Below are 115,343 nucleotides of genomic sequence, written 5' to 3' on the forward strand. Positions count from 1 at the left end.
AGATACAACACTCCAGTGTTCCCCGCAGGAATACCGGTTGTCCGTTTACTTCAAAACGTGTACCGTTTGCCTTAAATTCACGAAGACCGAAAGTTCGGCATTGCTCTTCTTTATTTCCTTCGGTTTCAACAACAACACGCAGGTTGTAAATATTAGGGCTGTGTTCTGACCATAGCAAGGCATTATCTCCCATTGACAAGATTGCTTCCTGTTTCATTCCGGCTTCTGGAGTAACGGTTATTTTGTAGGGTTTTCCTATAGCTGTTCCATCTTTCTTTTCCACTTGAAGAAGAAGAGAAGAACCTGCTGTTCCAATTATCCCATCCAACGAAACAACAGCTTTTATCGTTTTATCTGCAATATTCGGATAAATCTGTATATCGTCTATATAAAGAGAGGGCTTTACTGTCAAGCTAATTGCCCCGACTACACCGTTCCAATTTGATTGTGTATGGTCAGAAATACTATGCGCATTAACTCCTACTGCTATATTCACCCGGTTATCCACTCGAAGTGTCAGGGTATGTTTTCCAGGTTTTAGTTCCTGGAAAGTATATCTGTAAGGAGTAGAAAGTGACTCGTGCTTACCCATTTCCATACCATCCAGGAAAAGAGTTGTTTGCCAATGTGTACGCTCCAGTTCGAGTTCTACGGGATGCCCGGACCAAGTCTCAGGTATATCAACCTCTTTCTGATACCAGGCAACTCCGACATAGTGCTTATCCGGATTTAGCCAGAAAGGAACTTTCATATTTTCCGGCTGACGGAATTTCTCATATTGAGGAGCATTATACCAGGATTTATCCACAACCCATCCGGTCCAGGGCGTTTCTATTCCTATATCATTACCATAACCTTGTTCTTGTAATGAACCGGGTAAATGGATGGTGTCGCTCAATGATCGGGTATACCACTGTTCTGTCAATCCCCGGTCATTCGGATCTAGGGCAAAGCGCCATTGCCCTTGCAGGGATTTCATATACTCTGTTTTATGACAAGAAACAAAAGCAAAAAAGAGAGATAAAACTATCAGATACTTTTTCATATATATATAAACTTAAAAAGGGGAAGAGGAATATGGTCCTCTTCCCCTTCATTTTTTTATTCTGTTGCAGATCCACCAGCCTGCTTAGGCCAATATGGATTTTGATATAATGGAGATGAATCCAGATTTACATTACCGTCAGTTCCCATAGAAGATGTCAACATAATCTCATAAGCCGGCAGTGGAGTCAAATAGTTTGCTTTACTCCAGGTATATCCATTGTACACTTCATTATTGGCTTTTACAACCTGATAAGGACGTAAATATTTACTGCTAGTGCGAGAAGAAACATTGGCTTGTCCACTTCCATCAGGTTCAATTAATAAGGATTTACCTGTTTTAGTATCAGTATATCTTTCGCTCGCATACATTTCATCCCACAAATTAAAACCTTCAATAATATAATTCTGCACCTGATCCAAGGCTCTCCAACGACGTAGGTCATCCCAACGCATATTTTCAGCAATAAACTCATTACGTCTTTCTCTACGGATATTGAACAAAGTAGCATCGACAGGCTGTCCCGCTGAATATACAGCCCAGTCATTTTCCATAGATAAATTAGTGGCTTGGATTGTCTTATTAAAATCCGGATCAACGCCAGCACGTTCACGAACTGCGCGCCAATATTTTTGAGCTGTAGCATCCAACGCTTTATTCTTCATATAACAAGCTTCCAAATAATTCAGATGAGCCTCCACTCCGCGAAAGATAATACATCCAAAATAAGAAATTCCTCCACCATAATCAGATTGAATAGGATCATAATTATAACATTTGCGTACGGCATAACCTGTAACTTCTTTTTGTTCCTGTATTCCCAAAATATTAGGCATCCCATTCTGTAATCCACTTTCCAACTCGATAAGAGTAGTCGGATCTTTCAAAAATAACTGTAACCGTCCATCACGATCTTTTTTTACATCCTGAATCGTTTTATCTCCTTGATAACCTGAATTCCCGGCATACCAGGGCAGACCATTTTTCATCAGGAAACCATCTACATAGCCTTTTGTCAGCCCATAGTCATTTCCCAAGCGGACATAAGTTCCAACACTATGCAATATATTCAGTTCCTTACTATAGGCTCTCCATAAAAGTATCTCGTCATATTTCCCCATATCAACCGCACCGAACATTTCAAAATAAGGATTCCATCCATCAATACTTACTGTTGGATTCATAGCCCCCGTGTTATTGGCTAATTGTATCGACTCTGCCACATTCTTTGAGGCATCCATAGCCTGTGTCAGAAAATAATCAATCTCAGCATCAATATCAATAGAAAAATCTTTGTTGTATTCCATTTCTGCACCAGGCCATTCATAACCTCCGGGAACAAATGGGGTTCCTTTATGATATGTCAGCCAACTTGCTTCATACAATGCAACTCTTGATTTAACCAATTCAGCCACAGTACTGCTCAATCTGTTTTTATTTTTAAACACCGGTTGCATCAACATGATGGCAGAGTCTAAGTCCTGAATAATAAAACGGGCAACTTCATTCCGGGGAGCGCGCCGGCTCATTCCGACCAAAAGACCATGATCATCCGTTAAAGTAGATTTTACAATCGGGAAATCTCCATATAATCTCAACTTTTTGAAATATTCCCATGCTCGCAAAAAATACATTTCTCCAATGTAATGCTCTATATTCTGCCTATTACCTTCAATAGTTCCGGCCTCATAACGCGGCAATACCTGTTCAAAAAAATAATTACAATTTCGAATGTTTTTAAAAGAATAATCACCCAAACCGTCATTATCAACAGATTTGTTTGGAACTCGTTTGTTACCCGGAACCCACCAGTCGTAACTGGCATTTGTCGATGCCATATTATCACTATGTAAATCCTCTTTGATTGTTCCTATGCTCCATCCGGAATGAGTTTTAAACACATATTCCTTTTCAGTACCATCGTCTTTATAATACGAATAAGCCTTGATCGAATAACTGGCCAATTGATCCTCTTTTGTCAGATAGGAATCCGGCGTTACTTTATCCAGTGGTTTCCTATCCAAATAATCTTCGCAAGAAACCAACCATAAACTTCCAACCAACAAAGTGGAAAAGGCTACTATGTTTTTTATTTGTAGTTTCATAATTTTCTCATTTAAAAGTTAATATTCAAACCCACAGAAAGTGTTTTGGCCAAAGGATATACCTTACCTGTTTTATCACCTGTATCGCCCAGTGTTTCCGGATCAAAATATCCATGTAGTTTAGTAAATGTCAACAGGTTATCCCCTGAAAAGTACAAACGCAATGACTGTAATCCGATTTTACTTACCCAAGTCCGGGGGAATGTATATCCCAACTGAACATTTTTCAGACGGATATAAGCTGCATTTTGCAAATAACGTGTTTGATATTCCTGATTTTTCCCTCCCTGGTCAAACAAAGGACGAGGATAATAAGAATTCAGATTAGCCCCCAATGGGTCTCCTTCCGGTCTAAAGAAATCCCAATGTTCTTCGAATCCAACCGAATGCCATTGTCCATTCTTCGCTCCCCAGAAATAAGGACCTTCCAATATATAATCACGTTTCGCAACTCCCTGGAAGAAAAGATTCAGGTCAAAGCCCTTCCAGGAGCCATCCAAAGTAACACCATAACGATAGCGTGGAGTATTGTTTCCTATAATCTTCTTATCACCGGAATCCCCCAAAGTACTTGAACCGGCATCTATTTTACCGTCACCATTTAAATCCTTATACATGATATCTCCCGCAGACCATTTAGTACCCAGAGCATCTTGTCCACCATTTGGCAAAGAAGCTAAATGCTGATCCATCTCTTCCTGTGTCTTAGCAATGCCTATTGTTTCATATCCCCAATATTCACCACTCATTTTTCCGGTATACCACTGAGCATAATCACCCTTCTCATTCGGGTAACGAGTTACTTCACGTTTATTATCCGACAAAACCACTTTTGCCCCGTAATTAAAATCTCCAATTCGGTCTCTCCAACCCAATTCCAATTCAAAGCCAGAAGATTTCATATCTGCATTGTTGATCTTTGGAACTTTTGTTCCGAGAATTGAAGGTAATTCCGGAGCTGGCCCTATCATATCAAGCGTATTACGTACAAAATAATCAAATGAACCAGTCAGACGATTGTCTAAAACTCCCCAATCCAATCCGACATTCCAAGATTCAACAGTCTCCCAGGTCATCAAAGAGCTAACAATACCCGGTGCATAAGAGGTATTTGTTTTCTGTCCGTCAACAAGCCAACTACCATTTACATTCCCTACCGGCATTGTTAAATAGAAAGGATATAAATTTTCTGTATTTGTATTTCCCAATTGTCCCCAGGACGCTCTCAGTTTCAACATACTGATATAATCATTCAAATTTCCCATATTCTGGAAAAAGTCTTCTCTTGCGATATTCCAACCAGCAGAAAATGAAGGAAAAACACCCCATTGTTTATCTCCGAGAAAACGAGAAGTTCCATCATAACGCATATTTACTTCCAGCATGTATCGTTCCTTATAATTATAATTTAAACGCCCAAAAAAACCAACCGTAGACCAATGAGTATATCCACCGCTTGCACGGGGATTTTCTGTTGCAGTGTTTAAAGTCGGAAGATCAATTGAAATCAAATTATCCATAGAGCCTTTCAAATCTCTAGACTTCATTAACTCAGCATTAAAACCGACCATAGCTTTGAAATAATGTCCACTATCGAATTGTTTGAAATAATCTGTATACAAATTTCCCGTTAAATAGTTATCTCTAAAAGATTCTTCATCAACAGAAGTTGTTTGTCCACCAGCTGGAGACCAAGAAGCTTCACCACTTGCAAACCACCAAGGTACTAATAGCCTCTCAGAATGGTTCATCCGATTTATGGTTCTCATATTCCCTTCCGCATAAAATTTCCAATTTTTAATTGGTTCTACAATTAATTGTAACTGATTATAAGTCTGATCTTTTTGATCATTAGCTTCACCACCATACACTAATCTATTTATTATTGATCCCAAATAATTACCATTGTCATCACGTATCGGACAGACGGGCCAAGTTCTTGCAATAGAGTCATAAAATAGATCTCCAAAATAAGATGGTTTCTTATAATCTTCACGTATCCACTTTGCTCCATAAGCAAGCGTTACATATTTAGATAACTCCGCTTTTATACGGGCATTAAGCGTATATCTTTTAAAATCATCCGAATTATAAGCGATCAACCCATTTTGATTCATAAAACTACCACTTACCAAATAAGTTATTTTTTCATTTCCTCCACTTACGCTTAAATTATGCTCATGAGAAGGCACAGCTTTTCTATACGTTTCTTTAAACCAATCCACATTACCATTGGCTAATACATTTTCACTAAAATGTCCGTCGGGGCGAACCTGTGAACCAGATGTAATTTTCCCTGCCTGATAATCGATAATACGCTGCATAGTTGTCTCATCAAAAGCTGGAGAAGCACCCTGGTTCGCAGCTGCACGATTAAAAAATTGGGCAAATTGATAAGAGTCCATCATAGTAGGCAAAGATAACGGAGTTGTAAAACGTACATTACTACTATAATTTACCTGAGTCCGGCCAGCCTTACCCTCTTTTGTTGTAATCAATATCACACCAAAAGCAGCACGAGAACCATAAATCGCAGAAGAGGCAGCATCTTTTAATACCGAAATACTTTCAATATCATTCGGATTGATTGAGTTCATATCCCCTTCTATACCATCAATCAATACTAAAGGAGAAGATTTAGAACCCTCACCAATTGTTCCTACTCCACGTACATCTATATCCAATGTATTATTCAATTCTCCCCCCGTTTTATTTACAGACAGATTCAAGCCGGGAACAACTCCCTGCAAAGCCTGGCCAACATTTTGAACCGGACGGCTTTCCAGTACTTCCGAATTAACCATACTGACAGATCCTGTCAGATTCACTTTCTTTTGCGTACCGAAACCGACAACAACAACCTCGTCTAAAGCCTGCATGTCCTCAATCAATTGAACCTGAATATTGTTTTTACCGGCAACAGAAATATCCTTCGTACGATAACCAATATAAGAAACCTGTACCACAGCCGCTTCTTCAACCTCTAATGTAAAAAGTCCATCCATATCAGTCATGATCCCGTTAGTCGTCCCTTTTTCAACAACACTGGCACCAATAACCGACTCACCATTTTGATCTGTGACTTTACCGGTTATTTTCTTCTTGTTTTGATTTGCGACCTCTACTTTAGGAGAAAGAGTTATGTAATTGTTTTCAAATACATAACTGAGATTCGTATTTTCGTATATCTCATCCAAATAGTCAGAAACCTTTCCCGAACGCTTTTGAAAAGATATAACCTTATCTACATCCACATCCTGATTCCGAAATACGACAAGATAATCTGTCTGTTTTTCGATTTCCTTAATCAATTGCTTAATAGAAAGGCTATTCTGCCTGATGTTGATCACTGCATTTTGTGCTTCCATATTTGTAGCCATCAACTGGAAAACACAAACAAATAAAAGAAAGAGTGATATTTTCATAATTCTAAAAAAATCTTTAATGCTGTTATTATGCACAATAAAGAGCTGTAACAAAGCTTTTCTTTTCATACCTTTGTTTTAATGTTTAAAGTGAATACTAAAAATTTACGACTTGTGTTTACTTTACATCGGCGGTAGTTGTTGGTAGCTTCTACCGCTTTTGTTTTTATTTTACTGTTTCTTCATCATAGGCATTCCATTTTTAATTAGACATATTATTTACTTAAGGTTATTATATTCTTCTCCACATTTTTCTTTACCTTGAATTTCCTGATTTGCTGTAATACACGGAACACATCATCCAGACTGTCACGCTGCCTGAATTTTCCGGTATATGTATCATTAAACAATAAAGTGTCTTTCACTACAATCTTCACATCATAGTAAAGCTCCAATTTTTTCAGAATACTAATCAATGGCTCATTTTCAAAAGCATAAATACCGTCACGCCATAAGAAATGTTCACTCAGACGGATAGACTCCACCTTCATTTTGCCGTTTGAAACGGTAACCTGCTGATCTGGTTTTAAAATAATCCCTTCATTCTCTTTCTCAGGGAAAAAGACACAAACAGAACCTTCCAGCAAACTAGTCTGTACGAACCCGGCTTCCGGATAACTATAAACATTAAACTGAGTTCCCAATACTTTCATATCAACATTTCGCGCTGAGACAATAAATGGCTTTGAAGGGTCTTTTGCCACTTTGAAGAAGCCTTCTCCTTCTATTGTTACCCGTCTTTCGCTACCGGTAAACTGAGCCGGATAAGTCAGTTTTGATTTTGCATTCAACCAAACCTCCGTCCCGTCTTGCAGAATCAATCGGGCACGCTGTCCTGCCGGAGTATATAAAGTATTCATCACATTTACCGACAAATTCTCCGGCTGTACTACCTGAGTGTATCTGAAAGTCAACAAACTGGAAGAAACTACCAAAATAAGAATCGCAGCCGCATAACCAACCCAACGCAACCACTGTTTTTGGGCAATACGACGTTGTTTTTTCTTTATGAACTGATCACATTTTTGCTTCCCAATACACCTGTTTTCCATTTGGTGCCCCAGATTCAACAATGCATGCATATTCTGATATCCTGCAAATTGTTTTGTCAACTCTTCATTTGCATCAACATCGCGTAAGAAGGATATGCGTTCCTCCGCAGAGAGTTCTTCATAAAAGTATTTATGTATTCGTTCGTCCATATTTTCCGTTTTGTTACTAATAAACGATTAGAGATATAAAAACCCCCAAAGGACCTATTAAATTTTTTAGTTACTCAGAAGAAATAAGAGGAGAGGCAAGTAATCTTTCAGTTCAGATTTCAACTTTTTATAGGCAATATTCATTTGGTTTTCAACAGTTTTAAGAGATATATTCATTTCAGAGGCAATATCTTTCTGCTTCTTTCCTTCTATTTTACTTTTTATAAAAATCTCCCGGCATTTTTCCGGCAAAGAGTTAATTACTTCTGAAACGATCTTCTCAATGTCCTGTTCCGACAAAAGAGACTGATCAAATAATTCCAATGAAGCCAGCTTCACCTTTAATGTGACCTGATATTCTTCCTGTATCTGGTTCACAGCATCTCTTACAATTACCCTGTGACGCAAATGATCGATACATCTATTTTTTATTGATGTAAAAAGAAATGCGACCAGATTTATGTTATATGTAAGAAGTTCCTTTCTTTCCCATAATTCGGTAAAAACATCCTGTACTATATTTTCTGCATCCTCTTCAGACAAAACATATTCCAGAGCAAAATATTTCATTCTGGAGAAATATGAAACATATATTTCTTCAAAATCATATGGTATTTCACGTTTGTTTGTCAGCATATCTCCCCCCTGATAAATATAAAATCCCGAAAAACAAAAGTAAGTGTTTTCCGGGATTTAACAACAAACCTAAATATTTTTATTCTTCCATCCAGCTCAACTGCTTCCAGATTTCGGGTCCATCATTCTTCTGCGGAGCCCCCGGAGTACTGCGACCGTCTTTGACGTATTTCACCATCAGGTCTTTCAGTTCCTTTACAATCTCCGGATGTTCGGCATAAACATTGTTTGTTTCTGCAGGATCCTCCTTCATATTGTACAACTGGACAAGCGGCAGCGTTTTGATCACCTCGTCATCCGTTCCCGGTTTCGGGAAACTCCATCCGCCGGAACTCGGTGATAACAACAGTTTCCAATCCCCCTTACGGATCGTAAATTCACCGTTTATAGAATGATGAACCGTCGCTTCACGAATCACATTGCTTTCCTTTTCATTCAATAATAAAGGCAGGATATTATAACTGTCCTCCCCTTCCGTATCCTTCAACCGGTAATCGGCAACAGCGGCAAATGTAGCAAAGAAGTCCGTCAGGCAAATGGTCTGGTCGACCACATGAGGTTTGATTCTGGCCGGCCATCTCACTACGCAAGGGATACGGTGGCCGCCGTCAAACAGGTCGGCCTTATGTCCACGATAGATATAGCTGGGATAATGTCCTTTCTCCTGAAGTTCATCGAACTTGGCCTGCGGGCTGCAACCGTTATCCGTACTGAAAACGATGATCGTATTCTCTTCGACACCCGCATCTTTCAACGCTTTCATCACCTTACCGACCATATCGTCCACCATCAAAACAAAATCACCGTAAGGGTTAAGACCGGACTTGCCTTGATATTCCTTAATCGGAAGGATCGGAGTATGAGGGGCTGGCAACGGTAGATACAGATAGAAAGGTTTATCCTCCTTCGACTTGTCGTGGATATAACCTACCGCCTTATCGATCAGGTGCGGAAGTGTCTGCTCATGATCGAAATCCGCTCCGGTCGGTCCTTTACGCCAGAATCCCATGCCGGTATTGACTGTCTCCCGGTCAGGCAAAGCCGTAACCTTGTCATTTTCCACATATACGTAAGGAGCCATATCGAGAGATGCCGAGATCCCATAATAATAGTCAAAGCCACGCGTAGTCGGCCCGTTGGTGATCGGCTGACTGAAATCGACGTTTTCCGGCCCTGCCTCGATATTATTCCAGTCCCATCCCAGATGCCACTTACCGATAGCAGCAGTCTGATAACCGCATTCTCCCAGGACATTCGCAATCGTCCGGCGATCCTGCGGGATAAGTGCCTTGTCGTAACCATACAGGACACCATCTTTCAGATCCGACCGCCAGTTATACCGCCCTGTCAACAAGCTGTACCGCGACGGTGTACTGACAGACGAACTGGAATGGGCATCCGTAAATATCACCCCTTCATTGGCAATCCGGTCGATATTCGTTGTCTTCAGTTTCGAATTCTCATTCAACGCCGACACATCCCCATACCCCATATCGTCGGCAAAGATAAAGACGATATTAGGTTTCTTAGGCTCCTGCACTTGTTGGGCGCAACCGGAACATAACACCGAAAGCCCTCCAAGGGATAATAACACATTCTTTCTTTTCATGATATAGTAAGTTTATATTTCATTATTTGTATCCCGGGTTCTGCTCTCCCAACTTTGCATTATTTACAAACTCGGTAGACGGTACCGGATACAAGTAATAAGGTTTATTCGTCATCGGATGAGTGATCATCTTGCTCTGTGGAAATTTCAATCCCAGATAATCCAGCTGAGGCTGCATAACCGATTGCAAAATCCCCAACCTGTTAAGATCGAAATAACGCTTACACTCAAAAGCCAGTTCAATACGCCGTTCTTTCATAATATAGTCCCTGAAAGACTTCTGGCTGGTAACATCCGATCCCTTCAGATCTTCCAGACCGGCTTGTTTCCGTATCTGATTGACCAGGGAGAAGGCTTCACCTCCGGCAACATATCCTTTTTCATTCAAAGCTTCCGCTTTCGCCAATAGGATCTCGGCATACCGGATCAGAGGAAAATTCCAGATGCTTTTGCCTACCGGGTCAGTCGTATTATAATACTTGTTTACGTAATACAAACTTCCGTCCGGCTGCGATGCATCCACAAAGTTAGCTAAACCATACGTATCTATAATCACACTTTTACGGTTATCTTCCGGCCTGCCGTCAAATAGCTGCACAAAGCCGTCACCGGAAGAAGGACCTCCTCCTTTACCGTTCAGATTGTCATCTGTCGGCAAAATAAGGGCACTACCACTGGGATAAGAAGTCGGAGCATAAAAAGTACTCAGCGAAGAAGTCGTTGCAGAAGTAACACCTCCATACTGTACCTCTAAAAATGACTGGGAACCATTTTCAGCCGTCCCGTTGAAATTTTTCGCATAAGCGATCAGGCTACCTTTCCCTATCACCTTATCGGCAGCAGCCACCACCTTATCCCACTGTTCTATTTCAAGATAAACCAACGCTTTCAATGCATTAACCGAATAAACCGTCGGACGACCGGCTTCCGAACCCGTCTCTCCCGAATAAGCAGAAGGCAAAAGACGTTCTGCTTCGTCCAGATCTTTCTCGATCTGGTTATAAACCTCCTGTATGGAAGCTCTCGGCACCTGGGCATCTTCCAGGAAAACCACCTGATGCTCCAGGATAGGGACACCACCGAACAGACGAACCAGATTAAAATAATAATAAGCCCGCATAAACTTGGCTTGACCTTCGAAATGCTGCCGTTGCTGCTCCGATTTATAGTTCGTCACATTTTCCAGATTATCCAATACCACATTGGCACGGCCTATCCCCATATAATGCTGCTTCCAAACCGTTGCAGCAAAAGAGAAGTCCTGTTCAACAATAAAAAGATCCGTCTCCAATTCATTTCTCCAAGTCCAGCCATCGTCACAAGCCAGATCCGTCATACGTTGCATGGTACCACTGAATAAAGGCTGCAAAGGTTGATAAATACCATTCACTGCGGTCAGCATACCTTGTTCCGTACTTATAAGCTGTTGTAACTCTGTCGATCCTTTCATCTTTGGCTCCAGAAAATCCGAGCATCCCGTAACCAGCAGGATCAACCCCGAAATAAATATTTTATACATTAGTTTTCTCAACATAATAGTAAATTTTAGAATGATAATTGTAATGAGAACGAATAAAAACGAGTAGAAGGATACGGGGTATAATCGATACCGCCAGACAGCAAACTCGTCGTACTGGATGCTTCCGGATCCAATCCGGTATACTTGGTAAAAGTAACCAGGTTGGCACCGTTCACCGACACTGTTGCATCACTGATATTCAATTTCGTCAGTAATGATTTAGGTAGTGCGTACGAGAGCGATACATTTTTCAGTCTCAGATATTTTCCATCCTCCAGATAATTCGTAGACACGCGGGTCGCCAGGAATGTGGTATTTCCTCCCTGTGACGGACGAGGTATCGTATTCGAAGGATTGTTTTCCGTCCAGAAATCCGCTATCTCCGCCAATTGCTGATTGAACGGGACAGATCTGGCATTCAGGTTTCGCATGGCATGATAGATCTTGTTGCCACCTGCAAAATTAAAGAATATGTTTAAAGAGAACGGGCCATACGAGAAGGTATTCGTGAAACCTCCGAAATAGGTAGGCAAAGGCGATCCGACAAAATCCTTATCTCCCGTATCGAGCGATTTGCTGTTATTCCGGTCTACGAACTTAGGATCACCGGGCACAGCTCCAAACAAAGCTGCTTCGTCTACCTCGTTCTTCTGCCAGATACCATCAAACTGATACATGTAAAAAGCGCCGACCGGATGTCCTTTCTTGGTCAGGTTTGCAAAATCGTTCGGCAACGATATGTTTTCTCCCGGAATTTGCAGAGGTTCGCCCAGGGCATTCGTCCCGATATCGAGTACCTTATTCTTATTAAAGCTGATATTGAAACTTGTTGTCCAGGAGAATTTCTTTGTTGAAATATTATTGGAGTTAATACCGATTTCCACACCTCTGTTCTGAACAGAACCCAGGTTAACATACGGATTTTCCGAAACAGCGGCAATATAAGGAACCGGAGTCTGGATAAGCAAGTCCCTCGACCGCTTATCATAATAATCGAGAACCAGAGACAATCTGCTGTCCAGGAAAGAAGCATCTATACCTACATTGAACTGCTGGGCCGATTCCCATTGCAGCTTAGGATTACCCATATTCACCGATGAGTTCCCCACCACCATACTGTTACCCCAGATATAAGGGCTGGCACCAGCACGGGTCACATAGGCGAAATCTCCGATATTCTGGTTACCGGTCAATCCATATCCCACACGCAGTTTCAGGTTGGTAAGAAAATCGACATCACGTAAGAATGCCTCTTCCGACATTCTCCAGGCACCGGATATTGAAGGGAAAATACCATAGCGTTTATCCGGTCCGAACTTTGAAGAACCGTCACGTCTGACTGTTCCGGTAAACAAATAGCGGTCGTTAAAACTATAATTCAAACGAACAAAAGTAGAGGCCAGGGCAGAAGTCACCGAAGTTCCTGTTGCCGTAAAGTTTGTCTGGTTCGATAACTGATCCAAAGAATTATCGATAGTTCCGGTACCAGTCGTACTTGTCCTTTTCTCTACATGCTGCTGTGCGGAAGCTCCGATCAAAGCACTCAACGAATGCTGTCTCCATTTTTTACTATACTGCAAGGTTGCCTCCGTCACCCAGTTGATCATCTCCCTGGATGTATTGGTGGTACTGCCTTCCGTCCGGGTATATCGTCCGTACTGATACACCGGTAGATATTGATAACCGTTGATAAACCCTAAGTCTGTACCCGCATTAACAGTAAAAGTCAACTCCTTCAGAATATTATAGTCGATCTTAATACTTCCCATCATTCTCGATGAACTCTCTTTATTTACATTCATCAATTGATTGATCAGCGGATTACTGTTTTCTCCAAAGTAAGGGTCTGCCGCCGACGACACCGCGAAGAAATCTCCAGTCTCATCATAAGCCGGCAAATAACTATGGCTACTGATCAGACGCTGATAAGCTCCACTACCCCAGGCATCATTACTCAACTTATTCTGGCGCTGATGTGCTCCGCTGATACTTGATGCGATCTTCACTTTTTCACCGATAGAAATATCATTGTTTGCGCGCAGGAAGAATTCATTCAGGTCGCTGTTCTTCATTGTTCCCAGTCTTCGTGAAAACGAACCTGATACCGCATATTTATTATTCTCGCTTCCTCCCTGTACACTGAGGTTATAATTCTGCCTTACCCCTGTCCGGGTTCCCTCTTTCTGCCAGTCCGTATCTATCTGCCAAACCGGATCATTTACATTTTCATACACCGCCGGATTTCTGTTGGTATTCTTAAAAGCCTCAACAAACAACAAACGCTGCTGGTCGGTGGTCAATACTTCATACCGTTTAGCGATATTTTCAAATCCCAGATCCATACTGAAAGAAACGACAGGTTTCCCGCTCTGTCCGCGTTTCGTCGTGATAATAACAACACCATTAGAAGCACGCGAACCGTAAATAGCAGAAGCGGAAGCATCTTTCAATACATCGATGGAAACAACGTCTTTTGTATTTAATGTAGAAAGATCGTCATTAAAAAGCGGAACACCATCCACAATAAGCAGCGGATTATTGCTACCGGTCACAGACCCCGTACCGCGTACCGCGAACTGGAAACGTCCGGTCAGGTCACCACCAGTTTCCTGTATCATGACCCCACTCAATTTTCCCTGCAACGAACCGGCTACTGAAGGAACCGAGCGGCTCTGTATCTCACTCGCATTGATACTCGATACGGCTCCCGTCAAGTCTTTCCTTCTCTGTGTACCATAACCAACTACCACCACCTCTTCCAAATTCTGGGTATCTTCTCTCAGTTGTACATTGATCACCTTCTGGTTATTCACCCTTATTTCCCGGGAGATATATCCGATATAAGAGACCTGCAAGATGGAATTAGGCTGTACGTCCAACGAATAACGTCCGTCCATATCGGAGATACAACCGTTTGTCGTCCCTTTTTCAATGACGTTCACCCCGATCACAGGTTCTCCGTGTTCGTCCGTGATCACTCCTGTCACAGTCAACGACTTTCCTGTATCTTGGGCATTTACCGAAATAACGATGTGATTGTTTTTTACTACGAACGAGCATCCCGTACCCTTAAGCAGGATATTCATCGTTTCTTCCAGGCTTTTCCCCTGAATAGATGTACTGATCTTTTGATGAAGGTTTATCACCGACTCGTCATAATCGATCGACATGTCTGTTTGTTTCTCTATCTCTACAAAAGCACTCTTTATAGTCAGATTATTTCCGGATAGTGTGATTGTTTGTGCCCCCAGCAAAGTATATTGCGAAAAAAGGAGAAGAAAAAGTATTATAACTACCCTGAATGAACTAATACTTTTCATCTTTTGTATTTTCTGGATTATTTCCATATCTTTGTGAATTAGATTTTTAAAGTTGAATATTATATTGTTTCTTACCTGTTTGAGGTAAGTTTTTAATTGGTATTCTACGATTTCAAATCCGGGAAGTTCTGATTGGCGTCGTCTTCCCGGGTTCTTTTTTTCATAAAGTATCCTCCCGTTTCTTTAGTTGATGTATATTACGTTATTTTTTATCCTGTAATGCAATCCGTTTACCATCTCTTTCAAGATATCCAATACCTGGTTCAGTCCTTCATCAGGCCTGAACTTCATTGTAAAACTACGTCCTGCAAATTTATCTGTCTCATAATTGATCGTAACATCAAAACGACGTTCGATCGTCTTCACAATATGATCAAAAGAAGCCCCTTGGAAAGTCAGATAACCATGTTTCCATTGTAAGATCCTGGTTGCATCGATCAGTTCTTTGGATACAATTCCCAACTGACTGTTATACACAATTTGCTCATCCGGAACCAGTATAAATGGTTTGTCCGGAGCCAGGTCAGTTACTACACGCACTTTCCCCTCTTCCAAAGTTGCGATAGTCAATTTTGAATCCGAATAGGCCTCTACATTAAAAAGAGTACCCAAAGCCTCCACCTCCATATGGCCGGTTTTTACGATAAACGGTTTATCCGGGTCTTTAGCTACCTTAAAACTGGCTTCTCCATTCAAATAGATTGATCGCTTATCCCCTTCGAATCGGGTGGAATAAAGCAATAATGATCCTGAATTCAGCCAGACTTCCGATCCGTCCGACAGGAAGATCTGTTTTCTTTCCCCATTCGGCACAAAACATTCCGTCCATTCGGGTTCGATTATTTGAGGCTCAATCCGCATAACGAAATAGGTGGTAGCGGCTCCTAGCAAAGGCAACAGCAGGATCGCAGCGACACGAACGAATTGGCGATACAATGTTCTCTTCACTACCGGTTCTGAAACAGAGTGAATACGCCGGTGAAGCCTGGCCAGCTCCTGTTTGGTCTGTTCATTGGTTTCACCGGGCACCTGCTCCCAGATATCCTGCATAGCTTCCTCCTTTTCCCGCTGGCTGGTTCCGCTAACGAACCATTCGCGGAAAGACAGCTGTGTTGACTCCGGAAGATCATTCCCAAAGAATTTTGTTAGTAATGTATGTATGGTTTTATTTGCCATTTTATCCCGTGTTTATAATAAAGACGGGACAACGAAAGCGCACACACAGGCTAAAAAGATATTTTTTCAGAAAAGTAATAAAACGGCTCCGCGCAAAGCCTCCCGGAGATCAGCCAGGGCTTGTGTTATATGGTTTTCAACCGTGCGTTTATTTATTTCCAACCGCTGGGAAATTTCATCGTTGGATAGCCCTTCTTTCCTGCTCATCTTAAAAATACGGCGTCGTTGTTCGGGCATCTGTTCTATGGCAATATCGATCAGGATAGCTAATTCTTTTGCATACAGGTCTTCTTCGATCAAATCCGTATAAGCAATGGAAGACAACTGTTGTTTCTGCTCATAGGATGCTTTTACCAGACTATGTTCATAATAATCGTAAATCATATTCCGGGCCATTCGGTATAGATAGGCTTTCAGGGAGTTCACTTTCGAAATACTTTCCCGGTTCGTCCAGACCTTAAAGAAGATATCCTGCGCCATATCGCATGCCTCTTCTTCATCCTTGATAAACCCCAGCAAGAAGTTCTTCACTTTGGGATGATACAACAAAAACAAGGCATCAAATGACTTATGATCCCCTTGTCCCAGTTTTTTCATATATTCATATTCCCGATCTCCATCCATAGTACCGCAAATATAAACAATATTAGACCACAATAACCATTTTTCTTTTCACGGCAATATAATTATTCCATAACCCGATTCCTTAACATAATGTCCAATTATTGTACATTTCTGTAATTATTTCACAGATAACCCAATTATTAGCATTCTTATGCCTATCTTTAGCATGTAGTAACTATATCTATAAACCTATATACTTTTCAAAAGATGGATCAATACATAAAAACAATAATCAGTGTAGGCGGCAGTGCCATCATGCTGGTCATGATCGTCTGCGTAATATGGTACGTTATAAAAGACACGTTGAAAGATATAAACAGTAAATCAAAGGATTGATAAAATCCGGAATCAATGCCTTAAAAAAGAAATAGATCTCTTTCTTTTTTTACTGAACACGGTAGAGAAAAGCAGCCAGAGCGAAACAGCCCAGGCAATCCCCAAAACGAGAATAAACAATGCCGGATCAGCTTCAATACAGTATAAGCTATATCCTCCGGCACAAAACATAATAGTAATAAGCAATGCTGCTACAATAGTGGCTAATAGTGTTTTCATATGCGCAAATATAAAAATATTCATGAAACGCGCTAGTTAAAACGATAAGAAAGTTGACCAATTTTATTTTGTATCATCTAGCTTTCCTCCACAATACTTGCAGAACTTAGCTTCTTCTTCATGCCCTGTCCGGAAACAATGGGGACATTGCAACAGACTACGTTTGCGATGCTCTTTCATCATCGTAGCCGAAACAATCCCCGTCGGAACCGCAATGATCGTATAACCGATCAGCATCACACAAGCCGAAATAAAACGTCCGACAGGGGTAACAGGCGTTATATCTCCATAACCGACTGTTGTCATGGTAACTATCGCCCAATAAATGCAATTGGGTATATTATTGAATTGTGTATCCGGTTGAGTCCCCTCGACCATAAACATGATCGTTCCGATCGAAGTAACCAGGATAAGGACAAAAAAGAAAAACACAAAGATCTTCCGGCTACTCAGCCGCAAAGACACCAACAATAAATTCCCCTCTTCCAGAAAATTAAACAACTTGAACACACGAAATACCCGGATCAGACGAAAAGTTCTTATTATTAACAGGTAACGTGCCCCCCTAAAGAAAAAGCCAAGATACAAAGGCAATGTAGCCAATAAATCCACAATCCCGAAAAAGCTGAATATATATTTCTTCGGTTTAGGACTACAATAGATCCGCACCAGATATTCAAAAGTAAAGAAAGCAGTAAATACATATTCCAGTACCTGAAGGATCAGCTTGAAACGATCGGAAAAGGTCACAACACTCTCCAATATCACCACCAACACGCTGGCAATGATAAACCCAATAAGAAAAACATCAAACAGCTTTCCTTTAGGCGTATCCGATTCGAATATGATAATATATAACTTCTCTTTCAATTTCTTGTTATGAAGAAAAGCGTTGATATTGTTCCTAATCCTACAAAAAAAGCCTGATTCGGTTCCTTCTTGTTCCATATATCTAAATATCTTATTTGGAGATTCTTATATGAACCTTTATCTTTGTAACAATTCAATTAGACAAAAATATCATGAAAAAGTCAATTCTCTTTACCTTTTGTTTATTTTTTGTACTTACTGCTACGGCACAAAATATCATTAAAGTAAATCCTGAGACCGGGGACATGACAAAGAAACTACAGGCCGCTATCGAGCAGGCACGGAGTTATAACGGAAAAGCGGTTGTCATCGAATTGCAGAATGCGAATTATAACATTCATCGGGAAAGTTCGTCGCAGATACTTTACCACATTTCAAACACTGCCTCAGAGAAGGAAAACCCGGATCAGACCAAGCATATCGGACTATGGCTGAAAGGACTGAAAAACGTAACGATCGATGGAAAAGGAGCTCACCTCGTTACTCATGGCGAAATGACCAGCTTCGTGATCGACCAGTGCGAAAATATCACATTCCGCAACTTCACTGTAACAGCCGCTGACCCGACTGTGCCGGAATTGACCGTAACAGAGGTCGGAGAACACCATATGACCGTACGTATCCACCCTCAATCACGTTACCAAATCAAAGACGGTAAATTCTCCTTTGTCGGTGATAACTGGTCGCTATCCGACGGTATCGCACAAAGCTATGACCCGGAAAAAGATATTACCTGGCGTAGCTGGTCACCCCTAACCGGCCTTCGTAAAGCGATCGAACTCGAACCGAACCTGCTCCGCTTCGTTTACGATAACACACCGCAAGCCAAACCGGGGCTTACCTTCCAGATGCGCGATGCCATACGCGACCAGGCCTGCGGATTGATCCAGTTCAGCAAAAACATTACACTGGAAAATTTACACCTCGCTTTTCTTGGTAATTTCGGACTCGTCGGCCAAATGTCTGAAAACATTACTTACCGCAATATGGCCTTCGAACCCGAAGCCGGCAGCGGACGAACCAGTGCCGGATTTGCCGATTTCGTACAGATGTCCGGTTGTAAAGGGAAAATTACCATTGAAAACTCCCGCTTCTCCGGGGCACACGATGATCCTATCAATATACACGGAACACATCTGGCTGTAACCGAATTTCTTTCTCCCAACCAGATCGTCGTAAAGTATATGCACCACCAAACCTATGGTTTCCAGTCGTTCCTTCCGGGTAATACAATTGAATTCATCGACCCGCATTCTCTGATGTCTCTCTCATCTGCAAAAGTAAAAAAGGCAGAGATGAAGAGCGAACGTGAAATTGTTATCACCCTCGACAAACCGGTAGTTTCCAAAGTAAAAGAGACTGAAGGTCTTGTCGTCGAAAACGTAACATACACCCCGGAAGTCATTATTCGCGGAAACTATTTTTCCCGTATTCCCAGTCGTGGTATCCTGGTATCCACCCGCCGCAAGGTCATGATAGAAGATAATACCTTCTTCCGGATGCAAATGAGCGGTATCCTGATCGCCGACGATGCCCGTAGCTGGTTTGAATCGGGCATGGTACGCGACGTCACCATCCGTAATAATAATTTCATCGAATGTGGTGATCCGGTTATCCTCATTGCTCCCGAAAACGACCGTAATGAAGGCTACGTTCATCGTAACATCACCATCTCGAACAACCGTTTCCAACTGACAGGAGCCGATGCCATTTCGGCCAAATCGGTCGACGGCCTGAAAATCACAGACAATCTGTTCCTATCACCCAAAACTTCCACCTTAGATGAGTTGATAAAGACTCAGGAATGTAAAAATGTTACGATAGAAGGAAATATCATTCAATAATAGACTTCCTATAACAAGTTGCCGGGTATAAGAAAAAATCTTTTTATACCCATGCAACACTGGAATGTAAACGTTTGCGGTGACAAGATCATTGCCTCTTATTCCGGGGGAGACCATCGCACAGAAGCCTACTCCCCGACCTAATTTCTTGTATTCAACCTAAACGGAGATTATCTAAAAACATTGGAAGCAGGTTACAGAATAGTCCGCTTCTGTTATGACGAAGACAACAACCGAATCATTATGTGCATGGATGACGATATACAATTCGGTTATCTGGACTTGGACGAAGTCATCTGACAACTGATTTTACATCATCTTTAATAATCAACGTTTCTGAAAAATAAAAGATAGATATCTTATTATCAAGCAATAAAGCCTGTAAATTCACCGAAAAACCACACATAAAAAACAACCTTTTTTTATTAAATTAAACAACCAATCTACACAAAAGCCTTGTTTCTCATAAATTAAACTTCTTATGTTTATTTATTTTAAAAAAATAGAGTTATATTTGAACGTGATAATTCTCAGAAACTAGTATAAGTGTTAACCAAAAAAATTAAATGATTATGCAACGAAAGAAAGCGATTTATTCTTTCAAATGCTGCAAGGTAGGGATACTTTCAGCATTAATGTCACTTTGTATGACAGCTGTCTTTGCTCAATCGGGCACTGTTAAAGGAAAAGTTTTAGATGAACTAGGTGAACCGATCATCGGAACAAATGTAGTAGAAAAAGGTTCGACCAATGGTACTGTCACAGATATAGACGGTAACTACACGCTCACATTGAACGACCTGTCGAAAGCCGTTCTTCAGTTTTCATTCATCGGTTATAACACAACGGAAGAAGCCGTAAAAGGGCGGAAGACAATTGATATCAGGCTGGCTCCGTCTGTTGTTAATCTGGGTGAAGTCGTAGCCATCGGTTACGGGACACAGACACGTAAAGAAATTACAGGTTCCGTTGCCAATGTTTCAGAAGAGAACTTCAACAAAGGCGTAACCAGGGATGCCTCCGACCTGTTGCAAGGCAAAGTAGCCGGTCTGACAATCACATCCGGCTCCGGTGACGTAACCAAAAGTTCAACCATCCGTCTGCGCGGAACATCCACCCTGCAAAACGACCAGGGGCCGCTGATCGTTATCGATGGTATCCCCGGAGGTGATATGACAACCGTAGCACCATCCGACATCGAATCGATATCGGTGCTGAAGGATGCATCTTCAGCCGCCATCTACGGTTCGCGCGCAGCCGGCGGTGTTATCCTTATCACCACGAAAAGAGGTTCAGGCTCGAAAACACAGATTTCTTACGATGGATACGTGGCCATGGATCATCTGGCAAACAAACCCGACCTGATGAATGCCGACGAATGGAGAGCATACGCCAAAGAATCAGGACAGGACGCCAGCGTATACGACCAATACGGGGCCGATACCGACTGGTTCGATGCCATGACCCGGACAGGTATTTCACAAAACCATGCCATCTCCCTTTCCGGAGGAGGTTCTAAAAGTAATTACCGTGCTTCGTTCACCTATCTTGACCGCAACGGTATCATGCGCGACAACGACATGAACCGTTACAGCTTCCGCTTCCAGTTCCAGCAACGGGCCATCAACGACCGCCTGCGTATCGGTTTGCTCGGATCAGCCACCTTAACGGATGCACGTATCCCTTACGGAGACAATTTCGTGTTAGCCTATAGCATGCTTCCCGTTTATCCGGTTTACAATGCCGATGGTTCTTATTTCACCAAAGTAAATACGGAGTACGACCAGGGAAACCCTGTGCAAAACCAGGACCTGAACAGAAAAGATATGAATAATATCTATTTCTATGGCGCAGGAGATATACAATTCACAATTATCGACGGCCTGAACGTGAAAGCGAATTTATACAAAAGCCGTTATTCCAGCGAGTTCAGCCAATATGACAACTCTGAAACCAAGCAGGGACAAAGCAATAACGGATATGCACAAAAACGGAACCGCACCTGGAACCGCAACCTGATGGAATGGACAGCCGACTACGAAAAAACATTCGGAGCCGCCGAAGAAAACAAGATACAAGGTATGATAGGTTATTCCTGGGAAGATAACAATTATTCCTCATTCACTTCACAGAACCGTAACTTCCTGACCAACGACCTTGGAGCAAATAACCTTCAATCAGGTACCGGCCTGAAAACCGGCGACGTGTCTTCAGACAAAAACTCCTACAAACTGATCTCCATGTTCGCACGCGCCCATTACAGCTATGCCGAACGCTATATGATTACGGCAACGGTACGCCGCGACGGCTCTTCCAAATTCGGGGCCAACCATAAATGGGGTACATTCCCTTCCGCATCCGCAGCCTGGGGGATCTCGCAGGAATCGTTTATGAAGGATGTCAAGTGGGTAAACGATTTGAAATTCCGTATCGGCTACGGTGTAACCGGTAATCAGGATGGCCTACAACCTTATAAGAGCCTTGAATTATACGGTTCGGAAGGTATCTATTATAATGACGGCAGCTGGCAGACGGCCTATAAGATCAACCAGAATGCCAACCCCGACCTGAAATGGGAATCTACCGCGATGCTGAATGTGGGCCTCGATTTCACCTTGTTCAACAGCCGCCTGAACGGTACCATCGAATGGTATAACAAGAAAACATCCGATATGCTGTACAATTACGAAGTTCCGACTCCCCCGTTCGTGTACAATAAAATGCAGGCCAACGTAGGCGATATGACCAACAAAGGTATCGAAATCATGCTGAACATGGATATCCTCCGTAAGAAAGACTTCTCCTGGAACATGTCATTGAACCTGGCCCACAACAAGAATGAGATCACCAAACTGTCGAGCGACGTTTATACGACCAGCCGTCTTTACACAGGCGACCCCTGGCTGCGCGGCGGTTCAGGCGTTACCTCACACGTCATTGAAGAAGGTCGTCCGGTAGGACAATTCTATATGCTGATCTGCGAAGGAATCGACGAAAACGGCAAATACATCATCAAAGACAAGAATAAAGACGGACAGATAACAGACGACGACCGTGATTATTGCGGCGATGCACAACCGGATCTTACATTCGGATGGAACAACTCATTCAGCTGGAAAAGCTGGGACCTGAGCTTCTTCTTCCGCGGTTCCATCGGCCAGAAAGTATTCAACAACCCGCGTGCCGCCTATGGCAACAATACCTTCCTGATCGGTACCAATGCGCTGAACGATCCGCTGGTTCATCAGCTCACAGAGTCTTCCCGTATCTGTTCCTACTACATCGAGAATGCTTCCTTCATGCGCCTCGACAACATGTCACTGGGTTATACGTTCAACACAAAGAAAATCGACTGGTTGGATAAAGCCCGTGTCTACGTGGCCGGACAGAACCTGTTTGTAATCACCGGCTACAAGGGTGTCGACCCGGAAGTAGAGATCTTCCGCGGAGAAATCACAGATGCGGATGCCGGCCTGTCTCCGGGTATCGAACACCGCCAGTTCTTCCCTAAATCAAGAACTTTCACTTTAGGCGTTAACTTAACATTCTAACTTACTAATTAAGCACATTCTTATGAAAAAGAAATCATTGATAATATCACTCGCCGGAGCAACTCTTCTCCTTTGCTCTATGCCCTCGTGTATGGATCTGGGCGAAACAGTGTATGACAAAGTGCAGGCCGACCATTTCGGCAAGAACGAAGCGGAAATTGCATCCATAGTCGGGCCGGTTTACAGGAGCCTGAACCAATATGTCCCTTACAACTTCATGGCATTGTCCGAATGCAGCGGCGATATGGCCATTGTCCCGACCCGCAAAGGGGGCGACTGGTACGACGGCGGACAATACCGCGAATTACACATGCACTCATGGACAGCCAACACCAACCAGATAAAGAATTGCTGGAGTATGGCTACCAAATCCATCTCTACCTGCAACCTGGTTTACAGCATCGTTGAAAGCAACACTTTCATCAGCGACGAACTGAAACAAAGAACATTGGCCGAGATCAGGGGCGTACGCGCCATCTGGTTCTACATTATGATGGATAACTGGGGGAATATTCCTCTTATCACCGACTTTAAAGACACCAGTCTCCCCACCGTGACACCGCGCAAGGAAGTCTATAATTTCATACTGAAAGAACTTACCGAGATTAAAGATGTCTTACGGGAGGATGTCAGTACGGCTTCTTACGGAAAATTCACTAAAGGAGCCGCTTATGCACTATTGGCTAAAATGTATCTGAATGCCGAAGCATGGGGTGTTGACGTTCCACGCTGGCAGGAAGCAGCAGATGCCTGCGATGTAGTGATGAAGCTCGGCTATACCCTCGAATCGGACTGGAAAGCCAATTTCGCAAGCAACAACGAGTCGTCTATGGAAACCATTTTCCCGATTTGTTTCAGTGCAAACGACCAGGATATAAACAACACGGACTACCGTAACCGACTGTTTGCCTGGACCCTGCACTACAAGGACAATCTGGTTCTCGGACTGAAAGTGACAGGTGACAACGGCGTCTGCGGACAGCCGGATTATGTAAAACTGTTCGACGATGCCGACATACGTAAAAAAGGTTCTTTCCTGTTGGGTGAAATGATCGACCCGGCTACCGGAAAAGTAATCATTACAGCTCACGACCGTCCATTGATCCACACGGAAGACGTTACGATCATCCCGGGAACGGAACGTGACGGTACAGCCTGGGGAGATGTGAACCAGGAAGATGGCGGCCGTGCCATCAAATGGCCTTTCGACAAATCGACTGTAGACGGCATAGAAAACGACTTCGCCTTGTTCCGCCTGGCCGATATCTATCTGATGAAAGCCGAATGCCTGGTACGTATGGGTATAGACAACGGAGAAGCGACCCGCCTGGTCAATGAGATCCGCCAAAGAGGGTTCGAGAATTCGGAGCACAATTATGCATCTGTCACACTCGATGAAATTGCCCTGGAACGTAAACTCGAACTTGCCTGGGAATGTTACTCCCGTCAGGACTGCATCCGCTTCGGCACTTTCCAGAATGCCCGTTTCCTAAAACCGGATACGAAAGGTGAAGATTACAGAAACTTGTTTCCCATCCCGCAGGATGCCTGGCAAACGAATCAAAACCTGAAACAGAATCCGGGGTATCCGGCATTCTAACAAAACACAGACAACGCGGAACACGTGAAAACCCATGTGTTCCGCTATAAAGAAGTTATCTAACACACGATTTTTCGAGATGATTTTGCCGTTATCGGCAAGAAATCGGTATATTTGCATCTAAAATATACACATTTCTTGCCGATAACGGCAAATTACGTTTATGAAATATTACTCAGTCAGCGAATTTGCAAAAAAACAAAATCTTCCGGAAAGGACAGTACGTAACTATTGTGCCACAGGAAAAATAGCTGGAGCTTTTCTGACCGGGAGAACCTGGAATATTCCGGAAGAAGCAGTAATCTCTGATTCTAAAAAACAGAAAAGATTCAGCGAAAACCCACTGCTTAATACACTCAAAGAACAAAAAGATATGAAACTGAACGGAGGAATATATCACCGTGTTCAGGTAGATCTCACCTATAATTCCAATCATATCGAAGGTAGCCGGTTAACCCACGATCAGACACGATTCATCTTTGAGACCAATACGATCGGGGCGACAGACGAAATGATAAATGTCGATGATATAATCGAGACAACCAACCATTTCAAATGTATCGACATGATTATCGAAAAAGCTAAAACCAAAAAGTTGACAGAAACTTTCATAAAAGAACTCCATTATACATTAAAGTCCGGAACTTCCGATAGCAGGAAAGACTGGTTCCTGGTGGGTGACTATAAAAAGCTCCCCAACGAAGTCGGAGGGAATAAAACCTGTCCCCCCGAAGAAGTGTCCGCCCAGATTAAAACGCTTCTGGCGGATTATAATGCCATAAGCAATAAAACCGTTGAAGACGTCATCGGCTTCCATAGAGAATTTGAATGCATCCACCCCTTTCAAGATGGAAACGGCCGCGTAGGACGCCTGATCATGTTTAAAGAATGCCTGAGTAATAACATTGTACCTTTCATCATAGACGAAGATTTAAAATGGTTCTATTACCGTGGTTTGCAGGAATGGGATAAAGCACATGAATATCTTGTCGATACCTGCCTGACTGCACAGGATAAATTTAAAACAATGCTTCAATACTTCAAGATCGGTTATAATAACTGATAGTAACACTCAATTTTGTCAATCATAATTGACAAAAACATATTATGCGGCATTTTCGTCCATTATAATGGATGAAAATGTTATATTTGCAAAAAACATCCATTATGATTGACAAAAATAACTTTAAACGAGATTACATTGAACGTCCTATTTATACGGCGGTAAAACTTACGGCTGTATAATTTGATTACGCAAGAAATATCCTCTTTTGCCGGATTATTCGAAATGCAGATGGGGATTGGTCGAAAAACGTGCCATTCTTCCACTTAACTCCCCCTATTCCGTACTAAACAGACCTAAGTCGATTTGTGTTTTTTAGTGGGATATATCTTTGTCATGTTTTCGAGAACAAACAAAGTATTATCTATTCACATTCAAAATTAAAAGATTATGTCACTAAAGTATCGTTTAGTAGAGAGAAACAACCTGGGTAAGGACAAAGACGAAACCCCGAAAAAATTGTATGCACAGCCACTCTATTCAGACCTGGTAGAGTTCGAGGAGTTACTGGGAGAGATCAGTGAAGCCGGTATTCCTTCCAATCAGGTGAAAGGAGTAGCCGACCGTATGAACCACCTGTTCAGAAAACATCTGGCAGCCGGACGACGTGTACAGTTCGGTGAATTCGGAAACTTCCGTTATGGGCTAGGTTCGGCCGGAGCCGATACGGAAAAGAATTTTGATAACTCAATGATCAAAACCCCACGTATCATCTTCAGCCCGGGTTCCGCTCTGCGCCAGGCCCGCAAAGACACCAAATTCGAAAAAGCAGGAACACAGCCCTCCGTGAAAGAAGATGGTGACAACGAGGATGACAGACCGGTTATCGAATAAACAGATCAGTCCCAGACTAAAACCTGGGACTTTTTTTATGGATAGCGTTGTCGTGAGAACTTTGTTTTCCACTTTTCACAGTGCACCGGACTAATCTCACAATTACGTGACAACACGGGGGGGATCAGAGGACCAGGCAATTAGTCTATGAAAACTAATCACGTTTTGTCTTGTTTGCTGAACAAATAATACATATTTTTGTTCAATAGACAGAACAATATAGCTTATGATACAAAAAGAAATACTAAAGGAAGTCCTTTTAGATAATCGCAGCGAGGTTGCCAGACAGAAAGTCATCCCCCGTAGTTTTCATTTTGAAGATTTTGGTAATTATGTTTTCGTGGGTATTCGCCGGGCAGGAAAATCATTTTTACTCTACCAGCGAATGCTAGACATGCTCACTCAAGGATACACATGGGATGAAATGTTATATATTAATTTCGAGGATGAACGACTGATCGGAATGAATACCGATGATTTGAATTCAATTCTTGAAGTACATGCAAGTCTCTCCCCTCAAAGACCGGTTCTGTTTTTAGATGAAATACAAAATATTGAAGGATGGGAGAAATTCGCCCGCCGGTTGGCAGACAATAAATATCAAGTCTACATTACAGGGAGTAATGCCAAAATGCTCAGCAAAGATGTCGCTACAACACTGGGAGGACGCTATATCACAATAAATGTCTATCCATATAATTTCAAAGAGTTCCTGAATGCCCACCAAATCTCAATAACCCCAAACACCTTTTCAGCAACAGAAAGCCGGGCGGAAATCAAACGTCTTTTCGAAAATTATTTTCGTTACGGTGGTTTTCCTGAAGGAGCTTTATTAGCTGCCAAACGAGACTATATAACCAGCGTCTACCAAAAAATTTATTTAAGCGATATTGCAGCACGACATTCCATAGAAAATACTTTTGCTTTACGAATACTATTCCGTAAACTGGCTGAAAGCGTGAAGCAACCCGTCTCGTTTACCAGAATTACTAATATATTGGCTTCTACCGGTGTTAAAATAGCCAAGAATACAGTTATCAACTATATGGAGTATGCTAAAGATGCTTTTTTACTACTCCCCATTCAAAATATAGCAGATAAATTAACTGAACGTGAAACTAATCCTAAATACTATTTTGTAGATAATGGCATATTGGGAATATTAACAATAGATGCCAAAACTTCTTTATTGGAAAACTTAGTAGCCGTGACCTTGCTGCAGCGTTATGGCATAGATGATGCCGTATTTTTTTACAACCGGAATATTGAAGTAGACTTCTACTTACCGGACACTGCCACAGCGATACAAGTAAGCTATTCCATAAATCTCTCAGATGATACATTTCAACGTGAAGTGGAAGCGTTGATCAAACTAAATAAAGTTCTTGATTGTAAGCGTCTTTTGATTATCACTTATGACGAAGAAGACATGATCGAACAAGACGGATGCAAAATAGAAGTACTCCCTGCCTGGAAATGGTTGCTCATCGAATAAGATTATATAACTTTAAACCATCATAACATTATCCCATGAAAATCAATCATATCACATATTTACTTCTCTTATTTATTGGCCTGACCGTTTCATGCAGTCAGGAAAAGACAAGTAATGTTCCTGAACTAGCTATCGACCTGGACGATACAAAAGATGCGATCCTATATTCTCAATTTGCCAAGTCATTAGACTATATTGAGTTAAACACAAACGACTCATGTATAATATCCGGTGTCCGCAATATCTTTTTAGACGATGATACGTTGATACTTTTAGACAGAAAGAAAGCCGGTATTCTGATTTTCACGTCAGAGGGTAAACTCGTCAACCAGATCAATCACTATGGGAATGCACCGGAAGAGTTTGTCAGAATACATGCATTTACGATTGACCCGATTCTTAATCGGATACACATACTCGACACTTCCTCACAGAAAATAAACATATACAATTACAATGGAGATTTTATAGAATCGATAAAGACAACTTTATACGTTAGAGATTTTGCCATATTAAAAGACGGAATAAAATTGTGTATTTTACCTTTCTACGAAAAGAATTTACCTTATGGAATATGGACGGTCGACAGAGAAGATAACATCATCAAGAAAATAAATTTTGATATTCCGAAAGATGACAAGTTCGAATTCGTAAACTTATATACCAATTTATCGGACCAAGCCTTTTATTACTATGACAGGAACTGGGATAATCTCTCATACGTCACCAAAGACACGGCCATCGTGAAATACCAAATTAATTTAAAGCAACGACTCAAAGATGAACTCAGAAAAAAAGATCCTGAAACAATTCCATTACAGGATTTTGCAATGATGTGGAATTTCAGTAACTCTAGTAATTTCCTACTACTAACCTATTACTATTACGTAGAAGAGAATCCCTTTAGATGGGTTTTATACGATAAAGAGACGCACGAATTAACAACATCGACTACTGTTATCAATGACATCGACCATGTACAATCATCTTCCGATCAAATATTCTATCTGAGCGATAAAGTATGGTGCCGTATACTAGACGATGAAACAAACAACTGCAATGTTCAATTACAAATTATAAATCTGAAATAAGATTATAGCAAGGGTAAACGAATCTAGCTATATATATATATAATTCATATTTTGTTCTCATACAATTATTCATTTGGCAATTATCAAATGAATAAAGCATATATATGTTTCTTTCGTTTGATATATGTCAAACGAAAGAAACACGATTGTAGAATGAATTATCCAATGAAATAATTTTATTTGTTGGACGTAATGAAATATCATTATAATAAACTACGCCAGACTGGATATTATTCGTATTTTTATAATTTATTTTATTAGAGACATGGAACCTCTCTTATAAACCATTAAAGAACAGACTTCAAATGAATCGCCACAATTCAATCATTCTTAATATAATCCTGGTCATGGTAATTATTCTTTTGACCGGATGTAATGATATTGAGAAAAAACAATTGGCTTTAGCCCTTCAAACGGCTGGAGGTAATCGTCAGGAACTGGAAAAAGTACTGCAACATTATCAAGGAGACGAACAGAAAGAGGCTGCTGCCAGATTTCTGATCCGGAATATGCTGGGGAAATTTTATCCGGAAGGAAAAGCCGTTGATGAATTCCATCTGTTTATCGATTCCGTATACCAAACCGAACAGGAAGAATATGATCAGCAAACGATAAATAAATCATACCGGACCCAAAATAGCAATCTACAAGGTTTTGCAAAGCAACAAGCAGACTTGCAACAATTAAATGCGGAATTCCTGATCACCCAGATAGACGAAGCATTCCGGATATGGCAAAAACCCTGGAACAAACATCTTTCTTTCGAAGATTTTTGTGAATGGATTCTCCCCTACCGTGTTGGAAATGAACTGCCGGAAATATGGCGGACACAATATTACAACACATTTGCCCAATTACTACCGGACAGTATATCAACAACACTGGAAGCCTGTATAGCAATCAATAACGAACTGATCAAACAACCGATCCACATCTTCACTGATTTTCCTAAACCTGCCGATATAAAACCCAGTAGCCTCATTCATATAAAATTCGGTTTGTGCGGAGACTATACGAATCTGGCGATATATGCCATGCGCTCCGTCGGCATCCCTGTGTCAACCGGGTTTATACCTCATTGGGGACGTGGTAATAACAGCCATTCGTTTAACCTCCTATATGACGAAAGCGGCAACTATCACGATTTTGCCGGGGGAGAACAAAATCCCGGCGATCATCTAAGACGTTTTGAAGACATACCGAAAGTATATCAGAAAACATTTTCCATACAACAAAGTTCCCTTATGATGACAAACACGTCTAAAGAAGAAATTCCAACCTTTTTCAAAAATCCTTTTATGAAAGATATCACAGGACATTTCCCTTTTATTCAACCTCAAACCGTCTCCATTCCGTTGAACAAAGGGAATACCCATAACAAATATGCCTATCTATGCGTATTCGATCCTCAAGGGTGGTTTCCGGTAGATTGGGGAAAAATAGCCAAAAAGAAAGTGACCTTCAATCATGTCGGTCCGGATATAATCTATCAGGTTTGCAGTTATGAGAATAAGAACCTACGGCCGTTAAGCGCACCTTTTGTGGTCGATTCTACCGGAAAAGTCACCACCCATGAATGTCAAAAAGAAAAGGCAGATCTGTACCTTGAACGTAAATACCGTACCCCCATACATTTGGCCGCCATACCTCCGGCATTTGTCGGTGGAAAATTCCAGGGATCGGATTACGCAGATTTTCAAATGGCAGAAGATCTGTTCACATTCACAGAAGCTCCCGACTTTAAGTATACAACAATTGAAGTCAATCCTAAGAAAAGTTACAAATATTACAGATATCTGTCCTCTCCCAATATTCGTGGGAATATGGCTGAATTGGAGTTCTATGAACCAGGCAGCCAGAAGATACTAACAGGAGAAATTATCGGAACAGATATTACCAGTATTTACAATCCACACGCCACTAAACAAAATGTATTTGACGGCGATCCACTCACCTTCTTTCATACCCGCGACAGCATGAGTTGGGCAGGTCTGGCATTTTCAAAACCCACACGTATCGATAAGATCCGGTACATCATCCGGAACGATGACAACGGCATACGGAAAAACAATCTCTACGAACTTTTCTACATAGACGAATCCGGACAATGGGCTTCTGCCGGACAACAAACGGCCGACCAAGATGATTTGCTTATATACAAACAGATTCCCCAAGGGACTTTATACTGGCTACGTAATTATACCAGAGGGAAAGAAGAACGGATATTTACATACGAGGATGGGAAACAGGTTTGGTGGTAATCTCTCCATACAACAATTACTCATGTAACCTGTTTGTACATTCAGATGAGAGAAGTTAATACAATTTTAGTTCTATTCCTGATAATAATAACAGGGTGCGATGGTAACAAATAATCAAACAGTCAAAATAATGACTCCAGCGCAGTTGTTATGCCGGATACTTTCATCACAGTTGATGTTAGTAAAAAATGTCATTAACGACGGAGAGATTTTTATCTTTAGCAGAAATGGCAAAGGTCTGAGAAAGATTAACAAAAAGGGGCAAGGTTCTGAAGAATATATATTCAACCTAAGTGTTTTCTTAGATGAAGATAAGGGTGAAATATATGTTGACGAAGTTATTAGAAACGTATTAGTATATGATTTTCAGGGAAATTTTATAAGAAGTATCCACAGAGACGATGTCAAATGGATTAATGCAACTAGTTATAACTCTGATTATTTGATTGCCAGAGAATCACCTTCTGTCCACATTGAGAAAAAGACGGATAATCAGCAATTTGTTCTTATATCCAAACAAGACGGAAGCATTGTCAAAGATTTTCGAATCTATTTTGAAAAGAAAGTAGAGTGGGGAATAACCAACCACGCCGGAAATGCGGGAGTTGCTCCTCGTCCTTACCCTATCGTCCCTTACCACAATAGTTGGTTGCTCATGGAACCTTCTTCTGATACAATATTCAGAATCTCACCAGATTTTAGTTTGATCCCTTTCATAGCAAGAACACCGTCCATACAATCCATGAAACCGGCCGTATTTCTTTTACCTTGTATCTTTACCGACCGTTACTATTTATGGAAACAGTAAAAATGGATGCAGACTTTCTAAGAAAAGGGGGGAGTCCAAAAACATATTTGGCGTATGACAAAAAAGATAATACTTTATTCGAATACACTATACTCAATAATGATTTTCCAGAAAAAGGACCTATGAATATTACAGTACAGGAAACGACCAACAGTGAAATCGCATTTTGGCAAAAATTTGAGCCCAGCGAACTTATTGAGGCTTATAAGAAAGGACAATTGAAAGGGAAGTTGCAGCGGAACTGGAAGAAGATTCAAATCCTGTTATTATGTTAGTAAAATATAAGAAGCAATAGCCACACTATTGTTGTACGCCATTTTTTACTGCTAAATCTTCAGGGTTCGAAATAAGCATCTGATACCCTGTACTTCTGATTGATTCTATTTGAATAAAAGAAAGCGGTTTCAAATGTGTCCGCAAGTTACGAATTGTACTCGCAACAGCATCCCGGTCCGATTTGGATAGTTCATTTTTTACTGGTCGTGCCAAAATATCAATACAAATCCTTTCATAAGTTAGTTTATATTGTTCGGCTTTTATAAAACAACGGAATAAATTTAACAAATTCCCAGTCAAACGGATATTCACATCTTCTCTATAGCACAAATCACCATGTTCCTCATCAAAGAACAAATCTTTCGACAACTCCACCCATTTAATTGTCTTATCCTGAATCAATTGACTAGGTAATTGCTCTTCCTTTTCCTGCAATTTTTGTTGCAGTTGTAGTAATTTTTCTTGTCGCTGTTGCAGTTCCAGCCGCTGCTGCTCTTGTTGCTGCCGTGCTTCAAGTTGTTGTAACTCTTGTTGCTGTCTTAACTCTAGTCGTTCTTGTTTTTGTTGTTGCTCCTGCTTTTTCAACTTTTCTTGCTGCCGTTGCAGTTCTAGTCTCTGTTGCTCTTGCTGCCGTTGCAGCTCTGCACGCTGTTGCTCGTGTTGTTGATTCAATACCTGCCATTTTTGCTCCAGTTGTTGTAACTGCAATTCTTGTTCAGTAAGCCTGTGCATCTTTTTATACCAGAAACAATACCCACCAATAATCGCACCAAATAACAAAAGGCCCAAACCCGAAATCATCCACATAAGATAACTATGTCTCCAAACCGTTCCAAAAGGGTACTTGATATAGGCTTGTAACGTGATATTTCTATCAGGATTTTCATCTCTCCGATAAACAATGAGTTTTAAGGGAAATGCCTTTTTATAAAAAGTACTGTCTAAAGAAGTATCAATAACACGACCATTCCGTATGCAACGAATAGCCGTCTCGGCCTTAATTTTATATTCTAAAAGTGTCGTTCGAAAGAGACTATCCAAAAAGAATCGGCTGGAATCACGATAAAAAAGGAAATCCTGATCGCACCATTCACTTTTTTCTGCCCATGATATTTCATTTGGGGAATTCATTGGATTATAGTTACCAAATTCCCGTTCTATTTTTATTTTTTTTTCTTTTTGTATCACTTCTGCAAACACAAGAGACGACTCTGAACATAATTTATTTTGCTGCATATGGAAAGCACTCCATAACCACCAACCAAATAAAAAAGTCAGACCGACACAACTCAATATCATCCAAATCTTTTGTTTCATATCTAAATCGTTTCATTTTACTCTCGATCACTGACTCAGTTTTCTGACAATTCGCTGATATCAATACTGTAAATCAACAAATTAACGCCACCCCTCTTCTATTTTTCTAAAGACAGTTGCCTAAGTCAATTTTATATATACTTTTGCATCACACATCTTATTGCTATTAAAGTAGTTTCAAGAAACAAATATATTAAAAACAAATTTAACAAATAGAACAAATGAAAAGAAAGACTATTAAATCAGGCATCACCCTTCTATGTTTATTTGGAGGTATGTATTTTTACTCTACTCATCAGTCAGAAAAAAAGGTATTGAGTGATCTGGCATTTGAAAACATCGAAGCTTTAGCTCTATCAGAAGAAGACCCAGATGAAAACTTTAAATGTTATGGTTGGGGCGACGTTGAATGCCATGGAAAGAAAGTCGAAGTAAAATATGGTGGCCTCAGATAAAAATCAGAAATGAAGACCCTCCTATACATATTACTTATAGGAATAAGCACATTAATCTCCTGCAGTGGTTCACCCGATCCCCTCTACCCTCGGTATACGACTTTTCCCGATGAGAAAACAGTAACCACGCAGGAGATTACTATTGATTCTGTCTTTTTCCGTTACCCTTATCGGGTATCAGTAAAGGATAGTATCGCCATTATTATGGACTTACATAATGATAACCATTACTTTTACTCTTTCACTTATCCCGACTGGAAACCCATAGCCCCTTTCGGCAAACGGGGAGAAGGTCCGGAAGAAATGCTTTCCGCCGAAATGTTCCAATTTTGTTCATCCGATTCCATTTGGACACTCGATGCAAACAGGATGCAGATCACACGTTGGGCAGTTTCTCCCGCTGAAAAAACAGTATCCCGTGTAGAAGAAATAACATTAGACAAAAGTCTGGTTCGCTCACTGGACTTTTACCGGACAGATTCAGCCTTTCTGATCACCGACTATCAGGGAGATTTCCGTTACAACAAAGTCAGCCATAACGGTAAACCAATCAATAAAATTGGTAAAATACCTACCGAAACCAATTACAAACAAGATATACATCCAGCCTTAGCACAGGCTTGGCGTAGTTTTACAGACTACAATCCGCAAAACGGGATATATGCAATGGCTACTCAATTAGGGGAAACCCTCGAAATATATAACCTGAAAAACCAAACACATAATATTATATACGGTCCCGGTGGAGAACCGCAATTTAAGGAAAAAGGGGGAGAAGGTATTCCTATCGGTATAAAAGGCTTTATGGATATCCAGGTTACCGACCGGTATATTTATACCGTTTTCGATGGAATGTCATGGAAAGAACGGGATGAATTTTACCAACGCGGCGAAGCAGCCCCAAAAGGAGGACATTACTTATATGTGTTCGACACAGACGGTAACCCCGTTCGAAAATACACACTGGACAATAATATTTTCGGCATTTATATAAACGAAGCAACCAATACATGTATCGCGACATGTGTAGAAAGCGATAATCCTATATTAACATTCAAATTATGATAAAGCAAATTCTATTTATATTAACAATTCTATTACCGATCTTCTTTTCCTGCAAAAACGAGCAGAAAGAGAAAGAAAAACACATTGTGCAATTGGTGAACGAATGGCAAGGGAAAAATATTATATTCCCAGAAAACCTGATCTTCACACGCTATCTGACAGACACTACAGATTATCAGATTCCGCAATCCGATTACAAGGTATTAATATATGTAGACTCTATTGGCTGTACCAGTTGTAAACTGCAACTACCTAAGTGGAAAGAACTGATCGAATACACCGATTCGGTAACACAAGGAAAGATACCTTACCTTTTCTTCTTTCATCCAAAAGACATAAAAGAAATACGTTACCTGTTAAAACGTGATGAGTTTGATCGCCCGATATGTATCGATATGAATGATCGACTGAACAAACTGAATAAATTCCCGGCAGATATGACATTCCAGACATTCCTGTTGGATAAAGATAATAAAGTAGCTATACTGGGAAATCCGATACATAACACAGCTGTAAAAGACCTTTATCTGAAACAGATTACCGGAAAAGACAATCCGAACAAAAATCTGTTGAAAACAATTGCCGAAGCAACAGAGCTAGAAATAGACTTCGGCACATTCAAGAAATCAGAAATAAAAGAGGCTACTTTCGAAATAAAAAACACTGGGGATAATCCCCTCGTGATAGTGGACACAAGTACTACCTGCGGCTGCACGGCAGCCACATATGAAAAGCATCCCGTAAACCCCGGAGGATCCCTTCGGGTAGGGATCAAGATGACACCGAAGGATACAGGTTTCTTCGATGAAGTCATAACGATAAAGTACAACAGTATGAACAATCAACCTGTCAAAGTAAAGATAAAGGGGAATGTTCGGTGATCGAACGAAAGGGAGTTTGTTGCACGACGGCAAAATTGTACAAACAAACTCCCAGAGACCCCAAAAGGAGGTGTATCATGATAACTTAGCTACTAGTCTTTCGCACTCTCTTAGAGAACAAAGATAATAAAAACAATAGAATTTGAATTTATAAACCCCAAAAGATAAACACCATGAAAAAAATCATGAGTATCACCCTTATAACTATAGTTGCTCTAACGGCAGGTTGGAATTTCAGCCAGAATCAAAACGAGGTAGAGCTGTCAGACTTAGCATTAGCCAATGTAGAGGCATTGGCTAATGAAGAAGGTGGGGGAGGCAATGCCTGTTGGCATGGATCAAATGGATATGGTGGAACTCCTATTCACTATATAGACTGTGAAACATGTGCTATAAAAACTGCAACTTATTTGTAGGGAAAAAGCAATTGTTAACAATACTAATCATAAAACAGAGAAAAGTCATGAAAAGAATCATAAGTCTCATTCTCATAACAATAGTTGCAACAACAGCTAGTTGGAATTTTTACCGAAATAATCAAGATGTAAAACTCTCAGAGTTAGCACTAGCTAATGTGGAAGCTTTAGCACAAAATGAAGGAATTTATCCCCATGGTATATGTTATCAAACATTATCTTTTGAGTATGTCTTTCCATCATACTATGTTATTTACTGCTTAGGTTGTCAAACTGTAAAAGCGGTTTTATATAGTAATATAAGTAATTGTTAAAATTATTCATTATGAAAAAAATATCAATTCTATCATTCATTATAGCTTCTTTTTTTATTTCCACTTCAAATCAATCTAAAAAGACAACTGATTTAACATTAATGAACATTGAGGCATTAGCTCAATCCGAAGGTAGTTTATTGGGAGAATGCTACAAGTATGTAGATTCTCATGCAGGATATCCAGGTTCCTCTGTAATATATTGTGGAGGGGTCAACGGATGTACTGAATTACAAGCATATAGTTATAGCAATAAATCAATCTGCCTATAATTCAAAATCCAAAGTATAGAATTGTATTCTATACTTTGGATTTCAATAATAAAAAACATATTATGAAACAGAATATATTTCAAATTATAAATATCACAATAGGTTGTTTATTTTTATCAACATCCTGTTCACTCAATAATAAAGAATTAAAAGACACACACATAAATGATGATAGCTTCCAAAAAGATATCAATAAATTAGTCGCAAAAGAAATTTATTTAAACGAAATATTTGATATTTCAGATTTAGCTATAGTGGAAAATAACATAATATTTCAATCAATAGCATCTGACACAATTATACATGTATACCAAACACCTAATTTTCAACTATTAAACAGTTTTGGCCACAAAGGCGAAGGTCCTATGGATTTTTCGAATCCACACCTATACAAAGGAACAAACAATCAATTTCTCATTGGAGGATTTAATAGCGGAAAAAATGCTTATCGTTACGATTTAAAAAGTAACAATATTGATAAACAAGATCAATATAATATACTCAATATAGGTGAACCCATGAATAATGTATATTCATTTGATAAATATCTAATATACAATAATATTTTTCAATTAAATATTTGCAAATATAATTTTGAGAATAATTCTACAAACATATTATATTCATTTCCAAAAGATGATCACCTTGAAAGTTTTTTCTATTCAAATAAAGGTATATTAGTTGCTAACGACTCTGTAATAGTCTATGCGTATTTTTACAAAGACAAAATTGATTTTATTGATTTTAATGGTAATTTAAAAAAAAGCATCTTGGGAGAAAAACAAAAACCACATATTAATATCAATAATTTCAATTCTAATACAACTACATTTATAAATGCATTCGCCTCAAAATCATATATTTTCCTATTATACAGAGGTAAAAATCATGATGATTTCATGAAAGATCCTTATAAGGATAAATTACTGATATATGATAATAATGGAAATTACATAAATGAATATAGATTTGACATTTCTCCTATATTATTCGTATTCGATGATATAAACAATACTTTATACGGATATAACGGATTATATAAAGAATGTATTCTTTCTTATTATATCAAAATATAACTATAAATAAAAACAATTTCCAAACAATAAAAGAAGATGATGAATCGAAAAATTATCCTATCTAAAATCTCACAAAAAAATAAGAATAATCACTTTTCATTATCTTCTTTATAAAACAATAATAAGATGGAGAAATATTATTTATACTTTTTTCTAGATTCTCTTATTTAAATAGGATGTTTCAATAAAAAACATCAAATAAAGAAGTATCATACCAAAGTAATTATTCATTAAATAAAATAAATTTCATCATTTATATTATCATACTAGTTATATGTTCTTCTTGTAGTACCCCTAAAAAAATATATAAACAATGTTTGCATAAAATTGAATAAAGTAAATGAGGACTTACATAACTATTCATACATAATTATAATTCCGGAGTCAGAATATTCTGGGTGTATTACAAAAGTCGAAGACTTTTATAACAGAAACAAAGAGAACAAAAATATTTTCTTTATATTCAAAGACATTTTATCAATCAAATTAAAAGTAGGGAAAGATGTTATCGAAAAAGGAAATGTCTACTTTGACAAAAGTAACACTTTTTTATCAAATGATTATAATGGGAATGTATATCCCCTAATTTTCAATACAAAAGACAATATTAATTACCATTTTTCAATCCTCATGAGAAACTATTTTAGTCGGTTACTTTATAGACAAATACAGAAATGAAAGGTATATTCATATCAGGAATCTACATATTCTTAACCCTCCTCTTGACGGCTTGTACCTCTCCAGACGACAAACGTCTGGAGCAGGCTCTGTTTCTTGCCGAAGAGAATCGGAAAGAATTAGAGAAAGTATTGATATACTATCAAAATGATTCATTAAAACTAAAAGCCGCCCAATTCCTTATCAAAAATATGCCGGGTCATACAGGATACGATCCAGCCATCATCTCCCTCTTACAGCCGGTTTATAATAAACATATAGCCATATCTGAAAAATATGATTGGAAACGGCCGGATGACTGGAGAAGGGATGTCAAAGAGCTATGGAATGAAGAAAGCCAGAAAATCAATTTACACAAATATCCTGACAAGCAGGATATACAAACCGTCAAAGCCAATTGGTTGATAAAAGAAATAGATTTGGTATTCAAGGCATGGAAAGAGAATGCTTATACCAGAGACACTCCGTTTGAGTTGTTCTGCAAACACATACTGCCCTATCGCTTCAACGACAAGTTTTGCTTAGATAATAACCGGGAGGTTTTTTATAACCGTCATCACGGGATATTCAGCCATGCAGTAAAAGATTTCAGGAAAATTACAGATTCACTGCATTTTACATATGACGAAATCATGAACAGCGTCGGCTATGCCGCCTCCATGCCCATATGCAATATAGCCAGTTATGAACGGATAAAAAGGGCGACTTGTGACATACAGACACAATTCAACGCACACATGATGTCGGCACTTGGAATGCCCGTCACGATCGATTTTGTTCCCATGTGGGGAAACCGGACGGAAGGGCATAGTTGGAACACCTTGATTATCGACGGAAAAACATATCCTTTCGAACCGTTTTGCGATAATGAAAGATGGAAATATGATATATTGTATAACAATCATTCATTTGACCTGAAGGCGGGGAAATTCAGATTGCCGAAAGTATTTCGAAAATCGTTCGAATACCATTTGGACGGACCAATGGTAGACAAAAACGAAGAGATGAACAATATTCCGAATTTGTTTAAAAACCCTTGGATAGAGGATGTCTCTTCAGAATATTTTCAAACGACAGACGTCACAATTTATATAACGGAAAAGATTCCCGGCAATACCGGTTATTGCTATTTATGCGTCTATAACGCACAGAATATGACATGGAATCCCATCCAGTGGGGAAAAATAAACAGGAAAAAGGCGACATTCAAAGGAATAGGGCGCGACATTGCCTACTTACCGGCTTTCTTTCAGAACGGAGCAGTCATACCTGCTGCGCCAGCATTCATTCTTGACAAAGAGGGGGATTGCAAACAACTAAAGCACAATCCACGCGAAAAAGAAACAATCGTAGTCAACACGACGACTCCTATAAGCACGCATTTTACGCCAATGCTTGCCGGAGCCCATTGGATTGGATGTAACAGCTTCGGTAGTGAAGAACGGAGGGATACATTATACACATTAACCGATTCGATAGATGCTAGCTATAACTAAATAGAGCTTCAGACATCTAAAAAATATCGACAAATCCATTTGACATTGCCGCAAAAACATATCGCATTAAGTGAAATCATCTTCTATGAAAAACAAGACGGCAGGTTAAAACCTGTCACTGATGTCAAAGTAACTGCAAACATAAGTAATGATTCAATCAAAGAGCTTTATAGAATTACAGACGGTTTGTCCGGAACAGGCTTCCTGGGCTCTTTCAACAGTAAAAATTCAAAAGATTGGAACATATTGTTCGATTTAGGCAGAGAGACGAAAATTCACTCCATATCAATCATTCCGAAGTCAAAAATACAGGTAAATAACAATGAAGACTTCACTTTGTATTATTGGGATAATGAATGGATTCAGGTAAAAACAATGAAAGGCAATCGGGAAAGCATTATGTTTGATAATATTCCTTCTGATGCTTTATATTTGATAAAGACGTCCAAAATGGAAAGTTCTTATTATGCAGAAAGAATATTCACTTATAAAAACGGAAGGATATATTGGTGGTAATTGGCAAATTACATAAGAAAGAGGTTAAAATGGTTTTACAAAACTGGATGAACAAAGTGGTCAACATAGTTTTCTGGCTATGTATGACAGCCGCTTTGTGGTTTGTCATGCAGGTATTCGTATGGGGTTCTTTCAAAATCCCCACTGACTCAATGGAACCGGAGTTGATGACCGGCGACAATATACTGGTGTGGAAACCGACCATCGGACCGCGTCTGTTCAACTTGTTTGCCTCCATGCGGCTGGAGCAGACAGAAATTTACCGGATTCCCGGTTTCAAAAAGATAAAACGAAATGATATCCTTGTTTTTAATTTTCCGCATCCTAACGGTTGGGACAACATTGAAATGCATATTCTGAAATATTACATCAAACGATGTATTGGGTTACCGGGAGACACCCTATCGATCCAAAAAGGATATTTCCATGTTGAAGGGGTACAAACACATCTCGGCAACATAGATTCACAAAACAAAATAGCTACAACAGACAAATTTGGAGACGGAATTTATCATAGTTTCCCATTCGATAGCGTGATCAGCTGGAATATTAAAAATTTCGGACCTCTCTATGCACCGGGGAAAGGCGATTCTATTACTTTAGATCGCACAAATTTCCGGCTATACAAAAAAGTAATAGAATGGGAACAACAAACAAATCTACAATGCAAAGACTCTACGTTTTTTCTTAACGAAAAACCGATTAACGGTTATCGTTTTCTGAAAAACTATTACTTCATGGCAGGTGATAACGGGATGAATTCACAGGATTCACGTTATTGGGGGTTGCTGCCGGAAGAATATATTGTAGGAAAAGCTTGGATTATTTGGAAATCAGTTGATCCGTATACAAACAAGTTCAGATGGGATCGTTTTTTAAAAATAATTCATTAAACAGAAAGCCATGAAAAGTCTATTTATTATAGGATTAAACATATTTGGCGTGTACAAAAACAGTAAAAGTTGAACTCCAAACTCCCGTTTAAAATTCAACCCTTAGACTCTTTATGCGGTAAACATAGACAAATATATTTTTAAAACCTATTTTTCCGGTAAAAATCAGGATAATATGCTTTTAGATGAAAAAAAAACATATCTTTGCATCGTAACAATTTAAATATGAACAACTATGAAAAATGATTCTGCTTTGGTCCGTTTCGATTGGGCTGTAAAGCGCCTTTTACGTAATAAATCAAACTTTGTTGTGTTGGAAGGCTTTTTGTCCACTTTACTTGGGCAAGAAATACGCATTCTCAAAATGCTGGAAAACGAAAGCAATAAGGAAAATGTCGATGATAAGTTCAACCGGGTAGATATGCTGGCAGAAGACAGTAAAGGGGAACTCATCATCATTGAGGTACAGAACAACCGTGAACTGGATTATTTCCATCGTATGTTATACGGAGCATCCAAAGCCATTATCGATTATATCAATGAAGGCCAGGAATATGGTGTTATTCGTAAAGTATATTCAATCAACATCGTTTATTTTGAATTAGGCCAAGGAAAAGACTATGTCTATCATGGTCGTACCAACTTTAAAGGAATCCATTACAATGACATTCTTCAGTTGTCCGTACGCCAACGTGAACAGTTTGTACGGCACGAAGCCGGAGATATTTTCCCTGAATATTACGTATTACGAGTAGACGGTTTTAACCAACAGGCGAAAACTCCTTTGGACGAATGGATTGCTTTCCTGAAAACCGGCGAGATCGACAAAAACAGTACGGTTCATGGCTTACAGGAGGCACGCGAACGTTTGCGTATCGACCAGTTAGATGAGAAAGACAGACGGCAATATTACGCAGACATGGAGGCTATACGTTATCAACGCAGTGTGATCAAGACCGGATGGATTGAAGGCCGGGCCGAAGGAATAGCGGAAGGTAAAGCAGAAGGTAAAGCAGAAGGTAAAGCAGAAGAGCAACGACTCATAGCAATAAACCTGAAGCAAAACGGAGTCGACCCTCTCATTATTGCACGATCTACCGGCTTGTCGATAGAAGAAATTGAACAGTTCTAAAGACCTGACACGGCATAAAACATATTCCCGGGGAGGTTCTTCTCTCCGGGATTTTTATAACAATACATACAAAATCCCAAATTGCCATTTTGATAGTAAATATCGACATCCAAAACCTCTTTGATACGTTAAAAAACATTATCCGGTCAAGTAATTTCATTTTCCCGGTATAGTAATTGAATATTTCCTGATAGGTCAGCACAAAATTTTCTTTCCGAATGAAATTCTGGAAATAGGTCAAACTATCACCGGATAAGACGACTTCCTTTGTGCCCTGTTTCAAGACAATTATACCAGGGGAAAGGAAGAAAGGATATTTACTTATAAGGATGGAAAATAGGTTTGGTGGTAAATATAAGTTAGATACTTTTGCGTCAAAAAATAAAACAAATGATTCAAAAGCCATTACAAATCAAGACTGTCATTAAAATGTCATTATTCAATGGCAATGAATACAGAATTAAATAAGTTTATTTGTACGCAAATAACATATACATGAAAAATTTCATTTTAACACTCTTATCAATCATTCTTTTTTCCTGCCAGTCATCAGACGAGAAACAGATGAACGAAGCTTTAAAGTTTGCCGAAAAAAACAGGAGAGAATTGGAGAAAGTATTAAAATACTACGAAAACAGCCCACTTAAACTCAAAGCTGCAAAATTCTTAATTAGAAATATACCATTTTATTTTGCATACGAAAGCGAACAACTCAATCAGTATCGGAACAATCTATACAAAATTGCCATAGAAAACGAATGTTCAGATGATGAAGCAATCCGGATTGCTCAAAAACGTTTCGGGATCCTTTCAAACAATATGTTCAGGAAAGTATATGATGCACATATCATTACAGCAGATTATCTGATAAAGAATATCGATTTATCTTTTAATGTATGGAAAGAAAAGCCTTGGGGAAAATACATATCATTTGATGAATTCTGCGAAACCATACTTCCTTACCGAGTCGGGAATGAGCCATTGGAAGATTGGAGAGAAACATATTATAATCGCTATCAGCCATTATTAGACTCTTTGCTCACAGAGGATGATCCGGTACAAGCCTGTCAAATCATTTTTGATAAGATTAATGAACAGACATGGGTTTTCAATTATAAACACCAATTTCCGCATTTAGGAGCATTCGCTCTATTAGATAATAGATTTGGTACATGTGAAGACCGTTGTGACATGAGCATCTATATAATGCGCTCACTGGGTATATCGGGAGGTATCGATTTCATTCTCCAACATCCGGATAGAATGCACAAAGGACATACCTGGAATTATGTAAAAGACACTACCGGAAAACAAGTTGAATTTGAATTATACGATCTACGTCCCGGAACAAAACCAGATCCCGAAACAGCTATAAAACGAGGGATAATTTACCGGAAATGTTTTGCTGTTCAGAATAATAGCTTACCAGTTGTTTATAGTAAAAAACCAATACCTCCTACTCTAAGCAACGCATTTATGAAAAACGTATCTTCTTTATACTTCAAGGAAGAAACACACATTGAAATACCCTGCAATGAAACGGATGAGAAGATTCTTTATCTCAGTATATTCGATAACAAAAACTGGATTCCCGTAGCCTGGACTGAAATTAAAAAGGGGAAAGGTGTATTTACCCATCTGGAATCTGAAATTGCATATATTACAGGCTATTACCAAGATTCCCAGTTTATCCCGGCATCCAGTCCATTCATCGTCAAAGACAGCAATGTAATAAACTATCTAAAACCAGACTATGAGCATTATCAAAATATGATTTTGACACGCAAACACTCTATTCCTAAATGGTGGAGCTGGTATAATAAAAGGACATTGAATGGAAAATTCCAAGGAGCGAATCGTATTGATTTCAAGGATTCGGTCACACTATATACAATTACACATGAAGCGACAATGCATTCTTATACTGTCGACATCCATGAACAGAGGCAATTCAAATACCTCAGATATTTATCCGGAATATATGGCTGTTGTAATATGGCAGAAGTCAGATTTTATACGGATGATAATGACACCCCCCTGGAAGGAGATCTCATAGGGACAGAAGGTTCTTTTCAAAACGATCCGAACCGGACAAAGAAAGCAGTATTTGATAATGACCCGCTTACCTTTTATGATGCAATGGAGCCTAATGGAGCTTGGGCAGGTATTAAATTAAATGAACCTCAGAATGTAACAAGGATTTATTATCTATTCAGAAACGACGATAATAATATCCGTATTGGTGATACATACGAACTGATGTTCTGGGGAAATGATAATAAATGGGAGTCCGCTGGTAATATAGTTGCAGACAAAGAACAGGTAACTTATTGTAATATCCCCTCGCAAACACTTTACCTACTTCATAACCATACCAGAGGAAATGAAGAACGAATATTTACGTATGAGAACGGAGAACAAAACTGGTGGTAAAGTGAATCAAAGTATATCCAAGCGATAACCACCATTTTCAAATACGATCTTCAAATCAGGAATTGACTTCAAACTAATTCGTAACCTCCTGATGGTGGTATTTAAGGTATCTGATGTAGCTACGGTCTTGCCCCAAACCATTCTTTTTATTTCTTCGGAAGTTTGAAAATGTTGAGGACTATCTAACAAGACAATAAATAGTTTCAATTGAATATTTCTAAGTGGTATCTGAGTATCTCCATTTATATAAAAAAGTCCTCTTTCCCGATCGAATAATAGATTTTCTTTTATCTTTAATAACTCTCTAGGCTTTTCTTGAATAGATTTCAAAAATTTCTTACTATACCAAGTAGCAAACAAAACTACTAAAATCAGGCAAAACATGACGAAAAGAATTATAAAATGTTCTTTATTCCTGGCGATAACATAGGAAAAAGGAATATCAACATACGCCTGTAAAACAATCTCATCTTTTATACCGGTAGTAATAGGAAGTAGAGCTGTAGCAGTGTGATAAAAATTCGAATCCGGATTACTATATATAACAGTATCATTATTCACGGTATAAACCATTGCAGTTCGCACATTGACCATATTGCTCTCCCGTAAGGTTAAATTAAATAAACTATCCAGAGCCGCGATATTAACAGGGTTCTTTATTAAAAGATAAGACTGATCAACTCTATATTGTTTTTCTTCAGCTATTAAATCAACCTTATTTGCATTTTTACTTATCTTCTCCATATGACCATTTGAGTATAAGATAGTAGAACTATCACAGCCAGACGCCTTATATCCGGAAGAAGATAAAGTATTTGTCTCTTCCAATCTATTTTCCTTATCCTGATGTATGACCTTATCACACAAACCACGAATCTCCGACAAGGCAGATTGCCGCCCTTCACAAAAGATATATCCAAAATCGAAAAGAAGCATCAGTAGACAAAAGAGCAGACTACCTGTAAACACCTTTTTTTTCATCAGTAGGATCATTGCTATTATCAGTTTTATTGTTGAGTCAAAGGTAAGAATTCTTATCTAAACAGGGTCACAAATTACCGAAAATGGATCAAAAACGACTCAATCTTAAGCTGTCAGTGAAATGTCAGTATCAAAATTTGCTTCCTAATAAGAGCTCTCATACATTTGTGAACAAAAAAATGGAAAAGCAATGAAACGAATTCTAAGTAAAGTGACAGCAATAGGAATGCTCCTAGCTGGAAGTATCTATTTCATGGAAGAAACAACAACTTTACCTGATGTAGCTTTAGATAATATCGAAGCTTTAGCTGCAGGCGAAGGCAGTAGTATGTGGTTTTGTCGCGGAAGCGGTTCTCTCGACTGCCCTAATGGAACCAAAGTAGAATATATTGTAGATAATTACAGTCTGGATTAATATTCATGAAACATCTCTTATATATATTAATAGGCATTATAAGTATAAATGGTTTAATCTGTTGTACCGGTTCCCCCGGTGCCCACTACCCCCGCTATTCCACTTTTCCCGAGGAAAAAGCAATACGTGCCCAGATTATTCCTCTGGATACTATCCTGCTCCGTTACCCGTTTCGGGTGACGGTCAGAGATGGTATAGCGGTGGTTATGGATCTACATAATATGGATCATTATTTACATGCGTTTACCTATCCGGAATGGAAGCACATTGTCTCATTCGGCAAACGTGGGGAAGCTCCGGAAGAGATGTTATCTGCAGAAAACATCCAATTCAACTCTTTAGACTCTTTATGGGCACTTGATGCCAATAAGATGGAGATTACACGTTGGAAAATATCTCCATCCACTGGCGCTGCATTGCGCGTAGAGGAGATTAAACTTGATAAAAAATTGGTCCGTTCTCTAGACTTTTGTACGATGGAATCGGGCTTTTTGATTCCAGACTACATGGGAGAACACCGATTTTGTGAAATCGATAATAAAGGTGAACTAATCAAAAGTAATGGTAAAATACCAAGTGAAACAATTAATGAAGAAACTATCCGACCAGCATTAGCACAAGCATGGCGTAGTTTCATTGATTACAACCCCAACAACGGTGTACTTGCAATGGCAACACAACTAGGGGAAACACTGGAAATTTATAATTTAAAAGATAATACTCACAAAATACTGTATGGCCCAGAAGGAGAACCTCTATTTAAAACAGGAAAAAATGGCTCAGGTATTCCAAATGGGATTATGGGATTTTGTGACATAAAAGTAACAAGTGAACATATTTATGCTGTTTTTCAAGGAATTAAATTTAAAGATAAAATGAAGGCTTATCAACAAGGCCAAGAACTGGAAGACGGAGGTCGATTTATCTATGTATTTGACTTGCAAGGAAATCCTGTTTGTAAATACACACTTGATCATGCTATATATGGGATTGATGTAAATGAAGAAACGAATACGATCATTGCCACTGAAGTAAAAAGTGATGATCCGATCATAGAACTCAAAATTTAAAGAACAAGATGAAAACTTTAAATCTAATCATACTAATTTTATTATCAATCTTCTTCTCCTGCAAAAATGAACAGAAAGAGAAAGAAAAACACATTGCCCAATTGGTGAATGAATGGCAGGGTAAACAAATTGTATTCCCTGAAAACCTGATCTTCACTCGCTATCTGACAGACACTACAGATTTCCGGATTCCGCAATCCGAATATAAAGTATTGATATATGTTGACTCTATCGGTTGTACCAGCTGCAAACTACAACTACATAAATGGAAAGAACTAATAGAATATACCGATTCCGTAACGCAAGGCAAAGTTCCTTTTCTCTTCTTCTTCCATTCAAAAGACTATATGGAAATATGTTATCTGTTAAAACGTTATGGATTCGATCGCCCGGTATGCATTGATATAGATGATCGACTGAATAAACTGAACAAGCTCCCGATAGATATGACTTTCCAGACATTTCTACTGGATAAAAACAACAAAGTAGCTGCTTTAGGAAATCCAGTACACAACACGGCTATAAGAGACCTCTACCTGAAACAGATAACAGGAAAAGAAAGTCCGACTAAAACGATGTTGAAAACAACCGCCGAAGCTATTCAAACAGAGATAGACTTCGGCACATTCAACAAATCAGAAATAAAAGAAACAACTATAGAGGTAAAAAACACAGGGGACAATCCCCTCGTGATAGTGGACGTAAGTACCACCTGTGGCTGCACGGCAGCCACATATGACAAACGACCCGCGAAGCCCGGAGAAACTCTTCAGGTGGGAATTAAGATGACACCGAAGGACACAGGATTCTTCGATGAAGTCATAACGATCAAATACAATAGTATTAACAACCAACCCATCAAGGGAAGGATAAAGGGGAATGTTCAGTGATCGAACAAAAGGGAGTTTGCTGCACGACCGCAAAATTATACAAACAAACTCCCGAAGATCCCGAAAAGGAGGTGTATGATGGTAATATAATTGATAAAGCCGAATAAATCATTTCGACTATCTGAACTGAAAAGAGTAGGCAAAGATAGAAAATAAACTAGATTATTAATTTAATACTGAATAAGATCGTGAAGAAAAAGATCTTTGGAGCAGCTTTTATCGCTGCTATGGCTCTTGTAACCGGCTGGAATTTCAACCAGAGCAAAAATGAAGTGGAACTGTCAGACTTGGCATTAGTTAATGCCGATGCATTAACTAGATCGGAAATTGGTGATAAATGTGGTGGCTGCAGTACTTCATATTCCTATTTTTGTTGTACCCATTCACTAAATGGTACAACATTTATTTTAAAGAAAAACTAATTAATCATCTAACTATTATTCCGGCATAACTCTTTAAGTAGGATTATGCCGAAATAACATTCAAACTTATGAAAATCAATCAATATTACTACATTATATTACTAATAATTGGAGTTAGTTGTACTAATACAGCCAATAATAAAATATTATTTCCTACCGACAATTTCACAACAATAAAAGGGAAACAGATACTACCCGACCTTTTTATTGGTCAGCCTCTTAATATGTTGCTTATTAACAACAATCTATTACTCATTGATATATATGATGGATTTGAAGTCACACTAATAAATACTAAGAATAAAACTTCAGGACGAATAGCCCCGAAAGGAGAAGGGCCTCACGAGTTTCTAGACATACGCAATATAACTTATAATTCAAGGGATAACACATTGTGCATTTTTGATGGAATGACTCGTTTTTGCTCTTTTTACAAAGTAATAAACAATGAAATTTCATTAAATGAGTATGATTTTATAGATAAAATACGTTTTGACAATAATTATCCTTATGATATTATTCCATTTGATAATAAATTCATTACTAATGGATGCTTTGATCAATATCAATTTGCTTTATTGGACAAAAAAGGTAATAACATCTTAGACTTTGGAATATATCCTGGTGATAAAAATGGGATTGAAATAAATGGTTGCTTCTTCTTGAAAAATCAAACGATCATTACTGCCAGCCCTAATCAAGAGCATTTTGTAGCAGCAGGTGTTTTTCATGATCAACTAGTCTTCTACAAAAACAACGATAAATTGACAAAAACTAAAGAATATTTCAGTATAGATTCCAAAATAAATACCGACCTAAATAAGGAAGGTGAAGCGATACAATATAGTTCATCTGAAACTCCTGAAACGACAAGAACTTATAGGGTTCTTTACCCTACAAATTCTTACATGTATGCACTATACTGGGGCATTAAAAACAAAGATATAGACAAAGAAAATATCTGTTATATCTTAAAATTTGACTGGAATGGTAATTTAAAAGAAGGTTTCAAAATCGAACAAAGATTAAAAACATTTGCAATAGATGAAGATAAGAATTGTATTTATGGCATAACATATTCCGAAGAAGATGAAAGTCTTTTACTGCAATATGACATGTAGAGATTAGAAATCATGAGTTGCGAATTCCAGGGCCGGTTAGCCCTCAACACACTTACAAAATATTTGAACGACCGGATATAGTTCTTAACTCTGCAAGTATAAGACAACGAGCAACTTTACAAAAACAGATAGCCGCATTGTGTACATTAGTACCATTAAATAGAATATGAAACAGCTGCATAAAGGAATAACAACAGGAGTATTGTTTTCATTTTTAATCATCTTGCTTTTGAATCTTTCAGCTTGTAATTCGCAAAAATCGAAAATAGAGTTTGCGCTAAAAGAGGCCGGAAAGAACAGAGGTGAACTTGAAGCGGTGTTATCACACTACACAAGACTGAACGACACATTAAAACTTAAAGCAGCCCAATATCTTATCCGATATATGCCTTATCATTTTTCTTATGGAACAGGCATCAAGGATTACTACCATGCCATAGATTCAGTAGTTGCCTTATCTGATAATAAACTTGAACAGGAGAAACATATCAAACTCCTTCAACCGAGATTTGAAAATAGGTATAGAATATATCGGGATATCGAGACCATTAATGCTGATTTTCTAATTAAATCAATTGATGCAGCCTTCAAGCAATGGCAACAAGGTAAATGGGCTACACATCTGAATTTCGATGAATTTTGTGAATATCTTTTGCCATATAAGTGTTTCGAAGGACAACCGCTCGAAGATTGGCGAAGTGCCTATTACGACCTTTGCATGGGGGATATCGACAAGGCTTATTTGTGCGATGACTATGAACAGAGTTCATTCTTTGCCACAATGGAAGTAAACCGACGGATGAAAGAGTCGACTCCCCAAAGCTTTGGCCGGCTGACGACTCTGCCGATTTTCGATCCCGCCATTATCTTCAAACTACCATACGCCTATTGCAGCACTTACTGCCAGGGATGTGTATTAACCATGCGCAGTAAAGGAATCCCTGTCGCCTATGATTTCACACCACACTGGTCCAATAGGTCCAAAGGGCATTCATGGAATACCGTCTATACATCACGCTTCGGGAACCTGGAGTTTGCCCCTCACGAAACGGATCCTGGCAGCGTTCATTATCCATACTTGAAAATGCCGAAAATTTTTCGATCGGTTTATAAGCCGAACGAAGAATATCTGGAGATCGCCTCCCGAAAGTATATTCCACCAGAAATCAGGAATATGTTCATTCGGGATGTAACAGCCGAATACATGCCAACCTTAGACGTCCCAATAAGCCTGAATCAGGCTTTACCCAGCAAACAGTATCCGTTTATTGCAGTCTACGACGGTGAGGATTGGAGACCAGTTTACTGGGGTAAAATGTCTGGTAAAAATGTGACTTTCGAAAGGATGGGATTGCATACTTATTATATGGCTTTTGCTTATGATACGAACGGAAACCGTTTCCCAATTTGCAAGCCTTTTGAAGTCACACTGTCTAAACAAATCCAGTTCATGAAACTTGACACATCTTCTTTCAGGACTATCAGACTGACTCGGAAATTTCCACAAGGCGACCATATATTTACCATCCACGAACAAATCTCTGGAGGTATTTTTGAAGCTGCAGACAACCGGGATTTCCATCATGCAAAAAAAATGCAGGAATTACCTCAATGGAACTTGACTAATGGTTCTTTTTCTCTTACGACGGAAAAGGCTTATCGTTACTGGCGTTTCAGATCTTCCGATACGAACCGTTGCGATATGGCAGAAGTCTATTTTTACGATTTACGGGATTCGATCATCCGGGGAAACGTGATAGATCACGGAGGTGTACAACCAAAGAAAGAATGGAAGGCAGACAATATTGCTGATGAAGATCAATTGACGAATTTTAGTGCAAAAGGAGAACAAAGTTGGGTCGGATTCGACTTCGGAAAACCGGTAAATATTTCAAGAATTTCATATATTCGCCGTGGTGATGGCAATTCGATCCAACCAGGACTGATCTATTCTCTCTACTACTGGGATACAGATCGTTGGTTATGTATAGGAACAAAGATAGCAACAGATGTTTTTGTTGAATTTAAACATGCTCCGCGAAAGGCCTTGTTCGCTATCAAATGTTCACAAGGTGATGAACAGAGGATTTTCACTTGTGATGAAAACAACAAAATATGCTGGTATTAGAGTTCTTACATGTTATAAAAAAGAATCGATATATTTTCCTTATAGAATAGCAGACATTGAAAATTTATTAATCAAATGAAGATAAAAACACATATACACAACTTGATCAATAATATGTTCAACATAATCTTCTGGCTATGTTTGATAGTCGCTTTATGGTTTGTGGTACAGGTATTCGTGTTTGCTTTCTTCAAAATACCCAGTGATTCAATGGAACCGGGTTTAACCACAGGTGATAATATATTGGTGTGGAAGCCAACCCTCGGCCCGCGCGTATTCAATCTGTTTGCATCCATGCGAAACGAGCAAACTGAGATTTACCGAATCCCTGGCTTCAAAGATATAAAGCGTAATGATATCCTGGTCTTCAATTTTCCTCATCCAAATGATTGGGATAAAGTTGAAATGCATATCCTCAAATATTATATCAAGCGATGCGTAGGGCTACCCGGTGATACCCTATTTATACAAAACGGTTTTTTCCATGTTAACGGAGTAAATACACCACTTGGCAATCCGGATTCGCAAAAAAAGATAGCCGCCATCGAAAAGTTTGAAAACGGTATATTCCTTAGTTTTCCTTATGATAGTATTATCGATTGGAATATCAAGGAGTTCGGCCCACTACATATCCCAGCTAAAGGTGATTCAGTCAGGATGAACCGGACAAATTTTGTTTTGTGCAAGAAATTAATCGAATGGGAACAGCAAAAAAAACTTGAATACAGGGATTCAACTGTTTTCCTAAATGGGATTCCGATCAGCAGTTATCGTTTCCAGAAAAACTATTACTTCATGGCAGGCGATAACGGCATTAATTCGCAAGATTCACGTTATTGGGGACTGTTACCGGAGGAATATATTGTAGGAAAAGCCTGGATTATATGGAAATCAGTTGATCCGTATACCGGCAAATTCAGATGGGATCGGTTTATGAAAGTTATTCAATGAATATCTTATGAAAAATATATATTTTATTCTATTCATAATACTACATACAGCCTGCTCATCGGTTAATGATGAACAGCTACAATACATAATGGAACTTGCAGGTAATAACAAAACGGAACTGGAAAAAGTATTACAACATTACCAAAATGACTCATTAAAACTGGAAGCTGCCAAATTTTTGATACGCAATATGTTCCATTATAGCTATCAGCAAGGAAATGTCATGGACAGCGTTAAGGAAGCTCGTACACATACCAATTCTTTCGGACAATTAGAGAAGAAATATGTGTATAAATGGGGAGGATATTCTTATAGGAATCTTCCTAAAATATATGATGCTCAGATAATCACAGCAGATTATCTTATCGACAACATTGAACAGGCATTTGAGAACTGGGAAAAAAGGAGTTGGAATAAACATCTTTCTTTCGATGAGTTTTGTGAGTATCTGCTGCCTTATCGGCTTGGCAATGAACCTTTGGAAGAATGGCGCGATCTTTATAAAAACGAATATGCTTTTCTACTGGACTCTGTCAACCAGGGCAGTGACGTTATTGAAGCAGCCAATCTGGTTAGCCAGTATTTACTTAAACCGGTATTCATCTATTGTGAAGATTTTGATTTGCCGCACGTGGGGGCACGATACTTATTCAAATACCGATATGGAACATGCGTAGACGCAGCTGATATATTTGTTTACACTTGTAGAGCAATAGGCATTCCTTGCGCAGAGGACACAGAAGTCAGAGGTGGTCATACGTGGACTGTTGTAAAAGATACAACAGGTATGGACGTTCCGTTTTGGTATTTTAATATTATTGCCAAACGTGGGAACAAAGATATTAACGGTCATAATAAAGGTAAGGTATATCGATTCACATACGATATGCAAACAAAAAAATTATCCTATTCATCCAGTGAATGGAAAAACATAGCACCTTTTTTACGAAATCCTGCTTATAAAGATGTTAGTAAATATTATTTCCCGGACACACTCAAATTAACTACTAAAGAATTGGATATCGCCAATAATGACCTTATTTATCTTGGATTCTTTCATAGCAACAGGTGGTGGGGATGTGCAATGGCAAAAACCGTTGACAATTATGCTCTGTTTAACAATCTGGAAGAAGAACAGGTATATGTCCCTTTAATCTATAAAGAGAGAACCTTCAAACAATGCGGGTATCCGTTTCTGTTTATTGACAAAAAATCTCACTCATTCATTCCAAATAAAAAAAATTACCAAAAAGTAAAATTATATCGAAAATATCCTTTCTATGAATGGTTGCATCATCGACTTTATTACATTCTCGGAACAATATTCGAAGGCAGTAATTCTGCCGATTTCCGGAAAACCTCAACGCTTTATTGTGTAACAGATACTCCCTCAGTGGCATACAATACAATCTATTTTGATAAACCAATCAAAATGCGTTATATCAAATGTCGAGTACCTAAACAAAAAGTTGCAGAAATCTCTGAAATTAATTTTTATTATCAAGGGAAACAAGTTAAGCCTCTTTCTTTCTGGGGAAGTCAGTCACAGGCAGGTCACAGATATGCTGTCATTGAAAATATTTCCGACAATGATCCTTTGACTTACTATATATCTGAAGAAAAAGGAGGTTTCGTTATTTTTGATTTAGGGACAAATAATCCCATTGATCAAATAGTATATATGCCTCGTAATGATGATAATTTTGTTCGTAAGGGTGATTTCTACGAATTATTTTACAATATAGGAAAAGACGGATGGGAATCACTAGGGAAACAAATAGCAGATACAACTTATCTTGAATATGACATTCCTGATAATGCTCTGCTGCTATTACGTGATTATACACGAGGCCAGGAAGAACAAATATTTTTTATACAAGATGGAAAACAAATATTCCCGACATACTAATATTAACCGAATTGTTTACACGTTATTTGTATTCAATGGAATTCTCCTAATGTGCACTGCCTTTGCTACAGATGCCAGTTTAGCAAACGGAGTAGTAACAGGGAAGGTCCACTGGTTTCATCTGGCAATGGCAGTCATGGCGGTATGCAGTTTAATTACATTCATCCTTACAAGGTCGACAACACCATTCACTTTTTCGGTTGCAGATGGAGGAATTTCGGTTTTGACGGCTATCATTGCGATTACTTATGACTGGCAACTGAATCCCGAACCGGAGAAAATGTTGTTCGGAGGACAACTGGTCGTATTGTGGTTCCTGCTGCAGTTTCTGTTTGCCGGATGGCCGCAGTTGAAGCTGTTTTTCCTGGTGATGGTGATTATTACCGGACTGATAGAAGCAATATTAGGAATACGTCAATTACATGGATTTGAAGGTTCGAACCATTCGCTGTTCAGACTGACCGGGGATTTTTATAATCCGGGGCCTTATTCGGGGTATCTCGCGATGGTACTACCGGTTTGTCTATGGATGATCCTACGGTTCGATGGCTATAAGAAAGGGGGATGGCGGCAGGCAGAGGTTTACCTGCACTATCTGGGTTGGATCAGTTTGCCGGCTATTATTGTCGTGTTGCCTGCCGGGATGAGCCGGACGGCCTGGATTGCGGCGGCGGTTTCGTGCGGATGGGTTTACTGGATACAACGTATCGGATGGGAAAAGACTAAGCGATTTATAAAAGAACACCAAACCTTAACTACAGTATCATCTTTTTTGATACTGCTTCTGGTAGCCGGTGCATTGGCTGGTATTTACGTGCTAAAAAAAGATTCGGCCGATGGCCGCTTACTTTTATGGAAAGTAACGACGCAAGCAATAATGAAACAACCCTGTACAGGAACCGGGCTTGGAGGTTTTCCGGCAGCTTATGCCGAAACGCAAGCGGAATATTTTTCTTCCGGTAAAGCTTCGGAGACAGAAAAGCTGGTGGCCGGATGTCCGGAATATGGGTTTAATGAGTTCTTACAGATAGGAGTGGAACAGGGAGTGTTTGGTTTAATGGTTTTTGTATTGTTGTTAAGTTATTCCTTGTTCCGGGGGGTGAAGAACAGACAGATCGGGGCAGCTGGGGGGATATTGGCATTGATGGTGTTTAGTTTGGCTTCTTATCCGTTACAGTTGCCGGAGTTCTGGGTGGTGTTGGTGGTTTTGATGGGGGTTGCTAATGCAACTGTCTCCACTGACACACCCCCTACCCCCTCTCGAGAGGGGAAAAAGTTACTCTCAGTCGCTGTAATCGGGGGGATGGCAGTATGTTGCGGATGGCTTTTCTGGCAGCAGAAAGGCTATTACCAGGGGTATAAGAAATGGAATACATTGAAAATGTTATATAATAGCAAAGCTTATGAAGCGGCGGCAGACGGATATGAAAAGTTGGTACCGTTGATGGGACATAAGCCGGAACTACTATTTGAAACGGCGCAATGCTTGAGTAAGACGGAGCGGTTTGCAGAGGCGAACCGTTTGTTAGAACGGGCAATGAAACTGAGTGGCGATCCGATGATACATTATATGGCGGCAAAAAATGAACAGGCCCTGGGAAATTATCAGAAAGCAGAAAATTTATTGCTACATGCAATAGAAATACTGCCGGAACGGATCTATCCCTATTATCTGTTAACTAAACTATACTCGGAACCTACTTTCTTTCAGAAAGATAAGTTTCTCAATGCTGCTGATGCCGTATTGAAAAAAGAGCCGAAAGTGGAAAGTACAGCTATACGGGAAATGAGAACAGAAGTTAAAAACATGCTCAACAACATACGATAAAATCGTAATTAGTTTATTTATATATCAATTACGAGAATATCGTAATAATTAATTTGTATATTTGGAAATTGAAAACAGAATCACAGTTTATATGGATATGAAATACTACAATTTGCTGGCAATACTGCTCCTTTCCGGAATGATAGCCTGTTCCGGCGAGAAAAAAGGAGACAGTGCAGAGGAAGAAACTGTAGAAACAGTTCTACCGGATGAAACCAATGAAGTGACCGTGATGACACTGAAAACTACGGAATTCAACCACGAACTGGTGAGCAACGGCAAATTGTCGGCCCGCCGCCATGTCGACCTGCGGTTTGAATCGGCCGAACCGATCGCTTCCATCTACGTGAAGAATGGCGACCGGGTAGTCAAAGGGCAAAAACTGGCGGAACTATCGACCTTCCGGCTGAAAAACAAAACGGCAGTAGCAAAAGATGCATTGGAAAGGGCCAAACTGGAATTGCAGGATGTCCTGATCGGCCAGGGATATGCGTTGGCAGATTCCGGTAAGGTACCTCCTGCCACTATGCAACTGGTCCGGGTAAAAAGCGGCTACGACCAGGCACTGGTTCAATACCAGCTGGCGGAATATGAGGAAAAGAATGCGGTACTGACCGCTCCTTTCGACGGTATCGTTGCCAACCTGTTTGCCAAACAATATAATACGGCTTCCACCTCCGATGCATTCTGCACGATCATCGATCCGCGTAGCCTGGAAGCGGCATTCACCGTACTGGAAAGCGAATTACCCCTGATAAAGAACGGCGACCGGGTGGAAGTGACTCCTTTTGCTTTCAACGAAGGAAAAACGGAAGGACGTATCTCCGAGATCAACCCGCTGGTAGACGAGAACGGGATGGTACAGGTGAAAGCAGCCGTTACCGACAAAGGGAAGCTGTTCGAAGGGATGAATGTGCGTGTCAGCATCCATCGTTCGGTAGGCAAACAATTGGTGGTACCGAAGGAAGCGGTGGTTTTACGTTCCGGCAAACAGGTCGTGTTCATTCTCGACAGCACAAAGACAAAGGCATACTGGACTTACGTACATACCGGACTCGAGAATGCGGAGAACTATACGGTGGTGGACGGCCTGAAAGAGGGCGATATCGTAATAACCAGCGGTAATATCAATCTGGCACATGAGGCTCCGGTTACGATAATTGAGAATTGAAAATTGAAAATTCATGGTTAAATTCTTACTACAACGTCCTATTGCAGTACTGATGGCTTTTACGGCCTGTTTTATCGTGGGGTTGGTCACTTACTTTACCATCCCTATATCATTGTTGCCGGATATTGCAATACCGGAGATCACGATACAGGTATCCGGGCAGAATACATCGGCCCGCGAACTGGAAAACACGGTCGTAAAACCGATTCGCCAGCAGTTGATGCAGGTTGCCGCCCTGCGTGATATCCAGAGCGAGACACGCGACGGGGCAGGTATTATCCGGTTGAGCTTCGATTTCGGGACAAATACGGACCTGGCTTTCATCGAAGTCAATGAGAAAATAGATGCGGCAATGAACTATCTGCCACGGGAGATAGAACGTCCGCGGGTAATCAAGGCCAGCGCAACGGATATACCGGTGTTTTGCCTGAACCTGACACTGAAAACAGGTAACAGTGAAACCGCTTTCCTCGATCTTTGCCAGTTTGCCGAGACTGTGATCAAACGGCGTATCGAGCAGTTGCCGGAAGTGGCGATGGTAGATATTACGGGAATACTGAAACGCCAGTTGCAGATCGTACCCGATATCAACATGCTGGAAATGGCGGGTATTACGCTGAGCGACCTGGAGTCGGCATTAAGCTCGAACAATATCGAACCGGGAAGCATGACCGTACGGGACGGATATTATGAATACAACATCAAATTCTCGACCCTGCTGCGTACACCGGAAGATGTACAGAATATCTATATCCGGAAAAACGACCGTATCTTCCAGTTGAAAGAGCTGGCAAAGGTGGCGGTAGTACCGGAAAAAGAGGTCGGGGCTTCGCTGTCGGGCGGCAAACGGACAGTGACGTTGGCGGTGATCAAGCAGGCGGACGAGAATATGGATAATATGAAGGAGGCTCTCAGCGAGGTGACGGATTATTTCGCCACAGTCTATCCGGATATCGAGTTCAGCATCAGCCGTAACCAGACGGAGTTGTTGGATTATACGATTTCAAACCTGAAACAGAACTTGTCACTCGGCTTCCTTTTCATTTGTATCGTGGCGATACTTTTCCTGGGAGACATCAAAAGTCCGGCGGTGATCGGGCTGAGTATGATAGTCAGCCTGGTTATCAGTTTTCTGTTCTTCTATATGTTCAAGATGTCGCTGAATATCATATCCCTTTCCGGATTGATCATGGCACTGGGTATGATGATCGACAGTTCGATCATTGTGACAGAGAACATCACGCAATACAGGAACAAAGGGTATTCACTGGAAGAGGCATGTAATAAAGGTACGTCGGAAGTTATAACCCCTATGCTGAGTTCCACATTTACTACGATCGCGGTATTCGTGCCGCTGGTATTTATGAGCGGGATTGCGGGGGCAATCTTCTACGACCAGGCGTTTGCCGTAACTGTCGGGCTGATGGTTTCATACTTTACCGGTATCATGTTGCTTCCCGTTCTTTACAAACTGGTTTACAGCATTCCGGATATCAAACATACCGGGTTCAATCTACGGATCAACAACCTGGTGAAAGAGCATACGCTCGATCGTTTCTATGATGCGGGAGTCGATTTCGTATTCCGTCATAAAAGGTCGAATATGTTGTTTCTTATTCTTATGCTTCCATTTTGCGCACTGCTGTTTTATGAAGTACCGAAAAGCAGGATGCCGGAGATCGACCAGAACGAGTTGATCGCACATATCGAATGGAACGAGAACATCCATATCGACGAAAACCGGGAACGGGTAAGCAAGCTGTTCGCCCGGATGGAAGAGAATGTGCAGGAATATACCTCGTACGTGGGACAACAGCAATTCTTGTTAAACCGGGACCGGGAGTTATCCAGCTCGGAAGCTGAGTTATACTTCAAGACAGAGAACACGTCGGATATTGCTCCGTTGCAGGAACAAGTAACCGGGTGGCTCAACAAGAACTATCCGCAGGCTGTATTCTCCTTCTCTCCGCCTGTGACAGTGTTCGAGAAGTTATTTGTAACCGGTGAAGCGGATATCGTGGCTGAGTTTTACGCACGCAACAAGGCGGAAGCTCCCGAGGCACAGGTGTTAAAAACGCTGGAGTCGAAGATAAAGGCAGAAGCCGGACAAGCCCCCGTTGGCGTCGCTTTCGAAAATCAGATGAATATATCGGTCGACCGCCAGAGGCTGCTGCTCTATAATGTGGACTACAACGAGGTGTACCGTTTGTTGAAAACGGCCTTCAAGGAAAATGAAGTCGCAACCCTCCGCTCCTACCAGCAATATCTGCCGATCACCCTGGCAGGTGACGGCAAAACAGTCAATAGCGTATTGCAGCAAACATTGGTACAGACCCGTCCGGATAAAGACGGCAAGAGCCGGTATATACCCTTACAATCGTTGGTACGGGTTACTCAGGGCGAAGATCTGAAAACGATCTCTGCCGGGAAGAACGGCGAATACATTCCGTTCAGCTTTTATAATGTAGAAAAGGCAGAACCTTTGATGGAAGAGGTGAAAAAGTTAGGCGGGCAGGAATGGGAGATAGATTTCTCCGGCAGCTTCTTCTCCAACCAAAAGATGTTGAGCGAGTTGGTCGTGATCTTGCTGATATCCCTATTGCTGATGTATTTCATCCTGGCAGCCCAGTTCGAAAGTTTCCTGCAACCGCTTATCGTGCTGCTGGAAATACCGATCGACGTGGCGGCTTCACTGCTAGTGCTTTGGATATGCGGACATACGATGAACCTGATGAGCGCGATCGGTATCGTGGTGACTTGCGGTATCGTTATCAACGACTCGATCCTGAAACTGGATGCGATCAACGAGTTGCGGAAAGAAGGTACCCCGTTGATGGAAGCGATCCATGAAGCGGGGCGGCGGCGTTTACGTCCTATTATCATGACATCACTGACCACGATATTCGGTATGGTTCCGCTTCTGTTCTCTTTCGATATGGGTAGCGAGTTACAGAAACCGCTCTCCATCGCCATGATATCAGCCATGCTGATCGGTACCGCCGTCAGCCTCTTTGTCATCCCGCTGGTATACTGGTTTATTTACAGGAAACATGACCGGTCGCATTTGACGATTGAAAAACAAACGGAAGTTTAACGAATTATATAAAATGCCGTTATGAAGATAGGTAAGATAATATTATCATTTTTGTTATTCACCTCTGTCTATTTGCAGGCTCAGCCGCTTGCCCTGTCGCTCGAAAAGACGATTTCGCTGGCGGCGGACAGTTCGCTGGAAGCATTCAGGACAAAAAATATGTATCTGGCCGGGTACTGGCAATACAGGACGTATAAGGCAGACCGTTTGCCGAGCCTGACACTGAACCTGACACCGGCACAGTATTACCGGGATATTACGCGAAGATATAATTCACAGAAAGATGCTGATGAATATAAAAAGCAGGAATCGTTCTATGCCAATGGGAATATGGAGATTAAACAGAACTTCGACTTATTGGGGGGTACATTCTATCTGGATTCAGAGCTGGGGTTTATGCGTAATTTCGGGGACGATGCGAATAACCAGTTCACCACCGTTCCTATCCGGCTCGGTTATCAACAGAGTCTGTTCGGCTACAACCCTTTCCGGTGGGAACGGAAGATCGAACCGCTTAAATACGAGAAAGTGAAAAAGGAACTGCTCTATAATATCGAACAGATCAGCGAACAGGCAACGACCTATTTCTTCGCCCTCGCGATGGCGCAAGCCGAATACGACCTGGCTAAAGAGAATGTAGCTTCCACCGATACGCTCTATCGCACCGGTCAGGAACGCCATAAGATCGCATCGATCAACAAGGCCGAACTCCTCACCCTGAAACTGGATGCCGTCAATGCCCGCAACACCTTGCAAAATACAGAGATCGCTTTGAAAAGAGCAATGTTCAGCCTGGCATCCTTCCTGAATTTCGATAAGAATACAGAGATACGGTTAACACTGCCGGGCCGCCCGCGGGATATGCAGATATCGGTTGATGAAGCGTTGGCACTCGCCCGCGAGAACAACCCGAAATTCCTCGGTCTTCGTCAGGAGATCATGGAAGCGGAACAGCAGGTGGACAAGACAAAGAAGGAGGCTATGTTCAATGCGTCCATCAATGCCAGTATCGGTTTCAACCAGGTATCGAGCAAATTAAAAAATGCCTATCGCGATCCGTTGCAACAGGATATTGTATCCGTATCCGTATCCATACCGCTTGTCGACTGGGGGGTACGGAAAGGGAAACACAATATCGCCAAAAACAATCTGAACGTAACACAGATCTCCGCCCGACAGGAAGAACTGACCGTAGAGGAAGATGTTATCATGACGGTAGGCGATTTCAATATCCAACAGAACCTGATCAGCAGTGCGGAAGAAGCACTCGACCTGGCTCTCATGGCTTACAGCGAAACCAAGCAGCGATTTATGATCGGAAAGGCGGATATCAACAGCCTGACCCTCTCCCTGAACCGCCAGCAGGAGGCACAGCGCAACTATATCTCCGCCCTGCAAAACTACTGGTTGAGTTATTTCAAGATACGAAAACTGACGTTGCACGACTTTGAAACAGGGATATCCCTGTCCAGTGAATTCGATTATGCACAAGGACTGTAAATACTGATAATGAATACATCTCCTAAAATATCATCCTTTACCATCATCGTCACCTTTCTTTGCGTGGCGCTGACAGGACTGGCATTTATTCCTCTCCTGCCGATCAAGTTATCGCCGTCACGCACGTTGCCACGGTTGACCGTCAGCTATAACATGCCCGGCAATTCGGCGCGTGTGATCGAAATGGAAGTGACTTCGCGGCTGGAGTCGATGCTGGCACGTATCAAAGGGATCAAGGAGATCAATTCCACTTCCGGCAACGGCTGGGGGTATGTGACGCTGGAGTTGGACAAACATACCAATATCGATGCCGCCCGTTTCGAAGCCTCCACGATTATCCGCCAGACATGGCCAGGGTTGCCCGACGGACTTAGCTATCCGGTACTGGAAATGAGCCGTCCCGACGATAAGGAGTCGGGGCCTTTTATGACCTATACACTGAATGCGGCCGCAACCCCGATCTTCATACAACGGTTTGCCGAGGATCAGATCAAACCGCGCCTGGCAGGTATCCCGGGAATTTACCGGATCGATGTGCGGGGAGCTACCCCGATGGAATGGCGGCTGGAATATGACAGCCGGCAACTGGTCACGCTCGGTATCACGACCGAAGATATACAGTCCGCCATCAACCAATACTATAAAAAAGAGTTCCTCGGAACAGGGAATGTCAAGATGAAAGGGCAGGAAGAATGGATCCGTCTCGTCCTGATACCCGAAGCCGGACCGCAGGACTTCGATCCTTCGCGTATCACCGTTACCAATAAAGAAGGAAAGCTGATCCGTCTGGACCAGTTACTGAATGTGACCCGGCAGGAAGAAGCACCGCAAAGTTATTACCGTATCAACGGACTGAATTCGATCTATTTGTCTATTCGGGCCGAAGAAACGGCGAACCAGCTGGAACTGGCCAGGCAGGTGAAAGAGGAAATGGAACATATCCGCCAACTGCTGCCCCAGGGATACGAGATACATACCAGTTACGATGCCACCGAATTTATTCAGAATGAACTGAATAAGATCTATATACGTACCGGCCTGACTATCCTGATCCTGTTGCTGTTCGTTCTGCTGATCACGCGGAACGTGCGTTACCTCTTCCTGATCGTTGTCAGCCTGAGTGTAAACCTCTGTATTGCGGTTATCTTCTTTTACCTGGCCGGACTGGAAATGCAACTGTATTCGTTGGCGGGAGTCACCATATCCTTAAGCCTGGTGATCGACAACACGATCGTCATGACCGACCATATCCGTAACCGGCATAACCGGAGGGCTTTCCTCTCCATTCTGACCGCTACGCTGACAACTATCGGTGCGCTTGTCATCATCTTCTTCCTGGATGAAAAGATCCGGCTGAACCTGCAGGACTTTGCCGCAGTTGTAATTATCAACCTGGCGGTATCGCTGGCGGTTGCCCTGTTCTTTGTTCCGGCCATGATAGAAAAACTGGGGCTGGGACAAAAGAAAAAGACGGAACGGAGAAGAAACGGGTTAGCTACCGCTAGTACGACAACCCGGTGGATACGTTTCAAAAAACAGGTAAACAGACAAATAAAAAGATTTCCGGTTCGATTCAACCGGCTTTATCTGGCACAGATCCACTTTCTCTGCCGTTGGAAAAAAACGGCTTGTTTCATTCTTGTTCTAGCCTTCGGCCTCCCTGTATTCCTTTTACCGGAAAAGATAGAAATGGATGACAAAGACAAGGTATATACTGCTACCGACTCATTGCTCATCGAGAAATATAATAAAATAGTTTCCAGTGAAACATACAAAGAGAAAGTAAAGCCTGTGATCGACAAGGCACTCGGAGGAAGCTTGCGCCTCTTCGTCCAGAAAGTGTATGAAGGCAGTTATTTTACCCGTAACGACGAAACGGTACTTTCCGTCAGCGCTTCGCTCCCCAACGGGACTACACTGGAACAGATGAACCAGTTGATAGGACGTATGGAGGCCTATCTGAGCACATTCAAGGATATACGCCAGTTCCAGACCAATATTTATAGCGCACGGCAGGCAGGGATACGGATCTATTTCACCAAGGCGGCTGAACGGAGCGGTTTCCCATATACCTTGAAAAGCAGGATTATCAGCAAGGCACTCGAACTGGGTGGCGGTAGCTGGAACGTATACGGATTACAGGACCAGGGGTTCAGCAACGACGTACGCGAAGGAGCCGGTTCCTTCCGTATAGAAATGTATGGTTATAATTATGACGAACTCTATGAATGGGCCGACCAATTAAAGGCGAAGCTCCTCACCTACCGCCGTATCAAAGAAGTGCTTATCAACTCGGAATTTTCGTGGTGGAAAGACGATTACCAGGAGTTCTATTTCAATCTAAACAAGGCACGGATGGCACAGGAAAACATCTTGCCGATCGAACTGTTCGCCTCTATCAATCCGGTATTCGGTAAAGATATTTACAGCGGGACGATCATTGTGGATAACGAAACGGAGAAACTGAAACTGAGTTCCCGCCAAGCCCACGACTATGACGTGTGGAGCATGCAATATGTCCCGCAGGAGATTAACGGAAGGTCCTACAAACTGTCGGAACTGGCTACCGTAGAGAAAGGCCAGATGCCCCAAAAGGTGGCAAAAGTGAACCAACAATACCGCTTGTGCCTACAATACGAATATATCGGAGCATCCAATCAGGGAACAAAAATCCAGGAACGCGTACTGAAAGAGTTTAACGCCTCCCTGCCGATGGGATATACTGCCAAATCGGAAAGTTACTACTGGAGTTGGAATACAAAAGACAATAAGCAGTATCTGCTGTTATTGCTCATTATCGTAATCATTTTCTTTACGACCAGTATCCTGTTCAACTCGTTAAAACAACCTTTGGCAGTTATTTTCGTCATACCGATCTCTTATATCGGGGTGTTCCTGACATTCTACTGGTTCAAGCTGAATTTCGATCAGGGAGGATTTGCTTCTTTCGTCCTGTTATGCGGTATCACCGTTAATGCCAGCATCTATATTTTAAATGAATACAACCAGCTACGTACCAATAAGCCGTTGATGCCGGCATGGCGTGCCTATCTGAAAGCATGGAACGCAAAGATAACTCCGATCTTCCTGACAGTGATATCTACTATCCTGGGATTCATCCCGTTCATGTTGGGACCCGATAAAGAAGCATTCTGGTTTCCACTGGCAGCAGGTACGATCGGGGGACTGGTTATGTCGATTGCCGGAATCTTTATTTACCTTCCTATTTTTACCTTAAAAAAATAATCATATTGAAGTAATTTAGACTATCCAAAACTATTTTCTTTCCTAATTTTGTGATATCAATGGACAAATTGTTATTTTTTCAAACCCTTCTTGTCCTCTGCGTGTTTAATCTAGGAGCTGAGAAGTAGCACTAAAGAGAACGTCACAACTTGTTTTTTCATCGATCTTCTTCGGGTATTTACATCAACTCATGTAATAACCGGAAAAGATAGTTATCGATTTTCATAAACAAAAAACAGAGTCCGATATCACCCTAAAATAAATTAAAGATGAAAATTTTATTCAAGTACCTACGACTATTATCCCTCTCTACGAGTGGAGCGTTACTATTATGCATTGTTTTTGCCGCCAATCCAGACATTGCCGAAGGAACAATTGCCGGCAAAATATTCTGGTTTCATTTCTCTGTTTTATTACTTGCCTTCAGTGTGTTTTTTATGGAAGCCACTATCAAAAAAAGTTGTTTCACATTTACACTGCCTGACGGACTTTTACTTCTCTTTACCGGACTGATTCTGATCACCTACGATCGTGACCTGAACCCACAACCGGAAAAACTGCTCTTTGTCGGTCAACTGACCATGCTATGGTTTATGTTACGAGCCGTCATACAGACACATCCCGAGCTCAGACTCTTTTTCATTTCGATCATTATATCGACCGGTGTTTTTGAAGCTATGTGGGGAATGGGGCAGATACACGGCAACCCGGCGGAAGACCATCCGCTGTTTAATGGCAGCGGACTGGTTTTTAATCCCGGTCCGTTTTCCGGTTATCTGGCTATCGTACTCCCTTTATGCCTGAATCTGGCACTGCGATTCCGTGATTGTGATAAAATAGCATGGTGGGAAACCAGAACCATGTTGTTTTACCTCTCAGTCATCGGTGTACTAATTATCCTGATCGCCCTTCCGGGAGGGGCAAGCCGTCCTGCATGGCTGGCCTCCGTTGCCTCCTGCTGCTGGGTATTCTTTTTACGTAAATCCGGATGGAAAATTCTGAAACAAAGAGTAATAATGCACAGTAAGACTGTCGTGACCGTTTGTGCTTTATTATTTCTGGGCATTGCAGGATTACCCACCCTGGGTAGTTTTATCCACCCGGATCAATCGGCCAGTCGTTTACTGATGTGGAACGTAACAACCAAAGCTATTTTGGAACAGCCCGTGACAGGAACAGGCCTGGGAGGCTTTTCCACTTCCTATGCAAAAACACAAGCCGACTATTTTTCATCCGGGAAAGCTTCCGACATGGAACGACAGGCAGCCTGTTGTCCGAAATTTGCATTCAACGAGTATCTGCAGATGGGACTCGAGTTCGGTATCGCCGGACTGTTACTTTTCTCATTGTGGATCGGGTTCAGCCTTTACTACGGACTAAAAAACAAACAGATCGGAGCGACGGGAAGCATTATCGCCTTACTCTTTTTCTCTATGTATTCTTATCCGTTACAATTACCGTCTTTTTGGGTATTACTGTTATTCTTCTCGGCCATTTGCGTGACAATACCCGGTAAGTTGCAAAAATCTTCCCCGAAAACATTTCCCTACATCGGAACTTTTGCAGCATTAGCCGCCTGTATGCTATTCTTCGGTCAAATAGGTTATTACGATTCTTATAAGGAATGGAAAACATTACGACTGCTCAAACAGAAAAATGAACAACAAGTGGCCACACAAGGATTCCAGTGTCTATATCCACGTCTCAACCACAAGGTCGAATTCCTGCAGGAAGGAGCCAGATGCCTGTTGCAATGTAAACAATATTCGGATGCCATCGTCTGGAGCCACCAGGCAATCCGGTTAAGTGCCAATCCGGAGTTCTATTACATCCTGGCTGAAAGTTACCAACAGCTTGGTCTTTATAAGCAAGCCGAGAAATATTTATTACAGTGCCTGCATATCCTGCCGGAAAAGATAGACACCTATTATCTACTGACAAAGTTATATTCGGACGATTCTTACTACCAACCCGACAAACTCAGGTTGGCGGCCTACTCTGTTCTTACCAGACAGCCTAAGGATCAATCGAAAACTATTAAATTGATGAAGGAGGACGTAAACAAACTTCTTCAATACGCAATAATCAAGAATAAATAACAAATAGAATATCGGACAAGCAGCACCATTTCCTTTTTATAAATAATTTCCATTAATACAACGTAATTATGAGTACAAATTTTAAACCACGATTCCCTCCTATTTTATTGCACATTCAAATTATATCCCCTATCTTTGCCGAAATTTTGCAAGGAAGAGTTTCATGACGAATAAGATACATACGTGTAATCCGATGTTTATTTCCGGTTCAACGCCGGACATTGAGGCTCATTTCTTTAATTTACGGGATTATCATTTGGTTATATAAGATGCGTTGGTTATTTTTACTAACGCATTTTTTTTGTGTCCCGCGGATAGCGATAATTAAGGTATAACATTCTATAAAATCAATTAATAAACAAAACAACCCAATTACTATGTCGAAAATTGGAATCAAAAAGGTGATTGTTCTGGGCTCGGGTGCCCTGAAGATCGGACAGGCCGGAGAGTTTGACTACTCTGGTTCACAAGCATTAAAGGCACTGAAAGAAGAAGGTATCAGTACCGTATTGCTGAATCCGAACATTGCAACTATTCAAACATCCGAAGGGGTAGCAGACAAGGTATACTTCCTGCCTATCACTCCGTATTTTGTTGAAGAAGTAATCAAAAAAGAACAACCGGACGGAATCCTGCTGGCTTTTGGTGGCCAGACTGCCCTGAACTGCGGAACTCAGTTATACACCAGCGGCACACTCGCCAAATATGGTGTAAAGGTACTGGGTACTTCTGTTGAAGCTATCATGTATACAGAAGACCGCGACCTGTTTGTAAAGAAACTGAATGAAATCGACGTAAAAACTCCGATAAGCCAGGCTGTTGAAACGATGGAAGATGCAGTGAAAGCTGCCTACAAGATCGGTTTCCCGGTAATGATCCGTTCTGCTTATGCCCTGGGAGGTATGGGTAGCGGTATCTGCAAAGACGAAGAAGAACTGCGTACACTGGCGGAAAGCGCTTTCGCTTATTCTTCACAGATCCTGGTAGAAGAATCATTAAAAGGCTGGAAAGAAATTGAATTCGAAGTAATCCGCGATAAAAACGACCATTGCTTCACGGTTGTAAGCATGGAAAATGTAGACCCGCTGGGCGTACATACCGGTGAAAGTATCGTGGTTGCTCCTACCTGCTCTCTGACAGACAAGGAACTGGATCTGTTGAAAGAGCTGTCGACCAAGACAATCCGCCACCTGGGTATCGTGGGCGAATGTAACATCCAATACGCATTCAATTCCGACACTTGCGACTACCGTGTGATCGAAGTAAACGCTCGCCTGAGCCGTTCTTCCGCACTGGCATCCAAAGCAAGCGGTTATCCCCTGGCATTCGTTGCCGCTAAGCTGGCATTAGGTTACAGCCTCGATGAAATCGGCGAAATGGGTACTCCGAACTCTGCTTATAAAGCTCCGGAAGTAGACTATATGATCGTGAAGATCCCGCGTTGGGACTTGACCAAGTTCGTCGGTGTAAGCCGCCTGATCGGTTCAAGCATGAAGTCTGTCGGCGAGATCATGTCGATCGGTAAGAGCTTCGAAGAGATTATGCAGAAAGGTCTGCGCATGATCGGACAGGGTATGCACGGTTTCGTTGGAAACAACGACCTGGAATTCGACAACCTGGACGATGCACTGGCTAACCCGACCGACCTGCGTATCTTCGCCGTTGCAAAAGCATTGGAAGAAGGTTATACCGTTGAACGTATCCACGAACTGTCAAAAATCACTCCGTGGTTCCTGAACGGTTTGAAAAATATCGTAGATTATACGAAAGTATTATCTCAATACAACAAAATCGAAGATCTGCCCGAAGATGTTCTGAAAGAAGCTAAACGCCTGGGCTTCTCTGACTTCCAGATTGCACGCTATGTGGAAAATCCGGAAGGCAACATGGAAAAAGAAAATATCCGTGTACGTAACCTGCGTAAGAAAATGGGTGTCCTGCCGAGCGTAAAACGTATCAACACGATCGCTTCCGAACATCCGGAACTGACTAACTACCTGTATATGACATACGACGGTAGCGAACATGATATCCCTTATTACAAGAACGACAAGAGCGTGGTGATCCTGGGTTCAGGTGCTTACCGCATCGGTTCTTCCGTAGAGTTCGACTGGTGTTCGGTGAACGCTGCACAGACTGCACGTAAGCTGGGCTACAAGTCGATCATGATCAACTACAACCCGGAAACGGTTTCTACCGACTACGATATGTGCGACCGTCTGTACTTCGACGAACTTTCTTTCGAACGTGTACTCGATGTAATGGACCTGGAAATGCCGAAGGGTGTGATCGTATCCGTAGGCGGACAGATCCCGAACAACCTGGCAATGAAGTTGTATCGCCAAAATGTTCCGGTACTGGGTACTTCTCCGCTGTCTATCGACCGTGCTGAAAACCGTCACAAATTCTCAGCCATGTTGGATACACTGGGTATCGACCAGCCGGCCTGGGCAGAGTTGACCAGTATGGAAGAGATCGACGGCTTCATCGAAAAGGTAGGCTTCCCGATCCTGATCCGTCCTTCTTATGTACTTTCAGGTGCAGCCATGAACGTTTGCCACAACAAGGAACAGATGATCGAATTCCTGGATCTGGCAGCTAAGGTATCTAAAGAATATCCGGTTGTCGTATCTGAATTCCTTCAAGGAGCAAAAGAAGTGGAATTCGACGCAGTGGCCATGAACGGCGAAGTGGTTGAATACGCTATCTCCGAACATATCGAGTTTGCCGGTGTTCACTCCGGTGACGCAACACTGGTATTCCCGGCTCAGAAGATCTACTTCGAAACAGCACGCCGCATCAAAAAGGTTAGCAAGATGATCGCCAAAGAATTGAACATCAGCGGACCGTTCAACATCCAGTTCCTGGCTAAGAACAACGACGTGAAGGTAATCGAATGTAACCTGCGTGCATCACGTAGTTTCCCGTTCGTTTCAAAAGTACTGAAACGCAACTTCATCGAAACTGCAACCCGTATCATGCTGGACGCTCCTTATACAAAACCGGACAAAAGTGCTTTCGATATCGACTGGATCGGTGTAAAAGCTTCTCAGTTCTCATTCGCCCGTCTGCATAAAGCGGATCCTGTACTGGGTGTGGATATGAGTTCTACCGGTGAAGTAGGTTGTATCGGCGACGACTTCAACGAAGCACTGTTGTCTGCCATGATCGCCGTAGGTAACAACATTCCTAAAAAGAATATCCTGGTTTCTTCAGGTGCAGCCAAGAGTAAAGTAGATTTACTGGAACCTTGCCGCCTGCTGAGTGAAAAAGGATACCAGATTTACGGTACTGCCGGTACTGCTAAGTTCCTGAATGAAAACGGTATCAACACGACTGCCGTATGCTGGCCGGATGAACAGGGCGACCTGAACATCATGGATATGTTCAGCAACCACGTATTCGAACTGGTTGTAAACATCCCGAAAGACCATAGCAAACGCGAGTTGACCAACGGTTATAAGATCCGCCGTGCTGCGATCGACCATAATATTCCGCTGATCACCAACGCCCGTCTGGCAAGTGCATTCATCGAAGCATTCTGTACAATGGATGTAAAAGATATCCAGATCAAAGACTGGCAGGATTATAAATAAGCAAATATTTTTAGTATATTTGTAACCAAAATACGTAGAGACAAGGCAACACCTTGTCTCTACACGTTTAAATCAATTCGAGCGATGTATAAACTACCGATAGTATTCCTGGCCTTTATGCTTAGCGTGCTGACTGCACGTGGATCGGTAGATATTCCCAATATTTTCATTAAAAACTTTACAGTAGACGATTACAAAGCCAGTTGTCAGAACTGGGGATTGTCCGTTGCGTCCGACGGCGTATTGTATGTAGCCAACAATATGGGGCTACTGACCTTCGACGGAAACACCTGGAAGCATTTCGAGACACCGGATAAATCGCCTATCACCGGCGTCACATTCCTGAATGATACGATTTATACCATCAGCGAAGGGTCTTTCGGAGGCTGGACACGCGACAACCTCGGAGTGATGCGCTATCACAAACTGAACAAAATACCGGCCGAAGTCAAATTCAAAGAACCGCCGGCATCCATTCCTTTCATTCTCCCGGACGAGATACTCCATGCCCAGCCATCTGTCTTCATGACCATAGATGACATGTATTTTATCGGTACACAGAACCGGGGACTGTATATCACAAGTCCGGACGGAACGATCCTGCGTCATTTATCCACACAAGACCAGACCTTACCCGACAATATCGTACGGGCCATCTGTATACAGGATGCACAGCAGATATGGATCGCTTTCGACAACGGACTGTCGCAGATAACATTCGAGCCATCCCTTGTCAGACTGGGAAAACGCAGTGAAATAGGCAAACTCAAAAACGCCTCCCTACGTAACGACACATTATATATCCAGACAAATACCGGATATTTTAAAAGGACACTAAAAGGCGGAGACAACTTCGAACCGGTCGATATCAGTAAAGAACAGATCCATCTCCCTCCACAAAGAATTGCTTACGACACGCTGCAGATCAGTTCGATATTCAACAATGTCGAAGCATTAGGTAATTTTGCACATGCCGACCAAATCTATCCGATCGGAGACGATATGTACTGGCTCTGTGTTAAGAACGAAGCCGGATTATTCCATAATGAAAACGGCAACGGGACTTTGAAATGCAGATTGCTCCTCGATAATTACAATATGAATATGGTCAGTCGCGACAGAAGGATGTTTCCGCTCAGCGACTCTTTACACCTGATATCCGCCATGCAGGGCGTGTTACTGATAAACATACGTGACCTGATAGGCAACAGCCTGGGAGCAGGAACTCCTTTACAGATATCAGAGATAGAATATGTGGATAAAAACGGTGAACACAATCTGCCGGTCAATTCGGAAAAGATCATACTCCCTCATAACTTCCAGGAATTATCCGTTTATGTGGGAAGTACTATCTTCACACCGAACCATTTGGTCAGTTACATGATAGAAGGAGTATCGTCCGATTGGTCTCCCTGGCAAAAAGACGGCAAAATATCTTTCCTGCAATTACCGGAAGGCAAATACACCCTGAAAATCCGGAAATATGTAGTCCGGGGTCCTTATATGGAAATAGAGATTCCTATTACCGTCCGTCCACCGTGGTACAACACAATATGGGCATGGCTGGCCTATATCATCCTTACCGCATTAATAGTTAAAGCCATACTCGGTTATCATCTGAAAAATCTTCGAAAAGAAGAACTGGCCAGGCAGGAAGTGGAAAGACAGGCGGAAGAACAGAAGATCCAGCAGATGAAAAGTAAAATGCTGGAAGCCGAACTGCAAAATAAAAACAATGAACTGAGTTTGCAAACCTCTGCCCTTGTCAAAAGGAATCAGGCCATACAGACATTGCTCGACGAACTGGAGCGCCAGAAAGAGACATTGGGCGACCGCTATCCGAATAAACTATATATGCGGATGAAAAGCCTGATGGAAGAATCGCTAAACGACCAGGCCGACTGGCTATTGTTTGAAAGCCACTTCAACAGTGCACATCAAAATTTCATAGATCGTTTACGTCAACAATATTCGGATATCACAACAGGCGACTTACGTATCTGCTGTTTGTTGCGCATGAATCTCTCCACAAAAGAGATAGCATCCCTTCTAAATGTATCGATACGCGCAATAGAATTACGCAGATACCGATTAAGAAAGCGTCTGTCACTGGATGGCGACACCAATCTTATCGATTTCCTTATGAGTTTCTAAAAAATATTTTCTAGATTTTCACCCTACACATACCACTGTATATCAATAGGATATAAACGATCCGGATATAGATGAGAAAGTATTGTAGCAATAAATTTTACTTCACAAATTAATTGTGCAAGTAGTGTAGTAGTACTTTTTAACCGATATATTTCCAAATACGCTTTCTTTGCCGATGCATTCATATCTTAAATTCTAAAGACACGATGAAACACGAGCTGGAAGAACAACTTGAAGAGTTGGAAAGGCAAGGCATTGGTCGCCGCCATTTCCTAAAAACATTAATAGCAGCGGGTATTATAACAGCTGTAGGTACAGAGAAAGCACATGCATTTTCAAGTAATGCAAAAGGTAAGATCGTAGTTATCGGTGGAGGAGCGGCCGGAATCAGCATGGCAGCACGCTTGATGCACTGGCTGGATAACCCGGATATCACTTTGATTGACCCAAGCGATCGCCAGTTCTACCAGCCAGGTTTCACATTAATAGCTTCCGGTGTTTATCAACCGGACGACGTTTGGAAAAAACAAGAGAATTGTATTCCCGATGGAGTAAAATGGATTAAAGATTCGGTTGCAGCAGTCGACCCGGTGATGAACCAGGTTACAACAACCGGAAAAGAAAAGATACCTTACGACTTTCTGGTACTGACACCGGGAGTGCAGACAAACTGGGAAAAAGTAGAAGGTATTACACATGATACATTAGGAGCAGGAAACGCTCATAGTATATATGATTTCGAAGGTGCACAAAAAACCTGGAAAGCGATTCAGGAATTCTCTAAAACAGGTGGCCGTGGTATCTACACCGATACATACACGAAGCACAAATGCGGAGGGGCACCGAAAAAGATTTGCTTGCTGACAGAGGATTACAGCCGCAAACAGGGAACACGGGATAACATCAAACTGGACTATTTCACAGCAGCTAAAGAGCTGTATGATATTCCTTTTTATACACCCCGTCTGTTGGAGATCTATAAGGAACGCAATATTCCTATCAATCTCAATGTGCGTGTAAAAGGTGTCGATACAGCAGCCAAACAAGTACATTTTGAAAAGGTTGAAACAGTCGGAGAAGAAAAAGTAATTACTCCTTTCGTAGAAGATTACGATTTCTTACACTTCGCTCCTCCTATGTCGGCTCCCGATTTCGTTCGCGAAGCCGGATTGGGATGGACAGAAGGTAAGCTGGCCGCCGAGGCTTGGGTGATGGTCGATAAAGCGACACTGGTCCATAAGACGTATCCGAACATTGTCTCATTGGGAGACGTTGCCGGGATACCGACCAGTAAGACATCTGCTGCCGTACGCATGCAAGTGCCGATCGCAGCAAAGAACCTGATCTCACTGATGGAAGGCAAAGAACCCGTTGAGAAATACAACGGATATGCAGCCTGCCCGATCGTTACAGACTATGGACACGTGCTTTTGTGCGAGTTCGATTATGATAAAAAACCGGTTCACTCGTTCCCGTTCAGTATGCTGGACACATCGAAGGAACAATGGGCGGCCTGGTTACTGAAAGTTTACTTGTTGAAGCCGATGTATTTCTATGGAATGCTGAACGGCTATGCATAACGGACCAAAATAACAACTCCCTATAATTCAAATGCCAAACTACAGAAAATCCCCGGCTCAAGCTCTTGAGACCGGGGATTTTGTTCTTCTGCCGCTCTACAACAGGCCTATTCTTTCAGTAAAGGCAGCTGATCCAGCATATTCCTGATCTTGATAGCGATACGCGGCATAGGTTCGGCCACGGTGAGCCCCACCAAATCATATTCGGCGGCTATGTCATTGATCACACGAACCACTTCCTGTATTTTCATTCCATCGGGCTCAACACCTACGCCGGCAATAATTTCGTTCGGGTCGAGCACATCCAAGTCAAAATGAACAACAACTTTGGACACCCCTGTTCCTTTCAGCCATTCCAGGACAGCCGTACTGTCGGCAGCCACTTCCACAGGCGACAAACCTTTTATACCTAATTCCTCCTGGCGGTCTTTCATCCCTTCATCCCAGGAGCGTAGTCCCACAAGCAATGATTTTGAGGCTTCGATCTTTCCTGGCAATACATTCATGATTTCTTCATCCCCCATACCCAGGCATGCCGTCAGCGCCATTGCATGATAGCCCTTATAATCATCATAAGGCAGGTTGACGTCAGGATGTGCATCGATCCAGACTACAGCTACATCCCCGGGATACTTTTCTGCTAAATAGGTAAACGGAACTACGCTCACGGAGCATTCGCCTCCCAATGTTACAATCCGGTCGGGGTTATTCTCCTTGAGTTTTGCCAGGGCTACTTCGGTCTGTTCCAGAATAACCCGATGGGCACTCACGCCTTTTTCCGTTTCCCGGTCATTTATATCCAGGGAGACAGGCACCACCACTGTCTTTTGCGAACTTTCCGGTGCCAGTAAATTCAAAAGTTGAGCCCCCAGGTAATACCCTCTTGAAGCATCATCTGCCGGAATATCAGGCATCCAATGGGCCACTATCCCTCCCTGCCACTGCGGGTAAATCAAACGAAGAGTCGATGTTTTCTTTTCCATATCATTCACCTTTATTTGAAACGAAGATAAAGAGTTCTCAACAATATAACAAACAAAAACAAATTACTCCAGCGGAAAGACTAAATAAAAGTCGGCTCTTGTTAAGAGGGAGAACATCCATATTTTATCAGATTTGAATGTTTCATTATTTGACAGTTTTGAATGTTTCATTAATTTGACAGATATAAGCAATCATTGAAGCTATCCCCTTATCAAAGAGACTTCGCCATTACAGGTTCATTTGCCGTCTGCTTTAGCTGACGGATTACAAGTTGTTTCTCCTTCTTTGGCTTTAGCCACATTTCTCTGTAAATAAAGAGACTGTTTAAAATGGGACTAAAGTCCAGAGAAATAGATCATTTACTGATCCGTCAGTTAAAACTGACGGCAAATAAACCTGTAACTGGGTTTGTCTTATTTATGACTGATAGCTGATGGACAGACAGGGGCATTTTCCTATATTATTGACTCAGTTATTTCTACATTTGACTCATATCTTTCTAAAAGTGAGAGATTATAATACCAAACAAGGAGATAGTAGAAACCCCTCTAGCAGCTTTTATGTATTAAGACAGGAGGAACTAAACGTTAAGACCTGAGATATTATTTCTACCCTGTACATCCTGGAAAATTAACCTGTACACCATACAAAACCAGCCTGTACACCCTGTCAGGCCACCCTGTACAGGGTAGTTTTAACAGATCGGGACTCTTACACTAGTATCTCCCTTCTTAACAGGTAGTTACCTACCTATTAATACATAGTCTTATACAGATGACAGATGCAGTTACAGATAAAAAGAAACATCTGCCACACTTTATTTCCTGTAAACCTGTATATTACACCATAGTGTGACAGATGGCAGATACTTTTTGAAAACTTTGTGTATATGACAAATGACAAACGCCATTGCAAATAAAAGAAGTATTTGCAATGGCGTTATATTCTAATAAACAGGATATTATGACCCTTTATTGCAAATGACAAATAAATCCGCAAAACTTTTATGCAGAATTATGTTATTCCATCTTCCGGTAATAACGCGGTGTATAACCGGGCAGTAATTCGGGATGGAATACCCATACCAGGTCTTTCAACAGATAGTCGGGATGAATCGGGAACTCCTCATAATAAGGGACAACACCCGTATTACAGGTATATATCCGACGGTTCTTAAAGGCATCAAAGTTCTCGTAGGGAGTATACTCGGTACGCAGGTCTTTGTATGTCATATCATTTGCCTGATTATATTTGATCAGCCATATATCGGCATGGATGGCTTTATCGAGCACGGTTTCAAAAGCCAGCGGCGTACTGCCTGCTCCGGGAAGATCTTTAAAGATATAATCGGCACCGGCATCGGTATACAGATGGGCGATGTAGCTATCGCCGGCCGGCATATACCAGGAAGAGCCGAATTTCTTTTCAGAGATGACGGTCGGACGGTTGGTCACGGTCTTTGCCAGCTCTTTCAACTCCAGGTAGCTTTGTTCCGTTTCGCGGAAGATGGAGTCTGCCATCGCACTCTTTCCAAACAACAGGCCGTAGAAACGTACCCATTCGGTCCGTCCCAAAGGCAACGACTCCATATAGTCGGCCGCCTCAATAATGGGAATACCCAGTTTCTCAGCCGGACCATATCCCGCATTCTGAAATGGGGAAGCGATAATGATCTCCGCCCCTATATCGATGATCTTTTCTATATTCGGAGAGGTTGCTTCACCCAGATCGGCAATTTTTCCGGCACGAAGACCTTCCTGGATAGAAGGCGTATCCATATACCGGGGTTCGCATACGCCAATCACCTTATCGGCTTCATTCAGCTGGTCGATAATAGCAGCATGCACGGAGGTATAGACGACGATATTACGGATAGGGGTTCGCACCACTGTTCCTTTCGGCAAGCCATCCGGTACCTGCTGCTCACGGTCTACCAAAAGATACCGTTGCAGGATACGGGTACTGTCCCAGGGATCACGAACTTCGACGGAAGTATAATCGTCGAAATATTGAACTGTAAATCCTTGGGCGTAACGAATAGTGTCGGAACCAAGTAAATCACTTCCGCTAATATTCTGTACTTTGGACTGACTACAGGAAACAGTCCAAAGTACAAACATTACTAATAAACAGATTTGTTTCAAATCACAAAGTGCTTTTATTTATTAGTCATGAATATGAATTCTGACGGATAAGGAAGCGTTTCAAACTGAGACTTCAACTTTCCTTCAGAAGAAAAGACATAAACATCGCCATTGTTCTTCTTATTGCTTTTCCCTACATAGATATCACCAGTAACGGGATCAACACCGATGCCATTAGGAGAGCTGACTACGGTTCCATCCGTAATAAAATTATCACTCAATAGTTTTTCGTTTTTCAAGTCATATTTATAAAACTTCACTTCATTTGCATAATAATCATTGAACATGATATAAGCGATATCATCTGCCACAGTCATTTTATAAGCCTTAATACCTTCAACAGTCTTCACTTCGTCTGTTTTAGCATCAATACGCTGTACAATATACGATTTGTCATCTGAATAGTCACTCATACAAATAACATATACATCACCATCTGAATCTGAATAGATATAATTCGGGTTCAATGACACCGTAATCGTTTTTTCAAACTTAAAGCTATTGATATCGACAACGGAAACGCTGGTACTTTGACTCGGCCAGTTCATTCCATCTGTATCTGCCGTATAGATACGACCATTGGCAACTGTTATGCCGTCTGGGTTAGGACCTACTTTCACATAGCCTTCAACAGCCATTGATGCAGTGTCTATTTTAGCAATATAACCGTCATAAGTAGTCAGATAAACTTTGTCTTTATAAGCCGCAAACATACGCGGAGCACGTGTTGCACCCTGATCGTCAGTCAAAGTCAACTGCTTCAAGCTTGTAGCATCGGCAGCATCCAACACTTCTACAGTCTTCGAACCGTACACCGATACATACAGTTTAGAACCATATTTAATCATATGCTGTCCCATATCTCCCAAAGCACGGTTGTTCTGCTTCTTAAAAATATCTTCTGTAACCTTTCCTTCTGAGTCCAAATAAGAAATTCCGGCATTATTATCTCCGAAATTACCACCATCCAGAATATAAACACCTGTTACTTCTTCCGGGATCTCTACATCCGGTCCATTCTTATCGTCATCATCGCTACAAGAAGAAAAAGCCAGCACTGCACAAGCAAGACAAGCAAACCAATAAAAATTCTTTTTCATTTCTAATTACATTAATTGTTTGTTAACCAAAATCTATTCTTAATACACAAAAACAAGCCCTCCCCGGAAAGAACGTCCGGGCATGGGGTAGTACTTTATCACATCATAATTTATATTACCGACATTTATAATATCAAACTGCAACCGCAAAGAACAGGAAGCAAAAGTAAACGACCGATTCAGCGAAATCGTTTGTTCCGCATAACGATCTATCAGATTCCTTTCTATATTTTGGGGACTTGCATAGCGGTCTCCTACCACGGTCAATAAATAAGAAACATTGACCCAGGGCATTTGTAATGCCACAGATACATTTCCTGAATGCCTTGGAGTATAAGGTATTTGATCCCGATAATTTTTCTCAGTCTCGTCTGTTATATCTATCGCATGTTGCCAGGAATAAGAAGCTTGTCCGGATAAAGAAATATTTTTCCATAAAGGAACCTCTGCCGACAAGTTGACATCAATTCCCCCAATTGAAACTTCTCCCATATTCATCATTTTCCAGATGAACATAGTCGGTATGGCAACGATCTTATCACTCACACGATTATAATAACCATCCACAGAAGCATTCAGATAATTAATAAAAGGCAACGAACCACTCCAGGTCATTCCCAGGTTATATTGAGTTGCACGCTCCGGTTTCAAATTGGTATTTCCCATCCGCAGATAATACAGATCATTAAAAGTCGGAACACGGAATATATCTTTATAAGAAGCTCGTAAACGGAAATTATATTCAGGCATAACCCTCCATGATAAACTGACTGCCGGTGATAATCGTTTACGGTCAGACGGTTTGTCGCCTCTTTCTACTTTCTCGGTTATATAAGTTCCCAATAAACTGGCTGTGGCAGTCAATCTTGTATCTTTATATTGGGCGGCCAAAGCCGTTAAAGAAGTATATCTTTTTGGAAAAGGACATTCCGGAATGGTATTATCCAATGTATTGATGAAATAATCTTCAGCCAAAGAAAACGAAAGATAATCTGTCAGTGAATATAAACCGGATACGGAAAGATAATATTCCTTTTGTGTATACCGGTCATCCTGTCTTCCCGACTCATACTTATTATCAACATCCAAATGGCGCATCCATGAGTAATTATATTTGGCCTGTGCCTGCAAAGCGAACTTTTCAGTTATACGATTCTCATAACGAGCTTGTGCAAAGGCATTCCTATCCCACAAGCGTTCACCTGAATAATCATTGTAGAGAATTACAGACCCGGGCAGTCCTCTGTGGGAATCAAAATAATATCCTTTCATCGACAGCGTACCGGCTTTTCCCAGATCACCTGCAAAATTCAGTTCCGTACGCCAGGATTCGATATCACTATTATTTCTTTTCTTCTTTTCTACCAAGTCACCGTTCACCAAAGTAAACGGATAATTACCATCAGCCCGCAAATAATCGCCATGCCAGGAGGTATACCATTTTTTACCTAACTTCTGCTCATAACGTAAATAAGGATTCACGAGACCGAATGAGCCCACTTTCAATTGAGCTTTCAAATGGAAAGGAGAAGATGTAAAGTCCGGAGAACTAGTCTTCACACTCAACGCCCCCGCCGATGCATACATCCGGGCCGTCTGGAAAATATCGTCGGTCTGTCCGATCGAAAGTGAAACCATTTCTACATTATCCAGTGAGAAGCGGCTGATATCGACCTGTCCGCTCTGGGCATCCGTTATCGTTACGCCATCATAGCTGACAGCCGTATGTTGCGCACCCAGGCTGCGCACCGATACTGTCTTCAATCCCCCTATCCCACCATAATCCTTTACGGTAGCACCGGAGAAACGTTTTACCGCTTCCGACAAGTCCTGTATCCCCAACCGTTCGATACCGGCACGATCCATCACCTGCAAAGGAGCCGCTTCGCGGGTAGTGGACGGACGCGCCTTCTCCACCACCTCCACCCCCTTCAGTTGATGATAAGCCGTTGTATCTATCTGCTGTGCATTTACCGGCACAGACGCATACAGCCATGCGCCAAACAGGCATAGAGTTCTTATTATGTATAAATTTCGCATATATTACAGGTCTATCAATACCTTACCCGAGGCATTGCATATCGAATGATGGCAGGTTTTCTGACTCGTTCTCCCATGATCGGCCGCCTTCCCAACTTTTCAGTCAGTGGCAACAAGATTTGCCGGGGTTATAGAACTTACAGCTACGGGTACAGTTCCGGACTTGCACCGGATTCCCTTTTACTAACGGTCAGCGACAGCCAAACCGTTACACCATAATTCGATGGCAAAAATACGAAATATATCGGAATATGAAGATAGAACAGGCAAACTTTATATCATTCGTATCGATGCGAACCTGCTGTTTACCTCTTCCCGGGGAGAATATGCCTTTTTACATTTTGATTATATAATCACCCTTTCCCTGTCCGTTTAATACGTTAAAAAATATTACCCGTAATATTAATTCTAAATAGTCGCTATATTAATTCGATTTACATGCGATAGTAATAGCATTTTGATAATCGGAAAAAAGCTGTACCTTCGCGCCCGAATTGGACCCGAATTAAACAAAAAGATGACAGACAAGGAAGTATTGTTATTACGACGCAAACTAGATCTCTTGCTTCGTACCGGTAAATTATTGATGGAAAGTGCTGCCGACACGAACCGTATTGAACGGAACATGAAACGAGTAGCTGCATTTATGGGTATTCCGGAAGAGAAATTACATCTCGATATCCGGTGGACGATGATCATGGTAAATGTCAGTGACGAAAGAAACTCATTCTCCAAATTCCAGAAATGTGAGAAACACGGTATTAACATGACCGCAATCTCACAGATCAGCGATCTTTCATGGCGCGCTATCGAGGAAGATTACTCACTGGACGAATACGAAAATGAATTGGAGAAAATTGCGGCAAAACCGCGTAACTATATTCCTTATGTAGTGGCCATCGGCGCCGGATTTGCCTGCGGAGGATTCTGTAAACTGTTTGGATGCGACTGGATCGCTTTCCTGTTTGCTTCCATTTGCGCATTCATCGGTTTCAGGGTACGTGCCCGTTGCGTCGAAGCCGGCCTGAATGTCTATATGAGCATAGCCCTCGCCGCTTTCGTATCCACCTGCCTGGCCTATGTTTCCTCTTTCTCGGGACTATCCGATACGCCCTATCATCCGTTGCTGGCATGTGCCTTGTTCATCGTACCGGGAGTGCCGCTGATCAACTTTGTGGACGATATGCTCGACAACCATTTGCTGGTAGGGATCACCCGTGCGGCGAATACGGCCATGATGGTAGGCGCCATGACTTTCGGTATCGCGTTTGCCATGCGTGTACTTGTGATGGGGGACATCACGATCGACCATAAATTCAGTGAACTAAGTATGGTTCCTCACGACCCGTATTATGTATATGCAATTGCTGCGGCTATTGCTGCGATGGGATTTTCGATGATCTTTAATATACAACGCCGCTTATTATGGGTGGTAGCAATCGGAGGGATCATTGCCGTATGTACACGCAACTTTGTGAATTTCGAATTGGGTTACGGTCCTGTGATCGGTTCGTTTATGGGAAGCTTCGTAGTGAGCCTCCTCGCAGTGAAAGCGGTGCATTGGTTCCATGTACCCAACCACGTACTGACAATACCCTCCGTCATCCCGATGATCCCCGGGGTCTTGATGTACCGGTCATTATTGGCATTCATCGACCTGCACGGAGTAGTCGGTGAAGTGACGAATGCATTCTTCAACGGCATCAATTCAGCCCTTATCATCCTCTGTATCTCGCTGGGGGTTGCCGTTCCGAACATCTTTGCCCGCCAATACATCGCCAAAGACCGCAAACGGTATCTACAGGAAGAGCTGGAGAAACGCCGGCAACGCGGAAAGTTCCTTGAATGGTAAAATAAATCATAACGATACAAACAACAAGAGGCTGTTCATTTAATATATGGGGCAGCCTCTTAAACATTTTATACGATAGCGACTGAAACAACTATATTTTTAACAAAGAAATACACAACAAGGAATTTCACCCTACTTTAGATTGGAACCAAAAATAATTAGTTCCGGATGAAGATTTTAAACAAATGAGCTCCGAATTGTTCCATATCAGAAAGTTATTGGTCTATTTAGGTACACACCTCAAATTAGTTTAAAGTTTAACTAAATGCAAAAAAGCCCAAAAAGTAATATGTTACAGTTTCCGGCAGGTTGTTTTCGTAATATTGCAACCTTGAAAACAGATTGAAAAGGTTAATTAGAATTGTATGGGAGAAACAAAAGGTTATGTTTCGCAGGTTATCGGGCCGGTTGTGGATATTCACTTCGATACTGAAAAAGAAGGAAAAACAGTACTACCCCGTATCCATGACGCCATGGAGATAGCCCGCCCCAATGGAAAAACGTTGATTGTAGAAGTACAACAACATATTGGGGAAAACACAGTCCGTACAGTCGCTATGGATACGACAGACGGACTGCAGCGAGGAGTAGAAGCCGTTTCATGCGGCTCGCCTATTACCATGCCGGTCGGCGACCAGGTAAAAGGGCGTTTGATGAATGTTACCGGTGATTCGATCGACGGGATGGAAGAACTGGACCGGAAAGGGGCACTTCCCATCCATCGCGAACCGCCGAAGTTTGAGGATCTGACAACCAGCAAGGATGTTCTTTACACAGGTATTAAAGTGATCGACCTGCTGGAACCCTATTCCAAAGGGGGTAAGATCGGACTTTTCGGAGGAGCCGGTGTAGGTAAGACCGTTCTTATCATGGAACTTATCAATAACATTGCTAAAAAGAATAACGGTTTTTCCGTCTTTGCCGGCGTGGGCGAACGTACCCGCGAAGGTAACGACCTGTTGCGTGAAATGATACAGTCGGGTGTGATCCGCTACGGCAAAGAGTTCAGGGAAAGCATGGAAGCCGGACATTGGGACCTGTCGAAGATAGATCACGAAGAACTGGCTAAATCGCAGGCTACATTGGTATTCGGACAGATGAACGAACCGCCCGGAGCGCGTTCGTCAGTGGCATTATCCGGATTGACCATCGCCGAGTCGTTCCGCGACCTGGCACCCGAAGGGGAAACACGCGATATCCTGTTCTTTATCGATAATATATTCCGCTTCACCCAGGCAGGGTCTGAAGTATCCGCCTTGCTGGGACGTATGCCGTCGGCCGTAGGGTATCAACCGACACTGGCTACCGAAATGGGGGCCATGCAGGAGCGTATCACCTCGACAAAGAAAGGTTCGATCACTTCGGTGCAGGCTGTTTATGTACCTGCCGACGACCTGACGGACCCGGCACCGGCAACCACTTTTACGCACCTGGATGCCACCACCGTATTGAGCCGCAAGATCACCGAATTGGGTATCTATCCGGCTGTCGACCCGTTGGAATCGACTTCCCGTATCCTCGACCCGCTGGTCGTTGGAAAGGAACATTATGAAACGGCCCAGCGCGTAAAACAGATCCTTCAACGAAACAAGGAACTGCAGGATATCATTTCTATCCTGGGTATGGAAGAGCTTTCGGACGAAGACCGCCAGACAGTGAACCGTGCCCGCCGCGTTCAACGTTTCCTGTCGCAGCCTTTTGCCGTGGCGGAACAGTTCACCGGCATACCGGGTGTTATGGTCTCTATTGAAGACACGATCCGTGGTTTCAATATGATCATGGATGGTGAAACAGACAATATCCCAGAACAGGCCTTCCTCAACGTAGGTACGATTGAAGACGTGATCGAGAAAGGGAAGAAACTGGCAGAACAAGCAAATTAATAACGTATGGAACTGGAAATCATATCTCCCGCAGGCATCTTGTTCAAAGGTGAAACAGACTACGTCTCTTTTCCGGGTATCGCCGGATCGTTCGACGTATTACCTCATCATGCCTCCATGATAGCCGCGCTGGAAGAGGGCGTTATCCGGTATCAGACAAAAGAAAAGAAAGAACGACAAGAAATAAAAATACAGAGCGGATTCGTTGAGATAAAAAACGATATCCTGTCCGTATGCATCGAATAAACAATACGATCATGAGCGGTAGATTAAGAATGAAGCTAATGGGCTTAATCACTTTTATTAATGTAGTTATTGGTGTCACTTTAGGAGGGTTGTTATATACCATCTGGCCTTCGGTCTATTTTGACTGGTACCCATCCATCCCGGTTTTCTACTGGTTGATGGCCATGCTGATGACTTTCTTTCTGGACCATGTAAAACGAAAACATGGCGATGTCACCATTGTTACATATATGGTAGTCCGGCTATGCAAAATCATACTTGCGCTCGTCTTTCTATGGTTATATGCCGCGATGGTCGGCCAGAACCTGAAAGCTTTCGGATTTACGATGATGTTGTTTTATTTCATTTATCTCGTACTGGAAACATATACAATGTATCTGTTTGAGAAAAAAAGAATGCTAAGAGAGAAAAGAGAAAAAGATGAACAGAATAAAAAATAAATACCTGTTTTGGTTTACCTTTCTCCTACTGGCCTGTATCGGTGCCCCTATAAATGCGGCCACCACAGGCGACGAACCGGGAAAGGTAGATGTGCAGGATATCGTATTCTCGCATATTCGGGATGCCTATACCTGGCATATTACCGAATGGAACGGCAAGGAAATCTCCATACCGCTTCCCGTTCTGGTCAGGAGCGAAGAGCGCGGATGGGATATGTTCCTCTCCTCTCACCTGCATCACGGCAACGTACATCATAATTACTACGTGGCAGGAGAAGGCGAACATGCCGGAAAAGTGGTGGAGAAGAACAGCCGGGGCGAAGAGGTAAAGCCGCTCGACCTGTCGCTCACCAAAAACGCAGTCGGCCTGTTGCTCAGTTGCGGGATATTGCTTTTCATCGTCCTCAGGACAGCCCGCTGGTATAAGAAGCATCCTTACGAAGCACCCGGCGGATTTACCGGACTGATGGAGATGGCGGTCATGTATATCAATGAAGGAGTGGTAAAGGAAGGGATCGGAAAGGAATACAAACCTTTTTCATCCTACCTGCTGACGGTATTCTTCTTTATCCTGATCAATAACCTGATCGGTATCATCCCGATCTTTCCGGGAGGAGCCAATGTCACGGGCAATATTGCCGTCACGGCGGTACTGGCAGGATGCACGTTCCTGGCGGTAAACCTGTTCGCTACCAAAGAATACTGGAAGGAGATATTCTGGCCGAATGCACCGCTGTTCCTGAAGTTGCCGTTGCCGATCATGCCCTTTGTGGAATTTTTCGGCATACTAACGAAGCCATTCGCCCTGATGATCCGTCTGTTTGCCAACATCATGGCCGGCCATACGATCATCCTGGCACTTACTTGCCTGATATTCATCACCGCCTCGATGGGAGTAGCCATAAACGGGACAATGACGGTCGTATCCGTACTGTTCACCGTGTTTATGAACTGTCTCGAGTTGTTGGTGGCATGTCTGCAGGCCTATATATTTACCCTGCTGTCGGCCAATTATATCGGACTGGCTAAAGTAAGAGAGTAAACAAACATATTTATTAAAAACAAGGTTACTAATTAAAAGATTAAAAACTATGTTATCAGCAATTTTATTACAAGCAGCAGCCGGCGCAGGCTTAGCTAAACTAGGTGCAACAATGGGAGCCGGATTAGCAGCTATCGGCGCAGGTATCGGTATCGGACTTATCGGAAAAGGTGCAGTTGAAGGAATCAGCCGTCAACCGTCGGCAGCCGGCGATATCCGTACATCCATGCTTATTATGGGTGCGTTGGTAGAAGGGGTTGCCCTGTTTGCGATCGTGGTATGTTTCTTAGGATTGTTCCAATAAAATAAAGTAAACTATGTCATTGCTCACACCAGACGCAGGGCTTTTATTCTGGATGATCCTTTCCTTCGGAATTGTCTTTGTCATTCTTTCCAAATATGGATTCCCGGTGATTATCAAAGCCGTGGAACAACGGAAAGAATACATAGACCAATCCCTCGAGTCGGCCCGCCAGGCAAACGAACAGCTTGCCGGCATACAGGCCGAAAGCGAAAAGATCCTTGCCCAGGCAAGGGAGCAGCAGAATGAGATCCTGAAACAAGCCCTGGTTGAAAAAGAACAGATCATCAGCGAAGCCCATCAGAAAGCTTCCGCTGAAGCCCATCTGCAGGTAGAAGAGGCAACGCGGCATATACGGGAAGAAAAAGAGAAAGCGATCCGTGAAGTCCGTACCGAAATAGCCGATTTGTCTGTCGCTATTGCAGAGAAAGTAATGAAAGAGAAAATCAGCCGCACGGATGAACAGGAAAAGATCATCAACGGGCTGCTCGACAATGTTTCGTTTAGTAAATCATAATATATGGATGTAGGTACAATCTCTTCCCGGTATGTCAAAGCGCTCTTTTCACTTGCTAAAGAGAAAAAGCAGGAGACCCGGGTATATGATGATATGAAGATGCTGATGGTCAGTTTCGAAGAACAACCGGGACTGAAAACGGTACTCGACAACCCGATCATTCCCGAAAAGGAAAAGATCCGGTTGCTCACTACCGCCGCCGGCCTGGAAGTATGCGACCTGTTCGCACGCTTTATCCGCCTGGTGTTGCAGCGTAAAAGGGAAAGCCTGTTACCGCTCATGGCATATATATATATCCATATGTACCGGAAAGACAAGAAGATCACCCGGGTATTGTTCAAGACACCGGTACCGGTGGACGAAGCGACCCAGGAGCATCTGAAGAAGCGGTTGCAGGAAGAAACCGGCGACACCATCGAGTTTACGGGAGTGCTCCGGCCGGAACTGATCGGAGGATTCGTTCTCCGGATCGGCAACATCCGGATCGACGCCAGTTATTCACGTCAACTCCGGGAGATAAGAAACAAGCTGATCGAAAGAAATTAAAAAAGAAAAACGTATGACAGACCAGATAAAAGTAAGTGAAGTTTCCGCCATATTACGCGAGCAACTGGAAGGTATCAATACCAGTATCCATCTGGAGGAAGTAGGTACCGTGCTTCAGGTAAGCGACGGGGTGGCACGCATCTATGGACTGGATAATGCGGAAGCCAACGAACTGCTGGCTTTCGACAACGGCATGGAAGCCATCGTTATGAACCTGGAAGAGGATAACGTAGGTGCCGTATTACTCGGCCCGACCGACCAGGTAAAAGAAGGCGATACCGTAAAACGTACCCGCCGTATCGCTTCCATCAATGTAAGCGAAAACATGATCGGCCGTGTGATCGACCCGCTGGGTAACCCGATCGACGGGAAAGGTGAGATCACAGGAAAGAAATACCAGATGCCACTGGAACGGAAAGCGCCGGGCGTTATTTTCCGCCAGCCGGTCAATGAACCGCTGCAGACGGGAATCAAGGCTGTAGATGCCATGATACCTATCGGACGCGGCCAACGTGAATTGATCATCGGCGACCGCCAGACAGGTAAAACCTCCATCGCGATCGATACCATTATCAACCAACGCAGCAACTACGAAGCAGGCAACCCTGTTTACTGTATCTATGTTGCGATCGGACAAAAGGGTTCTACTGTTGCCTCTTTGGTCAATACGCTGCAGGAAAAAGGTGCTATGGACTACACGATCGTTGTCAGTGCCACGGCTTCCGACCCGGCAGCCATGCAATATTTCGCTCCTTTTGCCGGTGCGGCTATCGGTGAATACTTCCGTGACAGCGGACGCCATGCCCTGGTCGTTTACGACGACCTGTCCAAACAGGCCGTTGCTTACCGCGAAGTATCCCTGATCCTGCGCCGTCCTTCCGGTCGCGAGGCTTATCCGGGTGATATCTTCTACTTGCACTCCCGTTTGCTGGAACGTGCAGCGAAGATCATCAACCAGCAGGAAGTGGCTTGCGAGATGAACGACCTGCCGGACAGCATGAAAGAGATCGTGAAAGGTGGCGGTTCATTGACTGCCCTGCCGATCATCGAAACACAGGCGGGTGACGTCTCGGCTTATATCCCGACCAACGTGATCTCCATCACCGACGGACAGATATTCCTGGAAACAGACCTGTTCAACCAGGGAAACCGTCCGGCTATCAATGTAGGTATCTCGGTATCCCGTGTAGGCGGTAACGCCCAGCTGAAAGCGATGAAGAAAGTGGCCGGTACTTTAAAGATAGACCAGGCACAGTTCCGCGAACTCGAGTCGTTCACCAAATTCGGTGGCGAGATGGATACTGTTACCGCTTTTACCATCGACAAAGGACAAAAGAATACCCAGCTATTGATCCAGCCCCAATACAGCCCGATGCCTGTCGAACAACAGATCGCGATCCTGTATTGCGGAACAAAAGGTTTATTGAAGGAAGTGCCGCTGGAGCATGTTCACGATTTCGAGAACGCATACCTGCAGACATTAATCACCAACCACCAGCACGACGTACTCGACGTACTGAAATCGGGTGTGATAAACGATGACGTCTGCCGTATCCTGGAGGAAACAGCCCGCCAGGTAAGCGGTGCATACAAAGCTGGTTGAATATAGAAACTAAATTATGGCATCACTGAAAGAGATAAAAATCCGTCTTGCATCGATCAGGAACACGCAGAAGATCACTTCAGCCATGAAGATGGTATCTTCTGCCAAACTACATCACACGCAGACGATTGTCGAACATATGCTTGCATACGAAAGTAAGCTGAGCGCCCTGTTGAACGGAACCCTGGCAGCCGAAAGCGAACTGAATTCACCTTATACCGCCCAACGGGAGGTAAAACAGGTTGCTATCGTCGCCTTTTCGTCCAATACGGGTCTGTGTGGTGCTTTCAATGCCAACGTATGGAAGGAACTGTCTACCCGCCTTCACCGGTATGAGGCGGATGGTATCGCTGTGCGCCTGTATCCTGTCGGTAAAAAGATAGCCGACGAACTTCACAAAGCAGGGTATCAGACAGACGACAGTTTTCTGCTGATCGCAGACAAGCTGAATTACGCAGATGCCAGCAAGCTGGCATCTGCGCTGATGACGCTTTATATTTCCGGAGAAGCAGACCGGGTAGAATTGCTCTACCATCATTTCAAGAATATGGCGGAACAGGTACTGACCGAAAAGGTATTCCTGCCGGTCACTCTGCCGGAAATAGATCCGGCACATTCATCGGCCAACTATATACTCGAACCGTCATCCGAACATTTGTTGGCCTTGTTGCTCCCGAAAGTGCTTCACTTACATATCTATACGACATTGCTCGACACCGTTACAGCCGAACATGCCGCCCGTATGCTGGCCATGCAGACGGCCAACGACAATGCGAACGACCTGATCCAGGAACTGACACTCCAATATAATAAAACCCGCCAGCAAGCCATCACCAACGAATTGTTGGATATCATGGGAGGAGCGGGATAATACAACCTCATTACCTCTATAAAGGACGAAGCTCCGGCGAAATCACTTCGGCGGAGCTTCTGGCTTTAAAATTATTATTGAACAATATTCTAACAACCAAATTTTATAAATTTAATAGAAGAATAATATCATTAGTTGCGCGGTTAATACGCGTAAAAACATAGTCAAAGGATAAACCGTTGCATACCCCACAGCCGGTGCATCATTTCCTGCCGTAGCATTTGCATAAGCCAGTGCAGGAGGATCGGTCGTACTTCCGGCCAGTAATCCCATCAACGTATAATAGTTCAGTTTAAAGAAATGCCGTCCTACCAGTCCGATAATCAATAAAGGCAACATCGTGATGATGAAACCGTAACCGATCCAGGCAAAACCTCCTTTATTCACGATCGTATCCACAAATCCATCCCCGGCACTCAAACCTACACAGGCAAGGAACATGGTTATGCCGACCTCCCTCAACATCAGGTTAGCACTCTGGGTGGTATAAGTAACCAATTTATAACGGTATCCGAACCGGCTTAACAGGATAGAAACAACCAACGGGCCACCGGCCAAACCCAGTTTGATTGGCTGCGGAATCCCCGGAATAGAGAAGGGAATACTACCCAGAATAGCTCCCGACAAAATACCAACCATCGTCGGTATAGGAATGTCCGTTATAAAATGAATGGCTAATGCTGTTATAACACCAAGAAAGACAATTCCGCAAGCCAATCCGTTCAAGGTCATCCCCCCTTTCTTAAAGGAAGAAAAGAACCCCGGTCCTACCTGCATACCTACCGAATAGACAAACAGGATCAATCCGAACTCCTTAAAGAAGTGGATAACAGCGGGATTGATGGTAAATCCGAAATGCCCCAGTAAAATACCGACAAACAAAACCAACGTTATTCCCAGAGAGATACCAAATACCTTGATCTTTCCCAACTGGATACCGACAGCAATCACCAGCGATAATAAGAGGATGGAATGTCCTATTCCCTCTCCCCATAACAACTCATTTATCCACTTCATAACAATTTATTTTTAATTTCTTTCTATAACGGCATATTACCATGTTTTTTCGGTGGATTAGTCAGGCTTTTATTTTTAGGCATTTCCAATGCCTGTATGAGTTTGTAACGAGGATTCACTTCGCAAGCATAAAAATATTTCTTTATTTCATTCAGGCAGGAATTGCACAAACAACCCGGATAATGCATTTTCACATAGGCCAGTTGAAGCTCATCCAAATTCACAGGTGCACATTGGCAGGTAGTAATATTTTCTACCCGGCAGATAAAGGAGACACCACAACGCGGACAATCTTTCTCCATGATCTAATAACTTTTATAATAAATAATCTTTTCGAATTCGTATCCTAACCCACGAGGATATGAACCTTTAACGAACGGCAGGTCTTCTGACTGACTCCCATCCTGAAACCTTCCCGACATACGTCAGTGGCAATAAGTAATTCTCAGAATGTTGAACGGAGCTTCACAGCAGCGGGACTGTCCGGGATTTACACCCGATTCCCTTTTAATCTGTATTTCCGGAACCGAAAACACAGAACCATTTCAATGCAAATGTATAGAAAAATTACTCATTAAATACTCCTTTTTCATATATTTTTTTTGCCTTCCGGTAAAAGCCTCTGAAACATAAGAGCTAACGAAATAGAATTACAGATTTTACTTTTGGACAACAAAATAACCAATCTAAATTACAAAGTTTCCCATTTCTCAAAACAACACATATGATTACCAGATAGTTGACAAATATTAACTAGCAAAAAGTTTTCCAAAAAGAACACCGTATATAGTAACAGTATACCTTTGCAAACATAAAAAAAGTATTACACACCAATAGAGCTATCATGATACAAACAGTTATTAAACGGGATGGACGTATCGTCGGATTTAATGAGGAAAAAATTGTAACGGCAATCAGAAAGGCCATGTTACACACTGAAATAGGAGACGATTTGCAGCTGATTCGCCAGATCGTAGACCATATTTCATTCAAAGGAGAACCACAAATGACAGTGGAAGCGATTCAGGATGCAGTCGAACTGGAACTGATGAACAGTAGCCGTAAAGACGTAGCACAAAAATACATCGCTTACCGTAACCAACGCAGCATTGCCCGTAAAGCGAAAACGCGCGACATGTTCCTGGAGATTATCAATATCAAATCGAACGATATCACCCGTGAGAATGCGAATATGAACGCGGACACACCTGCGGGTATGATGATGAAGTTCTCCAGCGAAACGACCAAACCGTTCGTCGATGACTATTTGTTAAGCGAAGAGGTAAAGGAAGCTATCTCCAACAATTACCTCCACATTCATGATAAAGATTATTACCCTACCAAGAGTCTGACCTGCGTACAGCATCCGTTAGACCGTATACTTAAATATGGTTTTTCTGCCGGACATGGCGAATCGCGCCCGGCTAAACGTATCGAAACAGCCAGTATCCTGGGATGTATCTCACTGGAGACAGCTCAGAACGAAATGCACGGCGGACAGGCAATCCCGGCTTTCGACTTCTATCTGGCTCCTTATGTACGCAACAGTTTTATCGAAGAGATTAAAACACTGGAAGAGTTGAACGGAGCCGATTATTCGCATCTCTACCAGATAGAAGTTGATGATTACGTAAATACTCCGTTAGACGGCCTGACAGGCGACCAGCGGATCATACAGCATGCTATCAATAAAACGACCAGCCGTGTACACCAGTCGATGGAAGCCTTTATCCATAATATGAACACCATTCACTCACGTGGTGGCAACCAGGTGGTATTCAGCTCTATCAACTACGGGACAGACACTTCGGCCGAAGGACGTTGCATCATCCGCGAAATACTGAAAAGTACCTACCGTGGCGTCGGCAACGGCGAAACGGCTATCTTCCCGATCCAGATATGGAAAAAGAAACGTGGCGTAAGTTATCTGCCGGAAGATCGTAACTACGACCTGTATACGCTGGCCTGCAAAGTTTCTGCCCGTCGCTTCTTCCCTAACTTCCTCAACCTGGATGCCACATTCAACCAGCACGAAGATTGGAAAGCAGACGACCCACAACGTTATATGTACGAGGTAGCCACTATGGGATGCCGTACCCGCGTATTCGAGAACCGTTTCGGACCGAAGACTTCTATCGGACGCGGAAACCTATCCTTCTCAACCATCAATATCGTACGCCTGGCTATCGAATGCATGGATATCGAAGATAAGGAAGTTCGTATTGCTCGTTTCTTTGCGAAACTGGATGATATGTTGGAAGTGACCGCCCGACAGCTTCACGAACGTATGGAATTCCAGAAAACGGCTTATGCCAAACAGTTCCCGCTATTGATGTCTTCACTTTGGTTGGGTAGCGAGAAACTGAAACCCACCGACACGATCGCCTCTGTTATCAACCAGGGTACACTGGGTATCGGATTTATCGGATTGGCAGAATGTTTGGTTGCGCTTACCGGCAAACATCATGGTGAAGATGCAGCTTCCCAGGAATTAGGCCTGAAAATCGTAACGTATATGCGCGACCGTGTCAATCAGTTCTCCGAACAATATCAACATAATTATAGCGTATTGGCAACTCCGGCAGAAGGCCTTTCCGGCAAATTCACCGGAAGAGATCGCAAGAAATTCGGCTCACTTCCCGGTATTACCGACCGCGACTATTATACCAACTCCAACCATGTTCCGGTATATTATAAATGCAGTGCCCGTCATAAGGCAGAAGTGGAAGCACCTTACCATGCATTAACCGGTGGTGGTCATATCTTCTATGTCGAAATAGACGGCGACGCGACTCACAACCCGGAAGTAATCATGAAGGTAGTCGATATGATGGACAAATATAATATCGGTTACGGTTCGGTAAACCACAACCGCAACCGTTGCCTTGACTGTGGTTTTGAAAACGCTGATGCTCATATCGACACATGTCCGAAATGCGGCAGCCAGCATCTGGACAAACTGCAACGTATCACCGGTTATCTGGTAGGAACAACCGACCGTTGGAACAATGCTAAATTATCAGAATTGAATGACCGTATTATTCATAACTAAAAAAATAATTGAATATTCTTAAGCTATGCTTTCGATTATCGACATTATAGAAGACACAACCGTAGACGGTCCGGGCTTCCGGACCGCTATCTATGCAGCGGGATGCCCGAACGAATGCCCGGGTTGCCACAATCCGGAATCGTGGGATATAAAGAAAGGTAAACCGGTTCCTACAGAAGAAATATTGGAAAAGGTACTGGCCGACGAATTTGCCGATGTCACATTCAGTGGCGGCGATCCGATGTTCCAGCCGGAAGGATTTACCGAACTGGCACGCGCCATCAAAGCGAAAAGCCGGAAAAATATCTGGTGCTACACCGGGTATAAGTTTGAAAAACTATTGGAAAACCCGAAACAGGCAGCCTTGCTTCAATACATTGATGTACTGGTGGACGGGAAATTCAAACAGGCTTTGCACGATGAAAGTTTATTATTCCGTGGTAGCAGCAACCAACGGTTGATCGACGTAAAGAAATCACTGAAAGAAAAGAAAGTGGTTTTCTACAATTATAATCCGTTTATCTGAAATCATAAAAGGATATTTTCACTCACAAAAAGGGCTATCATTCAAAACGATAGCCCTGATATATTTATATGAAAAAATCTTACAAATTATTGATTTCTTCTTCGGAAAGACCGGTGCACTTCATGATAAAATCTAAAGAAAAAGTTTATTCCTTCCCTGTGGCAAACTTACGTTTGAATAATATAGGCGATACCCCCCTGTGTTTCTTAAAGAATTTTCCGAAGGATGACTGATCGGAAAAATTCAGCATGTCGGCTATTTGCTGAATGGACAAATCCGGATTCCGCAAAAGTATCTCGGCTTCGCGCATCAAAGCCTCACTGATCCATTGGTTGACAGTCCTTCCACTGAAACTTTTCATTATACGCGACAGGTATTCGGGGGTAATGCACAATTCGCCGGCATAAAAAGAAACAGTATGTTCTGTCCGGCAATGTTTGTTCAGCAACTGGATAAACAGGAAAAGCAATACATCTTTTGCCGGTGGATTCGGATTTACTTTATGGCGGTTTGCCTGATAGACGATGTTATTCATCTCCAGTAAAAAGCCACGGAGTTCGTTCAGGATGATATCGCGTTGCCATGCATGTTCCGTACGGTCGATATTCCGCTCGATACGGCAGAGGCAATTTTCTAATAAAAGACCTTCCTCTTCGTTCAGATGTTGGATAGGACGACTATGCAGGGAAGCGATATAAGCAGCAGGCATACGACGGCTGTTTAACATGATCTCGGAAAACAGATTACGATCGATGATCAGATGATAGCCTTTGAAATCAGAAGAAACACGGAAGTTCTTTACCGAGTGCATATCCATTATATTCAACAACAGATTATCAGATAAATGATAGGTAAAATCATCTATGGTAATCTCTATGTCTCCTTGCCGAACCAGAAAGATGGAAAAGGCATCCAGGCGAATAGAAACATCTTCTTTGAATCCCGGATTCCTGTGATTGTTACCATCCATTCTCACAATAACCAATTTATCCTGATAGGACTTCAGATTCATTTTAAAACGAAGCAAGTCCGCAATACTTAGCTGTAAAAAAGATTCTTCCATATCCATTTTCATAAGGCTGCAAAGATAAAAAATATATCCGAAAGCAGCTCCGGATTGGTTTTATACAACCATTTTGCGGACGTCCGCAAAATGATCGCACAACATATTAATCAACCGATAAGAAATAATTATATAGAAATACATGCTTTATTCAATATCTATTTTTATATTTGTAACAATTTAATAAAAACGGAGACTATGAAAACAGAAGAAATTAAAGAGTTATTTACTCAATTTGAGAGTATTGTTTGTGATTACAATGGAGTAGAGTGTTGGAGTGCAAGAGAATTATATCCCTTATTAGGATATTCCCAATGGCGTAACTTCCTACCAGCCATAGAAAAAGCCAGAATAGCATGTAAAAATGCAGGCGAAGATACAACCTATCATTTTGCGGACGTCCGCAAAATGATCAGCCTAGCCAAAGGTGCTGAAAGAGAAGTAGATAACACTCTACTCACCCGCTACGCATGCTACTTAATTGCGCAAAATGGCGATCCCCGGAAGCCTGAAATAGCTTTTGCACAAAACTATTTTGCCGTACAGACCAGACGCGCAGAGCTTATAGAACAACGCCTATTAGACTATGAACGCATCAATGCACGCACCAAACTAGCCGAAACAGAAAAGCTACTTTCCGGCGTTTTATACGAAAGAGGCATAGACAGCAAAGGCTTTGCCACCATACGTTCCAAAGGGGATAAAGCGTTGTTTCGTATCGATACCAAACTACTCAAACGCAAATTAGGAGTACCCGACAGCCGCCCTCTTGCAGATTTTCTGCCTACAATCAGTATAAAAGCTAAGGACTTTGCAGCAGAAATGACCTCCGTCAATGTGCAGCAGAACGATTTATACGGACAAACCTCCATCGAAAACGAGCATGTGGATAACAACCTGGCCGTAAGAGACATGTTGGTTAGCAGAGGCATATTTCCCGAACAATTTCCTGCCGGGGAAGATATAAAAAAGGTAGAGAAACGTCTGAAGAAAGATGCTAAAAAGCTAAATGACCCCAAGAAGAAAAAGTAGTAGGCGGCTTCCCCGCTGCTGTTCAAATTTGGAACAAATATATTCATTTTTCGACCATCGTTGTTTTGCTAAAAAGTCGGACATTTGCACCGGTTATTAGTTAAGGCAGTAAATATCAAAGAGTAGAAAACTATTCTCATTCGAATATCACCCTATTGATATTTTAATTTTGGAAGAATCCGCTGCCGGGATTTTAAATAAACAATTACGAAAAAATGAAGAAAAATTTATTTGCCAGATGCCTGAGCGGCATCGGGGTAGGGCTTCTTTGCCTTATAGCCAGTTCTTGTAAGGAACAACCGGCTATGCAGGTGAACAATGAGTACAAAGTACTGAAAGTGTCCACAACCGACAAAACCCTGAGCAGCCTCTATTCTGCTACCATCCGCGGACGTCAGGATATCGACATTTATCCGCAGGTCTCAGGATTTATCACCCGGTTATGTGTAGAAGAAGGACAAGCTGTACAGAAAGGTCAACTACTGTTTGTCATCGACCAGGTCCCTTATCAGGCGGCCCTGCAAACAGCAATTGCCAATGTGGAAGCTGCACAGGCTGCACTGAACACGGCAAAACTGACGTTCGACAGTAAAAAAGAACTGCATGCACAAAATGTAGTATCGGCTTTCGACCTGCAAACTGCTGAAAATTCATGGTTAAGCGCCAAAGCACAGCTGGCCCAGATGAAAGCACAGGAACTGAGTGCCCGCAATAACCTTTCATACACAGAGGTAAAAAGTCCGTCCAACGGAGTTGTCGGAACACTCCCCTACCGTGTCGGAGCGTTGGTCAGCGCCAATTCGCCAAAACCGTTGACAACAGTTTCAGATAATTCGAACATGTATGTCTACTTTTCCCTGACGGAAAATCAACTATTGGCCCTCACCCGCCAATACGGTTCCAAGCAGAAAGCTTTAGAAATGATGCCGGAAGTCGAATTGCTACTGAATGATAAATCCGTTTATCCGGCAAAAGGGAAAGTCGAAACGATCAGTGGAGTCATCGACCGCAATACCGGAACAGTCAGCCTGCGTGCCGTATTCCCGAACGAAGAAGAGATCCTTTACAGCGGCAGTTCCGGAAACATTATCCTGTCTACAGAGAAATCGGGCAGTATCGTGATCCCGCAAACAGCCACATTCGAAATACAGGATAAAGTATACGTTTATAAAGTCATAGATGGCAAAGCGACATCGGCTCAGGTCAATATCACCCGTGTGAACGGAGGCCAGGAATATATCGTGAACGAAGGCCTGAAAGTCGGTGATGTGATCGTTGCCGAAGGTGTAGGTTTGCTACGCGAAGGAACTCCGATCCAGGTTAAACAATAATAGGAAGAACGGAATATGAAATTAAGAACCTTTATAGAACGCCCGGTACTATCAGCCGTTATCTCTATCGTGATAGTATTTATGGGTATCATCGGGTTGACCAGTCTGCCCGTCGAACAATATCCCGATATTGCCCCGCCTACCGTTATGGTGAGTACAACCTACTTCGGTGCCAGTGCGGAAACCCTTCAAAAGAGTGTAATCGCCCCGCTGGAAGAGGCCATCAACGGTGTAGAAGACATGACCTACATGACATCTACGGCAACCAATGCAGGAACCGTATCCATCATGGTATACTTCAAACAAGGTACCGATCCGGATATGGCAACCGTAAACGTGCAGAACCGTGTGTCCAAAGCCACCGGTCAGTTACCCGCAGAAGTAACTCAAGTGGGGGTCACTACTACCAAGCGCCAGACCAGTATGTTGCAGATCTTCTCGATTTACAGTCCTGACGATTCATACGACGAAGGCTTTCTCGCCAACTACCTGAGCATTAACCTGAAGCCGGAAATCCTCCGTATCTCAGGTGTCGGCGAACTGATGGTAATGGGAGGAGATTACAGTATGCGTGTCTGGATGAAACCGGACGTGATGGCACAATACAACCTGATCCCTTCGGATGTGACCGCCGTACTGGCCGAACAGAATATAGAATCGGCAACCGGTGCATTCGGCGAGAACTCTACGGAGACCTACCAATATACGATGAAGTACAAAGGCCGCCTGATACAGCCGGAAGAATTCGGAGATATCGTAATCCGTTCGACCGAAGACGGTGAAGTTCTGAAACTGAAAGATATAGCAGAAATAGAGCTGGGACGTGAAAACTACTCTTACATCGGCGAACTGACCGGGCATGTCGGCGTTTCCTGTATGGTATTCCAGACAGCCGGTTCCAACGCAACCGAGGTAAACCAGCAAATCGACGCTTTCCTCGACGAAGCACGTAAAGACCTGCCGAAAGGAGTTGAGATCACACAGATGATGAGCTCGAACGACTTCCTGTTCGCTTCCATCCACGAGGTGGTAAAGACATTGATCGAAGCGATCTTACTGGTTATCCTGGTAGTATATATTTTCCTGCAGGATATCCGTTCGACCCTGATCCCGCTGGTAGGTATCATCGTGTCGCTGATCGGAACATTCGCATTCATGTCGATTGCCGGATTCAGTATTAACCTGATTACTTTGTTTGCACTCGTTCTCGTGATCGGTACGGTGGTCGATGATGCCATCGTCGTCGTCGAGGCGGTACAGGCCCGGTTCGACGTCGGGTATAAATCTTCGTACATGGCAAGTATGGATGCCATGAACGGAATCAGTGCCGCCATTATCTCTTCTTCACTGGTGTTTATGGCCGTGTTTATTCCGGTATCGTTCATGAGCGGAACTTCAGGTACGTTCTATACACAATTCGGTCTGACGATGGCGGTTGCCGTAGGTATCTCGGCGATCAATGCATTGACTCTGAGTCCGGCGTTATGCGCACTGATACTGAAACCGTATATCAATGAGGACGGTACGCAAAAGAATAACTTTGCCTCCCGTTTCCGTAAAGCGTTCAATACTGCTTTCGATGCTCTAATTGCCAAATACAAGAAGGGCGTACTCTTCTTTATTAAACGCAGATGGCTGATGTGGTCGATGTTGGCTTGCTCGGTTGTCCTGTTGTTCTTCCTGATGAAAACGACGAAGACCAGTCTGGTACCGGACGAAGACCAGGGTGTATTGTTCGTCAACGTAACGACGGCAGCCGGTAACTCATTGGCAACGACCAACGATGTGATGACCAACATCGAGAACCGTATTAAAGACCTGCCGCAGATTAAGGATTATAACAAAGTATCCGGTTACGGACTGATCTCCGGACAAGGAAACTCATTCGGTATGTTCATCATCAAACTGAAACCGTGGGATGAACGTACAGATAAGGAAGACCATGTACAATCGGTTATCAACCAGGTGTACGGGCGGACTGCCGACATCAAGGATGCAAACATCTTCGCCATGTCGCCGGGTATGATCCCCGGTTACGGTATGGGTAATGCACTGGAAATGTATATGCAGGATAAAAAGGGAGGCGATCTGACCGATTTTTTCAATACGACACAACAATATCTGGGGGCCTTGCGCGAACGTCCGGAAATTGCAGCCGCCTATTCAACCTTCTCTATCAACTACCCGCAATGGGAAGTGACGGTAGATGCAGCTAAATGTAAGCGTGCCGGTATCACTCCGGATGCCGTACTGAGTACCCTGTCAGGTTATTACGGAGGACAGTATGTATCGAACTTCAACCGCTTCTCGAAAGTGTATAAGGTGATGATACAGGCTTCCCCCAATTATCGTCTGGATGAATCTTCACTGAATAATACTTTCGTACGTATGGCAAACGGCGAAATGGCTCCGTTAAGCCAGTTTGTAAACCTGACAAAGGTATATGGTGCCGAATCGCTAAGCCGCTTCAATATGTACAACTCGATCGGGGTTAATGCGATGCCTGCGCCAGGATATAGTTCCGGTGACGCCATCAATGCCGTAAAAGAAGTAGCGGCAACCAGCCTGCCGAAAGGGTATGGTTACGACTTTGCCGGTATCACCCGCGAAGAGAACCAGGAAAGCAATACGACAGCCGTGATCTTCGTTATCTGTATCCTGATGATCTACCTGATCCTGAGTGCGCTTTACGAAAGCTTCCTGATCCCGTTTGCCGTAATCCTTTCCGTACCGTTCGGACTGATGGGTAGCTTCCTGTTCGCCAAGATCATGGGGCTGGAAAATAACATCTATCTGCAAACCGGTTTGATCATGTTGATTGGTCTGTTGGCTAAAACAGCCATCCTGCTGACTGAATATGCTGCCGAACGGCGTGCCGCCGGTATGAGCCTGACATCTGCCGCACTGTCTGCCGCCAAAGTACGTCTGCGTCCGATCCTGATGACGGCGTTGACCATGATCTTCGGTCTGCTTCCATTGGTAGTAGCGACAGGTGTCGGTGCAAACGGTAACAGTTCATTGGGTACAGGTGCCGTAGGCGGTATGTTGATCGGAACACTGGCACTGCTGTTCGTCGTGCCTTCCCTGTTCATCGTATTCCAGTATCTGCAGGAAAAAGTGCGCCCGATACAGTTCGAGCCGACTCACGACTGGCAGATCCAGGAAGAAGTGGTAGAAGTAACCGCCGAGCGGAAAGACTATCTCGAAAGTAAAAAGAAAGGAAATCAAGCAGATGAAAAATAATATCATTCTATTATCCGTCGCCACCCTCTCGTTACTGAGTGGGTGCGGCATCTATACATCCTACAAACCGGAGACCTCCGTTCCTGACAACCTGTTCAGGGACGAGGCGATGGCTACGGATACGACCAGCATCGGCAGTCTCGACTGGCGGGAACTCTTCACAGACCCACAATTGCAGACGTTGATCGAAAAAGGACTGGAGAATAACACCGACATGCGCACCGCCCATTTGCGGGTACAGGAAGCCGAAGCAGCCCTGATGACTTCGCGTCTGGCTTACCTTCCGGCACTAAACCTGAATCCGCAGGGTACGATCAGCAGCTTCGACGGTTCGAAAGCCGCCAAAAGCTATCAGTTGGCGGTAGCTGCCAGTTGGGAAATCGATATATTCGGGAGACTCACCAATGCAAAAAGAAGTGCACAGGCAGCTCTCGAACAGACTAAATCATACAAACAGGCCGTCCGGACACAGCTAATAGCCACTATAGCCAATTCCTATTACACTTTATTATTGCTCGACAAACAACTTGTCATCAGTGAACGGACGGCCTCTCTTTGGAAAGAGAACGTACAGGCGATGCGTGCGCTGAAAAAAGCAGGTCTGGCAGACGAAGCCGCCGTTTCCCAGTCGGAAGCGAACAGCTTGAGTGTGGAAGCCTCCCTCCTGACGCTACGCCAGCAGATCAACGAGATGGAAAACAGTCTCTCCAACCTGCTCGGAGAAGTACCTCACCGGATGGAACGGGGAGAATTGGATCGACAGGAATTTCCCCAGACACTATCCGCCGGCGTTCCGCTCTCCCTGTTAAGCAACCGTCCGGATGTACGGCAGGCAGAATATTCATTGGCACAGGCATTCTATGCAACGAACGGAGCACGCAGTGCTTTCTATCCGAACATCACCCTCAGCGGTGTTGCCGGATGGACTAATAACGGAACAGGAATGATCACCAACCCGGGCGGCTGGCTGTTGCAGGCGATAGGCTCGTTGACGCAGCCGTTGTTCAACAAGGGCGCCAACATCGCCCAGTTGAAAATAGCCAAGGCACAACAGGAAGAGGCCTCTCTGGCTTTCCAGCAGAGCCTGTTGAATGCCGGAAGCGAAGTAAACAACGCTTTGACACAATGGCAGACGGCACGCGGACGCATCCAACTGGCTGACCAACAGATCACAGCTTTACAAAAGGCCGTAAAAAGCACCCAGTTACTGATGCAACACGGAAACACCACTTACCTGGAGGTGCTGACTGCCCAGCAAGGCCTGTTGCAAGCGGAACTCTCGCAGGTAGCCGACCGTTTCGATGAGATACAAGGTGTTATTAACCTCTATCACGCATTAGGCGGAGGACAAGAATAAGTATTACAGATAGACACAGAAAAGAAAGGGGGATGTCGCGATGATATCCCCCTTCTTGTTTCCTGGATCTCGGATGCCACTCTAAATCCTTACTGTTATATAATCGATAATATCCAGGCAGAGATCGGTTGTCAAGTCATTCGTATCTAACTCGGGATTGAGTTCCACCAGATCCATCGACTTCACCAGATTCGTTGAAAGGATATGATCGACAAAATCCTTAAACTCATCCGGCAAAAGTCCTTCACTCACCCGTGTCCCTGTTCCCGGAGCAAACCGCGGATCGATACTGTCCACATCGATACTGAAATGGACATTACGTATTTTTCTTTCCTTCAGCTTCCGCTTAATATCTTCGGCCACAAAACCGATTCCTTTCAGATGGATCGTATCCATGGTGTAAACGCTCAGGTGCTCCCGTTCAATCAGTGCCTGTTCGCCTTCGTCCAGGCTGCGGGTTCCAACGAGGAACACATTCTGCGGATTCACCTTATTTCCTTGTCCATAGACATTGACCAGCTCCTCGCTCCCCATTCCCATCAAGGCACTCAACGGCATCCCATGAATGTTTCCGCTGGGAGAAGTTTCATTCGTGTTGATATCGCCATGCGCATCCAGCCAGATGATCCCGAAATCGTCGAAACACTTCCCTACACCGGAAGCACTTCCAAGTCCAAGAGAATGATCACCACCGATAACAAGCGGGAATGCCCCGCCGCGCAAGGTATCATACACCAGCTCCGCCAGATTATTATTCACCTCGACAATAGCGTCCAGATACTTCATGCTCTTGCCACGGGCAAATTTATCCGTTTCCGAAACGGGAGGAACATACAGATTCCCCAGGTCGAAGGCACGATGGCCGTTCTTCCGGATCACCTTCATCAGTCCCCGTTCGCGCAGATGATTCGGGGCACGCTCCACGCCTTCCCGGTCGCAACCCAGATTCAAAGGAACTCCTATTACGTTTATTTTCATATAATAATGTGTTAATGTGTAAGGTAGGGACGGTTCACGAACCGCCCTTACAAAAACCGGGACAATGTTTCCTTTATTATACCGATCGCTTCCATCATCTGTTCGCGGGTAATAACCAGCGGTGGTGTGAAACGAATGATATGATCATGTGTCGGTTTGGCTATCAAACCGTTTTCTTTCAGTGCCAGACAGATATCCCAGGCAACCTTTCCTCCGCGAGGCTCGGTAACGACAGCATTCAACAAGCCTTTTCCGCGTACCAGCTTAATCATCGGATTATCGATCTTCTGGATTTCACTACGGAATAATTCCCCCATCTCATAAGCATTCTCCGAGAGATGTTCATCGCGCACCACTTCAAGGGCAGCTATTCCGACAGCGGCAGCCAACGGATTTCCCCCATACGTGGAACCATGTTCGCCCGGAGCGATCGTCAGCATGATCTCATCGTTCGCCAATACGGCGGAAACAGGAGTGACACCACCGGAGAGGGCTTTCCCCAGGATCAGTATATCGGGATGAATATTCTCATAATCGCAGGCAAGCAGTTTACCGGTACGCCCGATGCCGGTCTGTATCTCGTCAGCAATGAACAGGACATTATGGGCATGGCATAAGTCATAACAAGTACGGAGATAACCTTCGTCGGGAACAACCACGCCTGCTTCCCCCTGGATAGGTTCAAATAGGAAACCGACCACGTCGGGGTCTTTCAAGGCTTCTTTCAGCTCTCCTACATTATTATATTGTACTTTGATAAAACCGGAGGTATAAGGCCCGAAGTCCGCATACGAACTGGGATCCGTGCTCATGGAGATGATCGTGATGGTACGTCCGTGGAAATTCTCGCTGCATACGATAATCTTCGCCTTTCCCGATGCAATACCCTTAATACGATACCCCCAGCGACGCGCCAGTTTCAAGGCTGTCTCTACCGCTTCGGCGCCGGTATTCATAGGCAGTAATTTATCATAGCCGAAGAACTTGCAGGCAAACTCCATATACTCGCCCAATACGTCCGAATGGAAAGCGCGCGATACCAGTGTCAGCTTCTGTGCCTGGTCGGTCAATGCCTGGATGATTCTAGGATGGCAATGCCCCTGGCTCAGGGCGGAATAACCGGACAGGAAATCAAAATAACGTTTGCCTTCCACGTCCCACACAAATACGCCTTCTCCTTTCTCAAGAACGACAGGCAGGGGATGATAGTTGTGTGCACCAAACTTCCCCTCACGGGTGATGTAATCTTCCGGTCTCATACTATTTCAGATTTAATTGTTTTGTCAGACTGTAAGCGTTTCATACAGCCATAGTCCCAAAGGTAGTGATTTGAGTGACAGTATGTCACGGAAAAGAATATGTTAAGAAACACAATGAACAGATCGCTCTCCGGAAGTTATGTCCGAAAACTAAAAAAGGGATGACCCTCGTCATCCCCTTTTTTCATGTTTGGCGTAAAAAATATATATAGTCTTGAGAATTAAATGCGTATTATTTATCTACAGTTTTAAGGCTTACCGGTTTGAACAGGAATATGAACAAAAACAACAGTACTGCTGTGCAAACCGAAGAGATCATAAACAGTACCGGCCAGTCGCACTTGTCACCATCCCGGAAAAATCCTATCAACCATCCATTCCATAACGTACCGATCAGGAAGCCGACACCCCATACCAGGAAGAAAAGCAAGCCCTGCGCCTGTGCCTTCATTTCTTTCGGGGCCACATTGTCCGTATAAACCTGTCCACCGACATAGAACAATCCAAAAATCAGCCCATGTACGATAATTCCAATATAATAGAACCATTGCTGACCGGTTTCCGCACCGAAAAAGAAGGCTCCGTAACGGACCAGCATAGCTATCATACCAAAGATTAATGTATTCTTAATTCCCGACTTCACAAGGATTGTCGTAGTGATAACCAGGAAGAACATTTCGGCCAACTGCCCGAAGTTCATCGTCACCGTAATATTCCGTACCTGTTCGTCTGCCAGGATCATGGAACCATATACATGATAAAGTGTAAACGGTATGATAGACAGGAAGGTCAGGATCATAAACACCCGGTAGTTCTTATCCTTCATCAGCGAAAAGGCACTGAAACCTGTAATATCCATCACCGAGATCTTCGAACTTTTCGCTACCGAAGGTGGTGTATGCGGTAGTGCCAGATTGGCAAAAGCGGCAACAAAACAAACACCAGCCCCGCAATACATCGGCAGGTTCGTATCATCGAATGCCTCCATTCCTAATAAATGAATAGCCACCAGGCTGAATATCCCCGAAGCGACCCAACCGACCGAACCGAACATACGGATACGCGGAAACTGCTCCGACGGAGCATGGCTCATCGCGATCGTACTTGTCAGACTCTGTGTCGGCATGTGACAAAGCATAGCCATTACGACAAAGAACATCAAAGGAGGAAAATCCTTTTGCTGGGCCGCCAGTAGGAGAAAGACACCCGTTAATATATTCAATACTGCTAATATCTTTTCTGCGGCAAAGTAACGGTCGGCAATCGCCCCGATAAAAGAAGAAGCCATTGCACCGATAGCCATCGCACTTAATACGAAGGAAACCTGATACACTTCCAGCTTAAGTGTGTGTGAAAGATAGGCGGCCAGCGGCACCCACCATACAGCACTTAGCATGTATTGAAGAAACATCATCAGGCAAAGCTGAACTTTTGTTCCGATTCTCGTATTAGAATGTAGTGTACTCATGATAGTGAATAAAAAGGTTACTTGTTGTGTTTTCCAATTTCGTTGATCAAAAGTACTCCTTCCTGAAAAGAAACTCTGTCCGTTCCGGTTGCATTAATTCCCGTATTTATCTCATTCTATGGTATTCTCATCAGGTATGATACAATTTTTGAAATCCGTGATACAATAAATGAAAAGTCGTAATACAATTTTATATATCTTGCAGTGTCAAACAACAAACTTATTTATGAGCTATCTGAAGTTGATCTTATCTATACTTTTCCTGTCTTGTTCCCTCTGGATATTTGCCGACGAAAGCAACTATCTTTTTCGCCATTACCAGGTGGAAAACGGATTAAGCGATAATATGGTGACCTGTTGCATACAGGATAAAAGCGGTTATATATGGATCGGGACACGTGACGGTCTGAACCGTTTCGACGGCTACACATTTAAAGTATTCCGCAACGATCCCGACGACGCCGAGTCGCTTGGAAATAACTGGATCACCCATCTGAACTGCGACTACGACGGAAATCTATGGGTAGGAACTCTCTCCGGATTATACCAGTATAACGAAACAAAAGAGTCGTTCCTGCATGTACCCTTTACAAAAAATAAAGGGATCGACCTCTTTCAGTTTGATAAGAACAACCAGTTGTGGCTGTTGATGGACGGAACATTGATACAATATAATATCTCCGACGGACAGTTTCGCATCTTTGCCGGCAACAAAGGGCAGACCTATACCTCTTTTTGTATCATGGCCGACAACTCTATCTGGCTGGGAGACTCGGAAGGTCTTATTTCCCTGTTGAACACGGAGGATGGGACACTCGACTCGTACGATCTCTTTGCACATTCCCCGGCTACGACTTCCCGGAAACTGTCTATGCTCTATCAATCGCCTTCTTCCGCCAACATTTATGTAGCCTTCGAACATGACGATGTAAAAATATTCAATGTACTCTCAAAAACCTATCAGGATCTGAACATACAGGAAAAGAATCAACTGACGATCCTGATCAACTGCTTCCTCGAAAAAGACAAAGAAGAACTCTGGATAGGAACAGATTCAGGTTTGTTCATCTACGACCTATTATCAGGAACCTGCAAACGGATCCGGCAAGACCCGCTCGACCCGTATGCCCTTTCAAGCCATTTCATTTCCGCCCTCTTTGAAGACAGGGAGGAAGGGGTTTGGATCTGCTTCCATCAGAACGGCCTGAACTATTACTCACCCTTCCGCCCGTTCAATGTATATTATCCCTGGAACGAACCGCATTCTTTGAAAGGTGAAGTTATTCGCGACATTTGTAGCGATGCCTATGGTAACAGGTGGATCGGAACGGAAGACGCCGGAGTGAACTGTCTGGAAAAGAAAACAGGGACATTCACGAACTACCAGCCCGTTCCCGGCATGAAAAGCCTTTCCCATACCAATATCCGCGGACTGGCCGCCTCAGGCGACAATCTTTGGATCGGACATGTAATACACGGCATCGACCTGATGGATATACGGAGCCGGAAAGTGATCAAACATTACGACCTGTTGAAAGACGCCCGGACCGTCAAAAACAGCACGGTACGTTGTATCAAAGTTCTTCGCGAAGGGGAAGTACTGGTCGGCACGGAAGACGGTATTTTCCGTTACGATTACCTGAACGACCGTTTCGTATATGCCCCCCAATTTCCTCCCTTTGCCGTAAACTGCCTGTATGAAGACCGTTCGGGGAAGATCTGGCTCGGCATGTTCAACCGGAGCTATTACTTCAACACGACCAGCAACACCGGAATGTATCTGCAATACGACAAACTGAATACTCAACGTCATAACTCCGTGAACGATGCCTGCGAAGATAAAGACGGAAATATGTGGTTTGCCACCGTAGAAGGCGTCATCAAATATGACTTCCAGACCGGAGAATCGTTACACTATACCGTAAAGAACGGAATGCCGAGTAACGTAGCTTTCCGTATCCTGCCGGACGACAACAACAACCTTTGGATCAGCACAGCCAATGGATTGGTCTGCCTCAACACACAAACAGAAAAGATCATGACCTATACCGAGGCACACGGCCTTGTCACCCGGCAATTCAACTATAACTCGGCTTTCAAGGATAACGACGGGACCCTTTATTTCGGTACGGTAAAAGGCTTTATCCATTTCAAACCCACCGATGTAAGGCCGGCCGCCGAAAAAATGGATGTGCACATCAGCTCGCTCGACATACAGAACGGAACAGGCGGAAGAAAAATTATCAACAGCTCTTCCTCCTCCGATGTGAAAAAGATTACATTGAACCACAGCCAGTCCACGTTCAACATAAACTTCTCTTCCCTCAACTTCATCGCACCTGGTTCCATACAATATGCCTACCGGATGGTGAGTCTCGACAAAGACTGGATACCGCTTGGCGAACGCAACATCGTGTACTTCACCGAACTGCATCCCGGTGACTATACCTTTGAAGTAAAAGCTGCCAATCTTTCCAATAACTGGGGAGATAAAATAACCCGTCTGCACATAACCGTATTGCCACCTTGGTGGGTTTCCACTACGGCATACATTATATATTCCGCATTCATTCTGGCCATTATCATTTACTTTATCTTTTATTGGCGCCGGAAGAACAAACGCACCATGGCATACAACATGCAAATGTTTGAAAACAAAAAAGAAAAGGAACTCTACCAGGCCAAGATCGATTTCTTTATCAACATCGCACATGAAATACGTACCCCACTGACCCTGATAAAGAATCCGCTCGAACGTCTATTGAAATCAGATAAGATCGGCGAAAAAGAAAACAATTCGCTGACATTGATGGACAAAAATGTATCCCGTCTACTACTACTGGTCAATCAATTACTGGATTTCAGAAAAACTGAAATAGAAGGATACCGCCTGAATTTTGTCCGCACAGAGGTTGTATCGCTACTGACCGAGACAGCCAAACGCTTCCAGGAAATGGCCACAGAAAACAATCTATTGCTCAACCTCGACCTGACCGTACAGGAACTATATGTTTTTGTAGACCGCGAAGCACTCACCAAGATTATGAGCAACCTGTTCTCGAATGCCGTCAAATATGCAGCCGGCAGTATCGTGGTCCGCCTGCAACCGTCCGCCGATTACGAAACTTTCACGATCGACTTTATCAACGACGGTATTCCCGTTCCGGCAGAAATGAGGGATAAAATATTCGAACCGTTCTACCGTATCAAAGGGAATGAGGATAAACCCGGAACCGGTCTGGGCTTGCCTTTGGCACGCTCATTGGCCGAAATGCATCACGGAACGCTCGAACTGGCTGATACTTCGGGTAACCAGACTGTATTCCGTATCACCTTACCGATCAAACTGGCCAGTGCAGTCAAAGCTGCCGAAGAAGAGCCACAGCCGCAATCGGAAACCAGAAAAATCTCTTATAGCTGGGAAGAAACTCGTCCGACCCTCCTTATTGTCGAGGATAATAAAGAAATGAGTACTTTTATCGCCGACGAAGTCAACGAAAACTATAATGTATTGATCACCGGCAACGGTGTCGAAGCATTGGAACAACTCAAAAAACAAAGTATCCAACTGATCATAAGTGACGTTATGATGCCTGTAATGGATGGTTTCGCTTTACTTCAAAGCGTAAAGACAGACCTGGAATTCAGCCATATCCCGGTCATTCTGTTGACGGCTAAAAACACGATGCAGGCTCGTTTGGAAGGGTTGGAGTTGGGAGCGGACGCATATATCGAGAAACCGTTCTCCACGAGCCTGTTGATGGCGCAAATATCCAATCTGCTTTCGAACCGGAATAATATCCGTAAGTTCTATTTCAACTCGCCGATAGCGAACATGAAATCGATGGCCTACACCAAAGCCGATGAAGGCTTTCTTGAAAAGCTGAACGAAATTATCAACGAAAACATCGGTAATCCCGATCTGGATGTAAACATGATCGCCGACCTGATGCACCTGAGCCGCCCGACCTTATACCGTAAGATACGTGCTATATCAGACCTCACCCCCAACGACCTGATCAAAATCAGCCGTTTGAAAAAGGCAGCGGAACTATTACTACAAGGAAATATGAAGATATACGAGATTTCAGAAGCGGTAGGTTTCAGTTCGCAATCTTACTTCTGGTCAGCCTTTATCAAGCAGTTCGGAATGAGTCCGTCGAAATATGCGAAAGAAAACAAGTAAGACTTATTCTCCTATTTCACCGACAAAAGAAAAATCTTTGCTTCCAGACTAGGGGGTTTCTTATTTCTAAACGACTATATAAAAAAGCTGTCAATAAAACAATCGTTGGAGAAGGATTCGGGAAATATTATACAGTGGGTTTGTGAAATGGCATCATCAGATTCGCAGACTGCCTTTAAATCTCTTTATCTAGCTTACTTCCAAAGGCTAATGAGATTCGTGTCTCTATACATTTCCAGCGAAGTAGAAACGGAAGAAATTGTATCCGATACATTACTTGCCGTATGGAACAACCGCCACACTCTACCAGAGATCTCCAATTTCAACTCCTATATTTATGCGATTGCCAGAAACAAAATCATCAATTACTACAGGATAAAACGAATCGAAAAAGTAGAACTGGAAGAAAACATCATCGACCTTTTCATTCACGCCGACACAACTCCGGAAGAAGATCTGATCAGTAAAGAAGATATCGAACGTCTTAATGCTGCCATCAATTCATTACCGAACAAATGTAAATTGGCATTCAAGCTTGTACGGGAAGACAAGCTTAAATATAAAGAAGTAGCCACCATCCTGGATATCTCCATTAAAACCCTGGAAGCCCACTTGGCAACCGCTGTCCGCAAACTTCGCGAAGCACTATCCGGAGAGCTGACCTCCTGAAATTGATAACTAAATTAAAAAAATAGCAGATCCGGCTAAGGGTTTTTTCCGGACGATACGACTTCTATAATAGAAACGATTCAAATGGAAAATAAAATAGAATATATCATATCCCGCATTCTAAGCGGACATGCCTCAACAGATGATATTCTGAAGTTGAGTGAATGGTTGAATGCAGATAAAAAGAATGAAGCCGAATTCCAGAAATTAAAATGTTATATGGATGCGGAAGTTTCATTTAATCATTCCGTAAGTCCTTCCTTATCCTATGATAAACTACAAAGACAGATTAGAAAGCAAAAACAAAAACGGTTATGGAAGATTCTGTTACCTAGTGCTGCTGCAATCATCCTGTTATTACTCATACCGACTTTGTTTTTTAGTAAGAGTGAAGAAAAAGTGCAATTATATACTTATTTGAGCCAGAGTAATAAATCCGAAATCCAACTCAAAGACGGCACTAAAGTCATTTTAAATAAAAATAGCCAACTAACCTATTCTGATGCCTACGGAAAAGAGAAACGTCATGTCGAATTAGTCGGAGAAGGCTATTTCGAAGTTGCCAAAGATACAAAGAAACCATTCGAGGTAGAAGTAGGAAATGCTTCTGTCAGGGTATTAGGAACCATTTTCAATGTCGAAGCTCTTGAAAATAACGACTATATTACCGCTACGCTCATTCAAGGCTCGATTCGTTTCGAAAGTCCTAAGCAGCAGATCGTATTATTACCCAATCAACAATTAAAATTCGCAAAATCGACTCATCAGATAGATGTCTATTCAGTAGACACTGACCAGGAAATAGCCTGGAAGGATGATCTGTTGAGATATAAATCAATCTGTTTTGTCTCCTTATTAAAGGATTTGGAAAAGATATATCATGTCAAATTTACCATCGTCAATAAAAAACTCACCGATCCTTCAGTGACAGTATCAGGAACATTCACTAAAGAACAAAGTTTAGAACAGATATTACAAGTGATCAACAAAAGTCTATCGATAAAGTGGACCTATAAAGAAGGAATCTATTACATAAAATAGTTAATCATACATAATCAGTTTGCCCATGAATTAATACCAATAAAAAAACACCAAAACCGGCCATACCAGGTATAGCCGGTTTACATAAAAAAGAATAACAGCTTCGACCTCTCCGCGACCAAACATTGGGGCAGAAGCAGATTATTAACCTTATTATCAATGCAAAAATATGGAAAATGTTTCGTATTACAGGTCTTTCCTTAGCAAAGATCTCAAAAAAATCTTTTCAATTATGAGAATCGCAATTATCATTCTCTTTATTGCTTTGTTTCAGGCAAAAGCTATGGAATCGTACTCACAAACAACAAAAGTATCAGTGGAGGCCGAACGGATAGCTCTTACCGACTTGTTTTCAAGTATTGAAAAACAAAGTGAATTTTTATTCTTTTACGTAGACTCAGATGTAAAGGATATCTATGTCAATGTAAATGCCCAAAACAAACAGATCAATGAAATCTTGTCGAAGGCATTATCCGGAATGAACCTGACATACACGATCAATGACAGGAGCATCAGCATCATGAAGAAAAGCTCTGTTACCCAACAGACCAAACAAATCTCCGGTAAAGTGACCGACACGAACGGGGAACCCATTATAGGTGTCAATATCATGGTACAGGGAACAAACAATGGAACTATTACAGACCTTGATGGCATGTTCAGACTGGACGTACCTGCCGGAGCCATCCTGCAAGTTTCATATATAGGTTATTTGCAACAGATAATTGCAGTAGGAGATAAACAAAACTTCGCAATTGTTTTAAAAGAAGACACGCAAAACCTGGATGAAGTTGTGGTTGTCGGTTATGGTATCCAAAAAAAGAGCATAGTTACAGCCGCTATCAGCAGGGTTACTTCCAAAGATTTATCGAATGCAACCCCGACACGTGTAGAAGATGTATTGAAAGGAAAAATTTCCGGCGTACAGATCACCCAAAACTCAGGCCAGCCGGGAACATCCTCCGTAGTACGTATCCGTGGTATCGGTACGATCAATAACAGTGACCCTCTTTATATCGTAGACGGTATGCCAGTCAGCAGTGGTATCGATTATCTGAATCCTAAAGATATAGAGTCTATCGAAGTATTGAAAGATGCTGCCTCCGCTGCCATTTACGGAGCCCGGGCTGCCAATGGTGTCATTCTAGTCACTACCAAAGAAGGGAAAATAGGAAAGACTAGAGTAAACTACTCCTTCTCCTATGGTATCCAGAATCCGTGGCGAAAAAGAAAATTACTGAATGGGCAACAGTATGAAGAGATAATGAATGAAGCTTATATAAATGCCGGTATGGATCCTATATATGACAACCCTGCCAAAGTCGGAAAGGGAACAGACTGGCAAAGCCTCATCTTCAATGATAATGCTCCGGTTATAAACCATAATGCCAATATCAGCGGAGGAAATGAAAAAGGTTCTTATTTCCTATCATTCGGTTATCTGGATCAGGAAGGAATCGTTGCTAAAGACAAGTCTGACTACAAACGTTATAACTTCAGAGTAAATTCAGCTTATAACATTTTTGAAAGCAACGACCGTTCAT

General features: G+C 42.5%; 84 protein-coding genes, 2 pseudogenes and 2 riboswitches (1 of these 88 running past the window's edge). Of the genes and pseudogenes, 61 read left to right on the forward strand and 25 right to left on the reverse strand.

The genetic code is table 11. The annotated features are described in order from the left end of the window. The 10 genes from M1P97_RS15650 to M1P97_RS15695 all read right to left on the reverse strand — a co-directional run. Nucleotides 1-979, reverse strand: a 979-nt coding sequence (locus M1P97_RS15650; RefSeq protein ID WP_394803921.1) for a sugar-binding domain-containing protein, incomplete at its 3' end; no start/stop codon positions are given. Between the two features lie 122 nt (nt 980-1,101). Then, nucleotides 1,102-3,150: a RagB/SusD family nutrient uptake outer membrane protein gene (locus tag M1P97_RS15655; protein WP_249389565.1), complete on the reverse strand. Its 2,049-nt coding sequence runs from the start codon at nt 3,148-3,150 to the stop codon at nt 1,102-1,104. A gap of 11 nt (nt 3,151-3,161) precedes the next feature. Then, nucleotides 3,162-6,644: a TonB-dependent receptor gene (locus tag M1P97_RS15660; protein ID WP_249389566.1), complete on the reverse strand. Its 3,483-nt coding sequence runs from the start codon at nt 6,642-6,644 to the stop codon at nt 3,162-3,164. Between the two features lie 146 nt (nt 6,645-6,790). Continuing rightward, the gene (locus M1P97_RS15665; protein WP_195375516.1) at nt 6,791-7,777 is read right to left on the reverse strand and encodes a FecR domain-containing protein; all 987 of its coding nucleotides are present in this window, start codon (nt 7,775-7,777) and stop codon (nt 6,791-6,793) included. 66 nt (nt 7,778-7,843) lie between these two features. Further along, complete coding sequence (locus tag M1P97_RS15670) at nt 7,844-8,413, reverse strand: RNA polymerase sigma-70 factor (RefSeq protein ID WP_195375517.1); 570 nt, start codon at nt 8,411-8,413, stop codon at nt 7,844-7,846. Between the two features lie 79 nt (nt 8,414-8,492). Beyond that, a complete protein-coding gene (locus tag M1P97_RS15675; RefSeq protein WP_249389567.1) occupies nt 8,493-10,022 on the reverse strand; it encodes a sulfatase-like hydrolase/transferase in 1,530 nt (509 codons plus the stop codon). 22 nt (nt 10,023-10,044) lie between these two features. Continuing rightward, nucleotides 10,045-11,556, reverse strand: a complete 1,512-nt coding sequence (locus tag M1P97_RS15680; protein ID WP_195375519.1) for a RagB/SusD family nutrient uptake outer membrane protein — start codon at nt 11,554-11,556, stop codon at nt 10,045-10,047. An 11-nt stretch (nt 11,557-11,567) separates the two neighbouring features. Beyond that, nucleotides 11,568-14,861 carry a TonB-dependent receptor gene (locus M1P97_RS15685; RefSeq protein ID WP_249389568.1) on the reverse strand — a complete coding sequence of 1,098 codons (3,294 nt, stop codon included), beginning with the start codon at nt 14,859-14,861 and terminating at the stop codon, nt 11,568-11,570. A 183-nt stretch (nt 14,862-15,044) separates the two neighbouring features. Continuing rightward, nucleotides 15,045-16,037, reverse strand: coding sequence for a FecR family protein (locus tag M1P97_RS15690; RefSeq protein ID WP_249389569.1), 993 nt, complete (start codon nt 16,035-16,037; stop codon nt 15,045-15,047). A 66-nt stretch (nt 16,038-16,103) separates the two neighbouring features. Further along, nucleotides 16,104-16,661: an RNA polymerase sigma-70 factor gene (locus M1P97_RS15695; RefSeq protein ID WP_249389570.1), complete on the reverse strand. Its 558-nt coding sequence runs from the start codon at nt 16,659-16,661 to the stop codon at nt 16,104-16,106. A 207-nt stretch (nt 16,662-16,868) separates the two neighbouring features. On the opposite strand from M1P97_RS15695, the gene M1P97_RS26295 reads away from it, so the two are divergent. Then, nucleotides 16,869-16,997, forward strand: coding sequence for a hypothetical protein (locus tag M1P97_RS26295; protein ID WP_262497518.1), 129 nt, complete (start codon nt 16,869-16,871; stop codon nt 16,995-16,997). A 12-nt stretch (nt 16,998-17,009) separates the two neighbouring features. On the opposite strand, the gene M1P97_RS15700 is transcribed toward M1P97_RS26295, so the two are convergent. Both M1P97_RS15700 and M1P97_RS15705 read right to left on the reverse strand, forming a co-directional pair. After that, complete coding sequence (locus M1P97_RS15700) at nt 17,010-17,216, reverse strand: hypothetical protein (RefSeq protein ID WP_195375523.1); 207 nt, start codon at nt 17,214-17,216, stop codon at nt 17,010-17,012. Nucleotides 17,217-17,279: 63 nt separating this feature from the next. Beyond that, nucleotides 17,280-18,164, reverse strand: a complete 885-nt coding sequence (locus M1P97_RS15705; RefSeq protein ID WP_249389571.1) for an ion transporter — start codon at nt 18,162-18,164, stop codon at nt 17,280-17,282. Between the two features lie 74 nt (nt 18,165-18,238). Here M1P97_RS15705 and M1P97_RS15710 point away from each other — a divergent pair, with 74 nt between their 5' ends. The 10 genes from M1P97_RS15710 (at nt 18,239) to M1P97_RS15760 (ending at nt 32,908) form a co-directional block, all read left to right on the forward strand. Next, on the forward strand, nt 18,239-19,930 hold the full coding sequence (locus tag M1P97_RS15710) for a right-handed parallel beta-helix repeat-containing protein (protein ID WP_195375525.1): 1,692 nt from the start codon (nt 18,239-18,241) through the stop codon (nt 19,928-19,930). A 572-nt stretch (nt 19,931-20,502) separates the two neighbouring features. After that, a complete protein-coding gene (locus M1P97_RS15720) occupies nt 20,503-23,481 on the forward strand; it encodes a SusC/RagA family TonB-linked outer membrane protein (RefSeq protein ID WP_249389572.1) in 2,979 nt (992 codons plus the stop codon). Nucleotides 23,482-23,503: 22 nt separating this feature from the next. Then, the gene (locus M1P97_RS15725; protein ID WP_195372293.1) at nt 23,504-25,081 is read left to right on the forward strand and encodes a RagB/SusD family nutrient uptake outer membrane protein; all 1,578 of its coding nucleotides are present in this window, start codon (nt 23,504-23,506) and stop codon (nt 25,079-25,081) included. 163 nt (nt 25,082-25,244) lie between these two features. After that, nucleotides 25,245-26,144, forward strand: coding sequence for a Fic family protein (locus M1P97_RS15730; protein WP_249389573.1), 900 nt, complete (start codon nt 25,245-25,247; stop codon nt 26,142-26,144). Between the two features lie 390 nt (nt 26,145-26,534). Further along, nucleotides 26,535-26,978, forward strand: a complete 444-nt coding sequence (locus M1P97_RS15735; RefSeq protein WP_249389574.1) for an HU family DNA-binding protein — start codon at nt 26,535-26,537, stop codon at nt 26,976-26,978. A gap of 226 nt (nt 26,979-27,204) precedes the next feature. Beyond that, complete coding sequence (locus tag M1P97_RS15740; RefSeq protein WP_249389575.1) at nt 27,205-28,473, forward strand: ATP-binding protein; 1,269 nt, start codon at nt 27,205-27,207, stop codon at nt 28,471-28,473. Nucleotides 28,474-28,508: 35 nt separating this feature from the next. Continuing rightward, the gene (locus M1P97_RS15745; RefSeq protein WP_249389576.1) at nt 28,509-29,564 is read left to right on the forward strand and encodes a 6-bladed beta-propeller; all 1,056 of its coding nucleotides are present in this window, start codon (nt 28,509-28,511) and stop codon (nt 29,562-29,564) included. A gap of 347 nt (nt 29,565-29,911) precedes the next feature. After that, complete coding sequence (locus M1P97_RS15750; RefSeq protein ID WP_249389577.1) at nt 29,912-31,825, forward strand: transglutaminase-like domain-containing protein; 1,914 nt, start codon at nt 29,912-29,914, stop codon at nt 31,823-31,825. 100 nt (nt 31,826-31,925) lie between these two features. Next, nucleotides 31,926-32,633 (forward strand): 6-bladed beta-propeller, encoded by a 708-nt coding sequence (locus M1P97_RS15755; protein WP_229058450.1) that lies wholly within the window; start codon nt 31,926-31,928, stop codon nt 32,631-32,633. Continuing rightward, a complete protein-coding gene (locus tag M1P97_RS15760) occupies nt 32,621-32,908 on the forward strand; it encodes a hypothetical protein (RefSeq protein ID WP_229058451.1) in 288 nt (95 codons plus the stop codon). The genes M1P97_RS15755 and M1P97_RS15760 overlap by 13 nt, the downstream gene beginning before the upstream one ends. 25 nt (nt 32,909-32,933) lie before the next feature. Here M1P97_RS15760 and M1P97_RS15765 read toward each other — a convergent pair whose 3' ends face one another. Further along, nucleotides 32,934-34,226, reverse strand: a complete 1,293-nt coding sequence (locus tag M1P97_RS15765) for a hypothetical protein (RefSeq protein ID WP_195372297.1) — start codon at nt 34,224-34,226, stop codon at nt 32,934-32,936. Between the two features lie 221 nt (nt 34,227-34,447). Between M1P97_RS15765 and M1P97_RS15770 the strand changes: the two genes are divergently transcribed. From M1P97_RS15770 to M1P97_RS15825, 12 genes are all read left to right on the forward strand, one after another. Continuing rightward, on the forward strand, nt 34,448-34,681 hold the full coding sequence (locus M1P97_RS15770) for an NVEALA domain-containing protein (protein ID WP_195372298.1): 234 nt from the start codon (nt 34,448-34,450) through the stop codon (nt 34,679-34,681). A gap of 9 nt (nt 34,682-34,690) precedes the next feature. Continuing rightward, on the forward strand, nt 34,691-35,746 hold the full coding sequence (locus tag M1P97_RS15775; protein ID WP_195372299.1) for a BF3164 family lipoprotein: 1,056 nt from the start codon (nt 34,691-34,693) through the stop codon (nt 35,744-35,746). Continuing rightward, the gene (locus M1P97_RS15780; protein WP_195372300.1) at nt 35,743-36,627 is read left to right on the forward strand and encodes a DUF1573 domain-containing protein; all 885 of its coding nucleotides are present in this window, start codon (nt 35,743-35,745) and stop codon (nt 36,625-36,627) included. The genes M1P97_RS15775 and M1P97_RS15780 overlap by 4 nt, the downstream gene beginning before the upstream one ends. Nucleotides 36,628-36,800: 173 nt before the next feature. After that, on the forward strand, nt 36,801-37,043 hold the full coding sequence (locus M1P97_RS15785; RefSeq protein ID WP_195372303.1) for an NVEALA domain-containing protein: 243 nt from the start codon (nt 36,801-36,803) through the stop codon (nt 37,041-37,043). Between the two features lie 47 nt (nt 37,044-37,090). After that, complete coding sequence (locus M1P97_RS15790; protein ID WP_195372304.1) at nt 37,091-37,357, forward strand: NVEALA domain-containing protein; 267 nt, start codon at nt 37,091-37,093, stop codon at nt 37,355-37,357. A gap of 11 nt (nt 37,358-37,368) precedes the next feature. Next, on the forward strand, nt 37,369-37,629 hold the full coding sequence (locus tag M1P97_RS15795; protein ID WP_195372305.1) for an NVEALA domain-containing protein: 261 nt from the start codon (nt 37,369-37,371) through the stop codon (nt 37,627-37,629). Between the two features lie 62 nt (nt 37,630-37,691). After that, nucleotides 37,692-38,705: a hypothetical protein gene (locus tag M1P97_RS15800; protein WP_195372306.1), complete on the forward strand. Its 1,014-nt coding sequence runs from the start codon at nt 37,692-37,694 to the stop codon at nt 38,703-38,705. 674 nt (nt 38,706-39,379) lie between these two features. Further along, entirely contained in the window at nt 39,380-40,879 is a 1,500-nt protein-coding gene (locus M1P97_RS15805; RefSeq protein WP_249389578.1) for a hypothetical protein, read from the forward strand. 45 nt (nt 40,880-40,924) lie between these two features. Continuing rightward, on the forward strand, nt 40,925-41,395 hold the full coding sequence (locus M1P97_RS15810) for a hypothetical protein (RefSeq protein WP_249389579.1): 471 nt from the start codon (nt 40,925-40,927) through the stop codon (nt 41,393-41,395). Nucleotides 41,396-41,424: 29 nt separating this feature from the next. Further along, nucleotides 41,425-42,288 carry a signal peptidase I gene (lepB, locus tag M1P97_RS15815; protein WP_195372308.1) on the forward strand — a complete coding sequence of 288 codons (864 nt, stop codon included), beginning with the start codon at nt 41,425-41,427 and terminating at the stop codon, nt 42,286-42,288. 235 nt (nt 42,289-42,523) lie between these two features. Then, nucleotides 42,524-43,420 carry an Rpn family recombination-promoting nuclease/putative transposase gene (locus tag M1P97_RS15820; protein WP_249389580.1) on the forward strand — a complete coding sequence of 299 codons (897 nt, stop codon included), beginning with the start codon at nt 42,524-42,526 and terminating at the stop codon, nt 43,418-43,420. 495 nt (nt 43,421-43,915) lie between these two features. Further along, a complete protein-coding gene (locus M1P97_RS15825; protein WP_249389581.1) occupies nt 43,916-45,853 on the forward strand; it encodes a discoidin domain-containing protein in 1,938 nt (645 codons plus the stop codon). A gap of 6 nt (nt 45,854-45,859) precedes the next feature. Here the strand turns inward: M1P97_RS15825 and M1P97_RS15830 are convergent, their stop codons facing one another. Then, nucleotides 45,860-46,834, reverse strand: a complete 975-nt coding sequence (locus M1P97_RS15830) for a winged helix-turn-helix domain-containing protein (protein ID WP_195372311.1) — start codon at nt 46,832-46,834, stop codon at nt 45,860-45,862. Nucleotides 46,835-47,024: 190 nt separating this feature from the next. On the opposite strand from M1P97_RS15830, the gene M1P97_RS15835 reads away from it, so the two are divergent. From M1P97_RS15835 to M1P97_RS15915, 17 genes are all read left to right on the forward strand, one after another. Beyond that, entirely contained in the window at nt 47,025-47,249 is a 225-nt protein-coding gene (locus tag M1P97_RS15835) for an NVEALA domain-containing protein (protein WP_195372312.1), read from the forward strand. Between the two features lie 5 nt (nt 47,250-47,254). Further along, nucleotides 47,255-48,319, forward strand: a complete 1,065-nt coding sequence (locus M1P97_RS15840) for a BF3164 family lipoprotein (RefSeq protein ID WP_195372313.1) — start codon at nt 47,255-47,257, stop codon at nt 48,317-48,319. A gap of 8 nt (nt 48,320-48,327) precedes the next feature. Further along, the gene (locus tag M1P97_RS15845) at nt 48,328-49,209 is read left to right on the forward strand and encodes a DUF1573 domain-containing protein (RefSeq protein WP_195372314.1); all 882 of its coding nucleotides are present in this window, start codon (nt 48,328-48,330) and stop codon (nt 49,207-49,209) included. Nucleotides 49,210-49,397: 188 nt separating this feature from the next. Continuing rightward, nucleotides 49,398-49,631 carry an NVEALA domain-containing protein gene (locus M1P97_RS15850; protein WP_195372315.1) on the forward strand — a complete coding sequence of 78 codons (234 nt, stop codon included), beginning with the start codon at nt 49,398-49,400 and terminating at the stop codon, nt 49,629-49,631. Nucleotides 49,632-49,699: 68 nt separating this feature from the next. After that, a complete protein-coding gene (locus M1P97_RS15855) occupies nt 49,700-50,752 on the forward strand; it encodes a BF3164 family lipoprotein (RefSeq protein WP_195372316.1) in 1,053 nt (350 codons plus the stop codon). A gap of 166 nt (nt 50,753-50,918) precedes the next feature. Continuing rightward, the gene (locus M1P97_RS15860) at nt 50,919-52,880 is read left to right on the forward strand and encodes a discoidin domain-containing protein (RefSeq protein ID WP_229058452.1); all 1,962 of its coding nucleotides are present in this window, start codon (nt 50,919-50,921) and stop codon (nt 52,878-52,880) included. Nucleotides 52,881-52,955: 75 nt separating this feature from the next. After that, on the forward strand, nt 52,956-53,831 hold the full coding sequence (lepB, locus tag M1P97_RS15865; protein ID WP_195372317.1) for a signal peptidase I: 876 nt from the start codon (nt 52,956-52,958) through the stop codon (nt 53,829-53,831). A 7-nt stretch (nt 53,832-53,838) separates the two neighbouring features. Beyond that, entirely contained in the window at nt 53,839-55,740 is a 1,902-nt protein-coding gene (locus tag M1P97_RS15870) for a hypothetical protein (RefSeq protein WP_195372318.1), read from the forward strand. Between the two features lie 49 nt (nt 55,741-55,789). Continuing rightward, a complete protein-coding gene (locus M1P97_RS15875; RefSeq protein WP_229058453.1) occupies nt 55,790-57,568 on the forward strand; it encodes an O-antigen ligase family protein in 1,779 nt (592 codons plus the stop codon). Nucleotides 57,569-57,665: 97 nt separating this feature from the next. Continuing rightward, nucleotides 57,666-58,739, forward strand: coding sequence for an efflux RND transporter periplasmic adaptor subunit (locus M1P97_RS15880; RefSeq protein ID WP_195372320.1), 1,074 nt, complete (start codon nt 57,666-57,668; stop codon nt 58,737-58,739). Between the two features lie 13 nt (nt 58,740-58,752). Beyond that, entirely contained in the window at nt 58,753-61,833 is a 3,081-nt protein-coding gene (locus M1P97_RS15885; protein ID WP_249389582.1) for an efflux RND transporter permease subunit, read from the forward strand. A 21-nt stretch (nt 61,834-61,854) separates the two neighbouring features. Next, nucleotides 61,855-63,333, forward strand: a complete 1,479-nt coding sequence (locus tag M1P97_RS15890) for a TolC family protein (RefSeq protein WP_195372322.1) — start codon at nt 61,855-61,857, stop codon at nt 63,331-63,333. Nucleotides 63,334-63,342: 9 nt separating this feature from the next. Next, a complete protein-coding gene (locus tag M1P97_RS15895) occupies nt 63,343-66,579 on the forward strand; it encodes an efflux RND transporter permease subunit (RefSeq protein WP_195372323.1) in 3,237 nt (1,078 codons plus the stop codon). A gap of 269 nt (nt 66,580-66,848) precedes the next feature. After that, nucleotides 66,849-68,678 carry a Wzy polymerase domain-containing protein gene (locus M1P97_RS15900; RefSeq protein ID WP_195372324.1) on the forward strand — a complete coding sequence of 610 codons (1,830 nt, stop codon included), beginning with the start codon at nt 66,849-66,851 and terminating at the stop codon, nt 68,676-68,678. 377 nt (nt 68,679-69,055) lie between these two features. Continuing rightward, a complete protein-coding gene (gene carB / locus M1P97_RS15905) occupies nt 69,056-72,274 on the forward strand; it encodes a carbamoyl-phosphate synthase (glutamine-hydrolyzing) large subunit (protein WP_249389583.1) in 3,219 nt (1,072 codons plus the stop codon). Between the two features lie 84 nt (nt 72,275-72,358). Then, nucleotides 72,359-74,428, forward strand: coding sequence for a ligand-binding sensor domain-containing protein (locus M1P97_RS15910; protein WP_249389584.1), 2,070 nt, complete (start codon nt 72,359-72,361; stop codon nt 74,426-74,428). A gap of 206 nt (nt 74,429-74,634) precedes the next feature. After that, complete coding sequence (locus tag M1P97_RS15915; protein WP_195372327.1) at nt 74,635-76,008, forward strand: NAD(P)/FAD-dependent oxidoreductase; 1,374 nt, start codon at nt 74,635-74,637, stop codon at nt 76,006-76,008. Between the two features lie 107 nt (nt 76,009-76,115). Here the strand turns inward: M1P97_RS15915 and M1P97_RS15920 are convergent, their stop codons facing one another. From M1P97_RS15920 to M1P97_RS15935, 4 genes are all read right to left on the reverse strand, one after another. Beyond that, nucleotides 76,116-76,991 carry an arginase family protein gene (locus M1P97_RS15920; protein WP_195372328.1) on the reverse strand — a complete coding sequence of 292 codons (876 nt, stop codon included), beginning with the start codon at nt 76,989-76,991 and terminating at the stop codon, nt 76,116-76,118. 1,020 nt (nt 76,992-78,011) lie between these two features. After that, on the reverse strand, nt 78,012-79,112 hold the full coding sequence (locus M1P97_RS15925) for an ABC transporter substrate-binding protein (RefSeq protein ID WP_249389640.1): 1,101 nt from the start codon (nt 79,110-79,112) through the stop codon (nt 78,012-78,014). A 38-nt stretch (nt 79,113-79,150) separates the two neighbouring features. Next, nucleotides 79,151-80,236 (reverse strand): DUF5074 domain-containing protein, encoded by a 1,086-nt coding sequence (locus M1P97_RS15930; RefSeq protein WP_249389585.1) that lies wholly within the window; start codon nt 80,234-80,236, stop codon nt 79,151-79,153. 39 nt (nt 80,237-80,275) lie between these two features. Further along, on the reverse strand, nt 80,276-82,276 hold the full coding sequence (locus M1P97_RS15935; protein ID WP_249389586.1) for a TonB-dependent receptor plug domain-containing protein: 2,001 nt from the start codon (nt 82,274-82,276) through the stop codon (nt 80,276-80,278). Nucleotides 82,277-82,309: 33 nt separating this feature from the next. Next, nucleotides 82,310-82,509: riboswitch (cobalamin riboswitch) on the reverse strand. Here M1P97_RS15935 and M1P97_RS15940 point away from each other — a divergent pair. The 11 genes from M1P97_RS15940 to M1P97_RS15990 all read left to right on the forward strand — a co-directional run bounded on the left by M1P97_RS15940 (nt 82,500) and on the right by M1P97_RS15990 (nt 91,577). After that, nucleotides 82,500-82,652 (forward strand): hypothetical protein, encoded by a 153-nt coding sequence (locus tag M1P97_RS15940; RefSeq protein ID WP_195372332.1) that lies wholly within the window; start codon nt 82,500-82,502, stop codon nt 82,650-82,652. It overlaps the preceding riboswitch by 10 nt. Nucleotides 82,653-82,793: 141 nt before the next feature. Further along, a complete protein-coding gene (locus M1P97_RS15945; protein ID WP_195372333.1) occupies nt 82,794-84,128 on the forward strand; it encodes a threonine/serine exporter family protein in 1,335 nt (444 codons plus the stop codon). Nucleotides 84,129-84,493: 365 nt separating this feature from the next. Continuing rightward, nucleotides 84,494-86,011: a F0F1 ATP synthase subunit beta gene (gene atpD / locus M1P97_RS15950; RefSeq protein ID WP_195372334.1), complete on the forward strand. Its 1,518-nt coding sequence runs from the start codon at nt 84,494-84,496 to the stop codon at nt 86,009-86,011. A gap of 6 nt (nt 86,012-86,017) precedes the next feature. Next, nucleotides 86,018-86,257, forward strand: coding sequence for a F0F1 ATP synthase subunit epsilon (locus M1P97_RS15955; protein ID WP_195372335.1), 240 nt, complete (start codon nt 86,018-86,020; stop codon nt 86,255-86,257). A gap of 11 nt (nt 86,258-86,268) precedes the next feature. Beyond that, nucleotides 86,269-86,697: a hypothetical protein gene (locus M1P97_RS15960; RefSeq protein ID WP_195372336.1), complete on the forward strand. Its 429-nt coding sequence runs from the start codon at nt 86,269-86,271 to the stop codon at nt 86,695-86,697. Further along, nucleotides 86,678-87,739 carry a F0F1 ATP synthase subunit A gene (gene atpB, locus M1P97_RS15965; protein WP_195372337.1) on the forward strand — a complete coding sequence of 354 codons (1,062 nt, stop codon included), beginning with the start codon at nt 86,678-86,680 and terminating at the stop codon, nt 87,737-87,739. The genes M1P97_RS15960 and atpB overlap by 20 nt, the downstream gene beginning before the upstream one ends. A gap of 49 nt (nt 87,740-87,788) precedes the next feature. Then, nucleotides 87,789-88,043, forward strand: coding sequence for an ATP synthase F0 subunit C (atpE, locus tag M1P97_RS15970; protein WP_195372338.1), 255 nt, complete (start codon nt 87,789-87,791; stop codon nt 88,041-88,043). 13 nt (nt 88,044-88,056) lie between these two features. Then, complete coding sequence (gene atpF, locus M1P97_RS15975) at nt 88,057-88,557, forward strand: F0F1 ATP synthase subunit B (RefSeq protein WP_195372339.1); 501 nt, start codon at nt 88,057-88,059, stop codon at nt 88,555-88,557. A 3-nt stretch (nt 88,558-88,560) separates the two neighbouring features. Further along, the gene (locus M1P97_RS15980; protein ID WP_249389587.1) at nt 88,561-89,103 is read left to right on the forward strand and encodes a F0F1 ATP synthase subunit delta; all 543 of its coding nucleotides are present in this window, start codon (nt 88,561-88,563) and stop codon (nt 89,101-89,103) included. A gap of 13 nt (nt 89,104-89,116) precedes the next feature. Beyond that, nucleotides 89,117-90,706, forward strand: coding sequence for a F0F1 ATP synthase subunit alpha (atpA, locus tag M1P97_RS15985; protein ID WP_195372341.1), 1,590 nt, complete (start codon nt 89,117-89,119; stop codon nt 90,704-90,706). Between the two features lie 16 nt (nt 90,707-90,722). After that, the gene (locus tag M1P97_RS15990) at nt 90,723-91,577 is read left to right on the forward strand and encodes a F0F1 ATP synthase subunit gamma (RefSeq protein ID WP_249389588.1); all 855 of its coding nucleotides are present in this window, start codon (nt 90,723-90,725) and stop codon (nt 91,575-91,577) included. Between the two features lie 111 nt (nt 91,578-91,688). Here M1P97_RS15990 and M1P97_RS15995 read toward each other — a convergent pair whose 3' ends face one another. The 3 genes and pseudogenes from M1P97_RS15995 to M1P97_RS16005 form a co-directional block, all read right to left on the reverse strand. Beyond that, nucleotides 91,689-92,594: an aspartate-alanine antiporter-like transporter gene (locus M1P97_RS15995; RefSeq protein WP_249389589.1), complete on the reverse strand. Its 906-nt coding sequence runs from the start codon at nt 92,592-92,594 to the stop codon at nt 91,689-91,691. Between the two features lie 23 nt (nt 92,595-92,617). Continuing rightward, nucleotides 92,618-92,704: pseudogene (locus tag M1P97_RS16000) on the reverse strand (acyl-CoA carboxylase); the annotation flags it as partial. Between the two features lie 51 nt (nt 92,705-92,755). Next, nucleotides 92,756-92,896, reverse strand: a pseudogene (locus M1P97_RS16005) (cysteine-rich CWC family protein); the annotation flags it as partial. A 59-nt stretch (nt 92,897-92,955) separates the two neighbouring features. Further along, a riboswitch (cobalamin riboswitch) is annotated at nt 92,956-93,154 on the reverse strand. 284 nt (nt 93,155-93,438) lie between these two features. On the opposite strand from M1P97_RS16005, the gene M1P97_RS16010 reads away from it, so the two are divergent. Both M1P97_RS16010 and nrdG read left to right on the forward strand, forming a co-directional pair. Then, entirely contained in the window at nt 93,439-95,646 is a 2,208-nt protein-coding gene (locus tag M1P97_RS16010) for an anaerobic ribonucleoside triphosphate reductase (RefSeq protein WP_195372344.1), read from the forward strand. A gap of 25 nt (nt 95,647-95,671) precedes the next feature. Continuing rightward, nucleotides 95,672-96,172: an anaerobic ribonucleoside-triphosphate reductase activating protein gene (gene nrdG, locus M1P97_RS16015; RefSeq protein WP_195372345.1), complete on the forward strand. Its 501-nt coding sequence runs from the start codon at nt 95,672-95,674 to the stop codon at nt 96,170-96,172. Between the two features lie 145 nt (nt 96,173-96,317). Here nrdG and M1P97_RS16020 read toward each other — a convergent pair whose 3' ends face one another. After that, nucleotides 96,318-97,235 carry a helix-turn-helix domain-containing protein gene (locus M1P97_RS16020; protein ID WP_249389590.1) on the reverse strand — a complete coding sequence of 306 codons (918 nt, stop codon included), beginning with the start codon at nt 97,233-97,235 and terminating at the stop codon, nt 96,318-96,320. Between the two features lie 198 nt (nt 97,236-97,433). Here M1P97_RS16020 and dinD point away from each other — a divergent pair, with 198 nt between their 5' ends. The 4 genes from dinD (at nt 97,434) to M1P97_RS16040 (ending at nt 104,198) form a co-directional block, all read left to right on the forward strand. After that, complete coding sequence (gene dinD, locus M1P97_RS16025) at nt 97,434-98,267, forward strand: DNA damage-inducible protein D (RefSeq protein ID WP_195372347.1); 834 nt, start codon at nt 97,434-97,436, stop codon at nt 98,265-98,267. Nucleotides 98,268-98,482: 215 nt separating this feature from the next. Beyond that, a complete protein-coding gene (locus M1P97_RS16030; protein ID WP_195372348.1) occupies nt 98,483-99,598 on the forward strand; it encodes an efflux RND transporter periplasmic adaptor subunit in 1,116 nt (371 codons plus the stop codon). Nucleotides 99,599-99,613: 15 nt separating this feature from the next. Continuing rightward, nucleotides 99,614-102,841 (forward strand): efflux RND transporter permease subunit, encoded by a 3,228-nt coding sequence (locus tag M1P97_RS16035; RefSeq protein WP_195372349.1) that lies wholly within the window; start codon nt 99,614-99,616, stop codon nt 102,839-102,841. Then, entirely contained in the window at nt 102,831-104,198 is a 1,368-nt protein-coding gene (locus tag M1P97_RS16040; RefSeq protein ID WP_195372350.1) for a TolC family protein, read from the forward strand. Before M1P97_RS16035 ends, M1P97_RS16040 begins: the two co-directional genes overlap by 11 nt. 81 nt (nt 104,199-104,279) lie before the next feature. On the opposite strand, the gene rocF is transcribed toward M1P97_RS16040, so the two are convergent. The 3 genes from rocF to M1P97_RS16055 all read right to left on the reverse strand — a co-directional run bounded on the left by rocF (nt 104,280) and on the right by M1P97_RS16055 (nt 107,903). Further along, on the reverse strand, nt 104,280-105,176 hold the full coding sequence (rocF, locus tag M1P97_RS16045) for an arginase (RefSeq protein WP_195372351.1): 897 nt from the start codon (nt 105,174-105,176) through the stop codon (nt 104,280-104,282). A gap of 47 nt (nt 105,177-105,223) precedes the next feature. Further along, nucleotides 105,224-106,435, reverse strand: a complete 1,212-nt coding sequence (gene rocD / locus M1P97_RS16050; protein WP_249389591.1) for an ornithine--oxo-acid transaminase — start codon at nt 106,433-106,435, stop codon at nt 105,224-105,226. A gap of 232 nt (nt 106,436-106,667) precedes the next feature. Next, a complete protein-coding gene (locus tag M1P97_RS16055) occupies nt 106,668-107,903 on the reverse strand; it encodes an MFS transporter (RefSeq protein WP_195372353.1) in 1,236 nt (411 codons plus the stop codon). 226 nt (nt 107,904-108,129) lie between these two features. On the opposite strand from M1P97_RS16055, the gene M1P97_RS16060 reads away from it, so the two are divergent. The 4 genes from M1P97_RS16060 to M1P97_RS16075 form a co-directional block, all read left to right on the forward strand. Continuing rightward, nucleotides 108,130-112,089, forward strand: a complete 3,960-nt coding sequence (locus tag M1P97_RS16060) for a hybrid sensor histidine kinase/response regulator transcription factor (RefSeq protein ID WP_249389592.1) — start codon at nt 108,130-108,132, stop codon at nt 112,087-112,089. A 147-nt stretch (nt 112,090-112,236) separates the two neighbouring features. Then, complete coding sequence (locus tag M1P97_RS16065; RefSeq protein WP_249389593.1) at nt 112,237-112,758, forward strand: RNA polymerase sigma factor; 522 nt, start codon at nt 112,237-112,239, stop codon at nt 112,756-112,758. 84 nt (nt 112,759-112,842) lie between these two features. After that, nucleotides 112,843-113,799 (forward strand): FecR family protein, encoded by a 957-nt coding sequence (locus M1P97_RS16070; RefSeq protein ID WP_249389594.1) that lies wholly within the window; start codon nt 112,843-112,845, stop codon nt 113,797-113,799. Between the two features lie 232 nt (nt 113,800-114,031). Next, nucleotides 114,032-115,343 carry the beginning of a TonB-dependent receptor gene (locus tag M1P97_RS16075; RefSeq protein ID WP_249389595.1) on the forward strand. The gene runs 2,042 nt beyond the window's last position, so only the first 1,312 of its 3,354 coding nucleotides appear in the window; the start codon lies at nt 114,032-114,034; its stop codon lies beyond the right edge, outside the window.

Source organism: Parabacteroides leei (assembly GCF_023369805.1).
GTDB lineage: Bacteria > Bacteroidota > Bacteroidia > Bacteroidales > Tannerellaceae > Parabacteroides > Parabacteroides leei.

Excerpts from the sequence above, each read along its gene's own strand:
- M1P97_RS15930 (WP_249389585.1), bottom strand. The coding sequence starts at position 80,236 with ATGAAAAAGAATTTTTATTGGTTTGCTTGTCTTGCTTGTGCAGTGCTG.
- M1P97_RS15980 (WP_249389587.1), top strand. The coding sequence starts at position 88,561 with ATGGATGTAGGTACAATCTCTTCCCGGTATGTCAAAGCGCTCTTTTCA.
- M1P97_RS15920 (WP_195372328.1), bottom strand. The coding sequence starts at position 76,991 with ATGGAAAAGAAAACATCGACTCTTCGTTTGATTTACCCGCAGTGGCAG.
- M1P97_RS15655 (WP_249389565.1), bottom strand. The coding sequence starts at position 3,150 with ATGAAACTACAAATAAAAAACATAGTAGCCTTTTCCACTTTGTTGGTT.
- atpF (WP_195372339.1), top strand. The coding sequence starts at position 88,057 with ATGTCATTGCTCACACCAGACGCAGGGCTTTTATTCTGGATGATCCTT.
- M1P97_RS15660 (WP_249389566.1), bottom strand. The coding sequence starts at position 6,644 with ATGAAAAGAAAAGCTTTGTTACAGCTCTTTATTGTGCATAATAACAGC.
- M1P97_RS16055 (WP_195372353.1), bottom strand. The coding sequence starts at position 107,903 with ATGAGTACACTACATTCTAATACGAGAATCGGAACAAAAGTTCAGCTT.
- M1P97_RS15735 (WP_249389574.1), top strand. The coding sequence starts at position 26,535 with ATGTCACTAAAGTATCGTTTAGTAGAGAGAAACAACCTGGGTAAGGAC.
- M1P97_RS15665 (WP_195375516.1), bottom strand. The coding sequence starts at position 7,777 with ATGGACGAACGAATACATAAATACTTTTATGAAGAACTCTCTGCGGAG.
- atpE (WP_195372338.1), top strand. The coding sequence starts at position 87,789 with ATGTTATCAGCAATTTTATTACAAGCAGCAGCCGGCGCAGGCTTAGCT.
- M1P97_RS15840 (WP_195372313.1), top strand. The coding sequence starts at position 47,255 with ATGAAACATCTCTTATATATATTAATAGGCATTATAAGTATAAATGGT.
- M1P97_RS16020 (WP_249389590.1), bottom strand. The coding sequence starts at position 97,235 with ATGGAAGAATCTTTTTTACAGCTAAGTATTGCGGACTTGCTTCGTTTT.
- M1P97_RS16060 (WP_249389592.1), top strand. The coding sequence starts at position 108,130 with ATGAGCTATCTGAAGTTGATCTTATCTATACTTTTCCTGTCTTGTTCC.
- M1P97_RS15755 (WP_229058450.1), top strand. The coding sequence starts at position 31,926 with ATGGTAACAAATAATCAAACAGTCAAAATAATGACTCCAGCGCAGTTG.
- carB (WP_249389583.1), top strand. The coding sequence starts at position 69,056 with ATGTCGAAAATTGGAATCAAAAAGGTGATTGTTCTGGGCTCGGGTGCC.
- M1P97_RS15800 (WP_195372306.1), top strand. The coding sequence starts at position 37,692 with ATGAAACAGAATATATTTCAAATTATAAATATCACAATAGGTTGTTTA.
- M1P97_RS15805 (WP_249389578.1), top strand. The coding sequence starts at position 39,380 with ATGAAAGGTATATTCATATCAGGAATCTACATATTCTTAACCCTCCTC.
- M1P97_RS15935 (WP_249389586.1), bottom strand. The coding sequence starts at position 82,276 with ATGCGAAATTTATACATAATAAGAACTCTATGCCTGTTTGGCGCATGG.
- M1P97_RS15890 (WP_195372322.1), top strand. The coding sequence starts at position 61,855 with ATGAAGATAGGTAAGATAATATTATCATTTTTGTTATTCACCTCTGTC.
- M1P97_RS15700 (WP_195375523.1), bottom strand. The coding sequence starts at position 17,216 with ATGAAAACACTATTAGCCACTATTGTAGCAGCATTGCTTATTACTATT.
- M1P97_RS15875 (WP_229058453.1), top strand. The coding sequence starts at position 55,790 with ATGTGCACTGCCTTTGCTACAGATGCCAGTTTAGCAAACGGAGTAGTA.
- M1P97_RS15790 (WP_195372304.1), top strand. The coding sequence starts at position 37,091 with ATGAAAAGAATCATAAGTCTCATTCTCATAACAATAGTTGCAACAACA.
- M1P97_RS15960 (WP_195372336.1), top strand. The coding sequence starts at position 86,269 with ATGAGCGGTAGATTAAGAATGAAGCTAATGGGCTTAATCACTTTTATT.
- M1P97_RS15870 (WP_195372318.1), top strand. The coding sequence starts at position 53,839 with ATGAAAAATATATATTTTATTCTATTCATAATACTACATACAGCCTGC.
- M1P97_RS15770 (WP_195372298.1), top strand. The coding sequence starts at position 34,448 with ATGAAAAGAAAGACTATTAAATCAGGCATCACCCTTCTATGTTTATTT.
- M1P97_RS15765 (WP_195372297.1), bottom strand. The coding sequence starts at position 34,226 with ATGAAACAAAAGATTTGGATGATATTGAGTTGTGTCGGTCTGACTTTT.
- M1P97_RS15845 (WP_195372314.1), top strand. The coding sequence starts at position 48,328 with ATGAAAACTTTAAATCTAATCATACTAATTTTATTATCAATCTTCTTC.
- nrdG (WP_195372345.1), top strand. The coding sequence starts at position 95,672 with ATGCTTTCGATTATCGACATTATAGAAGACACAACCGTAGACGGTCCG.
- M1P97_RS15925 (WP_249389640.1), bottom strand. The coding sequence starts at position 79,112 with ATGTTTGTACTTTGGACTGTTTCCTGTAGTCAGTCCAAAGTACAGAAT.
- M1P97_RS15775 (WP_195372299.1), top strand. The coding sequence starts at position 34,691 with ATGAAGACCCTCCTATACATATTACTTATAGGAATAAGCACATTAATC.
- lepB (WP_195372317.1), top strand. The coding sequence starts at position 52,956 with ATGAAGATAAAAACACATATACACAACTTGATCAATAATATGTTCAAC.
- M1P97_RS15685 (WP_249389568.1), bottom strand. The coding sequence starts at position 14,861 with ATGAAAAGTATTAGTTCATTCAGGGTAGTTATAATACTTTTTCTTCTC.
- atpD (WP_195372334.1), top strand. The coding sequence starts at position 84,494 with ATGGGAGAAACAAAAGGTTATGTTTCGCAGGTTATCGGGCCGGTTGTG.
- M1P97_RS15940 (WP_195372332.1), top strand. The coding sequence starts at position 82,500 with ATGGCAAAAATACGAAATATATCGGAATATGAAGATAGAACAGGCAAA.
- dinD (WP_195372347.1), top strand. The coding sequence starts at position 97,434 with ATGAAAACAGAAGAAATTAAAGAGTTATTTACTCAATTTGAGAGTATT.
- M1P97_RS15760 (WP_229058451.1), top strand. The coding sequence starts at position 32,621 with ATGGAAACAGTAAAAATGGATGCAGACTTTCTAAGAAAAGGGGGGAGT.
- M1P97_RS15745 (WP_249389576.1), top strand. The coding sequence starts at position 28,509 with ATGAAAATCAATCATATCACATATTTACTTCTCTTATTTATTGGCCTG.
- M1P97_RS15710 (WP_195375525.1), top strand. The coding sequence starts at position 18,239 with ATGAAAAAGTCAATTCTCTTTACCTTTTGTTTATTTTTTGTACTTACT.
- M1P97_RS15860 (WP_229058452.1), top strand. The coding sequence starts at position 50,919 with ATGAAACAGCTGCATAAAGGAATAACAACAGGAGTATTGTTTTCATTT.
- M1P97_RS15895 (WP_195372323.1), top strand. The coding sequence starts at position 63,343 with ATGAATACATCTCCTAAAATATCATCCTTTACCATCATCGTCACCTTT.
- M1P97_RS15695 (WP_249389570.1), bottom strand. The coding sequence starts at position 16,661 with ATGGATGGAGATCGGGAATATGAATATATGAAAAAACTGGGACAAGGG.
- rocD (WP_249389591.1), bottom strand. The coding sequence starts at position 106,435 with ATGAGACCGGAAGATTACATCACCCGTGAGGGGAAGTTTGGTGCACAC.
- M1P97_RS15830 (WP_195372311.1), bottom strand. The coding sequence starts at position 46,834 with ATGAAAAAAAAGGTGTTTACAGGTAGTCTGCTCTTTTGTCTACTGATG.
- M1P97_RS15825 (WP_249389581.1), top strand. The coding sequence starts at position 43,916 with ATGAAAAATTTCATTTTAACACTCTTATCAATCATTCTTTTTTCCTGC.
- M1P97_RS16035 (WP_195372349.1), top strand. The coding sequence starts at position 99,614 with ATGAAATTAAGAACCTTTATAGAACGCCCGGTACTATCAGCCGTTATC.
- M1P97_RS26295 (WP_262497518.1), top strand. The coding sequence starts at position 16,869 with ATGGATCAATACATAAAAACAATAATCAGTGTAGGCGGCAGTGCCATC.
- M1P97_RS15880 (WP_195372320.1), top strand. The coding sequence starts at position 57,666 with ATGAAATACTACAATTTGCTGGCAATACTGCTCCTTTCCGGAATGATA.
- M1P97_RS15675 (WP_249389567.1), bottom strand. The coding sequence starts at position 10,022 with ATGAAAAGAAAGAATGTGTTATTATCCCTTGGAGGGCTTTCGGTGTTA.
- M1P97_RS16040 (WP_195372350.1), top strand. The coding sequence starts at position 102,831 with ATGAAAAATAATATCATTCTATTATCCGTCGCCACCCTCTCGTTACTG.
- atpA (WP_195372341.1), top strand. The coding sequence starts at position 89,117 with ATGACAGACCAGATAAAAGTAAGTGAAGTTTCCGCCATATTACGCGAG.
- M1P97_RS16070 (WP_249389594.1), top strand. The coding sequence starts at position 112,843 with ATGGAAAATAAAATAGAATATATCATATCCCGCATTCTAAGCGGACAT.
- M1P97_RS15910 (WP_249389584.1), top strand. The coding sequence starts at position 72,359 with ATGTATAAACTACCGATAGTATTCCTGGCCTTTATGCTTAGCGTGCTG.
- M1P97_RS15740 (WP_249389575.1), top strand. The coding sequence starts at position 27,205 with ATGATACAAAAAGAAATACTAAAGGAAGTCCTTTTAGATAATCGCAGC.
- M1P97_RS15785 (WP_195372303.1), top strand. The coding sequence starts at position 36,801 with ATGAAAAAAATCATGAGTATCACCCTTATAACTATAGTTGCTCTAACG.
- M1P97_RS16030 (WP_195372348.1), top strand. The coding sequence starts at position 98,483 with ATGAAGAAAAATTTATTTGCCAGATGCCTGAGCGGCATCGGGGTAGGG.
- M1P97_RS15915 (WP_195372327.1), top strand. The coding sequence starts at position 74,635 with ATGAAACACGAGCTGGAAGAACAACTTGAAGAGTTGGAAAGGCAAGGC.
- M1P97_RS15750 (WP_249389577.1), top strand. The coding sequence starts at position 29,912 with ATGGTAATTATTCTTTTGACCGGATGTAATGATATTGAGAAAAAACAA.
- rocF (WP_195372351.1), bottom strand. The coding sequence starts at position 105,176 with ATGAAAATAAACGTAATAGGAGTTCCTTTGAATCTGGGTTGCGACCGG.
- M1P97_RS15680 (WP_195375519.1), bottom strand. The coding sequence starts at position 11,556 with ATGTTGAGAAAACTAATGTATAAAATATTTATTTCGGGGTTGATCCTG.
- M1P97_RS15945 (WP_195372333.1), top strand. The coding sequence starts at position 82,794 with ATGACAGACAAGGAAGTATTGTTATTACGACGCAAACTAGATCTCTTG.
- atpB (WP_195372337.1), top strand. The coding sequence starts at position 86,678 with ATGAACAGAATAAAAAATAAATACCTGTTTTGGTTTACCTTTCTCCTA.
- M1P97_RS15795 (WP_195372305.1), top strand. The coding sequence starts at position 37,369 with ATGAAAAAAATATCAATTCTATCATTCATTATAGCTTCTTTTTTTATT.
- M1P97_RS15855 (WP_195372316.1), top strand. The coding sequence starts at position 49,700 with ATGAAAATCAATCAATATTACTACATTATATTACTAATAATTGGAGTT.
- M1P97_RS15820 (WP_249389580.1), top strand. The coding sequence starts at position 42,524 with ATGAAAAATGATTCTGCTTTGGTCCGTTTCGATTGGGCTGTAAAGCGC.
- lepB (WP_195372308.1), top strand. The coding sequence starts at position 41,425 with ATGGTTTTACAAAACTGGATGAACAAAGTGGTCAACATAGTTTTCTGG.
- M1P97_RS15955 (WP_195372335.1), top strand. The coding sequence starts at position 86,018 with ATGGAACTGGAAATCATATCTCCCGCAGGCATCTTGTTCAAAGGTGAA.
- M1P97_RS15780 (WP_195372300.1), top strand. The coding sequence starts at position 35,743 with ATGATAAAGCAAATTCTATTTATATTAACAATTCTATTACCGATCTTC.
- M1P97_RS15705 (WP_249389571.1), bottom strand. The coding sequence starts at position 18,164 with ATGGAACAAGAAGGAACCGAATCAGGCTTTTTTTGTAGGATTAGGAAC.
- M1P97_RS15990 (WP_249389588.1), top strand. The coding sequence starts at position 90,723 with ATGGCATCACTGAAAGAGATAAAAATCCGTCTTGCATCGATCAGGAAC.
- M1P97_RS15900 (WP_195372324.1), top strand. The coding sequence starts at position 66,849 with ATGAAAATTTTATTCAAGTACCTACGACTATTATCCCTCTCTACGAGT.
- M1P97_RS16065 (WP_249389593.1), top strand. The coding sequence starts at position 112,237 with ATGGCATCATCAGATTCGCAGACTGCCTTTAAATCTCTTTATCTAGCT.
- M1P97_RS15670 (WP_195375517.1), bottom strand. The coding sequence starts at position 8,413 with ATGCTGACAAACAAACGTGAAATACCATATGATTTTGAAGAAATATAT.
- M1P97_RS15725 (WP_195372293.1), top strand. The coding sequence starts at position 23,504 with ATGAAAAAGAAATCATTGATAATATCACTCGCCGGAGCAACTCTTCTC.
- M1P97_RS16010 (WP_195372344.1), top strand. The coding sequence starts at position 93,439 with ATGATACAAACAGTTATTAAACGGGATGGACGTATCGTCGGATTTAAT.
- M1P97_RS15730 (WP_249389573.1), top strand. The coding sequence starts at position 25,245 with ATGAAATATTACTCAGTCAGCGAATTTGCAAAAAAACAAAATCTTCCG.
- M1P97_RS15835 (WP_195372312.1), top strand. The coding sequence starts at position 47,025 with ATGAAACGAATTCTAAGTAAAGTGACAGCAATAGGAATGCTCCTAGCT.
- M1P97_RS15995 (WP_249389589.1), bottom strand. The coding sequence starts at position 92,594 with ATGAAGTGGATAAATGAGTTGTTATGGGGAGAGGGAATAGGACATTCC.
- M1P97_RS15885 (WP_249389582.1), top strand. The coding sequence starts at position 58,753 with ATGGTTAAATTCTTACTACAACGTCCTATTGCAGTACTGATGGCTTTT.
- M1P97_RS15690 (WP_249389569.1), bottom strand. The coding sequence starts at position 16,037 with ATGGCAAATAAAACCATACATACATTACTAACAAAATTCTTTGGGAAT.
- M1P97_RS15720 (WP_249389572.1), top strand. The coding sequence starts at position 20,503 with ATGCAACGAAAGAAAGCGATTTATTCTTTCAAATGCTGCAAGGTAGGG.